112 protein-coding genes, 1 other RNA gene and 2 pseudogenes (1 of these 115 running past the window's edge) are annotated in these 113,783 nt (G+C 60.3%); 47 read left to right on the plus strand and 68 right to left on the minus strand.

The window, feature by feature from the left end; all coding sequences use genetic code 11:
• Positions 1-230: 230 nt before the first annotated feature.
• The 6 genes from msrQ to V6943_RS00030 all read right to left on the minus strand — a co-directional run bounded on the left by msrQ (position 231) and on the right by V6943_RS00030 (position 6,169).
• Positions 231-839 carry a protein-methionine-sulfoxide reductase heme-binding subunit MsrQ gene (msrQ, locus tag V6943_RS00005; RefSeq protein ID WP_340552238.1) on the minus strand — a complete coding sequence of 203 codons (609 nt, stop codon included), beginning with the start codon at positions 837-839 and terminating at the stop codon, positions 231-233.
• Positions 839-1,849 (minus strand): protein-methionine-sulfoxide reductase catalytic subunit MsrP, encoded by a 1,011-nt coding sequence (msrP, locus tag V6943_RS00010; RefSeq protein ID WP_181100188.1) that lies wholly within the window; start codon positions 1,847-1,849, stop codon positions 839-841. The genes msrQ and msrP overlap by 1 nt, the downstream gene beginning before the upstream one ends.
• Positions 1,850-1,906: 57 nt before the next feature.
• Positions 1,907-2,740, minus strand: coding sequence for a CDP-diacylglycerol--serine O-phosphatidyltransferase (gene pssA / locus V6943_RS00015; RefSeq protein WP_131649993.1), 834 nt, complete (start codon positions 2,738-2,740; stop codon positions 1,907-1,909).
• 147 nt (positions 2,741-2,887) lie between these two features.
• Positions 2,888-3,904 carry a ketol-acid reductoisomerase gene (gene ilvC, locus V6943_RS00020; RefSeq protein WP_131649992.1) on the minus strand — a complete coding sequence of 339 codons (1,017 nt, stop codon included), beginning with the start codon at positions 3,902-3,904 and terminating at the stop codon, positions 2,888-2,890.
• A 46-nt stretch (positions 3,905-3,950) separates the two neighbouring features.
• Positions 3,951-4,442, minus strand: coding sequence for an acetolactate synthase small subunit (gene ilvN, locus V6943_RS00025; protein WP_131649991.1), 492 nt, complete (start codon positions 4,440-4,442; stop codon positions 3,951-3,953).
• Positions 4,443-4,444: 2 nt separating this feature from the next.
• On the minus strand, positions 4,445-6,169 hold the full coding sequence (locus tag V6943_RS00030) for an acetolactate synthase 3 large subunit (RefSeq protein ID WP_131649990.1): 1,725 nt from the start codon (positions 6,167-6,169) through the stop codon (positions 4,445-4,447).
• Positions 6,170-6,573: 404 nt separating this feature from the next.
• Between V6943_RS00030 and V6943_RS00035 the strand changes: the two genes are divergently transcribed.
• On the plus strand, positions 6,574-7,008 hold the full coding sequence (locus V6943_RS00035; protein WP_131649989.1) for a DUF4124 domain-containing protein: 435 nt from the start codon (positions 6,574-6,576) through the stop codon (positions 7,006-7,008).
• A gap of 34 nt (positions 7,009-7,042) precedes the next feature.
• Here V6943_RS00035 and V6943_RS00040 read toward each other — a convergent pair whose 3' ends face one another.
• Genes V6943_RS00040 through mrcB form a run of 3 tightly spaced genes read right to left on the minus strand, consistent with a single transcriptional unit; the run spans position 7,043 to position 10,439 of the window.
• Positions 7,043-7,375, minus strand: a complete 333-nt coding sequence (locus V6943_RS00040) for a YqcC family protein (RefSeq protein ID WP_181100186.1) — start codon at positions 7,373-7,375, stop codon at positions 7,043-7,045.
• The gene (locus V6943_RS00045; RefSeq protein WP_340553003.1) at positions 7,375-8,076 is read right to left on the minus strand and encodes a tetratricopeptide repeat protein; all 702 of its coding nucleotides are present in this window, start codon (positions 8,074-8,076) and stop codon (positions 7,375-7,377) included. Before V6943_RS00045 ends, V6943_RS00040 begins: the two co-directional genes overlap by 1 nt.
• A gap of 50 nt (positions 8,077-8,126) precedes the next feature.
• Entirely contained in the window at positions 8,127-10,439 is a 2,313-nt protein-coding gene (gene mrcB, locus V6943_RS00050) for a penicillin-binding protein 1B (protein WP_197445813.1), read from the minus strand.
• Positions 10,440-10,592: 153 nt separating this feature from the next.
• Here mrcB and V6943_RS00055 point away from each other — a divergent pair, with 153 nt between their 5' ends.
• The 4 genes from V6943_RS00055 to V6943_RS00070 all read left to right on the plus strand — a co-directional run bounded on the left by V6943_RS00055 (position 10,593) and on the right by V6943_RS00070 (position 14,241).
• Entirely contained in the window at positions 10,593-12,155 is a 1,563-nt protein-coding gene (locus V6943_RS00055; protein ID WP_340552239.1) for a bifunctional aminoglycoside phosphotransferase/ATP-binding protein, read from the plus strand.
• Positions 12,156-12,304: 149 nt separating this feature from the next.
• Positions 12,305-13,057 carry a class I SAM-dependent methyltransferase gene (locus tag V6943_RS00060; RefSeq protein WP_131649985.1) on the plus strand — a complete coding sequence of 251 codons (753 nt, stop codon included), beginning with the start codon at positions 12,305-12,307 and terminating at the stop codon, positions 13,055-13,057.
• Positions 13,058-13,065: 8 nt separating this feature from the next.
• A complete protein-coding gene (locus V6943_RS00065) occupies positions 13,066-13,338 on the plus strand; it encodes a TfoX/Sxy family protein (RefSeq protein WP_131649984.1) in 273 nt (90 codons plus the stop codon).
• A 105-nt stretch (positions 13,339-13,443) separates the two neighbouring features.
• Positions 13,444-14,241 carry a cyclic nucleotide-binding domain-containing protein gene (locus tag V6943_RS00070; protein ID WP_131649983.1) on the plus strand — a complete coding sequence of 266 codons (798 nt, stop codon included), beginning with the start codon at positions 13,444-13,446 and terminating at the stop codon, positions 14,239-14,241.
• A gap of 243 nt (positions 14,242-14,484) precedes the next feature.
• On the opposite strand, the gene V6943_RS00075 is transcribed toward V6943_RS00070, so the two are convergent.
• Genes V6943_RS00075 through V6943_RS00085 form a run of 3 tightly spaced genes read right to left on the minus strand, consistent with a single transcriptional unit; the run spans position 14,485 to position 17,118 of the window.
• Positions 14,485-15,357, minus strand: a complete 873-nt coding sequence (locus V6943_RS00075) for a ChaN family lipoprotein (protein ID WP_340552240.1) — start codon at positions 15,355-15,357, stop codon at positions 14,485-14,487.
• Positions 15,358-15,367: 10 nt separating this feature from the next.
• Positions 15,368-16,135 carry a heme ABC transporter ATP-binding protein gene (locus tag V6943_RS00080; protein ID WP_340552241.1) on the minus strand — a complete coding sequence of 256 codons (768 nt, stop codon included), beginning with the start codon at positions 16,133-16,135 and terminating at the stop codon, positions 15,368-15,370.
• On the minus strand, positions 16,135-17,118 hold the full coding sequence (locus tag V6943_RS00085) for a FecCD family ABC transporter permease (RefSeq protein WP_165914232.1): 984 nt from the start codon (positions 17,116-17,118) through the stop codon (positions 16,135-16,137). The genes V6943_RS00080 and V6943_RS00085 overlap by 1 nt, the downstream gene beginning before the upstream one ends.
• A gap of 182 nt (positions 17,119-17,300) precedes the next feature.
• Between V6943_RS00085 and V6943_RS00090 the strand changes: the two genes are divergently transcribed.
• From V6943_RS00090 to V6943_RS00145, 12 genes are all read left to right on the plus strand, one after another.
• On the plus strand, positions 17,301-17,624 hold the full coding sequence (locus V6943_RS00090) for a Rieske (2Fe-2S) protein (RefSeq protein WP_340552242.1): 324 nt from the start codon (positions 17,301-17,303) through the stop codon (positions 17,622-17,624).
• A 71-nt stretch (positions 17,625-17,695) separates the two neighbouring features.
• The gene (locus tag V6943_RS00095) at positions 17,696-19,471 is read left to right on the plus strand and encodes a protein-disulfide reductase DsbD (protein ID WP_340552243.1); all 1,776 of its coding nucleotides are present in this window, start codon (positions 17,696-17,698) and stop codon (positions 19,469-19,471) included.
• Positions 19,472-19,669: 198 nt separating this feature from the next.
• A complete protein-coding gene (aroQ, locus tag V6943_RS00100; protein WP_131649977.1) occupies positions 19,670-20,113 on the plus strand; it encodes a type II 3-dehydroquinate dehydratase in 444 nt (147 codons plus the stop codon).
• Positions 20,114-20,192: 79 nt separating this feature from the next.
• Complete coding sequence (gene accB, locus V6943_RS00105) at positions 20,193-20,648, plus strand: acetyl-CoA carboxylase biotin carboxyl carrier protein (RefSeq protein WP_131649976.1); 456 nt, start codon at positions 20,193-20,195, stop codon at positions 20,646-20,648.
• A 17-nt stretch (positions 20,649-20,665) separates the two neighbouring features.
• Positions 20,666-22,015 (plus strand): acetyl-CoA carboxylase biotin carboxylase subunit, encoded by a 1,350-nt coding sequence (accC, locus tag V6943_RS00110; RefSeq protein WP_131649975.1) that lies wholly within the window; start codon positions 20,666-20,668, stop codon positions 22,013-22,015.
• A gap of 108 nt (positions 22,016-22,123) precedes the next feature.
• Positions 22,124-23,005 (plus strand): 50S ribosomal protein L11 methyltransferase, encoded by an 882-nt coding sequence (gene prmA / locus V6943_RS00115; RefSeq protein WP_131649974.1) that lies wholly within the window; start codon positions 22,124-22,126, stop codon positions 23,003-23,005.
• 109 nt (positions 23,006-23,114) lie between these two features.
• Positions 23,115-24,371 (plus strand): DUF3426 domain-containing protein, encoded by a 1,257-nt coding sequence (locus V6943_RS00120; RefSeq protein ID WP_340552244.1) that lies wholly within the window; start codon positions 23,115-23,117, stop codon positions 24,369-24,371.
• Positions 24,372-24,559: 188 nt separating this feature from the next.
• On the plus strand, positions 24,560-25,573 hold the full coding sequence (gene dusB / locus V6943_RS00125) for a tRNA dihydrouridine synthase DusB (RefSeq protein WP_197445808.1): 1,014 nt from the start codon (positions 24,560-24,562) through the stop codon (positions 25,571-25,573).
• On the plus strand, positions 25,570-25,890 hold the full coding sequence (fis, locus tag V6943_RS00130) for a DNA-binding transcriptional regulator Fis (RefSeq protein WP_131649971.1): 321 nt from the start codon (positions 25,570-25,572) through the stop codon (positions 25,888-25,890). Before dusB ends, fis begins: the two co-directional genes overlap by 4 nt.
• Positions 25,891-26,002: 112 nt before the next feature.
• On the plus strand, positions 26,003-27,607 hold the full coding sequence (gene purH / locus V6943_RS00135; protein ID WP_340552245.1) for a bifunctional phosphoribosylaminoimidazolecarboxamide formyltransferase/IMP cyclohydrolase: 1,605 nt from the start codon (positions 26,003-26,005) through the stop codon (positions 27,605-27,607).
• 196 nt (positions 27,608-27,803) lie between these two features.
• Positions 27,804-29,093 (plus strand): phosphoribosylamine--glycine ligase, encoded by a 1,290-nt coding sequence (purD, locus tag V6943_RS00140; RefSeq protein WP_340552246.1) that lies wholly within the window; start codon positions 27,804-27,806, stop codon positions 29,091-29,093.
• 115 nt (positions 29,094-29,208) lie between these two features.
• On the plus strand, positions 29,209-32,010 hold the full coding sequence (locus V6943_RS00145; protein WP_340552247.1) for a hybrid sensor histidine kinase/response regulator: 2,802 nt from the start codon (positions 29,209-29,211) through the stop codon (positions 32,008-32,010).
• Here V6943_RS00145 and V6943_RS00150 read toward each other — a convergent pair whose 3' ends face one another.
• Positions 32,011-33,273 (minus strand): cytochrome P450, encoded by a 1,263-nt coding sequence (locus V6943_RS00150; protein ID WP_340552248.1) that lies wholly within the window; start codon positions 33,271-33,273, stop codon positions 32,011-32,013. It abuts the gene before it with no gap.
• Positions 33,274-33,477: 204 nt separating this feature from the next.
• On the opposite strand from V6943_RS00150, the gene V6943_RS00155 reads away from it, so the two are divergent.
• Both V6943_RS00155 and V6943_RS00160 read left to right on the plus strand, forming a co-directional pair.
• The gene (locus V6943_RS00155) at positions 33,478-34,431 is read left to right on the plus strand and encodes a lysylphosphatidylglycerol synthase transmembrane domain-containing protein (RefSeq protein ID WP_340552249.1); all 954 of its coding nucleotides are present in this window, start codon (positions 33,478-33,480) and stop codon (positions 34,429-34,431) included.
• 87 nt (positions 34,432-34,518) lie between these two features.
• Positions 34,519-35,274 (plus strand): VC0807 family protein, encoded by a 756-nt coding sequence (locus V6943_RS00160; RefSeq protein ID WP_181100156.1) that lies wholly within the window; start codon positions 34,519-34,521, stop codon positions 35,272-35,274.
• Positions 35,275-35,286: 12 nt separating this feature from the next.
• On the opposite strand, the gene V6943_RS00165 is transcribed toward V6943_RS00160, so the two are convergent.
• Together V6943_RS00165 and rfbD are read right to left on the minus strand one after the other, a co-directional pair.
• Positions 35,287-36,186, minus strand: coding sequence for an AEC family transporter (locus V6943_RS00165; protein ID WP_340552250.1), 900 nt, complete (start codon positions 36,184-36,186; stop codon positions 35,287-35,289).
• Between the two features lie 131 nt (positions 36,187-36,317).
• Positions 36,318-37,241 carry a dTDP-4-dehydrorhamnose reductase gene (gene rfbD, locus V6943_RS00170; RefSeq protein WP_340552251.1) on the minus strand — a complete coding sequence of 308 codons (924 nt, stop codon included), beginning with the start codon at positions 37,239-37,241 and terminating at the stop codon, positions 36,318-36,320.
• A gap of 361 nt (positions 37,242-37,602) precedes the next feature.
• On the opposite strand from rfbD, the gene V6943_RS00175 reads away from it, so the two are divergent.
• From V6943_RS00175 to V6943_RS00185, 3 genes are all read left to right on the plus strand, one after another.
• Positions 37,603-38,001, plus strand: coding sequence for a Rho termination factor N-terminal domain-containing protein (locus tag V6943_RS00175; protein WP_131649962.1), 399 nt, complete (start codon positions 37,603-37,605; stop codon positions 37,999-38,001).
• Positions 38,002-38,012: 11 nt separating this feature from the next.
• A complete protein-coding gene (locus V6943_RS00180; RefSeq protein ID WP_340552252.1) occupies positions 38,013-38,147 on the plus strand; it encodes a hypothetical protein in 135 nt (44 codons plus the stop codon).
• A 97-nt stretch (positions 38,148-38,244) separates the two neighbouring features.
• Positions 38,245-38,778 (plus strand): ferritin-like domain-containing protein, encoded by a 534-nt coding sequence (locus tag V6943_RS00185; RefSeq protein WP_340552253.1) that lies wholly within the window; start codon positions 38,245-38,247, stop codon positions 38,776-38,778.
• Between the two features lie 183 nt (positions 38,779-38,961).
• Here the strand turns inward: V6943_RS00185 and lpxC are convergent, their stop codons facing one another.
• From lpxC to rsmI, 18 genes are all read right to left on the minus strand, one after another.
• Positions 38,962-39,873: a UDP-3-O-acyl-N-acetylglucosamine deacetylase gene (gene lpxC, locus V6943_RS00190; protein ID WP_131649960.1), complete on the minus strand. Its 912-nt coding sequence runs from the start codon at positions 39,871-39,873 to the stop codon at positions 38,962-38,964.
• Positions 39,874-39,984: 111 nt separating this feature from the next.
• The gene (ftsZ, locus tag V6943_RS00195; protein ID WP_131649959.1) at positions 39,985-41,169 is read right to left on the minus strand and encodes a cell division protein FtsZ; all 1,185 of its coding nucleotides are present in this window, start codon (positions 41,167-41,169) and stop codon (positions 39,985-39,987) included.
• A 53-nt stretch (positions 41,170-41,222) separates the two neighbouring features.
• Positions 41,223-42,470, minus strand: coding sequence for a cell division protein FtsA (ftsA, locus tag V6943_RS00200; RefSeq protein ID WP_181100150.1), 1,248 nt, complete (start codon positions 42,468-42,470; stop codon positions 41,223-41,225).
• A 12-nt stretch (positions 42,471-42,482) separates the two neighbouring features.
• The gene (locus V6943_RS00205; protein ID WP_131649957.1) at positions 42,483-43,340 is read right to left on the minus strand and encodes a cell division protein FtsQ/DivIB; all 858 of its coding nucleotides are present in this window, start codon (positions 43,338-43,340) and stop codon (positions 42,483-42,485) included.
• A gap of 3 nt (positions 43,341-43,343) precedes the next feature.
• Positions 43,344-44,288, minus strand: a complete 945-nt coding sequence (locus V6943_RS00210; RefSeq protein WP_340552254.1) for a D-alanine--D-alanine ligase — start codon at positions 44,286-44,288, stop codon at positions 43,344-43,346.
• Entirely contained in the window at positions 44,285-45,739 is a 1,455-nt protein-coding gene (murC, locus tag V6943_RS00215; RefSeq protein WP_131649955.1) for a UDP-N-acetylmuramate--L-alanine ligase, read from the minus strand. Before murC ends, V6943_RS00210 begins: the two co-directional genes overlap by 4 nt.
• A complete protein-coding gene (gene murG / locus V6943_RS00220; protein WP_340552255.1) occupies positions 45,732-46,802 on the minus strand; it encodes an undecaprenyldiphospho-muramoylpentapeptide beta-N-acetylglucosaminyltransferase in 1,071 nt (356 codons plus the stop codon). Before murG ends, murC begins: the two co-directional genes overlap by 8 nt.
• Entirely contained in the window at positions 46,792-48,024 is a 1,233-nt protein-coding gene (gene ftsW / locus V6943_RS00225; RefSeq protein WP_131649953.1) for a putative lipid II flippase FtsW, read from the minus strand. Before ftsW ends, murG begins: the two co-directional genes overlap by 11 nt.
• Positions 48,024-49,367, minus strand: coding sequence for a UDP-N-acetylmuramoyl-L-alanine--D-glutamate ligase (murD, locus tag V6943_RS00230; protein ID WP_131649952.1), 1,344 nt, complete (start codon positions 49,365-49,367; stop codon positions 48,024-48,026). The genes ftsW and murD overlap by 1 nt, the downstream gene beginning before the upstream one ends.
• A 6-nt stretch (positions 49,368-49,373) precedes the next feature.
• Positions 49,374-50,456, minus strand: a complete 1,083-nt coding sequence (gene mraY, locus V6943_RS00235; RefSeq protein ID WP_131649951.1) for a phospho-N-acetylmuramoyl-pentapeptide-transferase — start codon at positions 50,454-50,456, stop codon at positions 49,374-49,376.
• Entirely contained in the window at positions 50,456-51,832 is a 1,377-nt protein-coding gene (locus V6943_RS00240) for a UDP-N-acetylmuramoyl-tripeptide--D-alanyl-D-alanine ligase (protein WP_340552256.1), read from the minus strand. The genes mraY and V6943_RS00240 overlap by 1 nt, the downstream gene beginning before the upstream one ends.
• Positions 51,825-53,288, minus strand: a complete 1,464-nt coding sequence (locus tag V6943_RS00245; RefSeq protein ID WP_340552257.1) for a UDP-N-acetylmuramoyl-L-alanyl-D-glutamate--2,6-diaminopimelate ligase — start codon at positions 53,286-53,288, stop codon at positions 51,825-51,827. The genes V6943_RS00240 and V6943_RS00245 overlap by 8 nt, the downstream gene beginning before the upstream one ends.
• A complete protein-coding gene (locus V6943_RS00250) occupies positions 53,288-55,015 on the minus strand; it encodes a peptidoglycan D,D-transpeptidase FtsI family protein (RefSeq protein WP_340552258.1) in 1,728 nt (575 codons plus the stop codon). Before V6943_RS00250 ends, V6943_RS00245 begins: the two co-directional genes overlap by 1 nt.
• Positions 55,012-55,281, minus strand: coding sequence for a cell division protein FtsL (gene ftsL / locus V6943_RS00255; protein WP_131650049.1), 270 nt, complete (start codon positions 55,279-55,281; stop codon positions 55,012-55,014). The genes V6943_RS00250 and ftsL overlap by 4 nt, the downstream gene beginning before the upstream one ends.
• Before the next feature lie 17 nt (positions 55,282-55,298).
• A complete protein-coding gene (rsmH, locus tag V6943_RS00260) occupies positions 55,299-56,246 on the minus strand; it encodes a 16S rRNA (cytosine(1402)-N(4))-methyltransferase RsmH (protein WP_340552259.1) in 948 nt (315 codons plus the stop codon).
• Positions 56,243-56,698 (minus strand): division/cell wall cluster transcriptional repressor MraZ, encoded by a 456-nt coding sequence (gene mraZ / locus V6943_RS00265; RefSeq protein ID WP_340552260.1) that lies wholly within the window; start codon positions 56,696-56,698, stop codon positions 56,243-56,245. Before mraZ ends, rsmH begins: the two co-directional genes overlap by 4 nt.
• A gap of 295 nt (positions 56,699-56,993) precedes the next feature.
• Positions 56,994-57,353, minus strand: an RNA gene (gene rnpB / locus V6943_RS00270) — RNase P RNA component class A.
• An 85-nt stretch (positions 57,354-57,438) separates the two neighbouring features.
• Positions 57,439-58,293 carry a 16S rRNA (cytidine(1402)-2'-O)-methyltransferase gene (rsmI, locus tag V6943_RS00275; protein WP_340553004.1) on the minus strand — a complete coding sequence of 285 codons (855 nt, stop codon included), beginning with the start codon at positions 58,291-58,293 and terminating at the stop codon, positions 57,439-57,441.
• Between the two features lie 139 nt (positions 58,294-58,432).
• Between rsmI and V6943_RS00280 the strand changes: the two genes are divergently transcribed.
• From V6943_RS00280 to V6943_RS00295, 4 genes are all read left to right on the plus strand, one after another.
• Positions 58,433-60,193: a penicillin-binding protein activator gene (locus tag V6943_RS00280; RefSeq protein ID WP_340552261.1), complete on the plus strand. Its 1,761-nt coding sequence runs from the start codon at positions 58,433-58,435 to the stop codon at positions 60,191-60,193.
• On the plus strand, positions 60,190-60,561 hold the full coding sequence (locus V6943_RS00285) for a YraN family protein (protein WP_340552262.1): 372 nt from the start codon (positions 60,190-60,192) through the stop codon (positions 60,559-60,561). Before V6943_RS00280 ends, V6943_RS00285 begins: the two co-directional genes overlap by 4 nt.
• A 98-nt stretch (positions 60,562-60,659) precedes the next feature.
• On the plus strand, positions 60,660-61,253 hold the full coding sequence (locus tag V6943_RS00290; protein ID WP_131649943.1) for a phosphoheptose isomerase: 594 nt from the start codon (positions 60,660-60,662) through the stop codon (positions 61,251-61,253).
• The gene (locus tag V6943_RS00295) at positions 61,250-61,828 is read left to right on the plus strand and encodes a BON domain-containing protein (protein WP_131649942.1); all 579 of its coding nucleotides are present in this window, start codon (positions 61,250-61,252) and stop codon (positions 61,826-61,828) included. Before V6943_RS00290 ends, V6943_RS00295 begins: the two co-directional genes overlap by 4 nt.
• A gap of 96 nt (positions 61,829-61,924) precedes the next feature.
• On the opposite strand, the gene V6943_RS00300 is transcribed toward V6943_RS00295, so the two are convergent.
• The 7 genes from V6943_RS00300 to rplM all read right to left on the minus strand — a co-directional run bounded on the left by V6943_RS00300 (position 61,925) and on the right by rplM (position 66,768).
• Positions 61,925-62,338 carry a ClpXP protease specificity-enhancing factor gene (locus tag V6943_RS00300; RefSeq protein WP_131649941.1) on the minus strand — a complete coding sequence of 138 codons (414 nt, stop codon included), beginning with the start codon at positions 62,336-62,338 and terminating at the stop codon, positions 61,925-61,927.
• A 12-nt stretch (positions 62,339-62,350) separates the two neighbouring features.
• Complete coding sequence (locus V6943_RS00305; protein WP_181100135.1) at positions 62,351-62,968, minus strand: glutathione S-transferase N-terminal domain-containing protein; 618 nt, start codon at positions 62,966-62,968, stop codon at positions 62,351-62,353.
• An 88-nt stretch (positions 62,969-63,056) separates the two neighbouring features.
• Positions 63,057-63,866, minus strand: coding sequence for a cytochrome c1 (locus V6943_RS00310; RefSeq protein WP_131649939.1), 810 nt, complete (start codon positions 63,864-63,866; stop codon positions 63,057-63,059).
• Positions 63,866-65,077, minus strand: a complete 1,212-nt coding sequence (locus tag V6943_RS00315; RefSeq protein ID WP_131649938.1) for a cytochrome b — start codon at positions 65,075-65,077, stop codon at positions 63,866-63,868. Before V6943_RS00315 ends, V6943_RS00310 begins: the two co-directional genes overlap by 1 nt.
• Positions 65,077-65,670 (minus strand): ubiquinol-cytochrome c reductase iron-sulfur subunit, encoded by a 594-nt coding sequence (gene petA, locus V6943_RS00320; protein WP_131649937.1) that lies wholly within the window; start codon positions 65,668-65,670, stop codon positions 65,077-65,079. Before petA ends, V6943_RS00315 begins: the two co-directional genes overlap by 1 nt.
• A 262-nt stretch (positions 65,671-65,932) precedes the next feature.
• Positions 65,933-66,325, minus strand: coding sequence for a 30S ribosomal protein S9 (gene rpsI / locus V6943_RS00325; protein WP_131649936.1), 393 nt, complete (start codon positions 66,323-66,325; stop codon positions 65,933-65,935).
• Positions 66,326-66,339: 14 nt separating this feature from the next.
• Complete coding sequence (gene rplM / locus V6943_RS00330) at positions 66,340-66,768, minus strand: 50S ribosomal protein L13 (RefSeq protein WP_019342644.1); 429 nt, start codon at positions 66,766-66,768, stop codon at positions 66,340-66,342.
• A gap of 394 nt (positions 66,769-67,162) precedes the next feature.
• Here rplM and V6943_RS00335 point away from each other — a divergent pair, with 394 nt between their 5' ends.
• A complete protein-coding gene (locus tag V6943_RS00335) occupies positions 67,163-68,200 on the plus strand; it encodes an NADP(H)-dependent aldo-keto reductase (RefSeq protein ID WP_340552263.1) in 1,038 nt (345 codons plus the stop codon).
• A gap of 78 nt (positions 68,201-68,278) precedes the next feature.
• The gene (locus tag V6943_RS00340) at positions 68,279-68,971 is read left to right on the plus strand and encodes an energy-coupling factor ABC transporter permease (protein ID WP_340552264.1); all 693 of its coding nucleotides are present in this window, start codon (positions 68,279-68,281) and stop codon (positions 68,969-68,971) included.
• A 9-nt stretch (positions 68,972-68,980) separates the two neighbouring features.
• Here V6943_RS00340 and yacG read toward each other — a convergent pair whose 3' ends face one another.
• The 5 genes from yacG to pilB all read right to left on the minus strand — a co-directional run bounded on the left by yacG (position 68,981) and on the right by pilB (position 74,058).
• Positions 68,981-69,175: a DNA gyrase inhibitor YacG gene (yacG, locus tag V6943_RS00345; protein WP_340552265.1), complete on the minus strand. Its 195-nt coding sequence runs from the start codon at positions 69,173-69,175 to the stop codon at positions 68,981-68,983.
• Complete coding sequence (gene coaE / locus V6943_RS00350) at positions 69,172-69,780, minus strand: dephospho-CoA kinase (RefSeq protein ID WP_340552266.1); 609 nt, start codon at positions 69,778-69,780, stop codon at positions 69,172-69,174. The genes yacG and coaE overlap by 4 nt, the downstream gene beginning before the upstream one ends.
• 485 nt (positions 69,781-70,265) lie before the next feature.
• Positions 70,266-71,132, minus strand: coding sequence for a prepilin peptidase (locus V6943_RS00355; RefSeq protein ID WP_340552267.1), 867 nt, complete (start codon positions 71,130-71,132; stop codon positions 70,266-70,268).
• A 3-nt stretch (positions 71,133-71,135) separates the two neighbouring features.
• A complete protein-coding gene (locus V6943_RS00360) occupies positions 71,136-72,353 on the minus strand; it encodes a type II secretion system F family protein (RefSeq protein WP_340552268.1) in 1,218 nt (405 codons plus the stop codon).
• Position 72,354: 1 nt separating this feature from the next.
• On the minus strand, positions 72,355-74,058 hold the full coding sequence (gene pilB / locus V6943_RS00365) for a type IV-A pilus assembly ATPase PilB (RefSeq protein ID WP_340552269.1): 1,704 nt from the start codon (positions 74,056-74,058) through the stop codon (positions 72,355-72,357).
• A 320-nt stretch (positions 74,059-74,378) separates the two neighbouring features.
• Between pilB and V6943_RS20295 the strand changes: the two are divergent.
• The 4 genes and pseudogenes from V6943_RS20295 to V6943_RS00380 form a co-directional block, all read left to right on the plus strand.
• Positions 74,379-74,493, plus strand: a pseudogene (locus V6943_RS20295) (prepilin-type N-terminal cleavage/methylation domain-containing protein); the annotation flags it as partial.
• A 17-nt stretch (positions 74,494-74,510) separates the two neighbouring features.
• Positions 74,511-74,810 carry a pilin gene (locus V6943_RS20300; RefSeq protein ID WP_445324115.1) on the plus strand — a complete coding sequence of 100 codons (300 nt, stop codon included), beginning with the start codon at positions 74,511-74,513 and terminating at the stop codon, positions 74,808-74,810.
• A gap of 409 nt (positions 74,811-75,219) precedes the next feature.
• Positions 75,220-75,769, plus strand: a pseudogene (locus V6943_RS00375) (REP-associated tyrosine transposase).
• Between the two features lie 119 nt (positions 75,770-75,888).
• Positions 75,889-76,329, plus strand: a complete 441-nt coding sequence (locus tag V6943_RS00380) for a YtoQ family protein (RefSeq protein WP_340552271.1) — start codon at positions 75,889-75,891, stop codon at positions 76,327-76,329.
• 125 nt (positions 76,330-76,454) lie between these two features.
• Here V6943_RS00380 and cysN read toward each other — a convergent pair whose 3' ends face one another.
• The 3 genes from cysN to V6943_RS00395 form a co-directional block, all read right to left on the minus strand.
• Positions 76,455-78,353: a sulfate adenylyltransferase subunit CysN gene (gene cysN, locus V6943_RS00385; protein WP_340552272.1), complete on the minus strand. Its 1,899-nt coding sequence runs from the start codon at positions 78,351-78,353 to the stop codon at positions 76,455-76,457.
• A 12-nt stretch (positions 78,354-78,365) separates the two neighbouring features.
• A complete protein-coding gene (gene cysD, locus V6943_RS00390) occupies positions 78,366-79,283 on the minus strand; it encodes a sulfate adenylyltransferase subunit CysD (RefSeq protein ID WP_131649923.1) in 918 nt (305 codons plus the stop codon).
• 316 nt (positions 79,284-79,599) lie between these two features.
• Positions 79,600-80,358 carry a Nif3-like dinuclear metal center hexameric protein gene (locus tag V6943_RS00395; RefSeq protein WP_340552273.1) on the minus strand — a complete coding sequence of 253 codons (759 nt, stop codon included), beginning with the start codon at positions 80,356-80,358 and terminating at the stop codon, positions 79,600-79,602.
• A 215-nt stretch (positions 80,359-80,573) separates the two neighbouring features.
• On the opposite strand from V6943_RS00395, the gene algW reads away from it, so the two are divergent.
• Positions 80,574-81,731, plus strand: a complete 1,158-nt coding sequence (gene algW / locus V6943_RS00400) for a Do family serine endopeptidase AlgW (protein WP_131649921.1) — start codon at positions 80,574-80,576, stop codon at positions 81,729-81,731.
• Between the two features lie 112 nt (positions 81,732-81,843).
• Here the strand turns inward: algW and hisC are convergent, their stop codons facing one another.
• The 11 genes from hisC to V6943_RS00455 all read right to left on the minus strand — a co-directional run bounded on the left by hisC (position 81,844) and on the right by V6943_RS00455 (position 90,413).
• Positions 81,844-82,887, minus strand: coding sequence for a histidinol-phosphate transaminase (gene hisC / locus V6943_RS00405; RefSeq protein ID WP_340552274.1), 1,044 nt, complete (start codon positions 82,885-82,887; stop codon positions 81,844-81,846).
• A gap of 106 nt (positions 82,888-82,993) precedes the next feature.
• On the minus strand, positions 82,994-84,304 hold the full coding sequence (hisD, locus tag V6943_RS00410; protein ID WP_340552275.1) for a histidinol dehydrogenase: 1,311 nt from the start codon (positions 84,302-84,304) through the stop codon (positions 82,994-82,996).
• A 132-nt stretch (positions 84,305-84,436) separates the two neighbouring features.
• The gene (gene hisG / locus V6943_RS00415) at positions 84,437-85,066 is read right to left on the minus strand and encodes an ATP phosphoribosyltransferase (RefSeq protein WP_340552276.1); all 630 of its coding nucleotides are present in this window, start codon (positions 85,064-85,066) and stop codon (positions 84,437-84,439) included.
• Positions 85,067-85,185: 119 nt separating this feature from the next.
• A complete protein-coding gene (murA, locus tag V6943_RS00420) occupies positions 85,186-86,451 on the minus strand; it encodes a UDP-N-acetylglucosamine 1-carboxyvinyltransferase (RefSeq protein WP_340552277.1) in 1,266 nt (421 codons plus the stop codon).
• A gap of 97 nt (positions 86,452-86,548) precedes the next feature.
• Complete coding sequence (locus tag V6943_RS00425; protein ID WP_131649916.1) at positions 86,549-86,788, minus strand: BolA family protein; 240 nt, start codon at positions 86,786-86,788, stop codon at positions 86,549-86,551.
• 98 nt (positions 86,789-86,886) lie between these two features.
• Positions 86,887-87,369, minus strand: a complete 483-nt coding sequence (locus tag V6943_RS00430) for a phosphate-starvation-inducible protein PsiE (protein WP_340552278.1) — start codon at positions 87,367-87,369, stop codon at positions 86,887-86,889.
• A complete protein-coding gene (locus V6943_RS00435; protein ID WP_340552279.1) occupies positions 87,369-87,695 on the minus strand; it encodes an STAS domain-containing protein in 327 nt (108 codons plus the stop codon). The genes V6943_RS00430 and V6943_RS00435 overlap by 1 nt, the downstream gene beginning before the upstream one ends.
• Positions 87,688-88,338 carry an MlaC/ttg2D family ABC transporter substrate-binding protein gene (locus V6943_RS00440; RefSeq protein WP_131649913.1) on the minus strand — a complete coding sequence of 217 codons (651 nt, stop codon included), beginning with the start codon at positions 88,336-88,338 and terminating at the stop codon, positions 87,688-87,690. Before V6943_RS00440 ends, V6943_RS00435 begins: the two co-directional genes overlap by 8 nt.
• Before the next feature lie 11 nt (positions 88,339-88,349).
• A complete protein-coding gene (gene mlaD / locus V6943_RS00445; RefSeq protein ID WP_131649912.1) occupies positions 88,350-88,808 on the minus strand; it encodes an outer membrane lipid asymmetry maintenance protein MlaD in 459 nt (152 codons plus the stop codon).
• Positions 88,808-89,605, minus strand: a complete 798-nt coding sequence (gene mlaE, locus V6943_RS00450; RefSeq protein ID WP_340552280.1) for a lipid asymmetry maintenance ABC transporter permease subunit MlaE — start codon at positions 89,603-89,605, stop codon at positions 88,808-88,810. The genes mlaD and mlaE overlap by 1 nt, the downstream gene beginning before the upstream one ends.
• Complete coding sequence (locus V6943_RS00455; RefSeq protein ID WP_340552281.1) at positions 89,598-90,413, minus strand: ABC transporter ATP-binding protein; 816 nt, start codon at positions 90,411-90,413, stop codon at positions 89,598-89,600. Before V6943_RS00455 ends, mlaE begins: the two co-directional genes overlap by 8 nt.
• 260 nt (positions 90,414-90,673) lie before the next feature.
• Between V6943_RS00455 and V6943_RS00460 the strand changes: the two genes are divergently transcribed.
• From V6943_RS00460 to V6943_RS00505, 10 genes are all read left to right on the plus strand, one after another.
• Complete coding sequence (locus V6943_RS00460) at positions 90,674-91,648, plus strand: KpsF/GutQ family sugar-phosphate isomerase (protein WP_340552282.1); 975 nt, start codon at positions 90,674-90,676, stop codon at positions 91,646-91,648.
• Positions 91,649-92,170, plus strand: coding sequence for a KdsC family phosphatase (locus tag V6943_RS00465; RefSeq protein ID WP_181100090.1), 522 nt, complete (start codon positions 91,649-91,651; stop codon positions 92,168-92,170).
• Positions 92,171-92,178: 8 nt separating this feature from the next.
• Positions 92,179-92,751 (plus strand): LPS export ABC transporter periplasmic protein LptC, encoded by a 573-nt coding sequence (gene lptC / locus V6943_RS00470; protein ID WP_340552283.1) that lies wholly within the window; start codon positions 92,179-92,181, stop codon positions 92,749-92,751.
• Complete coding sequence (lptA, locus tag V6943_RS00475; RefSeq protein ID WP_131649906.1) at positions 92,738-93,286, plus strand: lipopolysaccharide transport periplasmic protein LptA; 549 nt, start codon at positions 92,738-92,740, stop codon at positions 93,284-93,286. Before lptC ends, lptA begins: the two co-directional genes overlap by 14 nt.
• Positions 93,286-94,011: an LPS export ABC transporter ATP-binding protein gene (gene lptB / locus V6943_RS00480; RefSeq protein WP_340552284.1), complete on the plus strand. Its 726-nt coding sequence runs from the start codon at positions 93,286-93,288 to the stop codon at positions 94,009-94,011. The genes lptA and lptB overlap by 1 nt, the downstream gene beginning before the upstream one ends.
• A gap of 149 nt (positions 94,012-94,160) precedes the next feature.
• Positions 94,161-95,669 carry an RNA polymerase factor sigma-54 gene (locus V6943_RS00485; RefSeq protein WP_340552285.1) on the plus strand — a complete coding sequence of 503 codons (1,509 nt, stop codon included), beginning with the start codon at positions 94,161-94,163 and terminating at the stop codon, positions 95,667-95,669.
• A gap of 68 nt (positions 95,670-95,737) precedes the next feature.
• A complete protein-coding gene (gene hpf, locus V6943_RS00490; RefSeq protein ID WP_131649903.1) occupies positions 95,738-96,046 on the plus strand; it encodes a ribosome hibernation-promoting factor, HPF/YfiA family in 309 nt (102 codons plus the stop codon).
• Positions 96,047-96,052: 6 nt separating this feature from the next.
• Positions 96,053-96,517 (plus strand): PTS IIA-like nitrogen regulatory protein PtsN, encoded by a 465-nt coding sequence (gene ptsN, locus V6943_RS00495; protein ID WP_131649902.1) that lies wholly within the window; start codon positions 96,053-96,055, stop codon positions 96,515-96,517.
• Positions 96,518-96,652: 135 nt separating this feature from the next.
• Entirely contained in the window at positions 96,653-97,510 is an 858-nt protein-coding gene (gene rapZ / locus V6943_RS00500) for an RNase adapter RapZ (protein ID WP_131650045.1), read from the plus strand.
• An 8-nt stretch (positions 97,511-97,518) separates the two neighbouring features.
• Positions 97,519-97,791 carry an HPr family phosphocarrier protein gene (locus V6943_RS00505; protein ID WP_181100083.1) on the plus strand — a complete coding sequence of 91 codons (273 nt, stop codon included), beginning with the start codon at positions 97,519-97,521 and terminating at the stop codon, positions 97,789-97,791.
• A 128-nt stretch (positions 97,792-97,919) separates the two neighbouring features.
• Here V6943_RS00505 and pmbA read toward each other — a convergent pair whose 3' ends face one another.
• The gene (gene pmbA / locus V6943_RS00510; protein WP_131649900.1) at positions 97,920-99,266 is read right to left on the minus strand and encodes a metalloprotease PmbA; all 1,347 of its coding nucleotides are present in this window, start codon (positions 99,264-99,266) and stop codon (positions 97,920-97,922) included.
• 106 nt (positions 99,267-99,372) lie between these two features.
• Here pmbA and yjgA point away from each other — a divergent pair, with 106 nt between their 5' ends.
• Positions 99,373-99,894 carry a ribosome biogenesis factor YjgA gene (gene yjgA, locus V6943_RS00515; protein WP_131649899.1) on the plus strand — a complete coding sequence of 174 codons (522 nt, stop codon included), beginning with the start codon at positions 99,373-99,375 and terminating at the stop codon, positions 99,892-99,894.
• Between the two features lie 60 nt (positions 99,895-99,954).
• Here yjgA and tldD read toward each other — a convergent pair whose 3' ends face one another.
• The 8 genes from tldD to mreB form a co-directional block, all read right to left on the minus strand.
• Complete coding sequence (tldD, locus tag V6943_RS00520; RefSeq protein WP_340552286.1) at positions 99,955-101,397, minus strand: metalloprotease TldD; 1,443 nt, start codon at positions 101,395-101,397, stop codon at positions 99,955-99,957.
• Between the two features lie 2 nt (positions 101,398-101,399).
• Positions 101,400-102,245, minus strand: coding sequence for a carbon-nitrogen hydrolase family protein (locus tag V6943_RS00525; protein ID WP_340552287.1), 846 nt, complete (start codon positions 102,243-102,245; stop codon positions 101,400-101,402).
• Positions 102,246-102,279: 34 nt separating this feature from the next.
• On the minus strand, positions 102,280-106,080 hold the full coding sequence (locus V6943_RS00530; RefSeq protein WP_340552288.1) for a YhdP family protein: 3,801 nt from the start codon (positions 106,078-106,080) through the stop codon (positions 102,280-102,282).
• 271 nt (positions 106,081-106,351) lie between these two features.
• Positions 106,352-107,809: a ribonuclease G gene (gene rng, locus V6943_RS00535; protein WP_131649895.1), complete on the minus strand. Its 1,458-nt coding sequence runs from the start codon at positions 107,807-107,809 to the stop codon at positions 106,352-106,354.
• A gap of 245 nt (positions 107,810-108,054) precedes the next feature.
• On the minus strand, positions 108,055-108,645 hold the full coding sequence (locus V6943_RS00540) for a Maf family protein (protein ID WP_181100078.1): 591 nt from the start codon (positions 108,643-108,645) through the stop codon (positions 108,055-108,057).
• 81 nt (positions 108,646-108,726) lie between these two features.
• On the minus strand, positions 108,727-109,215 hold the full coding sequence (gene mreD, locus V6943_RS00545; RefSeq protein WP_131649893.1) for a rod shape-determining protein MreD: 489 nt from the start codon (positions 109,213-109,215) through the stop codon (positions 108,727-108,729).
• Complete coding sequence (gene mreC / locus V6943_RS00550; RefSeq protein ID WP_218568020.1) at positions 109,212-110,183, minus strand: rod shape-determining protein MreC; 972 nt, start codon at positions 110,181-110,183, stop codon at positions 109,212-109,214. The genes mreD and mreC overlap by 4 nt, the downstream gene beginning before the upstream one ends.
• A gap of 127 nt (positions 110,184-110,310) precedes the next feature.
• Complete coding sequence (gene mreB / locus V6943_RS00555; RefSeq protein WP_131649891.1) at positions 110,311-111,348, minus strand: rod shape-determining protein MreB; 1,038 nt, start codon at positions 111,346-111,348, stop codon at positions 110,311-110,313.
• A 313-nt stretch (positions 111,349-111,661) separates the two neighbouring features.
• Here mreB and gatC point away from each other — a divergent pair, with 313 nt between their 5' ends.
• The 3 genes in view from gatC to gatB are tightly spaced (at most 14 nt apart) and all read left to right on the plus strand, a layout consistent with a single transcriptional unit that may run on beyond the window.
• Positions 111,662-111,949 carry an Asp-tRNA(Asn)/Glu-tRNA(Gln) amidotransferase subunit GatC gene (gatC, locus tag V6943_RS00560; protein WP_131649890.1) on the plus strand — a complete coding sequence of 96 codons (288 nt, stop codon included), beginning with the start codon at positions 111,662-111,664 and terminating at the stop codon, positions 111,947-111,949.
• Positions 111,950-111,963: 14 nt separating this feature from the next.
• Positions 111,964-113,415 carry an Asp-tRNA(Asn)/Glu-tRNA(Gln) amidotransferase subunit GatA gene (gatA, locus tag V6943_RS00565; RefSeq protein WP_340552289.1) on the plus strand — a complete coding sequence of 484 codons (1,452 nt, stop codon included), beginning with the start codon at positions 111,964-111,966 and terminating at the stop codon, positions 113,413-113,415.
• Positions 113,416-113,426: 11 nt separating this feature from the next.
• Positions 113,427-113,783 carry the 5' end (the start) of an Asp-tRNA(Asn)/Glu-tRNA(Gln) amidotransferase subunit GatB gene (gene gatB / locus V6943_RS00570; RefSeq protein WP_340552290.1) on the plus strand. It continues 1,089 nt past the right edge of the window, so the window shows 357 of its 1,446 coding nt (coding positions 1-357); its start codon is at positions 113,427-113,429; its stop codon lies beyond the right edge, outside the window.

The raw sequence follows: 113,783 nt of genomic DNA on the forward strand, positions 1-113,783 counted from the left end.
AACCCGCTGTCAACCGCCTCGTGAAACCGCTTTCGATCGACCTGACCGAAGCCACCAACAGGACTCAACCACCACCCTGCCAGCCCGGCGCATTCTACTCGAATTCGCCGTCCGTGCAAGCCCTAGATTTAGATAACTTCTTGATTTACAAGAGGTTTCGCCAAGGGCCTGCGCCGGAGAAGGTGCGCATTATAGGCACTCAGAAACTCACGTCAACGGCTGATTTGGCTTTATTTCGCGCCCGCTTTACCCTGAAGGCAACTGAGCTTCCTTTCGATGGATGGTAAGCGCACCAGCAGCAGCGCAGCGGCGATCGCGGCGTAGATCGCCCAGCGACCGGCGTCGGCGCGCACGACCCATAACATGTGCAGCAGCACAACCAAGAGCACCGGATAAACAATCCGATGCAGTTTCTTCCAGCGCTTGCCCAGCTTGCGCATGCTCCAACGATTGGATGTAACAGCCAGTACAAGCAAGCCCAGCAACGCAATCGCGCCCACCGCCATATAGGGTCGATCAATCAGTTCGAGTGTGAAGCTTGTGAAGTCAAGCCCTAGCAGGAAATAGAGATAAGCCGTGAGATGCAGCACCGCGTAACTGAAAGACCACAGCCCAAGCTGGCGGCGAAATGCGATCCACCCTGACCAGGATGTGAGCCGTTGCAATGGCGTCATTGCGAGCGAGCACAGCAGCAAGACCAAAGCGCCCTGCCCCAGATTGTCCACCAGCACCTTGCCGGGATCAGGCCCCAATGCAGCAATAGCCCCCAGATAAAGCCAGTAGCAGGGCGCACTCGCCGCTGATAGAAACAGAAGCAGTCGCCACCCTGGGTACCGCATTAGTAATCCTTACTCAGATCCATCCCAGCATAAAGGCTCGAAACCTCATCGCCGTAACCATTGAAAGGAAGTGTCGCTCGAACATTGGGACTGAACAGACTACCGGGCAACCGACGTTCCCGTGCCTGGGACCATCTGGGGTGGGAAACGTCCGGATTGACGTTGGCGTAGAAGCCATACTCCTGAGGCGCCATGGTCTGCCAGGTCGTTGCTGGCTGTTCACGAACGAAGCTGATGCGCACAATGGATTTGATGCTCTTGAAGCCATATTTCCAAGGCACAACCAAACGAAGGGGTGCCCCATTCTGATTGGGCAGGATCCGACCGTACATACCGACCGCCATCAAACTTAGCGGATGCATCGCCTCGTCCATCCTCATAGCCTCGATATAGGGCCAGTCGATCAGTGAAAAGCCCGTACGCATCCCGGGCATCTGTTCGGGCCGAGCCAACGTCTCGAAGCGCACGTATTTTGCGTTGGAGGTCGGTTTCATGCGGCGGATCATGTCACCTAGCGGAAAGCCCAACCATGGGATGACCATCGACCACGCCTCGACACAGCGCAAACGATAGATGCGCTCTTCAAGCTGGGCCGAACCACACAGACCCTCGACCGAGTAGCGCCCCGGATTCGCCACTTCGCCATCGACCAAGACGGTCCAGGGCTCGGTTACAAGCTTGGGCGCGTGCGCGGCGGGATCCCCCTTATCCGGGCCGAACTCATAGAAGTTGTTGTAGTGGGTCGCATCGCGATAGGGCGTGATGGCCTCACCCTCCGCAACGGAGGCCCCCCAATGAACCTGACCGAGTTTTGCGTCGAACCATGCAGGCGCATCGGCAGCGTCTACGCCGTCGTAGCGCCCTTGGTCCGCATGCACCGTCATCGGCAAACCGGCATAGGCAAAGGAAAACGCGGCACCTTTGAGTAGGTGCCGACGTTTAAGATAAAGCGTCTCGGGCGTTACATCGGTTTCGCGGCAGTCGCTACGACGAAATATCTTGATAAGCATGACATGCTCCGCTGCCTGAGCCTGGGCCATTCAATAGACAGCGGATCACTGAAGAAATCAACTTTCGACGCGCTTTCGACGACGCATCAGGAACTGCACAGGCCCCGAAACGGCATACGCAAGGAAGATCAAAAGCAGGATCCGTGGGGGGTCGCTGAATACCACCGCAAACACCAAGACCACCACCAGAATCGCCACGAACGGCACCCGACCTTTGAGATCGAGGTCCTTGAAGCTGTAGTACTTGATGTTGCTGACCATCAGCAGACCGGCCGCTGCGACCAGCAGAGCGAACAGCATCACCACGGCTATCGGCAAATCCACACCGCGAATACCGGGCTCGTCCAACGCCCAGACCGCCCACACCGAGCCGGCGACGACACCAGCAGCTGCCGGACTGGCAAGACCGATAAACCAGCGTTTGTCAACTTTGCCGATCTGCGTATTGAAACGTGCGAGACGCAGCGCGGCGCACGCAACGTAAATGAAAGCAACAGTAAGCCCAACGTTGCCCAAACCCGAAAGTGCCCACTCATAGGCCAACACAGCGGGCGCCAGACCAAAGGCAACCATGTCGGATAGCGAATCGTACTCCGCACCAAATGCACTCTGAGTGTTGGTCAAACGCGCCACGCGGCCATCGAGACTGTCCAGCACCATCGCCACGAATACCGTAGCCGCAGCAACGTAAAAATTGCCGTTGATCGCGGCAATAATGCAGAAGAAGCCCGCGAATAAATTCGCCGTGGTGAACAGGTTGGGGAGCAGATAGATGCCACGATGACGGACCTTGCGGCCTTCGGAATCCTGAATTTCTTCGATGTGCTCGTCGATAGGCAGCAAGCTTTCCGGCTCGACTGACTTGTTCGGCTCTTCGGGATGCTCACTCATGCAGATTACCTACAGCAGGTTTGAATAATTTCGACAGACCCTGACATGACGGGTTCAGCCCGCCAGCAGCATCGTTTTATAACAGATACCAGCCGGCATAACGAAAGAACGCGGCCTAGGCCGCGTTCTTTTCAAGCAGAACCGTTATCAGTTCTTACTCTTGTCGACGATCTTGTTGGCAGCGATCCACGGCATCATCGAACGCAGCTTCTCGCCGACCACTTCGATGCCATGGGCAGCGTTGTTGCGACGGTAGGCAGTCATCGAAGGATAGTTGGCAGCACCTTCGGTGATAAACATCTTGGCGTACTCGCCATCCTGAATACGCTTGAGCGCATTGCGCATGGCGGCACGGGATTCGGCGTTGATGACTTCCGGACCAGTCACATACTCGCCGTATTCGGCGTTGTTGGAAATCGAGTAGTTCATGTTGGCGATACCGCCTTCGAACATCAAATCGACAATCAGCTTCAGCTCATGCAGGCATTCGAAATAGGCCATTTCCGGGGCATAGCCAGCTTCGACGAGAGTCTCGAAGCCAGCCTTGACCAATTCGACGCAACCACCGCAAAGAACCGCCTGCTCGCCGAACAGATCGGTTTCAGTTTCGTCCTTGAAAGTGGTTTCGATGATGCCGGTACGTCCACCACCAACGCCGGAAGCGTAGGACAGCGCAACGTTCTTGGCATTACCGGAAGCATCCTGATAAATGGCGATGAGGTCCGGAATACCGCCGCCCTTGACGAATTCGGAACGCACGGTGTGACCGGGAGCCTTCGGCGCGATCATGATCACGTCCAAGTCAGCGCGAGGTACGACCTGGTTGTAGTGAATCGAGAAACCATGAGCGAACGCCAGGGTTGCGCCCTTCTTCAGGTTCGGCTCGATTTCGTCCTTATACAGACGACCCTGGAATTCGTCCGGGGTGAGGATCATCACGACGTCAGCGGCAGCAACCGCAGCGGCCACATTGTCAACTTTCAGACCATGGGCTTCAGCCTTGGCAACCGACGGCGAGCCGGCGCGCAGGCCGACAGTCACGTCGACACCGGAATCCTTCAGGTTGCAGGCATGCGCATGGCCCTGGGAGCCGTAGCCGATGATCGCGACCTTCTTGCCTTGAATGATGGAGAGGTCACAATCTTTGTCGTAGAAAACTTTCATGGAATTACCCCTGTTGCTGGCCATTCAGGCCATTCGATAAATCGTGTTAGATGCTCAGCACTTTGTCGCCGCGGGAGATCCCGGTGACGCCGCTGCGCACGACTTCCAGAATCGACGTGGTGCCGATGGCCTGGATGAAGCTGTCCAGCTTGTCGGTCGTGCCGGCGAGTTGGATGGTATAGACATTGGAGGTGACGTCGACGATCTGCCCACGGAAGATGTCAGTGGTACGTTTGACCTCGGCGCGCTGTGCACCGGTCGCCTTGACCTTGATCAGCATAAGCTCGCGCTCGATGTGCGCGCTCTCGGACAGGTCGACCAGCTTGACGACCTCGATCAACTTGTTGAGGTTCTTGGTGATCTGCTCGATCACTTCCTCATGACCTACGGTGGTCAGGGTCAACCGCGACAGCGTAGGGTCTTCGGTTGGCGCGACGGTCAGACTCTCGATGTTGTAGTTGCGCTGCGAGAACAGCCCGACCACACGAGACAAGGCGCCTGGTTCGTTTTCCATCAAAAGGGAAATAATGTGTCTCATGATCAGGTCCGCTCCGTCTTGCTGAGCCACATATCGCGCATCGCGCCGTCTTTGATTTGCATCGGATAGACGTGCTCGCTGGTATCAACGGCGATATCGAGGAACACCAGCCGATCTTTCATGGCGAAAGCCTCCTCCATCTTCGGCTTGAGATCCTTCAAGTCGGTGATGCGCATGCCTACATGCCCATAAGCCTCGGCCAGCTTGACGAAGTCAGGCAGCGACTCCATGTAGGAATGCGAGTAACGGCTGCTGTACATCATGTCCTGCCACTGGCGGACCATGCCCAGCGCGCCATTGTTGAGGTTGATGATTTTCACTGGAAGGTCGTACTGCAGGCAGGTCGACAATTCCTGAATATTCATCTGGATGCTGCCTTCGCCAGTGACACAGGCGACGTCAGCTTCTGGGAAATTCAACTTGGCGCCCATCGCCGCTGGGAAACCGAAGCCCATGGTGCCGAGACCGCCAGAGTTGAGCCAACGATTGGGCTTGTCGAACCGGTAGTACTGGGACGCGAACATCTGATGCTGGCCAACGTCAGAGGCTACATAGGCCTCGCCCTTGGTCACTTCGCATAGCATTTCGATAACGGCCTGCGGCTTGATGATAGTGCCGTCGCCCTTGTCATATGGGAATAGGCCGCGACTCCCGCGCCACTCCTCTATCTGCTTCCACCAACTCGCGATGGTCTCGGTATTCGGCGCCTGGCCGATCTCCTTGACGATAGCGACCATCTCGGTGAGCACACTGTCGACCGGTCCGACGATCGGAATGTCTGCCTTGATGGTCTTCGAGATGGAGGCCGGATCGATGTCGATGTGAATGATCTTGGCGTTCGGGCAGAATTTGGTCGCACCGTTGATCACGCGATCATCGAAACGCGCGCCGACCGCAAGAATCGCGTCAGAGTGATGCATTGCCAAGTTGGCGGTATAACTGCCGTGCATGCCGAGCATGCCGACGAACTGGCGGTCGCTACCCGGATAGCAACCAAGCCCCATCAAGGTGTTGGTTACTGGTAGGTTGAGCATCTTCGCCAGCTCGGTCAGCTGCGCTGAGGCGCCGCCCATGACCACGCCACCACCTGCGTAGATGATTGGCCGCTTGGCTGACAGGAGCAACTCCGCCGCCTTGCGGATCTGCCCCGAATGACCACGCAGCGCCGGGCTGTAAGAACGCAGCTTGGCTTTCTTCGGGTAAACGTATTCGAATTTTTCGGCCGGGTTGGTCATATCCTTCGGGATGTCGATGACGACCGGTCCAGGACGGCCAGACTCTGCGAGATAAAACGCTTTTTTCATCACTTCGGGGATTTCCGAAGGATGCTTGATCATGAAGCTGTGCTTCACGATGGGCCGGGAGATACCGATCATGTCGGTTTCCTGGAAGGCGTCGGTTCCGACCATGGTGCTCGGCACCTGGCCGGAGATCACCACCATCGGGATCGAGTCCATATAGGCGGTGGCAATACCGGTGATGGCGTTGGTCGCGCCGGGGCCAGAGGTCACCAGCACCACGCCAGCTTTGCCGGTCGCGCGGGCGTAGCCATCGGCCATGTGCGTGGCGGCCTGTTCGTGGCGAACTAGAATGTGCGTGACTTCCTCTTCCTTGAACAGCGCATCGTAGATGTGCAGCAAGGCGCCGCCAGGATAGCCATAGATGTACTTAACGCCTTCGTCGCGCAAGAAGCGGACGACCATTTCAGCGCCTGATAAAAGTTCCACGTTGTTCACCTCTAAAACGCCAGATAGCCGCCCCGCGTTGGACCGGCCAGAAATTGGTTTACTGCCAGACAGCGCATGAGCGACGGTGGTCGCCGACTACGTCAGCTGCTGACTAGCGAGTATTCAGGAACGCCCCAAAGTGTTGCGGAGCCTTCCTTCCCAGCGCGAGGTAACGCGTTGCGGATGTTACAAGTCGGCGCGGGTGTGCACCTTCATGATTGCTGAAAGGCCCGTTTCACCGACCAATCAGAACAGTAAGCGTGGAATTGTTCGGATTAGACCTGGCCAAGTCAAGTCTACAGTTGGCCTTCCGGCTGTTTCAGCTGTGATCCAGCGCAGAATGAAGGCGCTCGGCTTTTGCGTATAGTACCGACCTGGTTCTGTATTCCACAGAAGGGATTAGCATGCGTTTGACGATTTTCGCTGGCGGTCTGCTGCTTGCCTTGAGCAGCAGCGTCATGGCCAGCCAGGTTTACAAGTGGGTGGATGCACAAGGCGTCACTCACTTTGGCGCGCAACCTCCGCAGGGCCAACCCGCCGAAGCGCTCAACACCGCTACTCCGCCACCCAGGCCAGCTCCAGCGGCACCTGCTACGTCGGAACCGTCGGCAGAATCGGAACAGCGCGAGATCGATCGCCAAGTAAAGAAACAGGTGGCCGAACAAGAAGCGGAGCGTCAGCGCTACTGCACGTCGTTACGAACCAACCTGGCGCAGCTCCAGAACAATCCTCGAGTGCGCGTAGAAGAAGATGGGAAAATACGTCGGCTAAAGGAAGAAGAGCGTCAGGAGCGCATTACCGAAACCAGCCAGAAAATCGCTGACACTTGCAACCAATGAACAAAGCCAGCGCCAGCCTTCCGGCTGGCGCGCGTCACGCTTCGCCGCGACTGATCAACTCATCGAAGGTTTCGAGCGCCCTCAGCAGGCCGGCCATCTTATGCGGCTGGCGTTGATAGACCATCTCCGCCATCGCCAGGATGCCCGAAACCGTCGGTAGCGGATCATCGCGCTCCAGAATGTCCTTCATTCGCGGAAGAAAAATCCATTGCAGCCATTGCTCGAACGATAGCGTGTCGACGCAGAAAGGCTCCTGGCTCGCAAATGCCTGAGCGTCTGGTGGTGACGAAGCCCATAGCCCGCACACACGCAGCTCCCGCTCGATGACCAGCAGTTGTTCAGCCAAATAGGGAACACGACTATCCATTACATCGTTACCTTGGCTCGCTCACGAGCCTGCGCGGCGCCTGCGGCATTACCCTGACGCTCGCGCGCTTGGGCGATCAACTCCCACAGGCTCGCCTGCAGCGCCGGACGGCCACTGGCATAGCTCAAGCCCCGCCGGGAAAGCTGCTCGGCCTGCACCGCATCACCCTGAGCCAGGCGCACCTGGGCCAGGCGGTAAAGCACCTGAGGTTCACGGGGCGCGATGCGCTGAGCGCGTTCTAGGCTGGAGGCCGCACCGTTCAAATCACCGCCCCCCTGTTGTTGCTGAGCCGTGGTCAGCAATGCCAGCACGGGCCCATCGAGTCGCTCATCGGCCGACAGCGTCCCACTATTGGACGGAATACCGGTGGGCACGGATTGGCTCGGCGTCGGAATCGGAGCCGGTTCCGGCGCCCTCCATTGCTCTGGTGCATCCGGTGCCGGCGCTACAGATCCAGAGAATGCGCTATCCGGAGCCGCGAACGTCTGCAGCGGTTCCGAATTCTGCTGCGGCACCATAACCGTGACGCCAGACTCTTGCGCAGCAGCAGGACTTGTCATTGCAGACGGAGCAGCCGGACGCGAAGCCTGCCGCGCCGACACCTCCTCGGAAACCGGCGCGCCCGAGTCGACGACAGGTATCGCCCCTCGCTTAACCGTTGCGCAGCCTTGCACCAACACAGCGGCCATCACAACTATCATCCATTGCTTGCTCAACATTCGAACCTCTTGAAATTCACTCAGCTGGCCGATCAGGGTAACCAGCCACGAACCCAATCCATGACCGATTCGGCCGGCGCCTGGATTCCACAACCAGGGCCCGGCGCAGGCTCGCTACCGCGAATGTAGGGAATCTGTACGGCGTCAGGACAGTTTTCCAGCGTCCCCTCACCGGTTCGCGCATCTACCCAGGCCATCTCGACATTCTCAGGCAACGCGGCCTGCAGCGGCAGCGGATCGGCACGGCGCATGAAATCTGCCCATACCTGCAACGCTCCGGTGGCGCCGGTCAGCGACGTTTTGCCATTGTCATCACGCCCCAGCCAGACCACCGCAAGCAGGTCCTGACTGAACCCGGCGAACCAGCTATCGCGTGAATCGTTGGTGGTACCGGTCTTGCCCGCCAGCGTCAATGATCTCGGGACGTGATTGTATGCTGAGCGGCCCGTCCCCTCGCGCATGGCGCGCTGCATGGCGTACTGGGTCAGATAGATAGCGCCGGCATCGAAACGCTGTTCGATCTTGAATGGATAGCGACTCAGCGGCTCTCCGTCGGCGGCCAAGACACTGCGAATACCTCGTAGCGGCGTATTGAAACCTCCGTTGGCCAGCGTCTGATACATGTCTGCAACCTCAATAGGCCGCAGCCCGCCAGCGCCCAACAGCATCGAGGGATAGGCTGGCCAATCCGGTGAAGCGCCCAGTCGTTCCAGGGTCTTCAAGACATGAGGCACCCCTAGATCGAGACCAAGGCGCGCCGTCGATAGATTGTAGGAATTGGCCAGCGCCTGATAGAGATAAACGGTACCGTGCGCGGTGCGCCCGTAATTTTGCGGCTTCCATACCTGGCCATCAGCGCCCTTGACCGAAAAAGGTTCATCTTCCAGCAGGCTGGTCAGCGTGTACTGACTCGGCTTCTCCAGCGCCGCAAGGTAGATGGCCGGCTTGATCAGCGACCCGATGGGTCGCGACGCATCCAACGCACGATTGAAACCGGCGAACCCAGGCTGACGACCGCCGAGCATCGCCTGCAACTCCCCGGTTTCCGGGTTGGTCACGAGCATCGCCCCTTCGACGCCTTCGGCGGCCTTGCCGAGGCGTTTCAGCGTTTCGCTCATCGCCCTCTCGGCCTTCATCTGCAGAATCGGATCGAAGCTGGTGAAGACCCGCAGCCCCTCTTCCGTCAGGTCCTCGTCACGGTAATCCTCGCGCAGCTGGCGCTTGACCAGATCGAGGAATGCCGGATAGGAACTGTCCGCCAGGCTGCCCCGCTGCGTCACCCCGAGCGGAGCTTTCCGAGCTGCTTCGGCTTCTTCGGAAGTGAGTACCTGCTGCTCGGCCAGAAGGTCGAGGATAAGGTTGCGGCGCTCCAGCGCCCGTTCCGGATGGCGCCGCGGATTGTAGTAAGTCGGGCCCTTCACCATGCCGACCAACAGCGCGATGTGCTGAACCTTCAATTCGGCCAGTGGACGGCCGAAGAAGTATTGACTGGCCAGACCAAACCCGTGAATGGCTCGGCGACCGTCCTGTCCGAGAAACACCTCGTTGAGGTAGGCCTCGAGGATTTCGTTCTTGTCGTAATGCAACTCCAGCAACACGGCCATCATCGCTTCGGTGGCTTTGCGGCTGAGGCTGCGCTCGTTAGTCAGATAAAAGTTCTTGACCAGCTGCTGGGTGAGCGTGCTGCCACCCTGGCGCACTTCGCCGGCAGTCAGGTTAACCCAGACGGCGCGCACGATGGATTTGGGTGAAACACCAAAGTGATCGAAAAACTCCCGATCCTCGACCGCGACCAATGTTTCGACCAGATAGGGCGGCGCCTGGTCGAGCTGGATCAGGATGCGGTCTTCGTTGTGAGCCGGATAAAGCCCACCGATCGTTACGGGCTCGAGGCGGGCCACCGGCAGCTCGTCACCATTGGCGCGAGTGAGACCGGCGACGAAATCGCCAGAAAAACGCACACGGATGCGCTGCGACTCTTCGATCCCTTCATAAAACCGGAACCCGCGGGTGTGCATTTCCACGGTGCTTGCGGCAACCGACATACTGCCGGGACCGCTGACAGCCTTTTCGCGGCGATACCCCAGCGCATCGAGCTCCGTCAGGAAGTCATCCTTGGCGAGCTTTTGCCCAACGAACAATTCCAGCGGCCGTGCATAGACCGTCGCCGGAATGGTCCAGCGTTTGCCGGAGAATTTCTCCTGCACCACGGCATCGAGGTAAACGGCGACGCCGGCGAGTATCACCAGGGCCACGATAGATAGCTTGATTACCCAGCCCAGCCAGGGGCGAGACCCATTGGAACGGCGCTTGGTACGGGATCGAGAGGAGCGTGCTTTAGTCATGGCGGCGCATTATACGCACTTTGATTTGCCCGGAAGACGGCCTCCTGGCGGTTTGCAGGTCTGGTCGGGGAAGACATAATGGAGCGCTTTCGAGTGTGTGACCTGCGTCCCATTGGACCCGCACACCCCATCGACAAACTGCAAGGAATGACCGTGAGCCAAGCATTGATCGCCGCACTGCAAGATCCGGCCCTCTACCCACATCCGGTCGACGGCTTCCGGGTCATCGAAACCCATATCTCCTGGGTCATCCTCACTGGCACCTATGCCTACAAAATGAAGAAGCCGGTGGATTTTGGCTTTCTCAACTTTACCGACCTGACGGCTCGCAAGCATTACTGCAACGAAGAGCTGCGTTTGAATCAACGAATGGCGCCAGACATTTATCTGCGCGTCCTGCCTATTACCGGCAGCGTTGACGCCCCGGTGATCGACGGCAACGGCGAGCCGATCGATTACCTTCTGCAAATGCGCGAGTTTCCGCAGGCTCAACTAATGGCCGAAGTGCAGGCACGCGGCGAGCTGACCGACGCACATATCGATGCCCTCGCCGAGCAGATTGCCCAATTTCATCTGAGCACTCCTCAGGTGCCGGCCGGCCACTCGCTGAACAGTGCCGACGCGATCGTTGCGCCGATGCGGCAAAACTTCGAGCAGATCCGCCCCTTGCTGAGCGAGCAGTCCGACCTGCAACAACTCGACGCGCTACTCGCCTGGACCGAAACGAGCATTGCCCGCCTGCAACCGCTGCTGGAGCAGCGCACCCAGCACGGTTTCATCCGTGAATGCCATGGTGACCTGCACCTGGGCAACGCAACGATCATCGACGACAAGGTCGTGCTGTTCGATTGCATTGAATTCAACGAGCCCTTCCGCCTGATCGATATCGCCTCTGACGCGGCGTTCCTGGCGATGGACCTGGAAGACCGTGGCCTGAAGTGCCAAGCACGTCGTTTCATCAACGGCTGGCTGGAGCGCACCGGAGATTACGCCTCGCTCGAATTGCTCAGCCTGTACAAAGCCTATCGGGCGATGGTTCGTGCCAAGGTCAGCCTGTTCCGGCTGTATCAGGAGCAGGACGCGGTACAGCGCCGCGTGATCCTGCGCCAGTACCGCAGCTACGCCAATCTGGCCGAAAGCTACAGCGCCATTCCTTCTCGCTTTCTCGCCATCACCCATGGCGTCTCGGCAGTGGGCAAAAGCCAGGTTGCGCTACGTCTGGTCGAGGCGCTGGGCGCCATCAGGTTGCGTTCGGACGTCGAGCGCAAGCGGTTGCATGGTGAGCAGCCGCAAGCCCTTGCCGCTGAGCTGGACGCAGGTATTTATAGCGCCGAAGCGGGCGAATCGACCTACCAGCGGCTGCACTCAGTGGCTGAGACCGCACTGAATGCCGGCTTTTCGGTGGTGATCGATGCGACCTATCTCAAGCAGCAGCAGCGTCAGTCGGCGTGGCAAGTGGCTGAGTCGACTGGCGTCCCGTTCCTGATCCTCACGTGCGAAGCGCCCGAGGCGGTGATCGAACAATGGCTTACCCAGCGGCAGGCCGAAGGCGGTGACCCATCCGACGCGACCATGGCCGTGGTCAAGGCGCAACAGGCCGCCCGCGAGCCGCTGACCGAACGCGAACAGTTGCTCAGCCGCCAGATCAACACACCCGAGGCAGGCAGCCTCGACAACCTTGTCAGTGCGGTTCGCCAACGGCTGCCAGGGCTCTAACGCACGGATACGACATCCCGCAGGCGCAACCGACGGCATTCACGCACCGCTACGGGCAGAACCCGGCGGTGCTTCTATACTTGGCGATGCCTGTCTGCGGAAGTCGACCATGCCACACTGCGCTCTGCCTTTGCTGCCGGACCATCGCCATGGGTGACAGCGTCCGGCTTTTTTCGATTCGCTCCGACGAGTATGCACAGTTCCGCCCTACCTATCCGGACGACCTGTTCCGCTGGCTCGCCGAGCGGAGCCCACGACGTCGCTATGCCTTGGATGTCGCGGCTGGCAGCGGCCAGGCGACGCTTCCTCTGCTGGAACATTTCGAGCAGGTTCTTGCCTGCGATGCCAGCCCTCACCAACTGACCGGCAGTTCGGGCTGGCGGTCCGCAACGCGCTTCGCTGCCCAGGCCGAGCGGCTGCCGTTGCGCGATGGTATGGCCGATCTACTGGTCGTCGCGCAGGCGTTGCACTGGTTTGCTACCCCGGCGTTCTTCGCCGAGGCAAAGCGAGTACTCGCGCCCGACGGCTTCTTCTGCGCCTGGTGCTATTCCCTGCTTCGTATCGAACCGAGGCTGGATGCGGTCATTGCTCGTCTGCATTGCGAAACGCTGAACGGCTACTGGCCACAAGGGCGCGCCAGTGTCGACGCAGGCTATCGCGATATCCATGCGCCATTCGAAACCCTCGAGCCTCCGGACTTCGCAATCGAGGCCCATTGGAATCTGCGCCAACTGCTCGGCTATATGCGGACATGGTCAGCCGTGAAACAGTGGCAAAAAGCTCATGGGAACGATCCGATAACTCAGCTCGCACCCGAACTCGCGCAGCGCTGGGGCGATCCGGAGCGACAGCGCAGAGTTCGCTGGCCGCTTCACTTCCTTGCCGGCTATCCGGGCCGATAGGAGCAACCGTGCACGACGAGCTGCTGACCCTGAAAAACCTCGGTAAGACATCCGCGCAATGGCTGCACGCCTCGGGTATCCATACAGCCGAGGACTTGCATCGGCTCGGCGCGGTCAACGCTTACCAGGCGGTCAAGTCACGAGGATTCAACGCATCACGCGTGTTGCTTTATGCCATTGAAGGGGCATTGCGTGACATGAACTGGAAGGAGCTTCCGGATACGCTCAAGAATGAGTTGAACCAGCGGCTCAATGGCGGCGACGCTGGAGACAAGAGCTAGCTCACAACCTCTACGTAGCGTGATTTACTCCTACCCCTCGGCAGCATTATCGTGAGTGTGCGCATCGCTCAACCGTTCTGAGCCCGCTGTTCAAGGACTGTCGTCATGTATCTACTCGGAGAACAACCGGCTTATGCCGATCAGCTGATCAACCGCTTGCAGGGGATCCCCGCGCAACTTCTGGAGGGCCTGGCACCTACTGCCCCACCTATCGAAATCAAGGGTTCTGACGATCTCACCGATGAATTGCCCGAACAGCAACTGTTCATCATCGAGAGCGGGCTACTGCATGCGCTCGTTGATGAACGACCGTTGTTCTATATGCAGGAAGGGGATCTTCTCGGCCTTCGCCAAGGCATCGACTTGCCAGCTTGTCGTTATCGCAGCGACGAATCGATCCGTCTGATTCCGTATTCACGAAGCGCGGTGTTTCAACATATCCATGCCGATCAGCGCCGACAGGAGCTCTTTACGCAATATCTCATCGGCCAGACGGTACTGTTATCCGATGCGCTGGCCCGCCTGAAGCAGCCCGAAGTTCATCCGACGACCGGATTCCAGCATTTTGCTGCTGGCGAAGAGCTGATTCGTCAGGGCGACGATGCAGACAATGTATTCATCATCATCGAGGGACACGCCGAAGCGATTGTCGACGGCCAGAAGGTCGGCGATGTCCAGCGCGATGAAATCTTCGGTGCCATGGCTGTGTTCACCCACGAAAAGCGCAGCGCGAGCGTTGTCGCCACGTCCGCCTGCACGGTCATGCTGATTCCCAAGGATCAATTCCTCAGCTTGATGCAGAACAACCCGAAGATCGCGCATAGCCTGATAGAAAGCATGGCCAGGCGGATCGACCTGCTCAACAAGGAAGTCACCCAGTTGCGCCTGCCAATCTCCGCTTGATCGCGCAACGAAGCCGATTTCGTTCTGGACGGAAAATTATTTCGAATCAGATGTTGACGTCGAAATGAGAATTGTTACTATTAGCACCACTGATCGAGAGATCAGTTGGTAAGCTGGAAGGCCAGGCAGTCGGACTTTCAGGTTATCTCCTCATCAGGCTAATCACGGTTTTGACCCGGCTCTTGCCGGGTCTTTTTTTGCCTGACATAAATGCATGCCGCCTCGGGTACGCTTGCCTGACGCCTACTGCTGCTTTTTACCGAACTCGACGCAATGGTCCTGCTGCGGCTGGGCCGGTGTAAACCAAACGAAATCGGCCTGCTCCGCGCTCAAGGTCTCGCCCACCTCGGCGAGTACCAGAACCTTCGTGTCGCGACTCGCCAAATGCAAGGGCACACCCAGATCACGCCGCACATGAAAGGCCCCCGCCAGCAATACCGCTGGCTTCGGCGACGCGTTCAGTTGTTCCGCCATCCGGCGGTCGCGCTGCTGCTGCACCGCCAACATCGCCGGCAGCTGCGCCTCCGGCAGCATGTCGCAATGAGAAACGCGTATTTGCTCCAGCAGCCTCTTTTGCACAGGCTCCGCAGCTGCGGCCGCCGTCAACTGCGGTTTGCGGCGGTAGATATCGGTGATCTCAGCGCGATCGAGATTCGCCGCCAGCATCGGATAAGGTTGCGCCAAGGCATACTCGACTACTGGTGCGTAAAGGTCCCAATCCCAGCCCTTTTGCCAATCCAGCGCTCCGGGCAGATCCGCCGGCCATTGCCCTCGCCCGATAGACGCCTGCACTCGCGCGACACGCTTCTGTTGATCCGGGTTGAGCATTTCCAATAGCAGGCTGCCCTGCTCGCGCCGCTGAGCCAGCGCCTGAAGAAGCCAACGCTGTAGAGCGTGATGGTCGGGGTTGTCATGGCGCTCACCAATCAATACCTGATCGACATCGGCCAACTCCCTTACCAGCTGCTGCGCCGAAAGCCGTTCGCCGCTGCGCAGATCTATGATCTGACCAAGGTCAGGATGCGCCAGGCCTTCTGGGCTCTGCCAGGACGGCAATGGCGGGATCGATTGACATGCAGTCAGCAGGATCATGGCAATAGACAACAAAAATCGCATCGATCACTCCTCAGCGCGCAATGACAAGCGGGTGCCCCCGCTCAGGGTGCTGCTGTATCAACACATCCAGGCCGAATACCGACTTCAGCGGTTCTGCACGCAGCACCTGCCCGGGCGCACCACTTAACCGCGCCCGCCCGTCCGCCAGCAGCAACAGGTGATCGCAATAGCGTGCCGCAAGATTCAGATCATGCAGAATCACCATGACCGCGACGCCCTGCTCCGCGAACTGCCGGACGGCCTGCAGAATGCCGTGCTGATGCAATGGATCGAGCATGGCTGTGGGCTCGTCCAGCAGCAGGACCTGCCCGGCGCCACCTGGCCACAACTGCGCCCACACGCGCGCCAGGTGCACGCGCTGCTGCTCTCCGCCCGACAGCGCCAGATAACTGCGGGCTGCCAAGTGCTGCGCATCCGCAGCCTGCAGCGCAGCAGTGACGATCCGTCTGTCTAGGTCCTGGCCACTGGCGTGGGGCAACCGCCCGAGGCTCACCACTTCGTCGACGCGAAAACCGAAACTCAGCGTCGACGTCTGTGGCAGCACCGCCAGACAGCGCGCCCGCTCAGGCCCATCCCAGTCATGCAGCGATCGTTGATGCAGCTGCACCTCACCGGCGCTGATCGCAAGCTCACCGCTCAGTGCCCCAAGCAAGGTGCTTTTACCAGCGCCGTTGGGGCCCAACACGCCCAGAACTTGGCCTGGCGCCAATTCGAGATCGATGTTTTCAAGCACGGTCATGGCGCCGCGACGGACCGAAACATTCCGGGCGCAGAGCATCAGCGACGCCCTCGTAGCAACAGATAAAGGAAGAAAGGCGCGCCCAGTAGCGCGGTGACGATGCCGATCGGCAACTCCGCAGGCACCAGTACGAGCCGCGCCAGCAGATCGGCCAGCAGCAGCAAACTGCCGCCAGCCAGCGCCGAGGCCGGTAGCAGCAATCGGTGGTCGGGGCCGACCAACAGACGTACCAAATGGGGCACCACCAACCCAACGAACCCGATCATGCCCGCTGCAGCCACTGCCGCCCCCACGCCCAGTGCAGTACAAAAGACCAGCTCGCGCTTGAGCCGCTCGACATCGAAACCCAGATGACGCGCTTCGGATTCGCCCAGCAGCAGCGCATTCAGCGCTCGGGCGCGGCGTGGCAGCCAACACATCACCGCCACCGTGACCAGCAGTAACGGCCAGAGCCGCGCGTAACTTGCACCGTTGAGACTGCCAAGATTCCAGAACGTCAGCGTGCGCAGCGTGCTGTCATCGGCAAGGTAGGTGAACAGCCCGATCATGGCGCCCGCCAGCGCAGTCAGCGCGATGCCCGCGAGCAGCATCGTGGCGACATCGGTGCGTCCCTCGCGACGCCCCAGGCGATAGACCAGCGCGGTGACCCCGAGGCCACCAACAAATGCACTAAGCGACAGCAGATAGGGTTCCAGTAGCGGTGAAATGCCGCCGATCAGTTCGCCCCCAACGATAGTCATTGCCGCGCCCAATGCGGCACCACTCGAGACGCCGATCAGTCCGGGATCGGCCAGTGGATTGCGAAACAAACCCTGCATGGCGACGCCGGCGAGCGCCAATACAGCGCCTGCAGCCATCCCGAGCAAGGCCCGCGGCAAACGTATCTGCCCCAGGATAAGTTCGGCCTGCGCTGTACCCTCGGCGCCAAACGAGAGACCCAGCAGACGCAGCATGGCCTGCAGAGTTTCACCGAGCGACAGGCTGACCGGCCCCAATGCCAGCGATAGCCAGAAGGCAATCAGCCACAACAGGCCCAACGAAAGGAACAGGGGGCGTGCGGTCAGCACAGGGCTCATCGAGAGTGTCGCCAGTCGGAGTTCGGGCGAAGGATAAAAGCCAGCCAGTCGGTCCGCCACCTTTAATCCGCCTTGGTCTCCACCGATCCGAGCGCCTGAGTGATAATCCCGAGCTGACAGGGGGACACATGATTCGATTATGCGCCGCGAGCGATATCGCCGAAGGCCAGAGCAAAGGCTTGGAAGTACAGGGGCAGCGCCTGCTCGTCATACGCAAGGACGACATCGTGCATGTCTACGAGAACCGCTGTCCGCATCGAGGGATACCCTTGGAATGGGTTCCGGACCAGTTCCTCGACACTAGCGGCAGCCTGATCCAATGCGCCACTCACGGCGCGCTGTTTCTCATCGACAGCGGCGAGTGCGTAGCCGGCCCCTGTGCCGGTCAAGCCCTTCGAGCACTGCCGAGCACCGAGCGCGACGGCATCATCTGGTTGCAAAACGCGCGGTAGTGCGACGTTGCGCCCAGGCGACGATTCGCCACGTTGGGTATCATTCGTCCACTGCCCCAAGTGAGATGACCATGCGCCGTTTGCTGTGTCTGCTGATCCTGCTATTCACCCTTCCTGCCACTGCGGGCCTGTTCGATGGTCGCCCCAGTGCCACCCTGGGCGGTCTGGACAACAGCGCCGACTTTCTACCGGTGCGTGAAGCCTTCCGCCTGAGCCTGGTGGACGCAACGCCCGAGCGGATCAAACTGCGCTTCATCGGCGCCGAGGGCTACTACCTCTACCGGCATCGTTTTCAGTTCAAGGCGAGCGACGCCGGTGTGATTCTCGGCGACGCACAGCTTCCGGCAGGCGAGCAGAAGACCGACGAGTACTTCGGTGAGGTCGAAGTCTATTACGGCATACTCGACGTCGAACTGCCGGTGCGGAACCCCGACAACAGACCCTTCACGCTGCAGGTCGGCTATCAGGGCTGCGCCGACAAGGGGCTGTGCTATCCACCGGAAACCGAGTCGTTCGAAATCGCCACAGGTGGCACTCCGGCCCCGGCTGCATCCAGCGCCACCCACGATACCGGCGGCGATGCCCTGTCCTGGCGCTCGGTGGCGCTGTTCTTTCTCGCCGGCCTGGGGCTGACCTTCACGCCTTGCGTGCTGCCGATGCTGCCGATCCTTTCCGGCGTGGTGCTGCGCGGACAACCCGGCGGCATGCGCAGCTTCCTACTGTCGCTCGCCTACGTATTTCCGATGGCCGGCGGATTTGCCCTGCTGGGCGCACTGATGGGCGTGTTCGGCGCCGAGCTGAATTTGCAGGCGCGTCTGCAATCACCCTGGGTCCTGGTGCCCTTCGCGCTGTTCTTCGTGGCCTTCGCGCTGGCGATGTTCGGTCTGTACGAACTGCGCCTGCCACAGGCACTGAGCAGTCGTCTCGATCGTCTGGCCGGCAACGCCAAGGGCGGCTCATTCACGGGCGCCGCCCTGCTAGGCGGCGTCTCCAGTTTGCTGGTCTCTCCGTGCGTCTCGGCGCCGTTGGCCGGCGCCCTGCTGTATATCAGCGCCAGCGGCGATGCCCTGGGCGGCGGCTTGAAACTGTTCGCGCTGGGCCTGGGCATGGGCGCCCCGCTGGTACTGTTCGCCACCAGTGGCGGTGCGCTGCTGCCCAAGAGCGGCCCCTGGATGATCAGCGTACGCAACACCTTCGGCGTTCTGCTGCTCGCCGTGGCGGTCTGGATGCTCGAACGCGTGCTGCCGGGTCCGTTGGCGTTGGCGTTGTGGGGGTTGCTGGCCGCCGGTACGGCGTTGTTTCTGGGCACCCTCGAACTCGCTCCCAAGACACCACAACAGAAGCTCGCGCAGCTGCTTGGCCTGGTTTTGCTGGTCTATGCCCTGGCCGCGTGGATCGGCGCATTCCAAGGCGGCTCCGATCCGTTGCGGCCGCTGCCACGTACCACGCTCGCCGCAGGCAGCGGGCCCGCGCAAGCCGAAAACTGGCACACCCTGTCGACACCAGCGGAACTCGACGCACAACTCGCAGCCGCTCGCACTGCGGGAGAGCCGTTGATGCTCGACTGGTATGCCGACTGGTGCATCAGCTGCAAGGTGATCGAACGCGAAGTATTTGCCGACCCGCTGATCGCGCCTCGCCTGGCCGACTACCGCCTGATCCGCTTCGACATCACCGAAAGCAATGCGCAGCAGCGCGCACTTCTCGATCGCTACAAACTGTTCGGCCCACCGGCCGTCCTGTTCTTCGATCGCAGCGGCCAGGAAATCTCCGATACCCGTGTCGTCGGCGAAATCGACGTAGCTCAATTCGCTGAACGGTTGAACCGCGCGGAAGCATTGCGCTAGCGCCTGCCCCGCTTCGCCGCGATCACAGCGAAACGGGATTACGCCCAGCAACCTTGCGGCAATCTCCACTCATAATGCGGGCATTTACGCCGATCGCAGCATGACTGGACAGTCAGCCCCCGCTTCGTGCATAGTTTTTCCCCTTCCCGATCAGCCCCACCTTACTGGCGCGATCGGACACAACAACAAGGAATATTCATGGCGACGTTTCTGGTCCTTCACGGCCCGAATCTGAATTTGCTCGGCACCCGCGAACCGGGCGTCTACGGCTCGATGACGCTGGCGCAGATCAATCAAGATCTAGAGCAGCGCGCGCGTGATGCCGGCCACCATCTGCTGCACCTGCAATCCAACGCCGAATACGAATTGATCGAGCGCATTCACGCCGCTCGCGATGAGGGTGTCGATTTCATCCTCGTTAATCCTGCCGCCTTCACACATACAAGCGTCGCGTTACGTGACGCGTTGCTGGCAGTGAGCATCCCATTCATCGAAGTGCACCTCTCAAACGTGCACAAACGTGAACCTTTCCGCCATCACTCCTACTTTTCGGATGTCGCGGTAGGTGTGATCTGCGGCCTTGGCGCCAGCGGCTATCGGCTGGCATTGGAGGCCGCCCTGGAACAACTCGCTGCTTCCTGACGGGCCTGCGTGCAAGCATGCCGGGGCTCGATAAAGCGAGCGGCAACACCCTTTGAACTTACCTGGGAGTCAACGCTTCATGGATATTCGCAAAGTCAAGAAACTGATCGAACTGCTGGAAGAGTCCGGGATCGACGAGCTGGAGATCCACGAGGGTGAAGAGTCGGTGCGCATCAGCCGCCACAGCAAACAAGTGGCCATGCAACAGCCGATCTACGCACAGGCCCCCGCCGCACCAGCAGCGGCACCTGTGGCTGCTGCCCCGGTCGCTGATGCCGCTCCGGCCGCACCGAAGCTGAACGGCACCGTGGTTCGCTCGCCGATGGTCGGTACCTTCTACCGCGCCTCCTCGCCGGAATCCAAGCCGTTCGCCGATGTTGGCCAGAGCGTCAAGAAGGGCGACATCCTCTGCATCGTCGAAGCCATGAAGATGATGAACCACATCGAGGCCGAAACCAGCGGCACCATCGAATCCATCCTGGTGGAGAATGGTCAGCCGGTCGAATACGACCAGCCGCTGTTCACCATCGTTTGAACCGCGGAGAGCCAGCGATGTTGGAAAAAGTATTGATCGCAAACCGCGGTGAAATCGCCCTGCGGATCTTGCGAGCCTGCAAGGAGCTGGGTATCAAGACCGTCGCGGTGCATTCCACTGCCGATCGCGAGCTGATGCACCTGGCCCTGGCGGATGAGTCCGTTTGCATCGGCCCGCCCCTTGCCACCAATTCATATCTGCACATCCCGTCGATCATCGCCGCGGCAGAGGTGACCGGTGCCACCGCCATTCACCCCGGCTACGGTTTTCTCGCCGAGAACGCCGACTTCGCCGAACAGGTGGAAAAATCCGGTTTTGCCTTCGTCGGCCCGAAAGCGGAAACCATCCGCCTGATGGGCGACAAGGTGTCCGCCAAGGACGCCATGATCAAATCCGGCGTACCCGTGGTTCCCGGCTCCGACGGCCCGCTGCCGGAAGACGAGAAGGAAGCCCTGCGCATCGCCCGTGAAGTGGGCTATCCGGTGATCATCAAGGCTGCAGGCGGCGGCGGTGGTCGCGGCATGCGCGTGGTGCACAAGGAAGAAGACCTGATCAAGTCAGCCAAGCTGACCCGCACCGAAGCCGGTGCCGCCTTCGGCAACCCGATGGTCTATCTGGAAAAATTCCTCGGCAACCCGCGCCACGTGGAAGTCCAAGTGCTTTCCGATGGTCAGGGCAACGCCATTCACCTGGGCGATCGCGACTGCTCCCTGCAGCGTCGCCATCAGAAGGTCCTGGAAGAAGCGCCAGCCCCTTACATCGATGAAAAGGCCCGGGCAGAAGTACTCAAGCGCTGCACCGACGCCTGCGTCGAGATTGGCTATCGTGGCGCCGGCACCTTCGAGTTCCTCTACGAAGACGGCCGTTTCTACTTCATCGAGATGAACACCCGCGTACAGGTTGAGCATCCGGTCACCGAGATGGTCACCGGTGTGGACATCGTCAAGGAGATGCTCAGCATCGCCGCGGGCAACAAGCTGTCGATCAAGCAGGAAGACGTAGTCATCCGCGGCCATTCGCTGGAGTGCCGGATCAACGCCGAAGACCCGGAGAAGTTCCTTCCGAGCCCCGGCAAGGTCAAGCACTTCCACGCACCGGGCGGTAACGGCGTTCGCGTCGACTCGCACCTGTACAGCGGCTATTCGGTTCCGCCGAACTACGACTCGCTGATTGGTAAGCTGATCACCTACGGCGCCACGCGCGAAGAAGCCATGGTGCGCATGCGCAATGCCCTGGACGAAATCGTCGTCGACGGCATCAAGACCAACATCCCGCTGCACCGGGATCTGGTTCGCGATGAAGGCTTCTGCAAGGGCGGCGTGAATATCCATTACCTGGAAAAGAAACTGGGTATGGATAAGCACTAAGCTGCAAGCGATATGATGTGCATCCGAAGGGAGCGGCATAGCCGCTCCCTTTCTTTTTCCTGCAGCTTGAGGCTTGCCGCCTGAAGCCGCTTTCGAAGGGAGCTTCGCATGCCCTGGCTACAACTTCGCCTCGCCATCGCCCCGGAACAGGCGCAATCCTACGAAGACGCCCTGCTCGGCGTCGGCGCGGTATCGGTGACCTTCATGGACGCCGAAGACCAACCCATTTTCGAGCCGGACCTGGGCACCACGCCGCTGTGGTCGCATACCCACCTGCTGGCCCTGTTCGAAGCCGATGTGGATGAAAGCAACCTGCTCGCGCACCTGCAGTTGCTGACCGGCGGTGAACTGCCCGATTACCAGTTGGAGCGCATCGAGGACCAGGACTGGGAGCGCAGCTGGATGGACAACTTCCAGCCCATGCGCTTCGGCCGTCGCTTGTGGATCGTGCCCAGCTGGCACGCCGCGCCCGAGCCAGATGCAGTGAACCTGTTGCTCGATCCCGGCCTCGCCTTCGGCACTGGAACCCACCCCACCACCGCGCTATGCCTGGAATGGCTGGATTCTCAAGAGCTGACCGGCCTGCAGGTGCTGGATTTCGGTTGCGGCTCGGGCATTCTTGCCATTGCCGCGCTGTTGCTGGGTGCTGACAAGGCGGTTGGTACCGATATCGATATTCAGGCCATCGAGGCGTCCCGTGATAATGCCGGACGCAACGGCATCGACCCTGCACGCTTCCCGCTGTATCTGCCCGAGCAGTTGCCGGAAGGCCAGTTCGACGTCGTGGTCGCCAATATCCTGGCGGGGCCGCTGGTGGAACTGGCACCACGGATCATCGAGCGCGCCAAACTCGGCGGTCGCCTGGCTTTGTCTGGAATTCTGGTCGAACAAGCTGAAGAGGTTCGCGCCGCCTACGCGGGCCACTTCGACCTGGACCCCACCGCTGAAAAAGACGGCTGGGTGCGGATTACGGGAATTCGACGCTCTTGAACAAAGCGTCGAATCGCGGCAGCAGTGCCGCGATTTCCGTTGCGAGACGCCACTGCCGTTCATCGATGCGCATGCGCTAGACTACGGGCATTTTTCGCCGGACCAACGCATGACCAGCTTCGTCACTCAGTGTCCTCATTGCCGTACAAGCTTTCGTGTCAGCCGCGCTCAACTCGCAGCTGCCCAAGGCGTGGTGCGTTGCGGTGCCTGCATGGAACTGTTCAATGCAGCCCGCTACCTGCAAGGGGACGTTGTCTCTGATCCAACGGTAGCCAGCCAGCCCTCCCGCAGCGAACCGGCACCAACTCACGCGACCTCGTCCCGGCATCCCACCACTGACGAAACGCTCTGGATCCACGATGACCTTGATCTGGACAGCCTCGACCTGGACGAAGAACTGGCGAAGCTCGAACGCCAGGAATTGGAGTTGTCGCGAGAGTTTCTGGAGCTGGAGCCACGGCCTGACGAACGCCTGCGCACCCCAACGGATGAACTCTCGTCGGCCGATGACGAGGCCTGGGCCGAGCAGCTGCTGAGCGCGGAAACCGACACACCGACAAACCACAACCGAACGCAAGCGGAGCCAGCACTCACTGCAGAGCCATTGCCCCAGGCGACCGATCTTCGCTTTACACCAGTAAGCGCCGAACATCCCGCGCCGCCAAGTCCACTGACAAGCCGGCCCGTTCCGTTGAACGAGCACCCCGACTCACCGGAGCGCGCCGAGCCTGTCTTCACCGGCCTGATCGAGCCGGAAGTCGCGGCCGAACCGATGGTCGACGCAGAGCAGGCTCCAGACCGAACGACTCGCAGGAACCATGAGGACCCGCTGTTTGAACTCGACGACGAGCCCCTGCAACTCGGCTGGGAGGCGCACCGTCGCCCCTGGGGACGCTGGCTGGGCTGGGGCCTGCTGAACCTGATCGCCCTGCTTGCGCTCGCTGGCCAATATGTTGCGTACAACTTTGATGAAGTGTCGCGACAGGACCAATATCGCCCGTGGCTGGAGCGAATCTGTCCCTCTCTGGGCTGCGAGCTGCCGCCCAGGGTCGATATCAGCCAGATCAAGAGCAGCAATCTGGTGGTGCGCAGCCACCCCGACTTCGCCGGGGCGCTGGTAGTCGATGCGATCATCTACAACCGCGCGTCGTTCGCCCAACCGTTTCCGCTGCTGGAAATCCGCTTCGCCGACATCAACGGGCAGACACTGGCGCAGCGCACGTTCAAACCTGGCGAGTACCTGTCGGGGGAGCTTGCCGGTCGGCGGGAAATGCCATCGCAGATTCCCATTCATATCGCCCTGGACATCCTCGATCCTGGCGCAAAGGCAGTTAACTACAGCCTGAGCTTCCGCTCACCGGATTAGTGCCAAGCACGCTATAGCCTCCGCCGCCTGTCGTATCGGCGTGCCATTCCTTGCGCTGGTTATAAGCTTAGGGCTGCTCAGATTTTGTTCAAAACAACCTTTAACCCGTCATCCGGAGCGGGTATTATGCACACCCTTTTTTGCTGTCCCGATCGACCTAACAAGCAGGCTCCAAGCAGGGAATCTTCATGTCAGCGGTACGCATCGGCCCCTATATCCTTCCGAATCGATTGATCCTCGCACCCATGGCCGGTGTGACCGATCAGCCGTTCCGCCAGCTTTGTCGACGCCTCGGCGCGGGTCTGGTGGTGTCGGAAATGGTGACTAGTGACGTACGCCTTTGGAATAGCCGCAAATCGCGACTGCGCCTGCTGCATGAAGGTGATCCGGAGCCGCGTTCGGTGCAGATCGCGGGTGGCGATCCGCAGATGCTGGCCGAAGCCGCCGCTCGCAATGTCGAGCTGGGCGCGCAGATCATCGACATCAACATGGGCTGTCCGGCGAAGAAGGTCTGTAACAAGGCCGCCGGATCGGCGTTGATGAAAGATGAAAGGCTTGTCTCGGAAATTCTGGAAGCCGTCGTCGGTGCGGTTGATGTTCCGGTGACCTTGAAGATCCGCACCGGTTGGGACAGGCAGAACAAAAACGGACTGACGGTGGCGAAGATCGCCGAACAATCCGGAATCGCAGCCCTGGCCGTACATGGCCGTACCCGTGCCGACCTTTATACGGGCGACGCCGAGTACGACACCATCGCGGCGATCAAGCAGGCGGTGTCGATACCGGTATTTGCCAATGGGGATATCGATACGCCGCTAAAGGCGCGTGAGGTGTTGAGCGCAACAGGTGCCGATGCACTGTTGATTGGTCGAGCGGCACAGGGCAGACCCTGGATCTTTCGCGAGATCAATCACTACCTGGCGACCGGCGAGCTGCTGGCTCCGCCGGGTCTGATCGAAATCGAAGACATTCTGCTGGAACACCTGAGCGCGCTACACGCCTTCTATGGCGATGTCATGGGTGTGCGCATCGCGCGCAAGCATGTCGGCTGGTATCTCGCAACACTACCCGGCGCGCGTGAATATCGCGCCCGGTTCAATGGTTTGGAAGACAGGGACGCGCAATGCGCCAGTGTTCGAGCATTCTTTGCCGAACGCCGAACAGGCCCTGACTCGGGGGAAGGGAAAGGGGTGGCTGCATGACGCTGTTGAACGAAACACTGGTAACTGGAACAACATCCGTGAGCGACAACGTGAACCTCAAGCAACACCTCAACACGCCAAGCGAAGCAGGCCAGACCCTGCGTGGCAGTGTCGAGAAGGCGTTGCACAATTACTTTGCCCATCTGGAAGGCGCGGACGTCACGGACGTTTACAACCTGGTCCTTTCCGAAGTGGAAGCACCACTGCTCGAAACCGTAATGAATTACGTCAAGGGCAACCAGACCAAGGCCTCCGAACTGCTGGGCCTGAATCGCGGCACTCTGCGCAAGAAACTCAAGCAGTACGATCTGCTGTAAGCCGAACCAAAAGCTGGAAGCCGGACGTTTCCAGCCTCGGCATACGGCTCGACTTCTAGCTTCTAGCTTCTAGCTAGCTGCCCCGAATCCGCCTCCATCGACTGGAATAAAGATGACCGACCATTCCCTCCGCCTTCCCGTCCGCCGCGCGCTGATCAGCGTGTCCGACAAGACTGGCGTCGTTGAATTCGCCCGTGAACTCGCCTCCCTCGGTGTCGAGATCCTGTCCACTGGCGGCACCTTCAAGCTGCTGCGCGAAAACGACATCGCCGCCGTCGAAGTCGCAGACTACACCGGCTTTCCGGAAATGATGGACGGGCGGGTCAAGACCCTGCATCCGAAGATCCACGGCGGCATTCTTGGCCGTCGCGATCTGGACAGTGCGGTCATGGCCGAGCACGGCATCGCCCCGATCGATCTGGTCGCGGTCAATCTCTACCCGTTTGCCGCCACCGTCGCAAAACCCGGCTGCACGCTTCCGAACGCCATCGAGAACATCGATATCGGCGGTCCGACCATGGTTCGTAGCGCTGCGAAAAACCATAAAGACGTGGCCATCGTGGTCAATGCTGATAACTACGCCGACGTCATCGAGAATCTGCGCAACGGCGGCCTGACCTACGCACAGCGCTTCGATCTGGCACTCAAAGCCTTCGAACACACCGCATCCTACGACGGCATGATTGCCAACTACCTGGGCACCATCGACCAGAGCGTCGACACCCTTTCCACCGAAGGCCGCAGCCTGCTGCCTCGCACCTTCACCACGCAGTTCGTCAAGGCGCAGGACATGCGCTACGGCGAGAACCCACACCAGATCGCCGCCTTCTACGTCGAGCAGCCCGATGAAGCCTGCGTCGCGACCGCTACCCAACTGCAGGGCAAGGAGCTGTCGTTCAACAACGTGGCCGACACCGACGCCGCACTGGAATGCGTAAAAAGCTTCGTCAAGCCGGCCTGCGTCATCGTCAAACACGCCAACCCTTGTGGCGTCGCCGTGGTGCCGGAAGACGAAGGCGGCATCCGCCAGGCCTACGAGCTGGCCTATGCCACCGACAGCGAATCGGCGTTCGGCGGCATCATCGCCTTCAACCGCGAGCTGGACGGTGAAACCGCCCGCGCCATCGTCGAGCGCCAGTTCGTCGAAGTGATCATTGCGCCGAGCGTATCCGCCGAGGCCCGGGAGATTGTCGCCGCCAAGGCCAACGTGCGCCTGCTCGAGTGCGGCCAATGGCCGGCCGAACGCGCGCCGGGTTGGGATTACAAGCGGGTCAACGGTGGCCTGCTGGTACAAAGCCGCGACATCGGCATGATTACCGCGGACGATCTGAAGATCGTGACCCAGCGCGCCCCGACCGAGCAGGAAATTCACGACCTGATCTTCGCCTGGAAGGTGGCCAAGTTCGTCAAGTCCAACGCCATCGTCTACGCCAAGAATCGCCAGACCGTGGGCGTCGGCGCCGGCCAGATGAGCCGGGTCAATTCCGCCCGCATCGCCGCGATCAAGGCCGAACATGCTGGCCTGCCGGTACCCGGCGCGGTCATGGCCTCGGATGCCTTCTTCCCGTTCCGCGACGGCATCGACAATGCCGCCAAAGCCGGCATCACTGCAGTGATCCAACCGGGCGGTTCGATGCGCGACGCCGAAGTCATCGCCGCGGCAGACGAAGCCGGCATCGCCATGGTGTTCACCGGTATGCGCCACTTCAGACACTAATAACGGTCGCGCTCGGACAGGCATCTGCGGCGTTGTCCGGCCCTCCCCATGCTCATGCCAGAAGGCAGCTCCGCTGGGTAAAGGGCCTGACGCCTTGCATCTACCGACCCGATTACGACCTCGAGATTCGTAGGTTGGGATGAGCGAAGCGATACCCAACGATCCGGCATCGTCCGGACCCGCCAGGAGATTTTTCATGAACGTACTGATCATCGGCAGCGGCGGACGTGAACACGCGCTGGCCTGGAAGGTGGCGCAGGACCCACGGGTGAATAAGGTGTTCGTCGCGCCGGGCAATGCCGGCACTGCGACCGAAGCCAAGTGCGAAAACGTCGACATCGACGTGCTGGCCATCGAGCAACTGGCGGATTTCGCCGAAAAGAACGTGCAGCTGACCATCGTCGGTCCAGAGGCGCCACTGGTCAAAGGTGTGGTCGACCTATTCCGTTCGCGTGGTCTGGATTGTTTCGGCCCCACCGCCTCAGCCGCGCAGCTGGAAGGCTCAAAAGCCTTCACCAAGGACTTCCTTGCTCGTCACCAGATCCCTACCGCCGACTATCAAAACTTCACCGAGGTGGAGCCGGCGCTGGCTTATCTGCATGAGAAAGGCGCGCCCATCGTGATCAAGGCCGATGGCCTGGCAGCCGGCAAAGGCGTGATCGTCGCCATGACCCTGGCAGAAGCTGAAGAAGCCGTACGCGACATGCTCTCGGGCAACGCCTTCGGTGATGCCGGCGCACGCGTCGTGATCGAGGAATTCCTCGATGGCGAAGAGGCCAGCTTCATCGTCATGGTCGATGGCGAGAACGTCCTGCCGATGGCCACCAGCCAGGATCACAAGCGCGTCGGTGATGGCGACAGCGGGCCGAATACCGGTGGTATGGGCGCCTATTCGCCCGCTCCGGTGGTCACCGCCGAGGTTCACCAGCGTGTCATGGACAAGGTGATCTGGCCGACCGTCAAGGGCATGGCCGCCGAAGGCAATGTCTACACCGGCTTTCTCTATGCCGGCCTGATGATCGACAAGGCCGGCGCACCGAAGGTCATCGAGTTCAATTGCCGCTTCGGCGATCCGGAAACCCAGCCCATCATGCTGCGCCTGCAATCGAGTCTGGTGCTCCTGGTCGAGGCAGCACTGGCGAAGGCGCTGAATAAGATCGAGGCACAATGGGATCCTCGCCCGAGTCTGGGCGTCGTTCTCGCGGCTGGAGGCTACCCCGGCGATTACAGCAAGGGCGCGACGATTCGCGGCCTGGAGGCTGCAGCGCAACTGGAAGGCAAGATATTCCATGCCGGCACGACGCTGAAGGACGGCGCGATCACTACCTCCGGCGGACGCGTGCTCTGCGCAACAGCCATGGGCGAAACGGTCTCGGCAGCCCAGCAAAACGCCTACGCGCTGGCTGCACGCGTCGAATGGGACGGCCACTTCTACCGCCATGACATCGGCTACCGTGCAATTGCGCGCGAACAGGGCAAAAGCTGAGCGAGGAACTCGCTGGAATGTGCGCAACGGCAGACCTTATCTTCCGTTGCACGCATTACAGGGGCACATGGCGATGGCTATAATCTGCCGTCAGATAGATGAAGGGGCTTCAATCGTGCGTCGACTTAGAGTCGCCATTGCTTTTGCCTTCAGTCTATTGCTGGCTGCGCTGTCGTCATTCGACGCGGTGGCCGAGCCACTCTCTTCCGACCCCGCTGCCGCCACGCAACAAACGGGACCCAATTGGCGACTGCTCATTGATCAGTCAGGCCTGCTTACGCTCGATGAGGTTCTGGATCAGCGCGGTCTGTTCCAGCGAATCGACACCCGCTCCTATGCTGCTCCGGCAAGCGACAGCGCCGTTTGGCTACAGGTGAGCCTCCCCCCCTTCACTCAGCCGAACTGGCTGTGGGTATTCGCCCCTCGTGTGCAATATCTCGACTTCTACCTGCTACGCGACGGGCAGCTCGAGCAACATATTGAAACCGGCGAGCTGAGACCGCTGGATTCGCGCCCTCTGCCGACGCGCGCCTACCTGTTCTCGCTGCCCAACGACGATGCGCCTCGCGAGGCCTACGTTCGGTTGCAGTCGTCGCACCCGATCATGACTTGGTTCTATACGATCGACGAAGCTGGGCTGGTCGAGCAGGCCCGCCCGGCGTACCTGTTCGGTGCGTTGTTCGGTGCCCTGGCGCTGCTGATGGTCTACAACCTGCTGCGCTTCGCCTACACGCTCAGTTACAGCCATGTATGGCTGGCCGTGCTACACGGCGCACTGCTGATCTGCGCCATGGCGAACCTCGGCTTGCTGGCTGTATGGATACCGAACCTGATCTATAGCCAACCATTGATTGCCGATATGGCGGCGCTGCTCACCTGCCTGTCCTTGCTTGCCTACACCTTTGGCTTCTTCCAGCACCGCACGCGATCCTGGGTGACGTGGTTGCTGGCGACGCTAGCAGGCATTGTCATCGCTTTGGCTACCATCATATTGCTCACCGGCGAGTTGTGGTTCAGTTGGCTGATCTACGTCTCGGTATTGATCACTGCGCTCAGCGTTACCGCGGTGGCAATCCATCATTGGCGGCAGCGCTATGAGCCCGCCAGACTAGTAGTCGCCGGTATGCTGCTGTTCGATGGCGGCTTCTTATTCGTTCTGCCCATTCTGCTGGGCTTCGACCAGCTCGATCCCAACTGGCTGACCGGCATCATGTTCAGCGTCGCCACGTGCTCGGGTCTGATCCTCAGCTTCGCATTGCTGGAGCGGCAACGGCAGATCCAGGCCAACAGTCGCAATCAGCACACTGCTGAAGCGGTCACCAGCGCTGAGCTACGGACCAAGGCAGACTTTCTGGCCAAGATCAGCCACGAAATTCGCACCCCCATGAATGGGGTGCTGGGTATGAGCGAGTTGTTGCTGGACACTTCGCTGTCGGCCAAACAACGCGATTACGTACAGACGATTCACAGCTCCGGCAATGAACTGCTCAACCTGATCAACGAGATCCTGGATATTTCCAAACTGGAGTCCGGACAAATCGAACTGGACGATGTTCAGTTCGACCTCAATGCCCTGATCGAGGACTGTCTGAGTATCTTCCGAGCCAAGGCAGAGCAGCAGAAGGTCGAGCTGATCAGCTTCGTTCAGCCGCAGATTCCACATGTCGTCGCAGGCGACCCTACCCGTCTGCGCCAGGCCTTGTTGAACCTGCTCGAAAATGCCTTCAAGCAGACGGAAGAAGGCGAAGTCCTGCTGATCGCAGCGGTGGACGAGCATGAAGCGCCTCCGCGTCTGCGCATCACCGTGCAAGACAGTGGGCGGCCCTTGGAAGCGCAGGAACGCGATGCGTTGCTCAATGCTGCCCTGGATAGCCGCGACTTCCTCGCCGCAACCCGCCACGGCGGCCGACTCGGTCTGATCATCGCCAGACAACTCGTTCACTTGATGGACGGCGAGTTCGGCATCCAGACCGGCGGCATCTCAGGCAACACGTTATGGATAAGCCTGCCGTTGGGTGCCGAACTTACCGAACAACCCGCCAGCGATCTCGACAGCCAGCTGAAAGGGGCACGCCTGCTGGTAGTCGATGACAACGACACCTGCCGGAAGGTAATCAGCCAGCAGTGCAGCAGCTGGGGCCTGGACGTCAGTGCCGTGGCCTCTGGCAAGGAGGCGCTTGCCCTGCTCCGCACCAAGGCGCACCTGCACGAATACTTCGATGTCGTCCTGCTCGATCAGGACATGCCCGGCATGACGGGTATGCAGCTGGCCAGCAAGATCAAGGAAGACTTCAGCATCAACCACGACATTCTGCTGATCATGCTGACCGGTATGAGCAGCGCGCCGAGCAAGATCATTGCGCGCAACGCCGGAATCAAGCGCATCCTGGCCAAACCCGTTGCTGGCTACACCCTGAAAACGACCCTCGCCGATGAGATCTCTCGCCGCACCACTACCGTAGCCTCCACCGCCATTCAATCCAGCACACCGTTTTCGGTACCGGACGACTTCCTCATCCTGGTCGCCGAGGACAACAGTATTTCCACCAAAGTCATCCGAGGCATGCTGAACAAGCTGAACCTCAAGCCGGACACTGCCAGCAACGGCGAGGAAGCGCTCGAACTGATCAAGACGCAACCCTACGATCTGGTGCTAATGGACTGCGAGATGCCTGTCATGGACGGCTTCGAGGCGACCGCGAGGCTACGCGCCTGGGAGTCTTTGGCAGGTCGCCCGCGAACGCCTGTGGTGGCGCTGACGGCTCATATTCTCAGCGAGCATCGCGAGCGCGCCCGCGAAGCCGGCATGGATGGGCACATGTCCAAACCCGTCGAGATGTCGCAACTGCGTGAACTGATCGAACGTTGGGTAGATATCCGAGCGGCAGCCTCTGCGGATCGGCACAACCGCCCCTGATCATTGCTGGGAAATTGGCGACACGCTGCGCACATCCTCAATTACCAGGAGGCTTTCCGGTTGCGCCGGCATTCGTGAAGTATCCATCCGTAAATCCTGAGCAGGGACGGCGTAAGTCATCCGCCGCGTCAGCATGCGCAGTGCACTCATCAGCAGTGCGATCGCCAATCGCTCGCCGGGACAGCGATGCCCTGTCGCGGCATCGCCACCGCCCTGAGTGATGAAATTGAACGCACTGCCATCCCAGGTGGCGAAACGTTCGGGCCGAAACGCTTCAGGCTCAGTCCAGAGCCGCGAGTCCCGATTGGTCCCGTAGAGGTCCAGGAGCACTCGCGTACCTTTAGGGAAGTGATAGCCCCGCCATTCGAAATCCTTTCGCACGCGCGCCGCAGTGAAAGGAAAAAAGGCATGAAGCCGGCGAACTTCCTGTGCAAAGGGTTCCAGCGCAGCATCATCTCGCTGCAACCGCTGCTGCCACGCTGGATGCGCCAGCAATTCCAGCGCGGCGTAGATAATGAAGCGCGTAACCGCCACTGTCGGGCGCAACAGATTGAGCATTTCGACCGCCGCCGCTCTTTCATCAAGCGCCTTTCCGTCTAAATCGAGATACTGCGCAACCACGGCCAGCGCCCGAGTTTCATCGACCTGCAGTTCCCCGGCTCGCACTCGGGTGATCAGCTCGATCATCCAGTTTTCCGCCTCTTTACGCGCCTTGCGCGCGCGCAAGTGGCGGGCTCCAATACCACCCGCGCCATCGATCATGGCGGCCAGCTGATCACGACGCAGTAGTACATCACCCCCGGCGAGCGGTACGCCGGCCCACCCACACACCGAGCGGGTGAGAATCGCCTGGACCTCCGGCATGAGGACGATGCGGTCGCTACGCTGCCAGGTCTCGATGGCCGCCTGCCAATGGGTCTCGCTCAACCGCACCAGTTCGGCGACCGCATCGTCGGTCAGCAATGACATGAACAGTCGTTTGCGATGCCGATGTGCCTCGTCATCCAGCCCCTGCACACCGCCTTGGCCAAACAGCGTTTTCTGCAGCATGCGCGGTGCGGCGTGCTGACGCTCGAATAGCTGCTCGTCGTAAAACAACCTCGCAGCCTCTTCGCCACTCATGCAGATCGTGTTCTGTAGCAGCAGGCGGACCTGGAAGATGTCTGATCCAAGCCGCTGACATCGGCTGGGAATGAACGAGTACCCTTCGCTGAGCAGCGAAAGCGAACTCTCTGCTTGTAGATCACGCGGGATATCAGGCACTACTGTTTCCTCCCTTGATGTCAGGCCCTACGGTGGACCTCATCCCGCTGCCCCGGTGCCCGTTCCCGCTCACACCAATGCCAGAATGAACAAAACGCGCGCTCCGATGCCGATAAAAGACTGGCCGAACTATTCCGCGACGCTTGTGCCCCATTGTCCGAACCTTCGCTTCGAGGCATAAGCCGTCGCCAAGGAGCCAACCCAATGATGAAGAGGAGCGATGTCGTCTGGACCTTTGTCGGCATCACGGCGGTACTGCTTTCCGGCTATCTGCTCTATCAGGAAATTCACAATCTCTCGCTGGCCGAACTCACCGAAAGTCTCGAGGCCATCAGCTATCGGGACTGGCTGCTGGCTGGCCTGGCGACGCTTGGTGCTTACACCGCGCTGGCTTGGTATGACCGGATTGCCATAGCCCACCTGGGCAAGAACATCTCCTGGTGGTTCATCACGCTTTGCTCGTTCACCACCTATGCCCTGGCGCACAACGTGGGCGCGTCGGTGTTTTCCGGGGCGGTTGTGCGCTATCGCGCGTATCGCAGCAAGGGGCTCAGTCCGCATGAGATCGGCGTATTGATCGTATTCTGTTCCCTCACGTTTTTTCTCGGCACCTTGCTGGCTGGGGGAGCCGTATTGATTCTGCGGCCGGATTTGCTGAGCAGGCTCATCGACGCAGATCCCTGGCTTTCGCTCGCCATTGGGACGTCCCTGCTGTGCCTGGTCGGTCTTTACGTGATTGGGGCCTGGCGACATTTCGCGCCCATGCATCTTGGGAAATGGCGAATCGATTACCCACGCCTTCCGATCGTCGGCAGGCAGCTGATTGCCGCACCACTGGAACTGGCCTGCGCGGCGGCAATCATCTACTTCGCGCTTCCCGACGCGCAGAACCCCGGCTATCTGGTGGTACTCGGGGTATTTCTCGCATCCTTCTCGCTGGCGTTGTTGTCCCATGCACCCGGCGGGCTCGGGGTACTCGAGGTGACCTTCATCGCCGCCTTGCCGGAGCTGCCTACATCCGACGTCCTGGCTGCACTGATCGTATTCAGGGCCTTCTACCTTCTGCTGCCATTCGCCCTGGCGATATTGATCGTGATGGTATTCGAAGCCACCCAGTGGTCGGCAAAACGACGCACCGGCATCGGCTCCGGTCAGTAAACTACGGAACACCACCATTGCAGTATGGCTATGTTCGCTCGCTCGGGTGATCATTCGCCTCCATTTCGAGATGAAACACGAAATCACATGACCGACACCCGTACCACCCGACCAGGCTCCGATCAACCGCCCGAGCACAAGCCACGGCCCTTGATGGATTTGGCGATCAGCATCGTGATCCCATCATTGATCCTGATGAAGCTTAGCGGCGAGAACCGCCTTGGCGCCGACGGCGCGCTTCTGCTGGCGCTGGCGTTTCCGCTCGGCTGGGGTCTGTTTGAACTGGCGAAATATCGTAAATTCAACTGGATCGCCCTGCTGGGCCTCGTCAGCGTGCTGCTTACCGGCGGCATCGGCCTACTGCAACTCGACCCCCAATGGCTGGCAGTCAAGGAAGCCGCAATTCCCGGCATCATCGGCATTGCGGTACTGGCCTCGACCCGCACCCGCTTCCCGCTGATCCGCACCCTGCTCTACAACCCCAAGGTGCTCAACGTCGACAAGGTTCACGAGCAGCTCGAGCGCAACGGGCAAACCGCTCACTTCGAAACGCGGCTGCTGCGCGCCACCTACTTTCTCAGCGGTACCTTTTTTTTCTCTTCTTTCATGAACTATGTACTGGCCAAATGGATCGTCAACAGCCCGGCCGGCAGTGAAGCCTTCAACGCCGAGCTGGGTCGCATGACCCTGCTCAGCTACCCTATGATCGCGATCCCGAGCATGTTGATGATGATGGCGATCTTCTATTACCTCTGGCGCACCATTCACGGCCTGACCGGCCTGCGCCTCGAGGACATCATCGCCCCGCACGCGCACGCCGATCGGCGTGGTGGAAAATCCTGACCGCCTCGGCGATCACGCCGACATCAGCAGCATCCACAACGGCAGGCCGATCGCCGCGAGCATGGTCGAGAGAAACACCGTCGAACTGACCGCGCGGGTATCGTCCGGATTGGCCACGAAAGCCAGCACGTTCACGCCACTCGGACAGGCCGCCAGCAGCACCAGCACGCTACGTGCTTCATGACTCAGCCCGGGCAACAACCCACTGACGTACCACACCAGCAATGGAAACAAGCCCAGCTTGACGAGCGTCAGCGCCAACGCAGTAGGACTTGGACGCAGCCGATAGCGTGACAAACTGATACCCAGCACCAGCAGTGCGCAAGGCAACGCTGCCTGGGCCAGCCAATCAGCGATGCGCCATATCGACTGCGGCAGACCGAAGCCCGAAACGTTCAGCAAGGCTCCGAGCAACAGCCCCACAATGAGCGGGTTGGCGAGATTCTTCAGCAGCGCCGTGCCACTGACCTTCTGCCCCGAGCCGAACGCGCTGTAGAAGCTCTGCAGCGAAAACAGGATCAGGCTGTGAAAAACCAGGATTGCGAATACGTACACCAGGCTCGCCTGTCCGAGCAACGTGGTCACCAGCGGGATTCCGACCAGCACGTTATTGGAGTAGGCAGCCGTCAATCCCAGCGGCGAAGCGCGCCCCAGCAAACGATGCGCAATCAACCCTACGAAGATGAAGATGGCGAGCACCGGACCAAAATAGGCCAGCAATAGCATCGGAGACATGCCGTCGCTCAGCTGTGCGCGGGCGATACCGGTGAACAGGACGGCCGGCATGAACAACTTGAAAGTGATATTGGCGAGCCCGGCTGCCGCTTCACCAGCGAGCCAACCTCTCCAGCCCAGCAGATAGCCGAGCATGATCAAGCCAAAGATGGGCAGGATTGCCTCAAACACGACCACGCAGCTTCTCCAACGACCGGTACGGCCTCATGCCGCCCCGTAAAAAGGTGGCAAAGAATACCGACTCGCGGACAGGATAACCAACAGGTGTGGCCCCAAGTCACCCCGGGGCAAATCCGATAGGTCAGCCGTCAGACCTGAGGAGGCGCAGCGACAACCGCGGCACCCGTTTCCACAGTGACCAGCGAGTCGAGCACAACCGATAAATCTTCGTGCCAGTCATGCGTAGCGATGCCAAAGGTTGTTTCGAATCGGGTGCAATCGAGCACGGACCAGGCCGGCCGACGCGCGGGCGTCGGGTATTGTGCGGTAGTGATCGCAGATACCTGTGGCTGTTTAGGAAGCATGCCCTTGACTGTTGCCTGGCGAAAAATCTCTACAGCAAAATCGAACCAAGTACAGGGCGAACGGCCGCTGTAGTGATAGAGCCCCCATGCAAGCGCGCCTTCACGCGCATATCGCTGAGCCAGCTGCAGTAGCACATCGGCAATGCTGCCGGCCTGGGTAGGGCAGCCAAACTGATCAGCGACCACCGAAAGAGAGTCACGCTGACGCCCCAGGCGCAGCATCGTCTTGACGAAATTGTGGCCATGCGCGCCATACACCCAGCTGGTTCGCAGAATCAGATGCTCATCCAACACAGCCCGGATGGCCTCTTCACCAGCCAGCTTGCTGGCACCGTACACGCCCGTTGGTTCGACTTCGTCTTCTTCTCGGTAAGGCTCTCGGGCTTCGCCGGAAAACACGTAATCAGTGGAGATGTGCAGCAATGGGATGCAGGCATACCGGGCGGCTTCGGCCAATCTGGCCGCCCCCTCACGGTTCACTGCGAACGCCTGCTCGCTATGCGTCTCGGCGTTGTCGACGTGAGTGTAGGCGGCCGCGTTGATGATCATCCCCGGCTTGAGCAGGGCTACGACAGCTGCCACCTGATCAGCATCGGTAATGTCCAGCTGCCCCCGGGTCATGCTAAGCGCCTCGAGACCATACTTATTCGCACGGTCTACCAACTCGTGGCCGACTTGGCCACCGGCACCGCATACAAGGATTCGCATCTGGTTATCACCTCATTCAAAGCTCGCTAGTAACGGCAAGCACGATTCGTAAAGCAGATTCGATACAGGCCCATCGCGCTGAAACCGCCGAGATAGCGCGGCTCAAGCACATTCAGGCCAGCATAAACGAATTTTGTTCCGCCGAAAGCAAGGCTGATAAGAATTATTCCCAGCTCGTCGGAAGCATGGCGGGACCGTGATGACAACTTCATGAAGACAATTCGCAAGCGGGCGGTGCCAACACGCGTGAAACTCGACACCGCCGGTGGGGACCAATCTGAAAGAGGTGGTGTTATGGCGGAACCTACGGCGTGCCCAAGCCTGTAGGCCTCGCATCGTTCATGCTTGTGGAGGAATCGTTATGCCTAGAGGTGAAAAATCCAAGTACACCGATAAACAGCAACGCAAAGCCGAACATATCGAACAGAGCTATGAGGAGCGCGGTGTGCCCGAGAAGGAGGCCGAAGCACGTGCGTGGGCCACGGTGAACAAGCAATCTGGCGGCGGCGAGCGCAAGGGTGGGTCGGGGCAGAACAAAAGCGAGACAGCCAAGCGCGCCGACCGCAAGGATTCCTCCCATCGCGCAGCGAAAGCACGCTCCGGCGATTCACCCAACAAGGGCTCAGCGCGTAGCAATCGTTCCGGCAGTAGCTCGCTCACCGAACTGACGCGGGACGAACTGATGCAGAAAGCCCGTGAGCGTGACGTCCGCGGTCGGTCGAAGATGCGCAAGGACGAGCTGATCAAGGCACTCAGCTGATGGAAACCGACATGCATGATCCCGATCCGCGGGGCGATGGAACGCCGAGCCCCATTCCAGATCCAGAGCGCAAGGAGCCCGATCAACCGGTGCCTATCGAAGACCCCGGCGACCCTGATCAGTCGGAGAAAGGCGGAGCCGGCTAAACTTTCCTGCTCCTCATCCATCACAGCTAAAGCCCAGCGAGACGCCAACAGGCGCGGCGGCATGGCTAAACAGCCCTATTGAATTCAGGAGACCGTGATGAGCTATGTACAACTGAGCGACAAACAGACCTTGCGCGAGCGTGCCCGGCAGCATGTCGAAAACGGTGCGGTGACCGAAAGCTATTCAGCAGACCGCGACACCGTGATCAATCTGCTCAACGAGGCATTGGCCACCGAGCTGGTCTGCTACCTGCGCTACAAGCGCCATCACTACATGGCGACTGGATTGAAATCGAGCGTTGCCGCAGCAGAGTTCCTTGAGCACGCCAACGAAGAGCAGGAACATGCCGACCGACTGGCCGAGCGTATCGTGCAGCTGGGCGGCGCACCCGACTTCAATCCGGACAGCCTTACCGAGCGATCACATGCGCAATATGCCGAAGGCAACGGCCTGCGCGACATGGTCTTCGAAAACCTGGTTGCCGAGCGCATCGCCATCGACAGCTACCGCGAGATCGTTCAGTACATCGGCGACAAGGACCCAACCACACGACGGATCTTCGAGGACATTCTCGCGCAGGAAGAAGAACACGCCGATGACATGGCCAGCCTGCTCGACGGCATGAACTGAGGCTGCAAGCTGCAGCCTGCGAGGATTGTCGGATCGATGGATGACGCTTAAAAATACCGTCGGGTGCCAAGCAAAGCACGATCAGGCCGTGGCCCGTAGATGGGTTGGCGCGCTTGAAGCTTAGCTTGAAGCAAAAAAAGGCCACCCGAAGGTGGCCTCAAAAAAAGGAAAGGAGAGTACTGCTCAGCCGGCAGCTGCCGGGCGCATGTAGGAGATCGGTGCGGTCTGGGAATCATCGAATGTCACCATTTCCCATGCGTCCTTCTGTTCCATCAAGGTGCGCAGCAAACGATTGTTCAATGCATGTCCGGATTTAAAGCCGCGGAATTCGCCGATCAAACTGGTGCCCAGCAAGTAAAGATCACCGATCGCATCGAGAATCTTGTGCTTCACGAACTCGTCCTCATAACGCAGGCCGTCTTCGTTGAGCACGTGGTCTTCGTCAACCACAATCGCGTTTTCAACGCTTCCACCCAAAGCCAGATTGTGCGAGCGGAGGAACTCGATGTCGCGCATGAAACCGAACGTCCGTGCACGACTGACTTCCTTGACAAAGGAAGTGCTGGAGAAATCCACGCTGGCGGTTTGGGTGCGACCGCGGAAAACCGGATGGTCGAAGTCGATCTCGAAACTCACTTTGAAGCCTTCGAATGGTATGAACGTGGCGCGCTTGTCGCCGTCCTCCACCGTGACCTCGCGGATGATGCGGATGAATTTCTTGGGGGCGTCCTGCTCCTGCAGGCCGGCTGATTGAATCAGGAATACGAAGGGGCCAGCGCTACCGTCCATGATCGGCACTTCCGATGCGGAAAGCTCGACATAAGCGTTATCGATGCCAAGTCCAGCCATGGCCGAAAGTAAATGCTCCACCGTGTCGACTTTGACGTCACCGCTTACCAGCGTGGTCGACATGGTTGTCTCGCCGACGTTCTCGGCCCGTGCGGCAATCTGTACGGGCGGGTTGAGATCGGTGCGACAGAACACGATTCCAGTATCCACGGGTGCCGGCTTCAGGGTCAGGTATACCTTTTCCCCCGAATGCAGGCCGACGCCAGTGGCGCGAATGATGTTCTTCAAGGTGCGTTGTCTGATCATGGCTTGATTTCGCTATTGCGCTGTTGCGAATGGTTTCCAACAAAGGTGGCGATCATAGCAGAACCCCAGTTTGCTGAATACCAATCAACCCAATACTCCTGATAAATCAAATCAATCAGCCTGGCGACGCAGGAAGGCCGGAATATCAAGGTAATCCAAGTCCTCCTGAGGATTCATTTTCGCCGCAGTCGCCACGTTGGCCTGATTGCGCATGATGGTCGGGCGGTCCAGATCACGGTAGTTCACCGCTGCCTGATCCTGACGTGGAGCCGGCGCTGCCTGCGGCGCGACCGCTGCGGTCTGCAGAGTATTGTCGACAACCTTGACCGGTTTCTCATTACGCGGGCCGAGTCCCGTAGCGACGACGGTAACGTGCAGTTCGTCGAGCATATCGGGATCGATCACAGCACCCACCTTGACGGTCGCTTCATCGGACGCGAACGCCTCGATGATCTCGCCGACGGCAGCGTATTCACCGAGCGAAAGATCCAGACCAGCGGTGATGTTGACCAAAATGCCGCGAGCACCCTGCAGATTGACGTCTTCTAGCAGCGGGTTGCGGATAGCCGCCTCGGTAGCTTCGCGAGCGCGGTTGGGGCCGGTTGCGCACCCCGTACCCATCATCGCCATGCCCATTTCCCCCATGACGGTTTTTACATCGGCGAAGTCGACGTTCATCAGGCCTGGGCGTTGCATGATGTCGGAAATACCGCGCACGGCGCCGGTGAGTACGTCGTCGGCCTTGGCGAAAGCCGCGAGCAGGCTCGCATCCTTGCCCAGGATGGTCAGCAGCTTTTCGTTGGGAATGGTGATCAGCGAATCGACGCACTCGGAGAGCTGACGAATGCCCTCGTCGGCGACCTGCATGCGACGACGCCCCTCGAACGGGAACGGGCGAGTCACCACTGCTACGGTCAGGATGCCCATTTCCTTGGCAACCGAAGCGATGACCGGCGCGGCGCCGGTGCCGGTACCACCGCCCATGCCGGTGGTGATGAACACCATGTCAGCGCCCTGCAGCACCTCGGCAATGCGCTCACGGTCATCCATGGCAGCCTGACGACCAATATCGGGATTGGTGCCGGCGCCCAGGCCTTTGGTAATAGCGGAACCCAACTGCAGTACGGTCCGCGCTTCAATTTTCTTCAGCGCCTGAGCATCGGTGTTGGCGCAGATGAATTCGACGCCTTCGACGCTGTTGCGCACCATGTGATTGACGGCGTTGCCGCCGCCTCCGCCTACGCCAATGACCTTAATCACTGCACTCTGCGGGGTATGATCTACGAGTTCGAACATTTCCCTCTCTCCTTCCAGCTTTCTAGTTGTGGTTACTGCTACTGCCGCACTGCTCAGAAATTGCCTTGGATCCAGCTTTTGAGCCGGTCCACGACAGATGTTTTGGGTTCTTCGGCGAAGTTGCCGAGACCGGACATGGTCGTGCCATCGGTCTGCTTGCGCATGCCGTACAGCAACAGGCCCACGCCCGTTGAATAGATAGGATTGCGGACCACATCCGTGAGTCCGTTGATGCTGTGCGGTACGCCCAGGCGCACCGGCATGTGAAAGATTTCCTCGGCCAGCTCGACGGCGCCTTCCATCTTCGCCGTACCGCCGGTGAGAACGATCCCTGCCGGGACCAGATCCTCGTAGCCGCTTCGACGCAGCTCAGCCTGGATCAATGTAAAGAGTTCGTCATAACGCGGCTCCACGACTTCGGCCAACGCCTGGCGTGAGAGTTCCCGCGGCGGACGATCCCCGACGCTCGGTACCTTGATGGTTTCGCCGGGGCCCGCCAGCTTGGCCAGCGCGCAGGCGTAGCGGATCTTGATCTCTTCGGCGTACTGGGTCGGCGTACGCAGAGCCATGGCGATGTCATTGGTGACCTGATCACCGGCGATCGGAATGACCGCGGTATGCCGAATCGCTCCTTCGGTGAAGATGCAGATGTCGGTTGTGCCGCCGCCGATATCCACCAGGCAGACGCCCAGTTCTTTTTCATCGTCGGTCAGGACGGCGTGGGCCGATGCGAGTTGTTCCAGAATGATGTCGTCGACTTCCAGGCCGCAGCGACGTACGCACTTTTCGATGTTCTGCGCTGCGTTGACGGCGCAAGTAACGACATGAACCTTCGCTTCCAGACGCACGCCGGACATGCCCAACGGCTCACGGACGCCCTCCTGGTTATCGATCACATAATCCTGCGGAAGCGTATGCAGCACCCGCTGATCAGCCGGAATCGCCACCGCTTGCGCGGCATCGAGCACGCGTTCTAGATCCGCTGTACTGACCTCGCGATCCCGGATCGCGACGATGCCATGGGAGTTGAGGCTGCGGATATGGTTGCCGGCTAGACCGACGAAGGCGGAGTGGATGCGGCAGCCGGCCATCAGCTGCGCTTCTTCGACGGCACGCTGGATCGACTGAACGGTGGACTCGATGTTGACCACCACGCCCTTCTTCAGGCCACGCGACGGATGGGTGCCGATCCCGACGATTTCGAGTTCGCCGTCCGGCGTCACTTCGCCCACCAGCGCCACCACCTTGGAGGTGCCGATGTCGAGGCCGACGATCATCTTGCCGCTTTGCACGCTAGACATGTGTTTCATTCCTCAATTCTTCGCAACGACGGATTCGTCCGTCGTGGTCGGGCTCGGCTCGCGCCACGCAACGGCCAGGCCATTGGCGTAGCGGAGGTCGATCCGCGCAATTCTTTCGCTCTCCGGCGCCAGCTCCTGCTGATAGATGGCCGTGAAGCGCCGCATTTTTTCGATTATCTGATCCCTTCCCAGTAACAGCTCGACGCCCTGCCTGGTCGTCAAGAACCAGCTGCCCCGAGCCCGCAATTCCAGACGGGCAATGGAGAACCCGAGCGGCCGAAGCATCTGGCTAAGCATCTGGTATTGCTGCATCACTCGCTGCTGGGCCCGTTTCGGACCATGCAACTGCGGCAGGTGTTCATACTGAGCTAGGTCATTGGGCGCAAAGGCCTGACCGTTGTTGTTCAACAGCGCCTCATCGCCCCAACGGGCGATGGGCAATTGCTCATCGAGGCGCACCATGACCTCATCCGGCCAGATACGGCGCGCTTCCACGTGCGCGATCCATGGCATCTGCTCCAGATCGCGACGCAGGGCATCGAGATCGACCTTGAAGAAGCTGGCTTCGACGAACGGAGCCATGCGCGCCTGCACGACCTGTTGATCGACATAGCTCAGCTCGCCCCGAACGCTGACCTTGGCGATGGGCCGATCGGCATAAGGCGCGAGCCGCTCGCCCAGTTCGTAAAGCCCGACCACCAGCGCAACCAATAGCACCGGCCAGAGAACACGCTTGAGCGAACTCAGGCTTGGGCGCGGCAGACGCGCTGAAAGCGGTTCACGTTGCACCAGCCGGCTCGCACCCCGCTGCGCCGGTTTGCGCGAAGCGCGGCCGGTAGCGGGTTGCGAGTGACGTAGCGTGGTAATCATGGATCAGTTACCTGCCGCCAGGCTGGCATCGAGAATGGCCAGCACCAGCTGCTGGAAATCCAGCCCAGCCGCGCGCGCCGCCATCGGCACCAGACTGTGATCGGTCATTCCCGGAACGGTGTTAACCTCCAGCAGCCAGAAGGCGCCGGTGCTGTCCTGCATGACGTCGACACGCGCCCAGCCCTGAATACCCACGGCCTCGCAGGCACGGGCGGAAAGATTTTTGAGTTCTTCTTCCTTGGCCGCATCCAGACCGCAGGGAATGCGGTACTGGGTATCGCTGGCCAGATACTTGGCGTCGTAGTCATAAAAGGTGTGCGGGGTACCCAGCCCGATCGGCGGCAAGACCGAACCGCGAAGCGTGGCGACCGTGTATTCCGGCCCTTGAATCCATTGCTCGACCAACACCTGAGAGTCATAGGCACTGGCAGCGCGCCAAGCGGCAATCAGCTCGGCGATGCCGCCGACCTTGGCCATGCCGATGCTGGAACCTTCATGCGCGGGTTTGACGATCAGCGGAAAGCCCAGGCTGTCGGCCGCAGCGTGACAGTCAGCCTCAGTCGTCAGCACGGCATGGCGCGGGGTTGGCAGACCGAGGCTCTGCCACACCTGTTTGGTGCGCAGTTTGTCCATGGCCAGCGCCGACGCAAGAATGCCACTGCCGGTATAGGGGATGCCGGCGCACTCGAGCAGGCCCTGCATGCTGCCATCTTCGCCGCCACGGCCGTGCAGCACGATGAAGGCGCGGTCAACATGCTCGCTGTTCAGGCGAGCCAGCACATCATCGCCAACGTCGATGCCGAACGCATCGACACCCGCCGACTGCAGCGCGCCCAGTACGGCAGCACCGGACTTCAGCGATACTTCGCGTTCGGCACTCTTGCCGCCGAACAGCACGGCAACCCGGCCGAACGCCTTGGGATCACGGGTCGATTGCAGGCCAGTCATTCACTCTTCCTCGCGGCATCGCCAGCAAACAGGGGACTGTTGATCAATTGGGGAGCCAGTCCGCCGATGTCTCCGGCGCCTTGGCAGAGCAGAATGTCGCCGGCGCGCAGCAGCGGTTTGACCAGCGGCGCCAGTTCGACACCGCGCTCGATATAGATCGGATCGAGCTGGCCGCGCTGACGAATGCTGTGGCACAGGTGGCGGCTGTCGGCGCCAGGAATCGGCTCCTCGCCTGCCGGATAGACTTCCATCAGCAGCAGCACATTGGCATCGGTCAGCACCTGAACGAAATCGTCGTACAGATCGCGGGTTCGGCTGAAACGATGAGGCTGATAGACCATCACCAGACGACGCTCGGGCCAGCCGCCACGTACGGCCTGGATCACCGCCGCGACTTCACGTGGGTGATGACCGTAATCGTCGACCAGCATCACACTGCCGCCATCCACCGGCAGCTCGCCATAAACCTGGAAGCGTCGGCCGACACCTCCAAACTCCGACAAACCCTGGACGATGGCGCCATCATCGATGCCCTCGTCAGTCGCGATGGCGATCGTTGCCAGCGCATTGAGGACGTTGTGCTTGCCCGGCATGTTGACCGAAACATCGAGCGCATCGCAGCCATCGCGCAGCACCGTGAAGTAGGTACGCATGCCTTCCTGGCGGATGCTGACGGCCCGCACATCGGCATCTTCGCTGAGGCCATAGGTGGTGATCGGGCGGCCAATCTGGGGAATGATCTCGCGTACCACCGGATCGTCTACGCAGAGCACCGCAAGCCCGTAGAACGGCAGGTTGTGCAGGAACTCCACGAAGGTGCGCTTGAGCTTGCCGAAGTCACCGCCATAGGTGCTCATGTGGTCGGCATCGATGTTGGTGACCACGGCGACCATCGGCTGCAGGTGCAGGAAGCTGGCGTCGCTCTCGTCGGCTTCGGCAATCAGATAGCGACTGCTACCCAGCTGCGCATTGGTTCCGGCCGCCGTCAGGCGCCCGCCGATGACGAAGGTCGGATCGAGTCCGCCCGCAGCAAACACCGATGCCAGCAGGCTGGTCGTGGTGGTCTTGCCGTGGGTGCCGGCAACCGCGATCCCGTGGCGATAGCGCATCAGCTCGGCAAGCATCTCGGCACGCGGCACCACCGGGATCCGCTGTTCAAGCGCAAATGCGACCTCGGGGTTGGAAGCATTCACCGCACTGGAAACCACCAGCACATCGGCCCCGGCCACATTGCCGGCCTGATGTCCGATATAGATTTGCGCACCGAAATTCTGCAGGCGCTCGGTGCTAGCCGATTCTTTCAGATCCGAGCCGGAGACGTCGTAGCCGAGATTCAGCAGGACTTCGGCGATGCCGCACATACCGACGCCGCCAATACCGACGAAATGAATCCTGCGGATGCGGCGCATACGACGTACTTCGGCCTTAACCGCTGCGGGAGACTTAGCCATGCGCCACCTCCAGGCAGATATCAACGACGGTACGGGTGGCGTCCGGCCGAGCCAGGCGGCGTGCCGTGGCCCCCATGGTCTTGAGTTTTTCCGGCTGCATCATTACCTCGGTCAGCTGCGCGGCCAGCGCGGCAGCATCGGTCTTTGCTTGTGGGAGAAGAACGGCTGCGCCCTCCTTCGCCAAATATTCGGCGTTGCGGGTCTGGTGATCGTCGATCGCATGGGGCAAAGGCACCAGGAACGATGGCAACCCGGCCGCGGCCAGCTCACAGACGGTCAGCGCACCCGCGCGGCAGATCACCAGGTCGGCCCAGGCGTAGGCACGGGACATGTCTTTAATGAAGGGAGCAACTTCGGCCTCAACACCCGCGGCGGCATAGCGCTCCCGGGTGATGTCGCCGTGCTGCTTGCCCGCCTGATGGAACACCTCGGGACGCAGCTCCTGCGCCAATTGGCCGAGGGCTTCGGGCAACAGTTTGTTCAACGGCTCGGCGCCCAGACTGCCACCCAGCACCAGCAGATGAGGACGACGCCCTAGCAGCGTTTGCCGGGGCGTTTCGAGAAACAGTTCATGGCGCACCGGATTACCGGTCGTGCGGCGCTTCGCGCTGTTGGCGAAGGTATTCGGAAAGGCCTCGCAGACCCGCTGCGCGAACGGCACCAGACTACGATTGGCGGTCCCAGCGACGGCATTCTGCTCATGGATCACCAACGGCACACCGGCCAGCTTCGCGGCCAAACCGCCTGGACCCGTCACATAGCCACCGAGCCCCAGCACGCAGACCGGCTTGAGCTCCCGCATGATCCGACGGGCTTGCCCGAGTGAACGCAGCAGCTGGAAAGGAGCCTTGAGTAACGACGCCACGCCTTTGCCCCGCAGCCCGCTCACTTGGATCAGATGCAGCGGCAGACCGGCGGCCGGCACCACTTCGTTCTCGATCCCGCGAGGCGTGCCCAGCCAATGCACGCTGTAGCCGCGGCTCTGGAATTCATGCGCACAGGCCAGCGCCGGGAAAACGTGCCCGCCGGTGCCGCCGGCCATGATCAGTACGTTAGCGGCCATGGGCGACCCCCTTGACCTTGGATTCCGGCACTTCGGCGAAGTCTTCTTCGCTGAACTCGGCGTCTTCGCTACCCAATACGGTGCGGCTCTCCCACTCGATACGCAGCAACAAAGCCATGCTGGCGCAGGTCACCACCAGCGAACTGCCGCCATAGCTCAGGAATGGCAAGGTCAGCCCCTTCGTCGGTAGAAGACCAACGTTCACACCGACGTTGATCAGAAACTGTCCGAGCCACAAAAACGCCACGCCCCAGGCGATGTAAGCGGCGAAGAACTGGCGTGCGCGCTCGGCTGCCAGCCCGATATACAGAGCGCGTACGCCGACGAAGGCGAACAGCAAAATCGTTAGCAACGCACCGACCATGCCGAGTTCTTCCGCCAGCACAGAAAACACGAAATCGGTATGCGCTTCAGGCAGGTAGAACTGCTTCTGCACGCTGTTACCCAGACCGACACCGAGCCATTCGCCCCGCCCGAACGCAATCAACGCCTGGGTCAATTGGTAGCCGGCACCATACTGATCAGCCCAGGGGTCGGTGAAGGTGATCAACCGCTGCAGGCGATACTCCTGAGTCTGCACCAGGATGAACACCGCGCCGACCGCCAGCAGCACCAGCAGGCTGAAGCGGATCAAGCCGACACCACCGAGGAACAGCATCGCCACCGCCGCGCCCATCATGACGACGGTCGCACCGAAGTCGGGCTCGAGCAGCAACAGCATCGCCATCGGCAGCAGCACCAAGAATGGCTTGAGAAAGCCCCAGAGGCTTTCGCGTACTTCTTGCTGACGGCGCACGAGATAACCGGCGAGATAGACCACGACGAAGAGCTTGGCCAACTCCGACGGCTGCACGTTGAAGGCGCCGAAGCCGATCCAGCGCATGGAGCCGTTGACCTCGCGACCGATGCCCGGAATCAGTACCAGGATCAGTAACGCAAACGCGGCTAACAGCAGCATCCAGTCCGACCGCTGCCATACGGACAAGGGCACCAACAACACGGCCGCCGCGGCCCCCAGACCGAGCAGCACGTACACCAGATGGCGAACCATGTGGTACAGCGAATTGCCGGCATTCACCGCAGCGACCTCCGAGGACGCTGAGGTAATCATCACGAGCCCCAGGCCCAGCAGCGCCAGACAACCCGCGAGCATCGGGAAATCGAGATCCAGGCCACGGCGGCTGAATAGCGGAGAGGGCGCACTGCGCAGGAACGCGAGCATCAGTTGAGCGCCCCCACCGCAGCGGCGAACTGACGTCCGCGATCTTCGAAATTGACGAACATGTCGAGGCTGGCGCAGGCCGGCGACAGCAATACCGCATCGCCAGACTGCGCCAGCTCGGCCGCCTGCTGCACGGCCTCCTGCAGGGTCTGGACACGGTGAATCGGCGCGGCACCATCGAGCGCAGCCGCGAGCAGCTCGGCATCACGCCCCAGCAGAACGACGTGGCGGCAGTGATGCGAAACCGGGCTACGCAGCCCCGAGAAATCGGCACCCTTGCCATCGCCGCCGGCAATCAACACCAGCTTGCCGTCGATATCGCTGCCCAGACCATCGATGGCGGCCAGCGCAGCGCCCACGTTGGTCGCCTTGGAGTCGTCGTAATAATGAACGCCCTTGCGCTCACCCACCCACTGGCAGCGATGGGCAAGACCGGCGAAGCGGCGCAACGTAGCGAGCATCGGTTCGAACGGCAGCCCCGCCGCATGCCCTAGGGCCAGAGCGGCCAGAGCGTTGGATTGGTTGTGCGCACCGCGAATCTTCAACTGATTAGCAGGCATCAGAGCATCGAACTGGAAGGCCAGATACTTTTCCCCGTTCTCCTCGAACAGCCCAAAGCCCTTGAAGTCAGGTTTGCCAAGGCCGAACGACCATGCCGGCACGTCATCACCGATCAACGGACGGCTCAGACGATCGTCACGATTGATCACGACTTGCCGTGCGCCGCGGAAAATCCGGTGCTTGGCCTGGTGATACGCCGGCAGCCCTTCGTAGCGATCCATGTGGTCTTCGCTAATGTTCAGGCAGGTCGCAACCTGTGCGTTCAGCTGATCGGTGGTTTCCAACTGGAAGCTGGAGAGTTCCAGCACATAGAGCTCGACGTCGTCGTCAAGCAAATCCAGTGCGGGGGTTCCGAGATTTCCGCCCACCGCGACCTTGCGACCGGCTGCGGCGGCCATCTCGCCGACCAACGTGGTTACGGTGCTTTTCGCATTGGAGCCGGTAATCGCGATGATCGGCGCCTTGGCTTCGCGAGCGAACAGCTCGATGTCGCCTGACAGCTTCACGCCTCTGGACGCGGCAACTTGAAGCGCCGGTGTGCTGAGCGGCAGGCCGGGGCTGACCAGCAGTTCGCTGGCGCGGCAGAGAAACTCGGCATCAAGCTCGCCACAACGGACTTCGACGTCCGGATACTGTGCTCGCAGAGTGGCCAGTTCCGGCGGATTCGCGCGCGTATCGGCCACGGCAAACGGCACGCCACGGCTCGCCAGATGGCGAACTAGGGACATGCCGCTCTTGCCGAGACCGACGACGATGCGGAACTGATCGGAAGCGATGAGCACTCTTTATTACCTCAGTTTCAGGGTGGCGAGACCGACCAGCACCAGAATCACCGTAATGATCCAGAAGCGCACGATGACCCGAGGCTCGGGCCAGCCCTTGAGTTCGAAATGGTGGTGAATCGGTGCCATGCGGAAGACCCGCTTGCCGGTCAGCTTGAACGAGGCGACCTGGATCATCACCGACAGGGTCTCCATCACGAACACGCCACCCATGATGAACAGCACGACTTCTTGGCGAACGATCACGGCGATGGTGCCCAGCGCCGCGCCGAGGGCCAGGGCACCGACGTCACCCATGAAGACTTGCGCCGGGTAGGTGTTGAACCAAAGAAAGCCGAGCCCGGCACCGATCAGCGCACCGCAGAACACGATCAGTTCGCCTGCGCCGGGGATATAGGGAATCAATAGGTACTGGGCAAAGTTCACGTTACCCGAGAGGTAGCAGAAGATGCCCAGCGCGCCGCCGACCATCACGGTCGGCATGATCGCCAGACCATCCAGGCCGTCGGTGAGGTTGACCGCGTTGCTCGAGCCGACGATGACGAAATAGGTCAGCACCACAAAGCCGATCCCGAGCGGAATTTCGATGTTTTTCAGCAGCGGCAGGATCAGCGTGGTTTCGACCGGCGTCTGAGCGGTCATATAAAGGAAGATCGCCGCGCCGAGTCCGAACACCGATTGCCAGAAGTACTTCCAACGGCTCGGCAGGCCCCGCGAGTTCTTCTCGATGACCTTGCGATAGTCGTCGACCCAACCCACCGCCCCGAACAACAACGTGACGGCCAGCACCACCCAGACGTAGCGGTTGGACAGGTCCGCCCAGAGCAGCGTACTGATGGCGATGGCGCTGAGAATCAAGGCGCCACCCATGGTCGGGGTACCGGATTTAGACAGATGCGTCTGCGGCCCATCGGTACGAACGGCCTGGCCGATCTGGCGCAGCTGCAGGGTGCGGATCAGCCAGGGCCCCATCCACAGCGAAAGCACCAGCGCGGTAAGCACGCCGAGGATTCCGCGCAGAGACAGGTACTGGAAGACCGCGAAGCCCGTGTGGAAGCGTTGCAGATACTCGGCGAGTAGCAGCAGCATCAATGTTTCTCCATGCCGGACGCAGAAAGCGCGGCGACGACCTTATCCATCGCGGCGCTCCGTGATCCCTTGATCAATATTGTTGTGGCGTTGCCCTGCTCCAGGCGCAACGCCTCGATCAGGCTCTGCTGATCGGCGAAATGACGACCGCCGGCTCCGAAGGCATCGACCGCATGCTTCATCAGCGGTCCGACCGCGAACAGGGCATCCACTTTGCCGGCGGCGTAACTGCCCACCTCGCGATGGCCTTGTTCGGCCCAATCGCCCAGCTCGCCCATGTCACCCAGCGTCAGCACGGTACGCCCGGCGAAGCCGGCCAGCACGTCGGTGGCTGCGCAGATGGAGGCTGGGTTCGCGTTGTAGGTATCGTCGATCAGACGAACACCATTGCCGAGCATTTGCGCAACACCCCGCCCCTTGACCGGCTGCAGGCTTTCAAGGCCCGCGACGATATGTTCGCACGCGACACCCAGCGCGTGCGCGGCGGCCGCGGCGGCGAGCGCATTGGCCACGCTGTGTCGACCGAGCAGATTGAGCTGGACACGAGCGGACCCGGACGGGCCGTTCAAGACGAAGTTCGGGCAACCGCGTTGGTCATAAGCGATCGATGAGGGATGAAAGTCCGCCAGAGGGCTTTGTATTGCGAAGCTGAGCACCGATTTTCCGGCCACCCGCTGCTGCCACGTGGCATAGGCGCGGTCGTCGCGATTGAGCACAGCGATGCCATTCACGCCGAGCCCGTCGAGAATCTCGCCTTTGGCTACGACAATTTTCTCAGGCCCGCCAAACTCGCCGACATGGGCGGTTCCGGCATTGGTAATAAGACTGACATCCGGCTGCGTCAGGCTGACGGTGTAGGCAATTTCTCCGAGACGTGAAGCGCCCAGTTCGATCACCGCAGCCTTATGCTGAGGGGACAACTCCAACAGCGTGAGCGGAGCGCCAAGATCGTTGTTGAGATTGCCGCGCGTGGCCAGTACCGCATCGGCGCCAAAGGCGGCGCGCAGGATGCTGGCGAGCAGCTCCTTTACGCTGGTTTTGCCACTGGAGCCGGTAATTGCCGCGACCGGCCCGGTAAAGGCGGCACGGTTCAGCGCACCCAGCTGACCCAGCGCGATGCGGCTGTCGGCCACCACCAATTGCGGCAGCGAAACATCTTCCACGTGCCGCTCGACCAGGGCGGCAACGGCTCCCTTGGCAGCGACCTCGGCCAGATAGGCATGACCGTCGAAGCGGGGACCGGTCAGCGCCACGAACAACTGTCCTGGCTCGATGGCACGACTGTCAGAGCTGACCGAACTGAACGCCACATCGGCATTCACCAGCCTGGCGGACAGCGACTCGACAAGATCACTCAGGCGAATGGCTTCAAGCATCGGCACCCCTCCAGGCAGCCAGGGCGATCGATGCCTGGTCGAGATCGGAGAACGGCAGGCGCTCTCCTTTGATCTCCTGATAATCCTCATGGCCCTTGCCGGCCAGCAGCACTACGTCATCGACATGGCTATCGGCGATGCAGCGGACGATGGCGTCGGCACGACCCGGCACGAAGGCGGCCCGCTCGGGCGCGCCGAAGCCAGCGCGAATCTCATCGAGAATCTGCAGCGGATCTTCATTTCGTGGATTGTCATCGGTCACCACGACGCTGTCCGCCAGGCGCTCAGCGACCTGCGCCATCAGTGCACGCTTGCCTCGGTCGCGGTCGCCACCGCAGCCGAACAGGCACAACAACCTCCCACGAGTATGCGGACGCAGTGCGCTGAGAACCTTTTCTAGCGCGTCAGGCGTATGGGCGTAATCAACTACGACCAGCGGACGCTCGCCACCACCCAGACGCTGCATACGCCCAGCAGGACCGTCGATCTCCGGCAGTACGGCGAGGATTTCATCCAGCGGATAGTTCATCCCCAGCAGCGCGCCGATCGCCGCGAGCACATTGCTGACGTTGAAACGGCCAAGCAAGGGGCTGCGTAGCGAGCGTTCACCCTGCGGGGTGATGAGGCGCGCATGTATTCCGTTGTCGTCCAGCCGTGCCTCTGGGCAGTAGAGGTATGCGGAGGCATCGTCCAGGCTGTAGGTGATCAGCCGCGATTCACCTTTTTCAGCAGCAAGAACGCGCCCGAACGCATCATCCAGATTGATTACGCGGCAGCTGAGCTCCGGCATCTTGAACAACCGAGCCTTGACCTCACCGTAGGCTTCCATGGAGCCGTGGTAGTCCAGATGATCGCGCGAAAGATTGGTGAACACCGCCACATCGAACGCCAGCGCGGCAACCCGTCCCTGATCCAGTCCATGAGACGACACTTCCATCGCAACGGCCCGCGCGCCCTGCTTGCGAAGATTTGCCAGGTTGGCTTGCACACCAATGGCATCGGGCGTCGTGTGCTGGCCGAGTATCAGCTCGCCATGGAAACCGGTGCCCAAGGTGCCGATGATGCCGCAACGCTCGCCCAGGCGATCCAGGGCCTGAGCGACCAGATAAGTGACGCTGGTTTTGCCGTTGGTTCCGGTAACGCCAACCAAGTGCAGACTGCGGCTCGGCTCGCCGTAGAACCGTCCGGCTATCGCCGACAATTGCTCCGCCAGATGACGCACGGGAACCAGCACGGCACTTGCGGCAGTCATTTCGACCGCGCCTTCGGCTTCGTAGGCCACCGCCGCCGCGCCGCGGGAAACGGCATCGGCAATATGCACGCGACCGTCTTGCTGGTAACCAGGCACAGCCAGAAACAGGTCGCCCGGTCGCACCTTGCGGCTGTCGAGGGTCAGCTCACGAATCAAGGTGGCGCTGTCGGCCTGAGGCAGCAACTGATTCAACGGCATCGGCATCAGATCCGTCCTCCCTTGACCTTGGCCGCCTCGGCGGTTTGAACATCTGCGGGTGGCGGTAGGTTGTCTGGCGCAACGTTCATCAATCGCAACGCGCGAGCCGCTACTTTGCCGAACACCGGTGCGGCGACCAGCCCGCCGTAATAGCCGCCCTCGCTGGGCTCGTCGACCACGACCACGACCGCAATACGCGGATTGGAAACCGGTGCCACTCCGGCGAAGAACGAACGATAGGCGTCCTTGGTATAGCCGCCGGTTCCGGATACTTTTTTCGCCGTGCCGCTCTTACCGGCCACGTGGTAACCCGGGACCTTGGCGCGGGTGCCACCGCCGCCCTCTTCCTCGACCACGGACTGCAACATCCGCAACACTGTGGTGGAAATCGTCTTGTCGATGACTTGCACGCCTTCCTGCGGCTGGTCCAGACGCAGCAACGACATGGGTACGTTGTTGCCTTCGTTACCGAGTACGGCGTAGGCATGAGCGAGCTGCGCCGCCGTCACCGACAAGCCGTAGCCGTACGCGAGCGAAGCAGTCTCCGCATCTCGCCATTTGCGGTGATTGGGAAGGTTGCCGACGCGCTCGCCTGGAAAACCGAGACCGGTGGCCTGACCGAACCCTGCCTGCTGCATGATGGTGTGCACTGGCTCCGGACCGATATCCAACGCGATCTTGCTGATTCCGACGTTGCTGGACTTCATCAGAATGCCGGTCAGGTTGAGCATGCCCCCGCGGGAAACGTCGCGGATGGTGTATCGGCCGATACGCATCCAGCCCGGCAAGGTGTTGACTACCGACTCCGGCTGGTACTTACCTGTGCCGAGCGCTGCGGCAATACTGAAGGGCTTGACCGTCGAACCAGGCTCGAACACGTCGATCAACGCACGATTGCGCATTGCCGATGGCTGCAGATTGCGGCGATTGTTGGGGTTGTAGGTAGGCTGGTTGGCCATGGCGAGGACTTCGCCGGTTTGCACATCGACCATCACCAGACTGGCAGCTTTGGCACCGTGCTCCTGCACCACTTTGCGCAGCTCGCTATGAGCCAGATATTGCAAGCGTAGATCGATGGACAACGCCAGCGCCTTGCCGGGCTTGGCGTTCTTAACTACCTGCACATCCTTGATCAACCGGCCACGGCGGTCCTTGAGCACCTGACGCTTGCCGGGAACGCCGGCCAGCCACTCGTCATATGCCAGCTCCAGGCCTTCCCGGCCACGATCATCAATATCCGTGAAGCCAACCACATGCGCGGCAACCTCGCCGGCGGGATAGAAGCGACGGAACTCCTCCTGGGCATACACGCCCGGAATGCCGAGATCCAGTACACGCTGGCCCTGTTCGGGTGTCAGCCCACGCACCAGGTAGATGAATTCGCGCTCGGCTTGCTCCTTGAGGCGCTGCTGAAGCGCGACCGGTTCTTGACCTAGCGCTTGCGCCAGTTCTGGCCAACGCGCCTGCGCAGCCTGAAGCTCACGCGGATTACCCCAAAGCGTCGTGACCGGCGTGCTGACTGCCAAAGGTTCGCCGTGGCGATCTGTAATCAAGCCGCGATGCGCCGGGATAGGAATGTGCCGCACACTGCGAGCGTCACCCTGGTTCTGCAGAAAGCTCTGATCGATCACCTGCAAATCGACGATACGCCACGCAAGGGCGCCAACCATCAGGGCCAGCAACGCCAGGACGATACGAAAGCGCCACGGATACAGCGCGCCTTGGAGCTTCATTGAGCCACCAGCCTGACATCAGCCGCTTCCGGGATGAGCATCTTCAACTGCTCGGTCGCCAGCGTCTCGATACGGCTATGCGCCGTCCAGGTGCTCTGTTCCAGTATCAAGCGACCCCACTCGGCCTGCGCCTTGTCGCGTACGCTGAGTTCGCCATACAGCTCGTTGAGCAGTTGGCGGTTCCAGTGCGCGCTATAGGCAACCGCGATCGCCGACAAGAGCACGGTAATGAACAGCACCAGCATCATCAGGCTGCCGTTGGGCATGGCGCGTCGTAGCGTATTCACCGCAGCTTCTCCGCAACGCGCATCACGGCACTGCGTGACCGGGGGTTGGCTTTGACCTCTTCGGCGGATGCGTACTGCGGCTTGCCCAACAGCTTCAAGCGTGGCACGAACTTCTCAGGAATGATCGGCAGGTCGCGGGGCAGGTTGTCGGCTTCGCCCTTGGCGTGGCGGCGCATGAATTGTTTGACGATGCGGTCTTCAAGTGAATGAAAGCTGATCACCACCAGCCGGCCACCGACATCGAGCGCCTCGAGAGCAGCCTCGAGCCCGGCCTCCAGATCACCGAGCTCATTGTTGATAAAGATGCGCAGCCCCTGAAAGGCGCGAGTCGCCGGATTCTTGCCTTTTTCCCAGGCGGGGTTGGCAACGGTCAGCACCTGAGCGAGATCGGCCGTACGCTCGAACGGGCGCTCGGCTCGCCGTTGCACGACGGCGCGCGCCATGCGTTTGGCAAAACGTTCTTCGCCGTACTCCTTGAGTACCCGAGCGATATCTTCTTCGCTGGCCGTGGCGATCCAATCCGCAGCACTGACTCCGCGACTGGGATCCATGCGCATGTCGAGAGGGCCATCGTTGAGGAAACTGAAGCCGCGCTCCGGATCGTCCAGCTGTGGCGAGGACACGCCGAGGTCCAGCAGCACTCCGCTCAACGTACCGGTCCAGCCGCGCTGCGCGACTTCGGCCCCGAGCTCGGCGAAACTTCTCTGCACAACGACAAAGCGGCCATCCTCGGCCGCCAATGCTTGCCCCGTAGCGATTGCTAGCGGGTCTTTGTCGAATCCTAGCAAGCAACCCTCAGGCCCAAGCTGCCGCAAAAGAAGGCGGCTATGGCCTCCGCGCCCAAAGGTGCCGTCCAGATAGCGGCCATCCGGGCGCACAGCGAGCGCCGCAACGGCCTCGTCGAGCAACACGGTGACATGGTTATAGCTGCTGGTCTGGGTCACAGGATTAGATCACGCAATGCTTCCGGCAACGCGCCGGGTTGTTTAATGGCCGCCAGATCCGCATCTGCTTGCGCGTTCCAGTCGTCCTCGTTCCATAGGCTGAACTTGTTGAGCTGACCGACCAGCATGGCCCGCTTGTCTAGGCCGGCGTATTCACGCAGGCGTGGCGGCACCAGCACACGCCCGCTGCCGTCCAATTCCAGGTCCACTGCGTTACCGATAAGCAAACGCTGCAACCGGCGACTTTCCTCATGCAGCGATGGCAACTCGCGGAGCTTGGCTTCGATTTGCTCCCATTCTGGAAGTGGATAAATGCAGAGGCAGCGGTCCACGGCGTCGATAGTGATGATCAACTGGCCCTCGCAGCGCGAAACGAGCTCGTCGCGATACCGGCTGGGCATAGCTAGCCGCCCTTTGGCATCGAGACTGATGGCATTTGCTCCGCGAAACACGGCTGCGCTTCCTCTGAATTTAGCTATCCGTATCCATAATTACCCACTTCACTCCACTTTTTACCACTCGTGCGCACTATAGAAATGCAGCAGCCCCACCGTCAAGGTGAGCCTGAGCGGAAAAAGCCTTACGGAACGGCAATTTAGCGAACGAGAGGGGAATGAACGGTAAAGCGATAAACTTGCAAGACGATCTTTTACAGGCAAATCAAAAGGCTGCCCCACAAAGTTAAAGTACTTTGTTAAGAGCAATAATATTTTGGACTAACAAGAAGGGGTATTACGGGGGAAGAAGTCGGAGAGTCGATCTGTAAGCCGGGTTCTGTCGAGGACAGTCATTCCTCTACGACAGCCATCGCTGACTGCCTCTAGCAACCTACCCGGATCCAGCGCGGGCCACGCCAATGGATCCCTATTTGGTCTTGCTCCAAGTGGGGTTTACCTAGCCACGGACTGTTGCCAGCCGCGCGGTGCGCTCTTACCGCACCTTTTCACCCTTACCGGCGCCGAAGCGCTTAGGCGGTTATTTTCTGTGGCACTTTCCGTAGGCTCACGCCTCCCAGGCGTTACCTGGCACTTCGCCCTATGGAGCCCGGACTTTCCTCCCTCCCTTTTTGCCGGAACAAAAAGAGACAGCGACTGTCCGATCGACTCTCCGGGCGCTAGGGTACTGTGCACGTCCCCAGCCTGCAAGCTGACAAATCTCGCCGACCGGGACGCCTGCGAGCATGAAGGCGGTTCTATTCCGAACTCTTTTCTTGCAACGCAAGCTGGTAAAGCACGTTCTTTCTGGCACCGGTTATTTCGGCGGCCACGGCTGCCGCACGCTTCACAGGCAACTCCGCCAACAACAAACGCAGCACACGAAGCGCATTCGCATCGATCGCCTCTTCGCCTTGTGGCGCCTGCCAGCCGCCCACCACCAGCACGCATTCGCCACGCTGTTGATTGCTATCGGACGCCACCCAGACGCGCAATTCAGCCAACGGCAATCCTTTCAGCGTCTCGAATGTCTTGGTCAGCTCACGCCCCAAAACAGCAGGCCGCTCTGGACCGAACACTTCCTCCATGTCGGTCAGGGAATCGAGAATACGATGTGGCGCCTCATAGAAGATCAGCGTCCGCGGCTCCTCTCTCAGAAGCTCAAGACGAGTACGACGCGCGACCTGCTTTGCCGGCAGAAAACCTTCGAAGATGAAACGGTCGGATGGCAAACCCGCAGCGGAAAGCGCTGCAACAAGTGCACAAGCGCCGGGCAGCGGAACAACTCTTATACCGACCGCACGCGCCTGTCTGACGAGGTGATAGCCGGGATCGGAGATCAACGGCGTGCCGGCATCGGAAATCAGCGCCACATTCTCACCAGCCAGAAGCCGCTTGATGAAGCGACCACCTTCGTCCCGTTCGTTATGCTCATGACACGCTGCCAATGGAGTGGAGATACCGAAGTGCTGCAACAGACGAGCCGAGTGACGTGTGTCTTCTGCCGCGATCAGGGCCACCTCGTTCAGCACGCGTAACGCCCGAGCACTGATATCTTCAAGATTCCCGATAGGCGTGGCGACGACATAGAGCGTGCCTGCAGCGGAATTCACATCATCTGGCGCAGTCACAGGGCGTACCTCAATCACGGAAAAACGCGCATTGTAGCCCGTTTAGCGGTCACGACATCGCAGCCCCTGCAACCCTTGGGTACAATCTGCCGACACTCGCAGCGCCTCCAGGAATGATCACATGATGGCTCGCTTTCGCCCGTTTCTCTTCTTATGCATTGCCGCCGTGCTTTCGGCCTGCGCCAGCTCGCCGTCCTCTACCCTGGGCGAGCTGCCGCGCACTCCGCAGGCGTCGACACAACAATTGCTGAAGGAAGCCGATGCAAGCGACCCGGCCGAAGCTGCACTGTTGCGTTTATCGGCTGCCGACCAGAGCATCCAGCAAGGCAACCAGGCGCAGGCTCGGCAGATACTCGAACAAATCGATATCGAGCAGTTGATGCCGGCTCAGCAGATGTTTGCCAAAACCCTGGAGGCGGAGCTGGCAATAGCGGACGGAGAGCCACAGCGCGCCCTTCAAGCCTTGCAACATCCCGCATTCCGACGCCTCGCGGAGCTGCCGGTAGATCAGCAGCTGCGCACCCAACTGGCGCGCGCGCAAGCATTTGAAGCCAACGATCAGCCCCTCGACGCGGCGCGCGAGCGCACTTTCATCGCACCACTCCTAAGCGGCGAAGCAGCGGAGCGGAATCATGAAGCGATCTGGTCGCTGGTATCGAGCCTGCCGGCAGACCAGCTGCAACCGACCGCAGACGTGGATCTTTCCGGCTGGTTAGCGCTTGCCGCGACGGTAAAACAGGCCGGAACCATAAGTCAGCAGCAGCGGGCGATCGACGCCTGGGTGCAGCAGAACCCCAGCCATCCCGCCGCACGACGCCTGCCCGAGTCGCTGGTAAAACTCCGAGAGCTGGCAGACAAACCGCTGACCCACGTAGCGTTACTGCTCCCCATGGATGGCCCGCTGGCTAGCGTAGCGCGTGCACTGCGTGACGGTTTTCTCGCCGCGCATCTGGAAGCACAGCAAGATTTGAAAATCGAGCTGTTCGACAGCTCCCGCCTATCTTCGCTCGATGACTTCTACCGACAGGCAGAGGCGTCGGGGGTCCAGCTGGTCATTGGCCCGCTGGACAAGAAGATGGTGCACCAGCTGGCCGACCGCGGGCAGCTGCCGATAACCACCCTTGCTCTCAATTACAGCGACGCGAACCAGAAGGCGCCGCCTCAGCTGTTTCAGTTCGGCCTCGCTGCAGAGGACGAAGCGCGCGAGGTTGCGCGCCGCGCCTGGGCCGATGGGCATCGCCGTGCAATAGCTTTGACGCCGCGGGGCGACTGGGGCAATCGCGTCTATGAGGCGTTTCGCCAGGAGTGGCAGGAACAAGGCGGAACCGTAGTTGCTGCCGCGCCGCTGGCCGAACCCGTCGAACTGGCCAATCAAATTGCCGACCTGCTGCAGGTACGCAGCAGCGGTGCTGCATCACAGCCATCGCGCCGCCAGGATGTCGACTTCCTGTTCCTTGCAGCAACACCGCAGCAGGCGCAGCAGGTCAAGCCCACCCTGATATTCCAATATGCCGGAGATCTGCCCGTATACGCGACCTCTCATCTGCACGCCGCAACCGATAATCGCACCCAATACCTCGATCTCGAAGGTATCCGGTTCACCGAAACACCCTGGCTGCTGAATCCCCAGCTGCCCCTTCGCCAGGAAATCGAACGCAAATGGCCACAAGCGCGGGGAAGCCTGGGCAGGCTATACGCCATGGGTGCCGACGCCTATCTGCTCGCACCGCGCCTGAACCAACTGCTAGCGTTGCCGGAAACACAGCTCGACGGCCTGTCCGGCACGCTCAGCATCACCCCCGAGCAGCGAATCGAGCGACGCCTACCGTGGGCCGAATTCCACGATGGTGAAGTCCAACCGCTCGCGGACACTCCCTATTGAGCGCAACCAGCAAACAGATCAGCGGACAGCTCGCCGAAGAGTTCGCACAGCGCCACCTGCAACTTCACGGACTGCGCCTGCTTTGTCGAAACTGGACATGCCGCAGCGGCGAGCTTGATCTGGTCATGCTCGATGGCGATACAGTAGTATTCGTCGAGGTTCGCTACAGACGCCACGCTGCATGGGGTGGCGCTCTCGAAAGCGTCGACTTGCGTAAACAGCAGAAGCTGATCAAGGCAGCTCAGCTGTTTCTGCAGAAGGAGCCCCGCTGGGCGAGGCACCCATGCCGCTTTGACGTGGTCGCCATAGGGGCGACAGCTGACGCCTCGGAAAAGCCCAACTGGATCCGAAATGCGTTCGACAGTTGATCAGAGCGCTCCGCCGCGTACCGCCAAAACCGCATCTGACCAATTTCCTTACGGCGCGGCCCAAGCAGCCCAGCCCGTCACCTGAAGGTTAAAATCCGATGGACATGCAATCCCGTATACGTCAGCTCTTCCAGGCCAGCATCGAAACCAAGCAGAACGCCATGGAGGTGCTCGCCCCTAGTATCGAGCAGGCCGGACAGGTAATGGTCAACACGCTGCTCAGTGAAGGCAAGATCCTGACTTGCGGCAACGGTGGATCGGCGGGCGATGCGCAGCATTTCTCATCAGAGCTGCTGAACCGCTTCGAGCGGGAGCGCCCCAGCCTGCCTGCGATAGCCCTGACGACCGACAGCTCAACGCTGACCTCCATCGCCAATGACTACAGCTATAACGAAGTTTTCTCGAAGCAGATCCGCGCACTGGGTCAGCCGGGCGACGTGCTGCTGGCGATCTCCACCAGCGGCAACTCCGCGAACGTCATCCAGGCGATCCAGGCTGCGCACGATCGCGAAATGGTTGTCGTCGCGCTCACCGGACGCGACGGCGGAGGAATGGCGTCGCTGCTGCTGCCAGAGGACGTCGAGATTCGCGTTCCGGCGAAAGTGACCGCGCGCATCCAGGAAGTTCACCTGCTCGCTATCCACTGTCTGTGCGATCTGATCGACAACCAACTGTTCGGGAGCGAAGAATGAAATCGGTTCGACTGCCTGTATTCACGCTTGCACTGACCTTGGCCGTAACCGGCTGCAGCTCAGTTCTCACCGCCACGCGCGATGATCCCATCAACGACAACCGTGGAACCCGCACGATCGGCAGCAAGATCGATGATTCCCTAATCGAAACAAAAGCAGCCGTGAATATCGCTAAGGCTCATGCCGATCTGGACAAAGCGTCGCATATCGTCGTTGCCAGCTACAACGGAGTGGTGCTGCTGGCCGGCCAGACGCCACGGGAAGAGCTGAAGCAAATGGCCGAACAGGCCGCCAGTTCGGTACAGCGCGTCAAACGAGTACACAACGAGCTTCAGGTACTGCAGCCCTCATCGGCACTGGCCCGCAGCAATGACTCTTGGTTGACGACCAAGATCAAGGCGCAAATGCTCACGGACGAGAACGTTCCCGGCTCGCGCATAAAAGTCATCACCGAGAACGGCATTGTCTATCTGCTGGGGCTCGTCACTCGTCAGGAAGGCAACCGTGCCACAAACGTGGTGCAGGGCGTCTCCGGCGTACAACGCATCGTCAAACTGTTCGAATATATCGACTGAAGGCAGCTCCAAGCCAGCATGAGCGGCGCCATAGCTCCGCCAGCTGGGTGCTCTTTCGCTCTTGCTTCAGGCTTGCCGCTTGGAGCTTGCAGCTGCTTACTTAACGACCTTCAAACTAGGACGGCCCGCAGAGGCCGGGCGTGATGGTGCGCCTGCTCCAACCGAGGCATCATCGGTGGGCGCATCGTCATCCGGCGGCGTCGGCTCAATCTCGAATACCATTCCCTGCCCGTTTTCCCGCGCATAGATCGCCATGACCGCCGCGGAAGGGACATGCAGACTATGCGGAACGCCACCAAATCGGCCTTCGAACGTAATCGTCTGGTTGCTCATCTGCAGGCCACGAACCGCACTGGGTGCAACATTCAGCACGATCTGGCCATCGCTGGCAAAGCCATCAGGCACCTGAACACCCGGATAGTCGGAATTGACCAGCAGATGTGGAGTGCAATCGTTATCCACGATCCACTCATACAACGCCCGAACCAGATAGGGACGACTTGAAGTCATATGCAGCCTCTCTTAGCGCATGCCGCGCTCAACGGCGGATAGACTGACCTGGAAGGCCTCGCGAGCGAAATTGGTTTCCATGTAATCGAGCAGCGGCTTTGCAGCCCGGGGCAACTCGATACCGAGTTTGGGCAAACGCCACAGGATAGGCAACAGACAGCAATCCACCAGACTGAACTCTTCACTCATGAAATAGGGCTTTTCGGCGAATACGGGCGATACGCCTGTAAGGCTCTCGCGCAGCTCCTTACGAGCCTGCACCCGAACCGCCTCTGTGGTTCGGCGATCGAGGATTCGGTCCACCAGAGCACACCAGTCCCTTTGAACTCTATGCGCCAGCAGCCGGGTATTGGCCCTTGCCACGGGATACACCGGAAGCAACGGCGGATGCGGATAGCGCTCCTCCAAGTACTCCGTGATTACGCCTGGCTCATACAAAGCCAGATCACGATCCACCAACGTAGGCACGCTGGCGTATGGATTCACTTCTGTCAGCCTGACAGGACAACGCACCGGATCGACGTCGATTATCTCGGCGTCGACACCTTTTTCGGCAAGCACATAGCGCACCCGATGCGAATAATGATCGGCGGGATCGGAATAGCAGGCCAACCGGTTGGTCACGGCCATGGGGTCCCTCCTCATTGAAATTTATGGCCAGCAGAAAAAAACGCGCGCCCAAAAGGGCGCGCGCAGGGTACCGCATAACAGCGAACGATCAGTGGACGTCTTTCCAGTATTCTCGCTTGAGCAGATAGGCGAATACGAAGAAGACCGCCAGGAACAGCAGCACGTACGTACCGATGCGCTGGCTTTCCAGCTTGACCGGGTTGGCCGAGTAGGCCAGGAAGGTCACCAGATTCTTGATCTTCTCGTCGTACTCCGCTTCGGTCAGCTCACCGGTGCCCGGCACAACCGTCATTGCGTTGCAGTCTTCATGCGTGATCGGCGTACCCGTCAGCGGATCAAACTGCTTGCGGCCATCCTCGACAACCTGGACCTGCTTGCAGGCAACCGACTCCCCTTCCGGCAACTTGCTCGGCAGGACCTGACGGCCTTGCAGCGGCGCCAGGACGTGCGGCATGCCCACGTTAGGGAAGACCGTATTGTTGACGCCATACGGGCGCGCCGGGTCTTCGTAGAAACTGCGCATGTACGAGTACAACCAGTCATTGCCACGCACTCGCGCCACCAGCGTCAGATCCGGAGGAGCCGCGCCGAACCAGCCCTTGGCATCATCCGGCTTCATACCGATTTTCATGTGATCGCCAATCTTGGCGTCAGTGAAGACGATATTGTCGAGCATGACTTCTTCTGGAATACCCAGATCTGTCGCAACACGCTCATAGCGCTGGTACTGCGCGCTATGACAACCCATGCAGTAGTTGGTAAAGGTTTTCAGGCCGTCCTGCAGCGCTACCTTGTCAGTCAGATCGATATCGACTTCATCGAGGTGAACGCCGCCACCAGCGGCGAAACCAAATGCCGGCACCAGTGCAAGAATCAATGCAGCAAATTGCTTTTTCATCAGCCAGCCACCCTTTGCGGAACTACTTTGGTCTTCTCGAGCTTGGTGTAGAACGGCATCAGGATGAAGTAACCGAAGTAGATAGCAGTACAGATCCGAGATACCAATGTGCGCTCAGGAGTAGGAGACAGCACGCCAAGCACGCCGAGGATGACGAAGGAAATACAGAACAGCACGAGAGCTACCTTGCTCATCCAGCCCTTGTAGCGCATGGACTTGACTGGGCTACGATCCAGCCATGGCAGCACGAACAGCACAGCGATCGCGGCACCCATGGCGATTACGCCCAGCAGCTTGTCCGGAACGGCGCGCAGGATCGCGTAGTAAGGCGTGAAGTACCAGACAGGCGCGATGTGCTCGGGCGTCTTGAAGGCGTTCGCCACTTCGAAGTTCGGCTTCTCGATGAAATAGCCACCCATTTCAGGGAAGAAGAACACGATGGCGCAGAACACGAACAGGAACACCACCACACCGACGATATCCTTGACCGTGTAGTAAGGATGGAACGGAATGCCATCGAGCGGCACGCCAGCCTCGTCCTTGGTCTTCTTGATATCCACACCCATCGGGTTGTTCGAACCCACTTCGTGCAGTGCCAGAATGTGCAGAACCACCAGGCCAAGGATCACGATCGGCAGCGCGATGACGTGCAGCGCGAAGAAGCGGTTCAACGTGATGCCGGAGATCAGGTAGTCACCGCGAATCCACTGGGTCAGGTCAGCACCGATGACAGGAATCGCACCGAACAGCGAAATGATCACCTGGGCACCCCAGTAGGACATTTGGCCCCAAGGCAGCAGGTAGCCCATGAAAGCCTCGGCCATCAGCGCCAGATAGATCATCATGCCGAAGATCCACACCAGCTCGCGCGGCTTCTGGTAGGAGCCGTAGAGGATGCCGCGGAACATGTGCAGATAGACGACGACGAAGAACGCCGATGCGCCGGTGGAGTGGAGGTACCGGATGATCCAGCCGTATTCCACGTCCCGCATGATGTATTCGACGGATGCGAATGCACCTTCGGCGGACGGCTCGAAGCTCATCGTCAGCCAGATGCCGGTGAGAATCTGGTTGACCAGAACCAGCAACGCCAAGGAACCGAAGAAGTACAGAACGTTGAAGTTCTTCGGTGCATAGTACTTGCTCAGGTGGTCTTCCCACATCTTGGTCGCGGGGAAGCGCGCATCGACCCATTCCATGAACTTGCTCATCACGCGCTCTCCTGATCCACGCCGATGACGACCAAAGAGTCCGTCTCGTAAGTGTGAGGGGGAACCGGCAGGTTCAAGGGCGCAGGCTGGCCCTTGTAGACGCGGCCAGCCATGTCATATTTCGAACCATGGCACGGGCAGAAATAGCCACCGAGCCAATCGGCACCCAGATCAGGCGCCGCAACTTCCGGACGGAAGGACGGGGAACAACCGAGGTGCGTGCATAGTCCGACCACAATCAGTACTTCCGGCTTGATTGAGCGAACCGCAGGATCAACATAGGTCGGCTGTTCCGAAGCTTCGGAATTCGGATCGGCGACCGTATCGGTGAGTTTGCCCAGATTGGCCAACGCCTCCTCGGTACGACGCACGATGAACACCGGCTGACCGCGCCATTCGGCAACCATCTGCTGACCTGGCTCGATCTTGCTGATATTTACCTTAACCGGTGCACCGGCTGCCTTGGCTTTGGCACTCGGGAACCACGATCCCACGAACGGGACCGCGGCACCCACCGCTCCTGCAGCACCTACTACCGAAGTAGCGGCTACGAGGAAGCGACGCCGGCCAGCATTCACGCCGTCATTGCTCATTCAGTCGTCTCCCATCAGTTTCTTATGGCCTACCGAAAGCAGGCGTCTACTACGTGCGTCTACCGTAAAACTAGGCCGCGAAAAAATTCGCCAAATGGTAAAGAAAAGCCCCTTGCATGACAAGGTAATAACCAGACACAACTAGCCGCCAGGCCCCGAAAGTCGGGACTTCCTAAACGCGACACGCTGTCGCATAGGTGAAAATCAGCCCATAAAAAAACGCCCAGCTTCGTATGAAGCTGGGCGTTTTTGGTGAAGCGGATTAGCGCTTCGAGTATTGCGGACGCTTACGCGCTTTACGCAGACCGACTTTCTTACGTTCAACTTCGCGAGCATCGCGAGTAACGAAGCCAGCTTTGCGCAGAGCAGGACGCAGTGTTTCGTCGTAATCCATCAGCGCACGAGTAATGCCGTGACGGATGGCGCCAGCTTGACCACTTACGCCACCGCCAAGAACGGTAACGTAGATATCGAACTTCTCGACGGTTTCGGTCAGTTCCAGCGGCTGACGAACCACCATCCGAGCAGTTTCGCGCCCGAAGAAGTTGTCCAGCTCACGGTTGTTGATGGAAATCTTGCCAGTGCCCGGGCGCAGGAACACGCGCGCGGTTGCAGTCTTGCGACGGCCAGTGCCGTAATTTTGAGTCGCCGACATAATGAACTATTCCGTTAAATCTTCAGTTCTTGGGGCTGCTGAGCGGTGTGCGGATGATTGGCACCCTTGTACACCTTCAGCTTACGATACATGTCGCGACCCAGCGGGTTCTTAGGCAGCATGCCTTTGACCGCGGTCTCGATCACACGCTCTGGCGCCTTGGCGATCAGCTTCTCGAAGTTGATCGATTTGATGCCACCCGGGAAGCCGGAGTGAGAGTAGTACATCTTGTCGGTGGTTTTCGCACCGGTAACACGCACTTGCTCAGCATTGATAACAACGATGTAGTCACCGGTATCGACGTGAGGGGTGTATTCCGCCTTGTGCTTGCCACGCAGGCGGCTAGCGATTTCGGTTGCCAGACGACCCAGGGTCTGGCCGGCAGCGTCGACGACGAACCAGTCGCGCTTGACGGTTTCCGGTTTAGCAGTAAAAGTCTTCATTCGTTATAGCCTCAGGGGCCGCCCTGAAAATAAGACGGCGAATCTTACTGAATGGTGCTCGCCCTGGCAAGGCCAGGACAGCCGGAAACAGACGCTATCGGGGGCTCGGGTCAGCGCGTCCGCTACGGCAGTGTTCGGCAGGCTAGGCATCCCCTACCTTGGTTTTTGCGTCAGCGGGCTAGGCATCCCCGGCGACAGGCTGCGGAATTATCCGGATTACGCGCAAAATAGCAAGCATGTTAGTAGGCGAATCATCACCCGCCGTGCCCGCCCCGTCACTCACCGAGGCATAATCGCGCATCAGCACGAACCGACTCGGCTCGTGGCTCAGAACGAAACTTATCGGCCGACCCCATAATCCGATTCACGAACCTAACAGACCAAAGGACTCCGCATGGAACTGCGCCAACTTGGCCGCACCGAATTGAATGTCAGCGCGCTGTGCCTGGGCAGCATGACCTGGGGCGAACAGAACGATCAGGATCAAGCGTTCGCTCAGCTGGATCGCGCCAGAGCCGCAGGCATCAACTTCCTCGATACCGCTGAAATGTATCCAGTGCCGCCGCGAGCGGAAACGTATGCCTCCACAGAGCGCTACATAGGCAACTACTTCAAGGCTCGCGGAAATCGTGCCGACTGGATCCTGGCCAGCAAGATCGCCGGACCCGGCAATGGAATCAGTCACATCCGTGACGGCCAACTGAAGATGAACAGGCAGCACATCGTTGCGGCCCTCGATGCAAGCCTTCAGCGCCTGCAGACGGATTGGATCGACCTGTACCAATTGCATTGGCCAGAACGCAGCACCAATTTCTTCGGCCAACTCGGTTACCGCCATCAGGAGCAGGATTTCACGCCCATCGAGGAAACGCTCGAAGCCCTGGACGAGCAGGTAAAGGCCGGAAAGATCCGCCACGTCGGTCTGTCAAACGAAACACCCTGGGGCACTATGAAATTCCTGCAGCTCGCCGAAGCCAGAGGCTGGACGCGCGCCGTTTCGATCCAGAACCCCTACAACCTGCTCAATCGCACCTTCGAGGTCGGCCTGGCCGAAATAGCCATTCGCGAACAGTGCGGGCTGCTGGCCTATTCGCCCCTGGCTTTTGGCATGCTCAGCGGCAAATACGAACAAGGCGCTCGACCGGCCGGAGCGCGGATCACGATGTTCAGCCGTTTTGCGCGCTATACCAATCCACAGTCGCAAGCCGCCTGCTCTCGATATGTGGCACTTGCTCGCGAACATGGCCTGGACCCGACCCAGATGGCGCTGGCCTATGTCACGCAGCAGCCTTTCGTCACTAGCAATATCATCGGCGCCACGTCACTCGACCAGCTGGAAAGCAATCTCGCCAGCGCCGAATTGCGCCTGCCAGCCGAGGTGCTTGAAGGCATAGAGGCGATTCACACCGAACAACCCAATCCCGCGCCCTGAGGAACACACAAAAAACAGCCAGAATATTGGTATCGCCACGATCGCCAAACCCAGCCCGAACAAGCGAAGAGTCCGAACATGATTGCCGCCGAACTGCTCGCACCATTCAGCCTTTTTCTGGGCTGGCTGCTTTATACCGCCGGGCTGTTCTGGGCCTGCGCGCGAGCGCCCTGGGTGGAACTGTTCAGCGATACCCGGCGCCAGCATCTAGTGTTCGGCGCCGTTCTGGCAATATTTCTGCTGTGGCTGGTTCGTCGAGACTTCGACTCTGGGTTGTCCTTCCACTTCATCGGACTGACAGCCGTAACACTCTTGCTGGATTGGCCACTGGCAATCCTTGCCGCCTTCATTGCCCAGCTTGGGCTGACCGTGACGGGCCATCAACAGCTGGCAGCGCTCGGCCTGAATGGCGTGCTGTTAGTGCTGATACCGGTTACGGTGACGGAGCTCTGCGCCATTGCCGTGGAACGCACCCAGCCGCGAAATCTTTTCGTCTACATTTTCTTTTCTGGATTCTTTGCCGCCGGACTGGCGGCACTTTTGTGCATTCTGGCCGGACTGGGAATCCTGCTGATCGATGGTCGCTATCCAATGCCTCCCTGGCTGGAAGACTTTGCCGGCTATATCTGGCTGGTGATGTTTCCCGAGGCATTCATCAACGGAACCGTCGTCAGCGCTCTGGTCGTCTTCTATCCAGACTGGATGGAAACCTTCAACCGCAGCCGCTATCTGCAGGCTCCCTGGAAAGACGACGGCAACAAGCAGGCGTGAGCCGCAGACTCAATGCTGACGAGGCGGCACGTCACCGGAAAAAAGATCATCCTCGAGCTCATTGCCCGGAATCGCATGCTCTTCCGACGCCCAGGCACCCAGATCGATCAGCTTGCAGCGCTCGGAACAGAACGGACGACTCGGGCTCTTTACGCTCCACTCGACCGGCGCGCCACAGGTAGGACATTCAACCGTAGTGCTCATTCCTGACCTCCTCGCAACGTCATATAGAAATTGTGCAACCGTTCCACCCCGGCTTTCAGCCAAGCCAGATCACGATCGTTGACCAGCACATCGTCGGCATGACGCAGACGCTCCGCGCGGCTGGCCTGGGCCTTGATGATGGCTTGGATCTGCGCTTCGCTGGACAGATCTCGCCGGACGGCACGCTCGACCTGCACCGCTTCGGGCACATCGACAACCAGCACGCGGTCAACTTGACGATACTGGCCGGACTCCACCAGCAGTGGCGACACCATGATGGCGTAGGGAGAGGTTGCCCGGGCGAGGTGCCCAGCGACTTCCTGGCGAATCAGCGGGTGAAGTAACTCCTCGAGCCATTTGCGCTGAGCCGGGTCCTGGAATATCCGCTCACGCAGCGCCGCACGATCCAAACTGCCATCAGATGCAAGAACTGCCTCGCCGAAGCGCTCTGCGATCAAACTCAACGCCGGCTTGCCAGGCTCCACCACCCAGCGCGCGGCATGATCGGCGTCCACCCAGTGCACCCCGAGCTGCCCGAACGCTTCCACCACAGCGCTTTTGCCGCTGCCGATACCGCCAGTCAAACCAAGCACCCATGGCTTCATCACGCACCGTCCAGACCGGAAAAACGACGCGCAGTAGTACCGTCTGATCAGCGTGGATGCAATAGTTGGGGCAGCGGGTGAGTAAATCCGCGACCAATACGGGCTTCTTGCTTCCGCCGCAGGCCACGACTGCAACTGAACTCAGTGCACACGCGCTGCTTTCGTCGGAGGCCCGCCCTCGGGGCGAAGCTTTTGTCCTTGAGGTGGGCTTATGGTCCGCATTCGCCGCGAGGGCGCGCCTCCCACCGAGTTCAGTGTGCACCTGCTGCTTTTGTAGAAACACCTCACAGGATGAATCTTTTGGCTTTAGCTGGCTTCTGATCCGCATTCGCGGCGAGGTCGCCCTACCCAATGGGCCCACGCACTGCTTTTGTAGGAGGCCCGCCCTCGGGCGAAGCTTTTGCATTTGCTCTGACCCACGCCCCGCATGGGCACATAGCCTAGACTGCCTCCGGCTTGCCTTTCCGACAAGTACGACCGGATCTTCAGAACCCCGCAAACTGCAAATAGCTCGACGTAATCCGATCGCCCCAAAGCAGAGCGATCCAGCCAGCGATCGCCAGATAGGGTCCAAAAGGAATGGCCGTGCCGCTATCGGCTTTCTGCGCACGCAGCATGATCGTTCCGAGCACCGCACCCACTACAGAAGACAAAAGAATAGTCAACGGCAATACCTGCCAGCCACCCCAGGCGCCGAGCATCGCCAGCAACTTGAAGTCTCCATAGCCCATGCCCTCCTTGCCGGTCACCAGCTTGAACAACCAGTACACGGACCAAAGGCTGAGATAGCCGGCAACCGCCCCCCAGACCGCATCAGGCAGCGTAGCGAACAGGCCGAACAGATTGACGAGTAACCCCAGCCAAAGCAGGGGCAGCACGATGGAGTCAGGCAGCAGCTTGTGATCGACATCGATCATGCTCATCGCCAGCAGCCCCCAGGTCAGCAGCAACATCGCCCCGGCCTGCCAGGTAAACCCGAAATGCCAGGCGACATAGCCCGAGAGCAACCCGCACACCAACTCGACCAACGGGTAGCGCTTGCTGATCGGCGCCTTGCATGACGAACACTTGCCACGCAGCGCTAGCCAACTCACCAATGGGATGTTCTCCCACGGCCGAATTTCGTGTTCGCAATGCGGGCAATGGGAATGAGGGAGAACCAGATTGAACGTCGTGGCAGGCTCGCCAGGCAACTCGAGAAACTCACGCGCCTGGGATCGCCAGTCGCGCTGCATCATGATCGGCAAGCGATGTATCACCACGTTGAGAAAACTGCCGATCAGCAGACCAAGCACAAAAACGCAGAAAACAAAGGCCAGCGTATTGCTGGCCAGAAAACTAACTATGTTCATTATTCAAACCACGGCGCCCAGCTGGAAGATCGGCAGATACATGGCAATGATCAAGCCACCAACCAGAACACCCAGTACGGCCATGATCATCGGCTCCATCAAGGCGGTCAGGCCGTCGACCATATTGTCGACTTCGTCTTCATAGAAGGTCGCCACTTTGGCGAGCATTTCATCCAGCGAGCCGGATTCTTCGCCAATGGCCGTCATCTGAATGGCCATACTGGGAAAAGTGCCAGTGGTTCGCATGGAGAAGTTCAGCTGCATACCGCTGGAAACGTCGCTCTTCACCTTCATCGTAGCGTTGCGGAACACCACGTTACCGGTAGCGCCCGCCACCGAGTCCAGCGCATCCACAAGCGGCACACCGGCGGCAAAGGTGGTCGAAAGCGTTCGAGCGAACCGCGCCACGGCGGATTTATAAAGAATGTCGCCTACGACCGGCACCTTGAGCAGCACTCGATCGAACCAGTTGCGAAACCGCTCGGATTTGCCGTGAGCCGTTTTAAAGGCATAAGCAGCACCGAACAGAGCGAGCAATACCAGATGCCACCAAGCTTGCAACGCTTCCGAAATACCAATGACAAACAAAGTGAAAGCCGGCAGTTCGGCGCCGAAGTTGGCAAACACATCCTGGAACTGTGGGACCACTTTAATCAACAGAATCGCCGATACGATAATCGCCACCAGAACAACCGCGATAGGGTAATTCATCGCCTTCTTGATTTTGGCTTTGAGCGCTTCGGTCTTTTCCTTATAGGTCGCGACGCGGTCCAGCAGCGTCTCCAGCGAGCCAGACTGTTCGCCCGAGTCGACCAGGTTGCAATAAAGATCATCGAAGTACTGAGGCTTCTTGCGCAGCGCTGTAGCGAAGCTGTTACCCGCCGCGACTTCCTGTTTCAGGTCGTCCACCAATTTGCGCATGTTTGGGTTATCGAACCCCTCACCGATGATGTCGAACGACTGTAGCAGCGGCACGCCGGCTTTCATCATGGTCGCCATCTGCCGGGTGAACAGGGCGATATCCATCGGCTTGATTTTTTTGCCGGCGCTGAACAACGACACCGACTTCTTGCGAACCTTTTGCGGGTTGACGCCCTGCTTGCGCAGTTGCGCCTTGACCAACGCAGGGCTGACGCCGCTCAGCTCGCCTTTTATCTTTGCGCCCTGCCTGTTAGTACCTTCCCAGGTGAAGACACTGGTTTTTACCGCTTTCTGCGCCATGTTAGTCCTTGGTCACCCGGTTGACTTCTTCCAGGCTGGTCACGCCCTGCATGGCTTTTACCAAAGCCGAAGTACGCAGATCGTTAAAGCCGTCTTTACGCATCTGGGTGGAAATATCGATGGAATTACCGTCCTCCATGATAATCCTGGCCAGCGACGGCGTGTTTTTAACCACTTCATAAATACCGACACGGCCTTTGTACCCGCCCTTGCAATTATCGCAGCCGACCGGGCCATAGATTTTGAAGGTACCGATCTTATCGGCCGGGAAACCCTCCTCCAGTAGGGCATCGCGGGGTAACTCGACTTCTTTCTTGCAGCTGCTGCAGAGCTTGCGTGCCAGCCGCTGGGCAATGATGAGGTTCACCGAGGTAGCAATATTGAACGCGGCCACACCCATATTGCGTAGGCGCGTCAGGGTTTCCGCAGCACTGTTGGTGTGCAGAGTCGACATCACCATATGGCCGGTCTGCGCCGCCTTGATCGCAATCTCGGCGGTTTCCAAGTCACGAATCTCACCCACCATGATCACGTCCGGGTCCTGACGCAGAAACGCCCGCAGCGCCTGAGAAAAGTCCATGCCCTGACGCGGGTTGACGTTGACCTGATTGATGCCTTCGAGGTTGATTTCTACCGGATCTTCCGCCGTAGAAATATTCACATCCACCGTATTGAGGATATTCAGGCCGGTATAAAGAGAGACCGTTTTGCCCGACCCGGTAGGCCCGGTAACCAGAATCATGCCCTGCGGCTGTTGCAGCGCCTGCATATACAGCGCTTTCTGATCCTCCTCATAGCCCAGCGCATCGATGCCCATCTGCGCACTGGTGGGGTCCAGAATTCGCATCACGATCTTTTCGCCCCACAAGGTGGGCAGAGTATTGACTCGGAAGTCTATGGCCTTGCTTTTGGACAGCTTCATCTTGATTCGCCCGTCCTGCGGCTTGCGTCGCTCGGAGATGTCCAGCCCGGCCATGACCTTCAGGCGCGCAGATATGCGCGGGGCCAACTGGATCGGTGGGCGGGCGACCTCATGCAAGATGCCGTCCGTGCGAAGCCGCACGCGGTAGGCTTTTTCGTAGGGCTCGAAGTGCAGGTCGGATGACCCACCACGTATCGCATCGAGCAGCATCTTATTGACGAAGCGGACTACCGGGGCGTCGTCGGCGGCCTCGCCGCCCTCTTCAGTCTTACCCTCATCATTGACGGTCTCGACATCGACGCCATCCAGATCGACGTCGCCGAGGTCTTCCAGCCCGGTCGTACCACTCTCGTACAGCTTGTCGATGACCTCGCCCAGCTTGTCGTCCTCAACCAGGATCGACTCGATGGTCAAGCCGGTGCTGAACTGGATATCGGAAATCGACTGATGATTGGCTGGGTCGGAAATGGCGACGTAGAGCTTGGTACCACGCTTGGAAAGCGGCAGGACGCGATGTTGACGCGCCAGCTTCTCGCTGATCAGGTCTTTGGGTAGCGACTCTTTATCCAGCGCAGACAAGTCCAGCAGCGCGACCCCGAACTGATCGGAGGCAAGCTCGGCTATGGCGCGGCCTTTGGCCAGCTTGTTCTGCACCACATAAGTAACAAAGGGAGTTTTGCTGCGAATGGCTTGGACCTGCGCCTGCTGGGCTGTTTTTTCGTCCAGCACACCGGCCACGACCATCTGCCGTGCCAACCCGGAAAGGGAAATGTTTTCGCTCATGGCGGCCTCAATTCGATTACTGCCCGCCTTATAGCGTAGATGCAGGTGGCTGCAAACAAGGGCGGCGGCAGGTGACGTTCTTGGTCACATATCGCCAGCAAAGAGTCCGCCAATATCCGCGACGGACGGAAAAATGCTTGCCCGGACCGCGCACCGAGACTCGCCGGTGGCCAACGGTGCGCCTGAAACGTTCTGCGGCGGCGGCATTAGTTGAGCCACTTCACATTGTCGTCTTCGGTGCGCAAGGCGAACGAGAGCTGGCACGGCAACTGCTTTGTCTCTGGCAGGCTCACAGCCTTAACACTATTAAGGAGATTCAAATGAAAGCTCAGATGCAGAAGGGTTTTACTCTGATTGAATTGATGATCGTTGTGGCGATCATTGGTATTTTGGCTGCAATTGCTTTACCAGCCTATCAGGACTACACAGCACGCGCCCAAGCCACAGAGGGCCTGTCCGCTACCGCAGGTGTACGCGCTGAAATAGCCAGTCAACTAGCGGTCGACGGAGCCGTACCGGGCGCCGGTTCACAAGCAGATACGGATGCTCAAGCCCTTGCCGGTAACTATTTCGCAGCTGGTGGCGCTACTGTTGGAGCAAACGGTGTCATCTCGGTAGCGTTCTCAGACGGAACTCTGGATACACAGACCATGACAATTACTCCAACTGTAGATGCAACCACTAACCAGATCCAAGGTTGGGTTTGCGCAGGCCTAACCAACGCATCTCATATCCCGTCTGGCTGCCGCTAAGCCTTGTAGTCATGTAGGGCGGTGAAAACCCGTGCGGTTACACATCGCCTGACTGGCCACACACAAAACCCTGCCCACCGGCGGGGTTTTGTTTTTGCGGTTATGCACCGACACCCCGGTACGGCGGATCGGCTTTCGTATGATGGAATCGCCGAAGGCGCTTCCATCGTTTGCCGCGAACCGGCTGCATCCATCGCCCCAACACCGCAACCGTGCCCACCCACCCAAACGTCGGATTACGCCTGCGGCTAATCCAACCTACGTTGGCTGAACATTTTCGGTACGGCGGATCGGCTTCCGTAAGATGGAATCGCCAAAGGCGCTTCCGTCGTCTACCGCGACTAGGCCACACCTCCGACGACTGATCCGACTTACACTTTTGGCTCATGAATACGTCGGAGAGGCAAGGATGCCTAACTATCGTCGCGCCCTCGTTCCAGGGGCGAGCTGGTTTTTTACGGTGAATCTTCTTGAGCGGCGCGGCAATGATTTGCTGGTGCGGCACATCGATGTTCTACGGGCTGCCGTCCGACGTGTGCATCAACTCCACCCCTTTACTATCAATGCCTGGGTAGTGTTACCCGAGCATATGCATTGCGTCTGGACACTACCGCCGGGCGAGGCGGACTATTCGCTGCGTTGGCGCTTGACCAAAACGTTCTTCAGCCGCGCCTTGCCCCTTAAAGAATACCGTTCGGCTGTACGCCTGCATCGGGGCGAGAGGGGTATCTGGCAGCATCGTTATTGGGACACACCTCATCCGTAACGAAGCCGATTTCCGGCGGCATATGGATTACGTGTATGTAAACCCACTCAAGCATGGCCTGGTTCGGCGCGTTGGGGATTGGCCCTATTCGAGCTTTCACCGCGACGTTCGTGCCGGTCTGTACCCTGCCGACTGGGCCGGCGACGCGGCGCTTTCGGTGCCCGGATCCGAGTCGGATTACGCCTTCGGCTAATCCAACCTACGCCAGCCCCATCGACCAACTTCTGGCCCTTACACATGCTGCTGGGCTAGCATCGGCCCATCTTTTATCTGCGAGGCTATCGCAAGCGATACTGACGTTCAGGAGAAAACATGAGCTTTACCGTTTATTTGTCCGGCGAAATTCATACCGACTGGCGCGATGAAATCGAGCGCGGCGCCAAAGCTGCCGAGCTGGATGTGGTGTTCACTTCCGCCGTAACGGATCACGAGGCCAGCGATGCCGCCGGCGATTGCCTGGGCGCTGAGCCCAACGGGTTCTGGCGCGACCATAAGTCGTCCAAGGTAAACGCGATCCGTATCAAGACACTGATCCAACAAGCCGACCTCGTGGTGGTGCGCTTCGGCGACAAGTACAAGCAATGGAACGCGGCATTCGATGCCGGTTACTGCGCAGCCCTGGGTAAGCCCTATGTCACATTGCACGGCGACGACATTGTGCATCCGTTGAAGGAAGTCGACGCAGCCGCCATGGCTTGGGCTACGACCACCGAGCAGGTGGTGGAGATTCTTAAGTACGTGGTTCGCGACTGATAGCTAGCGATATCGGCAGGCCGATAGCCTGCATTCGCCGCGAGGGCGCGCCTCCTACACAAGCAAAGCAACCGCTATAAACAAAGACGCCCTGCATCTGCAGGGCGTTTTGTTATCGCGACTTCTTAGATGGCACCACGCTGACGCAACATATCAATAACCTGCTTGGCACCCTCCTCCACCGTCAGCGACTCGGTGTCGATTACCAGATCGGCATTGCCGGGCACATCGTAGGGGAAGGACTCGCCGGGAATGTTGTCATCACCAGCAGCATACAAGCCTCGTGGATCGCGTTGCTGACAGGTCAGCGGCGAAGCTTGGACATAAACCGTGAGCAGGCGATCAGCACCTACCAACGCCTTGGCCTGTTCGCGGCCTTCGGCATCCGGCGCGACGAAGGCCGCAAGGGTCAGCAGACCCGCCTCGTTGAATTGGCGCGCCACATGGGCGGCGCGGCGCCAGTTCTCGGTACGACCGGCACGGTCCTGCGGCAGGCCTTTGTTCAGATCGTGGCGCAGGTTCTGACCATCCAGTACGTAAACAGCACGCCCCATGTCGAACAGCTTGCGCTCCACGGCGTAGGCCAGCGTGCTCTTGCCCGCGCCCGAAAGGCCAGTGAACAACACGGTGGCCGGCTGCTGACCGAAGCGCGCTGCGCGCTCTTCGGTGGACACATGAGCCAGCGCACCGTGATGCCCAGTAGAACCATGAGCAAGCGGGTCAGCGATGATCATGCCGGCACCAACGGTGCCGTTGGTGAGCCTATCGATAATGATGAATGCACCAGTCGTGCGGTTCTGCGCGTAGCCATCCAGGGCGATCGGCGCGTCCAGACTGATCTTGACGCGACCGATTTCGTTCAGCTGCAGGCTGCTCGCCGCACCATGCTCCAGAGTATTGACGTCGACGCTATGGGTGATGCTAGCAATCGAGCCCGGCACATAGCTGGTGGCGCGCTTGATGTCGTATTTCTTGCCCGGCAGCATCGGCTCTTCGCCCATCCATACGAGCATGGCCTCGAAGCCGTCGGCGATGCGTGGCTGGTTGTCGGCGTGAACCAGCATGTCGCCACGGGACACGTCGATTTCATCTTCCAGCGTCAGGGTGATCGCCTCGCCCGGCGTGGCCTGTTCCAGCTCGCCATCGAAGGTGACGATGGATTTGACCTTGCTGCGCTTGCCGGACGGCAGCACCGTGATCTCATCGCCCTTGCGCACGATGCCGCTGGCGAGGGTGCCGGCGAAGCCGCGGAAGTTGAGGTTGGGACGATTGACATACTGAACCGGGAAGCGCAGGTCATCGAAATTGCGGTCGCCGGCGATTTCGACGCTTTCGAGAATCTCCATCAGCGACTGGCCTTCATACCAGTGCGCGCGTTCGCTGCGGTTAACCACGTTGTCGCCCTTGAGCGCCGACATGGGCACGAAGTGCAGCGAAGTCGGTTGCAGATCGATACGCTCGGCAAAGTTTAGATAATCCGCCTTGATGCGCTCGAAAACGGACTGGTCGAAGTCCATCAGGTCCATCTTATTAACTGCGACGACGATGTGCTTGATGCCCAACAGCGAGGTGATGAAGCTGTGGCGCTTGGTCTGGGTCTGCACGCCGTAGCGGGCATCGACGAGGATGATCGCCAGATCACAGGTCGAGGCCCCGGTGGCCATGTTGCGGGTGTACTGCTCATGACCGGGCGTGTCGGCGATGATGAACTTGCGCTTGGCAGTAGAGAAGTAGCGGTAGGCGACATCGATCGTGATGCCCTGCTCGCGCTCCGCCTGCAGGCCGTCGACCAGCAGTGCTAGATCCACGTCATCGCCGGTGGTGCCGGACTTTTTCGAGTCACGGGTGATCGCTTCGAGGTGATCTTCATAGATCATCTTCGAGTCATGCAGCAGGCGCCCAATCAGGGTGCTCTTGCCATCGTCGACGTTGCCGCAAGTGAGAAAGCGCAACAGCTCCTTGCGCTCGTGCTGGGCCAGGTACGCGAGGATGTCCTCGCTGATCAAATCAGACTGATGAGACATGGTGCGGAATCCTTAGAAGTAGCCCTGACGTTTCTTTTCTTCCATCGACCCGGCGCCGTCGTGGTCGATGACCCGACCCTGACGTTCGGACGTGCGGGTCAGGAGCATTTCCTGGATGATTTCGGGCAGGGTCGAGGCCGTGGATTCCACTGCGCCGGTCAGCGGGTAGCAGCCGAGGGTACGGAAGCGGACCATCCGTTTTTCGATCCGCGCCTTTTCCTCGTCAGTGAGGTGCTCGAGGATGCGCTCGTCGTCGATCATGATCAGGGTGCCGTTCTTCTCGATGACTTCGCGCTCGGCGGCGAAATACAGCGGCACGATCGGAATCTGTTCCAGATAGATGTATTGCCAGATGTCCAGCTCGGTCCAGTTCGACAGCGGGAAGACGCGGATGGATTCGCCCTTCTTGACGTTGCCGTTGTAGACGTTCCACAGCTCGGGACGCTGGTTCTTCGGGTCCCAGCGGTGCTTGCTGTCGCGGAAGGAATACACGCGCTCCTTGGCACGGGACTTCTCTTCATCACGACGCGCCCCACCAAAAGCAGCGTCGAAGCCATGCTTGTCCAGCGCCTGTTTGAGACCCTCGGTCTTCATGATGTCGGTGTGCTTGGCGCTACCGTGGGTAAACGGGTTGATGTTCTGAGCGACACCATCCGGATTGACGTGGGTGATCAGGTCCAGGTCCATTTCCGTGACCATTTGCTCGCGGAAGCGGTACATCTCCTGGAACTTCCAGCGCGTGTCGACGTGCATCACCGGGAACGGCAGACGACCGGGAAAGAACGCCTTGCGTGCCAGATGCAGCATTACGGCGGAATCTTTGCCGATGGAATAGAGCATCACCGGGTTATCGAATTCGGCGGCCACTTCACGAATGATGTGGATGCTTTCCGCCTCCAGCTGTTTCAGATGCGTCAGTTTGTCGACCATGGCTACTCACGAATTTGGCAGATGGACGGCCGGCGGGCCGGAGCGAGGGCGCAACTCTAACACGGCGCAAACTTCTAATCAGGCCGCTGCTTAGAACGAAATTGACTAAATTTATGCCTCGGTCATTGGGCAAACGATGGCGGCTCAGCGGGGTCTTTCAGCTGCGAGGCCAAGCTCATGGCCCAGAAACAAAGACGTCTGCTTCTACAGCGCCGCCGGTGCGCAGAGCGCATCCTACGTCCAAATCATTTGCCATAGACGGTGTTCGCTTGTCGTAGGGTGCGCTTTGCGCACCAAGGCAGCGCCTCTAGGCGACCTAGGCCGGATTGGGGCAATCGATGAACCGATGCTCGACGGCAAACCGCTTCGCCAGATAGTCACCGAGCGCCTGAACGCCGTAACGCTCGGTGGCATGGTGTCCGGCGGCGAAGAAGCTCAAGCCATTTTCACGCGCGATATGCACCGTGGGCTCCGAAACCTCCCCGGTTAGATACGCGTCAACACCCGCGGCCACGGCCTGATCGATATAGCCCTGGGCGCCGCCCGTGCACCAAGCGATGCGTCTGATCGGCCGCGGACCTTCGACCATCAGCGGCTCACGTCCTAGCGCGGCCGTCACCCGTCGCATGAAATCAGCAGGCGCGAGCGGTACATCGAGCGAGCCGACAAGGCCAACCGAGCGGGGATTGTCGGGTTCCAGAGGCCCTTCAACGGTGAGGCCGAGCAGCCGTGCCAACTGCACGTTGTTGCCCACTTCCGGATGCACGTCGAGCGGCAGGTGATAGGCAAGCAGGCTGATGTCGTTGCTGAGCAGCGTCTTCAACCGCCGCTGCTTGATGCCTACGACGCGCGGGTCTTCGTTCTTCCAGAAATAGCCGTGATGGACCAACACCACGTCGGCCTGCGCTTCGACTGCGGCATCGAGCAGTGCCTGGCTGGCAGTCACACCGCTAACGATGCGGGTCACCTGCCGCCGTCCTTCTACCTGTAAGCCGTTGGGGCAATAGTCAGATATCTTGGAGGTGGTCAGGTAGCGATCGGCTTCTTCGACCAGCGTGCTCAGCTCAACGGCCATGCATACATCCTCTTGGCAAATACGGGTATCTCGCGGCCGCCGCGGAGGCTGAAAGCTGCGCGATGGACGGATTGAAACGACATGGCTGAAACCACCTCACCGGCCCGGCACAGAATCGCCATCGGCAAGGCTGCAATTCGCAGCCAGCTTCGTATAATGCCGCCACCTTAAGGGGCGCAATCGCCCTCCGCAACCTGTCCGGATTTCGAATCGCGATGATCAATGCCCTGCGTTTTCTTGGCTGGCCGTTGCTGGTAGGCCTGCTGGTGGCCCTGCTAATCATTCAGCGTTATCCGCATCTGGTAGGCCTGAGTACCGAGCCGGAATACACCCTGCGTCAGGCACCGCTGGTGGGGATACCGCAACAAGGCCCCTATTCCTATGCCAATGCGGTCAGCGGCGCGGCGCCAGCTGTGGCCAACCTCTACACCACCAAGGTGATCGACCGCTCCAGCCAGCCGCCGATGATCAAGGACGATCCTCTGTTTCAGCGATTCTTCGGTGACAACCTGCCGCGCCAGCGCCGCATGGAATCAAGCCTGGGCTCCGCGGTAATCATGAGCCCCGAAGGCTATCTGCTGACCAACAACCACGTCACCGCCAATGCCGAGCAGATCGTGGTGGCCTTGCGCGATGGCCGGGAAACGCTCGCGCGGGTCATTGGCAGCGACCCGGAAACCGATCTTGCGGTGCTGAAGATCGATCTGGCGGAGCTACCCGCGATCACCATCGGCCGTTCGGACAGCATCCGCATTGGCGACGTGACACTGGCGATCGGCAACCCGTTCGGCGTCGGCCAGACCGTGACCATGGGCATCATCAGCGCCACCGGGCGCAACCAGCTCGGTCTCAATACCTATGAAGATTTCATTCAGACCGACGCGGCGATCAACCGTGGAAACTCCGGCGGCGCGCTGGTCGACACCGCCGGACATCTGATTGGCATAAACACGGCGATCATCTCTGAATCCGGCGGCTCGCAAGGCATCGGGTTCGCGATTCCAGTGAAGCTCGCCATGGAAGTAATGAAATCCATCGTGGAACACGGCCAGGTGATTCGCGGCTGGCTCGGCGTGGAGGTGCAATCGCTGACCCAGGAACTGGCGGAATCCTTCGGCCAGGCAGGTCGGCCGGGAATCGTGGTTGCCGGCGTCTATCGGGATGGACCGGCTGAACGCGCCGGTCTGCGGCCAGGTGATCTGATCCTAAGCATCGATGGACAGCAGTCCAGTGACGGACGCACCTCGATGAACCAGGTCGCGCGCGTGCGGCCGGGCGATGAGATCGATATCGATATACTACGCAACGGGAAACCGCTGACACTTACCGCCGAGGTCGGCATGCGGCCTCCGGTAGAGAAGAGTCCGCAGTAAGCTGCAAGCTGCAAGCTGCAAGCTGCAAGCGAATCAGCATGCGGGCCGACGCTGAAAACGACAACGATGCTTTTGCTTACTCGAAGCTTGTGGCTTGAGCTTGTAGCCGCTCCTATAGCGCCTGTAACAGCGCCTGATTCTGCTCCGGCGTGCCGATGGTGATCCGCAAGTACTGGTCGATTCGCGGATGCTTGAAATGCCGCACGATGACGCCCTGCTCCCGAAGCCCTGCGGCGAGCTCGGCAGCGTCGCGTTGCGGATGACGGGCAAAAATGAAGTTCGCCGCCGACGGCAACACCTCGAAGCCCAGCGCCTGCATCGAGGTCACCACCGCTTCGCGACTGGCGATCACCTGCTGACAGGTTTGCTCGAAATAATCGCGATCTTCGAACGCGGCCGCCGCCCCGGCGATGGCGATGCGGTCCAGCGGATAGGAATTGAAGCTGTTCTTGATGCGCTCCAGTGCCTCGATCAGATCCGGATGCCCGACAGCCAGACCAACGCGCAGTCCCGCCAGTGAACGGGACTTCGACAGGGTCTGAGTGACCAGCAGGTTCGGATAGCGATCCACCAGCGCAATGGCCGATGTGCCGCCGAAATCGATATAGGCCTCATCCACCAGGACCACCGAATCGGGGTTTGCCTGCAACAACCGCTCGATCGCTTCCAGCGCCAGCAGGCACCCGGTGGGCGCGTTGGGATTGGGGAAGATAATGCCGCCGTTCGGCCGATTGTAGTCAGCCACGTCGAGCTGGAACTGCGCGTTCAGCGCGATGGTTTCGTAGTCGATTCCATAGAGCCCGCAATAGACTGGATAGAAGCTGTAGGTCACATCGGGGAACAGCAGCGGCTTGCCGTGCTGGAACAAGCCGTGAAAGGCGTGCGCCAGCACCTCGTCCGAACCATTGCCGACGAAGACTTGGCCCGGCTGCACACCGTAATAGTCAGCCACCGCCTGCTTGAGGCGCTCGCCGTTCGGATCGGGATACAGGCGCAGGCTGTCGCCGATTTCCGCCTGCATCGCAGCAATAGCCTTGGGCGACGGGCCGTAGGGATTTTCGTTGGTATTGAGTTTGACCAGCTTGCTCAGCTTCGGCTGCTCACCCGGTACGTAGGGCACCAGGGTTTTGACGAAGGGGCTCCAGAATTTGCTCACAGCCCTTCTCTCCTTTCAAAAAATCGCTGAAGACTGAAGGCCGAAGGCTGGACGAAAGGCATCAAATGCCTCGTCCCAACTACAACCTCCAGCGCTTTTATCGGTTTTACTGCTTTATCCGGTACTCCGCGCTACGCGCATGCGCGGTCAGCGACTCGCCGCGAGCCAGCACTGAGGCGATCTTGCCGAGCTCAGACGCACCTTCCGCCGAGCAATTGATGATCGACGAGCGTTTCTGGAAATCGTAAACACCCAGCGGCGATGAGAAGCGCGCGGTGCCGGAGGTCGGCAATACGTGGTTGGGGCCGGCACAGTAGTCGCCCAGCGCTTCGGCCGTGTATCTGCCCATGAAGATCGCGCCGGCGTGGCGGATCTGCTCCAGATACTGCTCGGGATTTTCCACCGACAACTCCAAGTGTTCCGGCGCAATGCGGTTGGCCACCTCGATGGCCTGTTGCATGTCGGCGACCCGAATCAGCGCACCACGGCCCTGCAATGATGCATGGGCGATCTCGCTACGCTCCAGAGTCGGCAGCAGCCGGGCAATGCTCTCGGCAACCTTGTCGAGGAATGCTGCATCCGGGCTGACCAGAATAGACTGGGCATCTTCGTCGTGCTCGGCCTGGGAGAACAGGTCCATGGCGATCCAGTCGGGATCGGTCTGGCCGTCGCATACCACCAGAATTTCGGAGGGTCCGGCGATCATGTCGATTCCGACCTTGCCGAAGACGTGGCGCTTGGCCGTGGCGACGTAGATGTTGCCGGGGCCGACGATCTTGTCCACCGGCGGTACGCTCTCGGTACCGTAGGCCAGCGCGGCGACCGCCTGGGCGCCACCGATGGTGAACACGCGGTCGACACCGGCGATGCAGGCCGCAGCCAGCACAAGTTCGTTGATTTCACCGCGCGGTGTGGGCACGACCATGACGACTTCCGGCACACCGGCAACCTTCGCCGGAATGGCGTTCATCAGCACCGACGAGGGGTAAGACGCCTTGCCGCCTGGCACGTAAAGCCCAGCACGATCGAGCGGCGTGACCTTCTGACCCAGCACCGTGCCGTCGACTTCGGTGTAGGTCCAGGAGTCCTGTTTCTGCTTTTCGTGATAGCGACGAACCCGCTCAGCGGCTGATTCCAGTGCATGACGCTGCGCCGGGCTGATGCGTTCGAGCGCCAACTCGAGACGCTCACGCGGCAGGATCAGATCTGCCATCGAGGCCACTTCCAATCCATCGAAACGCTGCGTCAACTCGACCAGTGCCGCATCGCCGCGCTCGCGCACCGCCTTAATGATCTCCAGCACGCGCTGGTTAACGCCGTCATCGGACACGCTTTCCCAGCTCAGCAGATGATCCAGGTGTCGCGAAAACTCGGGATCGGCAGCGTTGAGTCGGCGGATGTCGATGGGAGCGGTCATAACGGGCCTCATAAGGAGTGCGGCGAAGCGGTTTGCAGGCGCCCGTAGATTAACAAGCCAACCGTGCGGGCACCTGAGAATTTAAGGCGATGACACGAAGAGGCGAGCCGGCTGTAGCAGCCCGGCGGAAGATCAGTTCTGCTGTTCGATCGCGTTCTGCAACGCATCGATCAGCGTCTGGATACGCGCATGCTGCATCTTCATCGAGGCCTTATTGACCACTAGGCGCGAGCTAATCATGGCGATCAGCTCTTGCGGCTCCAGTCCGTTGGCACGCAGCGTATTACCGGTGTCGACCACGTCGATGATCTTGTCCGCCAATCCCACCAGCGGCGCCAGCTCCATCGAGCCATAGAGCTTGATGATGTCGACCTGACGGCCCTGCTCGGCGTAGTAGCGTTTGGCGACATTGACGAACTTGGTCGCAACGCGCAGCCGCCCTTTGGGCTCCGGCGCACCGACCTTGCCGGCCGTCATCAGCTTGCAGTTGGCGATTCTCAAATCCAGCGGCTCGTACAACCCCTGGCCACCATACTCCAACAGCACGTCCTTGCCAGCCACGCCAAGATCCGCCGCGCCATGCTCGACGTAGGTCGGCACGTCCGTGGCGCGCACGATCAGCAGACGCACGTCATCCTGCGTGGTCGGGATAATCAGCTTGCGGCTTTTATCTGGATTCTCGGTGGGCACGATACCTGCCGCCGCCAGCAGCGGCAGCGTGTCGTCGAGAATGCGGCCTTTGGAAAGGGCAATGGTGAGCATGGACGGTTATTCCTTGAAGCCTGTTAATGGCGACCTTGGCGCAGGCAGCGGCGAGCGAGCGCCAGTCTCAGCCAAAGCCACCGACTCCGAGAGTGACGGCTTCGACCCATTGCCGATAGCTAGCCCGGTACGCGGCGAATCTTGGCGCCCAGCAATTGCAGCTTCTCTTCGATGCATTCATAACCACGATCGATGTGGTAGATGCGATCGATCAGCGTGTCGCCTCCGGCCACTAGGCCGGCGATCACCAGACTCGCCGAGGCCCGCAGATCGGTCGCCATGACGGGCGCGCCCTTGAGCTTCGGCACGCCGGTCACGATGGCAGTGTTGCCCTCGACGAGAATCTGCGAGCCCATGCGGTTCATTTCGTATACATGCATGAAGCGGTTCTCGAACACCGTCTCGATCACCGTACCAGTGCCTTCGGCAACGGCGTTCAGCGCAATGAACTGCGCCTGCATATCGGTGGGGAATGCAGGATACGGCGCAGTACGGATGTTCACCGCTTTCGGCCGATTGCCCTTCATGTCCAGCTCGATCCAGTTGCTACCGGTATCGATATAGGCACCGGCTTCTTCGAGCTTGTGCAATACCGCCTCGAGGAGGGTGGCGTCGGTGTCCTTGAGCTTCACGCGACCGCCGGTTGCCGCAGCGGCGACCAGATAAGTGCCCGTCTCGATGCGGTCCGGCATCACGCTGTAACGACCGCCACCCAGACGTTTGACGCCGTCGATGACGATGGTGTCGGTGCCGGCGCCGGAAATCTGCGCGCCCATGGCATTGAGGAAGTTCGCTAGATCGACCACTTCCGGCTCGCGCGCGGCGTTTTCCAGCACGCTGCGGCCGTTGGCCAGCGCCGCGGCCATCATGATGTTCTCAGTGCCGGTCACGCTGACGATATCGAAGAAGAAGTGCGCGCCGCGTAGACCGCCAGCTGGCGCCCGCGCCTTGATGTAGCCACCTTCGACGTCGATCTGCGCGCCCATCGCTTCCAGGCCGCGAATGTGCAGATCCACTGGGCGCGAGCCGATGGCGCAACCGCCTGGGAGGGCAACTTCCGCTTCGCCGAAACGCGCAACCATGGGTCCGAGGACCAGGATCGATGCACGCATCGTCTTCACCAGCTCGTAAGGCGCGACCAGCGTCTGGATGCTGCTGGCGTCGACTTCGACGCTGAGCTTTTCGTCGATGACCGGTTGCACGCCCATGCGACCGAACAGCTCGATCATGGTCGTGATGTCGTGTAGGTGCGGCAGGTTGCAGACGGTTACCGGAGTATCGGCAAGCAAGGTGGCCGCCAGGATTGGCAGGGCCGAGTTTTTGGCACCGGAGATGCGAATCTCGCCATCGAGGCGGGCACCGCCAGTAATGATCAATTTATCCATGATATTCCTGTAACCCGCATGCTCGAAGCGCTTGCGAAGAGGGGCCGCGCCCAGTCAGTGCAGCGCGCGGCTCGAATATGTCTGTCGTGACCGGTGATCAGCTACGCGCCAGCCAGTCGGCACGGCTGAAGAATTTCATCGTGACGGCATGAATGCTGCCGTCGGCTATCCACGGGTTCAGCTGCGCATAAATCTGCTGCTGGCGCTTGACCGGACTCAATCCGGCCAACTCGTCGCTGATCACGTTGAGCTGGAAATTGCAGCCTTCGCCTTCGACTTCCACCTGTGCGTCCGGAAGCTTCTCTTCCAGAAAATTCTTAACTTCTAGGGCCTGCATGTTCAACCTCTATCGGCGCCGGACGCGCGCGGCCGGCCATCATACAAAAAAGCCCGAAGACTGCGAACCCCGAAGCCCTTCGAGCTGAAGCAGCCTCGCTACTCGAGCGTTTCTGCCTCGCTGCTACGCGGATGCCGGTGATGGTGGCCCGCCTCTACTGCTGGGAATCGAGAAGATGCAAAGCGTACGACGAGAATCGCCACCGCCAGCAGCAGAATGGCTCCGGAAATATAGACAACCCCCATGTCCGGACGGTGATGATGCGAAACGTCCGAGATCAGCAAGCGAGTCAGGGCGGTGATTGCCACATAGATAAGGAAGCGCACCGGCATGTGATTGGTTTTGAAGTAGATACCAACCATCGCGCCGAGCTCAAGGTAGATGAACAGCAACAGGATGTCATCGACACTGATGCTGCCCTTTTCGATCATGCCCAGAAAGGCCACCAACCCGGCCCAGGCGGTAACCGCACCGATGCCGAACAGCGCCAGGTAATGAAATGTCTCGACCAGTAGATTACCCAGCGACTCGGCGACGGCATGCACCTTGCCGCGCGCCGTTTCTGCCCAGCGTAGCGTCATCAAACCGTTCCTCGCACTTCGTCCGCTAGCGAAAGGACGTCCAGCAGGCCGGACACCCTGGCGATTTCACGCATGTCGCCGGGCATGCCGGCGATGGTCACTTCGCGTCCTAACGAGATTGCGTCCCGGGTATAGGCCAGCAGCAGCGACAGCCCGACGCTGCTGGATTTTTCCACTGACGAGCAATCGATCAGCAGCGGCTGCCCTTTAACACCACGGATCAAGGCCTGACCGGTCCGGCGCAAGGCCGGCCCGGATTGGTAATCGAGCACGCCGGAAAGCCGCAACTCGCCGCTGGCGCCGCTTTCGACACGCCCCTCACTCATCGCCTGTCGCCTGCTGGCCAGCCTCGGTGTCCTTGGCGCGTGCGACAACTTCGCCCCAGCCAGCGATGGTCTTGTCCAGATCACCACCATTTTTTTGCATGGTGTCGGCGAACTGGTCACGGAACAGTTTGCCGATATTGATGCCGTTGATGATCACGTTGCGCACCCGCCATTCGCCTCCCTGATTGACCATGGTGTACGACACCGGATATATCTCACCCTGGCGACCGGTTACTTCCATACCAACGCTGGTACGCTCGGCATCCTGCTTGCCACTGGCCGGCAGCACTCGAATCTGCTGATTGTTGTATTCCAGCAAAGCGTTGCCATAAAACTGCATGAGACTGCGCTTGAAGTTTTCCTGGAAGCGGGTCATCTGCTCCGGGCTGGCGCTGCGCGAATACTTCACGGTCATGATGCTGCGCGAAATCCCCTCGGCATCGACCACCGGACCGAGGATGTCGTTGAGCGACTCGTAGAAGGCGTTCGGGTCCTGCCGGTACTGATCCTTATTGGCCTTGAGGTCGGCGAGCAGCTCGTCGGTGGTCTTCTGAATCACTTCGTGAGCGCTCGGGGCCGCCAGAGCCAGCATGGGCAGGGCGGTCAGCAATACCAGCAAACTGCGACGCAGGGCATTCATCATGGGGATGTTCCTCACTCTTTATTGACCGAATTGAGCAAAAATTTGCCGATCAAATCTTCCAGTACCAAGGACGACTGGGTGTCGCGAATCGTATCGCCGTCACCCAGTGTTTCCTCTTCGCCGCCGACGCTGATGCCAATGTATTTTTCGCCCAGCAGGCCGGCGGTCAGAATCGACGCGGTGGAATCGATCGGCAGGATATCGACGTCCTGCTGAACCTCCAGCGTGACACGCCCGGTATAGCTCTCGCGATCCAGGTCGATCGCCGTCACCTTGCCAATCGTCACGCCGGCCATGGTTACCTTGGATCTGACACTCAGACCGGCAATATTGTCGAAATAGGCGTACAGCCGATACGTGTCAGCGCTATCGACGCTCAGCCCGCTGACCCGTAGCGACAGCAGCATCAGGGCCAGGACGCCCGCCAAGAGGAACAGGCCAACACCAATTTCCAGGGTGCGGATACGCATCAAAAATCTCCAAACATCAACGCGGTCAGAATAAAGTCGAGGCCGAGCACGGCCAGCGAGGCGTAAACCACCGTTCGGGTGGTGGCACGACTGATACCTTCGGAGGTGGGCTCGCAGTCATAGCCCTGGAACACCGCAATCCAGGTCACCACGACAGCGAACACCATGCTCTTGATAACGCCGTTGAGCACATCCGAAGTGAAGACAACACTGTTCTGCATATTGGCCCAGAACGAGCCTTCGTAGACGCCGAGCCAGTCCACGGCAACCATCGCACCACCCCAGATACCGACCACGTTGAAAATGACGGTCAGCAACGGCAGGGAAATGAAGCCGGCCCACAACCGTGGCGCGACGATGTATTTCAGCGGATCGACACCGATCATTTCCAGGCTGGACAGCTGCTCGGTGGATTTCATGTTGCCGATCTCGGCAGCCAACGCAGACCCGGCACGGCCAGCGAACAGCAGCGCGGTGACCACCGGCCCCAGCTCACGCAGCAGTGTCAGGGCGACCATCTGCCCCACCGCCTGCTCGGAACCGTAATTGCTAAGAATGCTGTAGCCCTGCAGCGCCAGCACCATGCCGATGAAGATGCCGGAAACCACCACGATCGCCAGTGACAATACGCCAACCGAATAGAGCTGCCGGACCAGCAAAGAGAAACGGTTGCCCAGCCCGCTGGGACCGAACAATGCGTGGAACAGGAACAGCGTGGCGCGCCCCTGCGCGGCAACCACATTCAATCCGGCCTCACCGAAAAGCCGGATTCGCTCGATCAGGGAACGCTTACGCATCGGAGCCTCGCAACAAGTCCTCGGCATAGGCCGTCGCCGGAAAATGGAAAGGCACTGGACCATCCGCCGCGCCTCGCATGAATTGCTGGATACGCGGGTTCGTGGATTCGCGCAGCTCGGCCGGCGTGCCCTGCCCCAGCACCTGCCCATCGCCGACCACATAAATGTAATCGGCAATACTGGAGGTTTCGGCCAGGTCATGGGAAACCACGATACTGGTAATGCCCAGTGCATCGTTGAGCAGACGAATCAGCTGCACCAGCACGCCCATGGCAATCGGGTCCTGGCCGGCGAAAGGTTCGTCGTACATGAGGATCTGCGGATCGAGCGCGATCGCCCGCGCCAACGCCACGCGACGCTTCATACCGCCGGACAACTCATCGGGCATCAGCTCCACCGCACCACGCAAACCCACCGCCTGCAGCTTCATCAGAACGATGTCGCGAATCATCTCTTCCGGCAGTTTGGTATGCACCCGCAGCGGGAAGGCGACGTTTTCGAAGACATCGAGATCGGTGAACAGTGCACCGCTTTGGAACAGCACGCCCATCTGCTTGCGCATGTCGAACAGTTCGCGACGCGACAGCGTGGGCAGGTTGGTCCCGGCCACCCAGACTTCGCCGCTGGTCGGTTTGAGCTGGGCGGCGATCAGGCGCAGCAGCGTGGTCTTACCGCAGCCGGACGGCCCCATGATGGCCGTCACCTTGCCTCGCGGTATGACGATATCGACATTATTGAAAATGCTCCGCTCGCCGCGCATGAAGGTGACCCCCTTCAGCTCGACGGCGTTAGCGTTGGCGGCGCTCATCGGATCTCCTCGGATACGGTCTGCGAATCTGACGCCCTCCGATGTTTCGGAGATACTTCGCAGAGCCGTTTTGGCGGCGCGAACTATAGCACCGCGCCGGGAGCCTCCCAAGCCAGCGTCTGTATCGGCGCATTAGCGAGCGCACATTCGTTCAGCTTGAGTTCAGCTTCAGACGCGACGATCCGCTTGAAAGCTTTTCGGTGAGCCGCGATGGGTTTGCCGCTATAATCCCGCGTTTTCATTCAGGCGATGAAACAGACATGAGTCAGAGCAGCCAGCTGATCGAGACTGCCCAGCGGACCATTCGCATGGAAATTGAAGCGGTCGAGCAACTCAAGGCCCGCATCGATGAACAGTTCGTCAAGGCATGCGAGCTCATCCTGCAATGCAAAGGCCGCGTCGTCGTGGTCGGTATGGGCAAGTCCGGACACATCGGCAACAAGATCGCTGCCACGCTCGCCAGCACCGGAACCACTGCGTTCTTCGTTCACCCGGCCGAAGCCAGCCATGGCGACATGGGCATGATTACCCGCGACGACGTCGTTCTGGCCCTGTCCAACTCCGGCAGCACTAACGAGATCGTGACATTGCTGCCACTGATCAAACGTCTCGGCATCACCTTAATCAGCATGACTGGCAATCCCGAGTCGGTGCTCGCCAAGGCGGCGGCGGTCAACCTCGACGCGAGCGTAGCCATCGAAGCTTGCCCGCTAAATCTCGCGCCGACTTCGTCGACCACTGTCAGCCTGGTACTCGGTGACGCCCTGGCGATCGCCTTGCTCGAAGCGCGCGGGTTCACCGCCGAGGATTTCGCCTTCTCGCACCCGGGCGGTGCACTCGGCAGACGCCTGCTGCTCAAGGTCGAACACGTCATGCACGCAGGCGATCGTCTGCCCCAGGTCAAGCGCGGCACACCATTACGCGAAGCATTGCTGGAAATGACTCAGAAAGGGCTCGGCATGACGGCGGTGGTGGAGACCGATGGCGGTCTGGCCGGCATATTCACTGACGGCGACCTGCGCCGTACGCTGGACAAAGGCGTCGACGTGCGTCAGGCCAGCATCGATCAGGTCATGACCATCCACGGCAAGACCGCCAGCGCCGACATGCTCGCCGCCGAAGCTCTGAAAATCATGGAAGACAATAAGATCAACGCGCTGGTGGTGGTCGATGACAATGACCGACCGGTCGGCGCGCTGAACATGCATGATCTGCTGCGTGCGGGAGTGATGTAAGTGAACGACCTACTGCGGCGCGCCCGCGACATTCGCCTGGCCATTTTCGATGTCGACGGTGTACTCACGGACGGTAAGCTGTACTTTCTCGTCGACGGCAGCGAATTCAAGACGTTTAACACGCTCGACGGTCATGGCATCAAGATGCTGATCAACTCCGGCGTACGTACGGCGATCATCAGCGGTCGCAAGACGCCAGTGGTCGAGCGTCGCGCACAGAACCTCGGCATCCAGCATCTCTACCAAGGACGCGAGGACAAACTGGTGGTCCTCGATGAACTGCTCGCCGAACTCGGACTCGACTACGCTGAAGTGGCCTATCTGGGCGATGACTTGCCGGATCTGCCGGTGATCCGCAGGGTCGGCCTGGGAATGGCCGTCGCAAGCGCCGATGCCTTCGTCCGCGATCATGCCCATGGTGTGACCAGCGCCCGCGGCGGCGAAGGCGCTGCGCGCGAGTTCTGCGAACTGATCATGCGCGCCCAGGGCAGCCTCGAAGCCGCCCAGGCCGCTTATCTCTAGAGGTTCCAATGCTGAGCAGAATCCGCTTCCCTGCCGTCCTGCTGCTGATCGCACTGTTACTGATCGCTGTCGGCTACTGGAACATTCGCCCCGAAAGCTTCATGCAGGAAGCTCCGGTGACACAGGGCGAGACATCGCCGATCGACTTTTACGTCATTAACTCGCGAACCGTGCAGTATCAACCGGATGGCAAGCGCAACTACGTGCTGCTCTCCGAGAAGGTCGAGCACATCAAGGCCAGCGATGTCAGCCTGTTGACTCGCCCAGATTTACGCTCCTACCGGAGCTCCGAACAGCCGTGGCATGTTACCAGCGAGCGTGGAGAAGTGGGGCCGCTGGGCGAGGAAGTCGAGCTGATCGATAACGTCAGGATCGAACGCAACGACGCCGAGGGACGTCCGACGATAGTCACCACCAGCCGGATGACGGTGCTTCCCGAGAAGGATTATGCCGAGACCCGCCAACCCGTTAGAATCGTCGCCGCGAACGGCGTGACGACCGCCACGGGCATGAAAGCGTATCTGAATGAAGGCAGGATGCTCCTGCTATCCAATGTAAGAGGCCAGCATGAGCTGCGTTAAGACCCTCCCCCTCCTGATAGGCTTGAGCATCTTTCTGCTTGGCACGACTGCACATGCGCTTCCAGAAGACCGCAACCAGCCGATCCGCGTCCAGGCGGATACCGCGGAACTTGATGATCGACAGGGCGTAGCCGTATATCGCGGCGATGTGGTGATCACCCAGGGCACCATGAAGATCACTGGCGATACGGTGACGATCACCCAGGACGAAAACGGCGATGTAGAAGTGTTCACCTCCATCGGCAAACCCGCCTACTACGAGCAGAAGCCCGCAGTGGACAAGGAGATCGTCAAGGCTTACGGCCTGACCATCCAGTATTTCGCAGCCAACGAGCGCATCGTCCTGATCGATCAGGCGAAAGTCGTTCAGGAAGGCAATACCTTCGAAGGCGAAAAAATCGTCTATGACACCCAGCGGCAGATCGTCAATGCCGGCCGTGCGACCGATACCGATGTCACCACGCCGCGCCCGCGCGTGGACATGGTGATTCAGCCGCGCAGTAAAGATCAGCCGGCAGCGGAGCAGACCGAGTAATGGCGATTCTCAAGGCCCAGCACCTGGCGAAGAGTTACAAAAGCCGCCAAGTCGTGCGTGATGTAAGTCTGTCCATCGGAAGCGGACAGATCGTTGGTCTGCTGGGGCCGAACGGCGCCGGGAAGACCACTTGTTTCTATATGATCGTCGGGCTGGTGAAGGCCGATCAGGGCCGCGTGCTGATCGACGAACAGGACGTCACGCATCTGCCCATGCATGGTCGCGCGCGCGCAGGCATCGGCTACTTGCCGCAGGAAGCGTCTATCTTCCGCAAACTGTCGGTAACCGACAACATCATGGCGATCCTGGAGACGCGCAAGGACCTGGATCGCAACGGGCGCCAGCAAGCACTGGAAGGCCTGCTACAGGAATTTCATATCCACCATATTCGCGACAGCCTCGGCATGAGCCTCTCGGGTGGCGAGCGGCGACGCGTCGAAATTGCTCGCGCCCTGGCCACCGCGCCCAAGTTCATTCTTCTAGACGAGCCCTTTGCGGGCGTCGACCCTATTTCGGTCGGCGACATCAAACAGATCATTCACCATCTCAAGGCCAAAGGCATCGGCGTACTCATCACCGACCACAACGTACGCGAGACACTGGACATCTGCGAAACCGCCTACATCGTCAACGATGGCCAACTGATTGCCGAAGGTGACGCCGAGACGATCCTGGCCAATCAGCTGGTCAAGGAAGTTTACCTCGGGCACGAATTCCGCCTCTGATGTCATTTTTTTCCGTCGAGACGGCCACCCAGGACTAGGCAAAAGCTTCGATGGCAGGCATATAATTTGCTTACATTGGCGCCTGCCAGCGCCAGCGAAATCGGAACAGGCGCGGTTGCGCCGGCAAACAAGGTTCGAAGTCCTCTGCCATGAAACCATCGCTAGTCCTGAAGATGGGCCAGCAGCTGACGATGACACCGCAGCTGCAACAAGCCATACGACTGCTCCAGTTATCCACGCTCGATCTCCAGCAGGAGATTCAGGAAGCGTTGGATTCCAATCCCATGCTCGAGCGTGAAGAGGACGGAGAGGATTTCGATCACTCCGATCCGATGGCCGAGTCGATCGAGAAAAAGCCGGAAAGCACGCCGACCGAACAGAGCGAGCCTGACAATCACTACGAGGAACCCATCAACACGGTGGAGAACCTCGAGGAAGGCGATTGGGGTGACCGCATTCCCGATGAGCTTCCGGTGGACACCGCCTGGGAAGACATCTACCAGACGAGCGCCAGCAGCCTGCCCAGCAGCGATGATGACGAATGGGATTTCACCACTCGAACCTCAGCCGGTGAAAGCCTGCAGAGCCACTTGCTCTGGCAGCTCAATCTCGCACCGATGAGCGATACAGACCGCCTTATCGCAGCCACATTGATCGACTGCATCAACCCACAGGGTTACCTCGACGAGACCCTTGAGGAAGTACTCGAGTCGTTCGATCCAGAGCTGGAAATCGAACTCGACGAGATCGAGGTGGTGCTGCGCCGCATTCAACAATTCGAACCGGCTGGCATCGGGGCACGTAACTTGCGCGAATGCCTGCTGTTGCAACTGCGTCAACTGCCGGGGCGAACCTTGTGGCTAAGCGAGGCGGTGCGACTGGTCAGCGACCATCTGGATATCCTCGGCAGCCGCGACTACAGCCTGCTGATGCGCCGCATGAAGCTCAAGGAAGACGAGCTGCGCCAGGTCATCGACCTGATCCAGACGCTCAATCCTCGACCCGGCTCGCAGATCGAAGCGAGCGAGCCGGAGTACGTCGTGCCGGACGTGATCGTGCGCAAGCACAATGGCCGCTGGCTGGTCGAACTGAACCAGGAGGCAATGCCCCGCCTGCGCGTGAACGCTCAGTACGCAGGCTTCGTCAAACGCGCCGATGCCAGTGCCGACAACACCTTCATGCGCAACCAGCTTCAGGAGGCGCGTTGGTTCATCAAGAGCCTGCTCAGCCGCAACGAGACGCTGATGAAGGTCGCCACGCAGATCGTCGAACATCAACGCGGCTTCTTCGAGCACGGCGATGAAGCGATGAAGCCGCTGGTGCTGCACGACATCGCCGAGGCGGTAGGCATGCATGAGTCGACGATCTCACGAGTCACCACGCAGAAGTACATGCACACGCCACGCGGCATCTATGAGCTGAAGTACTTCTTCTCCAGCCATGTCAGCACGGCGGAGGGCGGCGAATGCTCTTCCACCGCCATACGGGCGATCCTCAAAAAACTGGTGGCTGCGGAAAACCCGAAAAAGCCATTGAGCGACAGCAAGATCGCTGGTTTACTGGAGGCACAGGGGATTCAAGTTGCACGCCGTACCGTCGCCAAGTACCGCGAATCACTCGGTATCGCACCATCCAGCGAACGTAAGCGGTTGATGTAAATGTCAGGTCGATTTCTTCCGGTGACGGGTCATCCCGTCAATCGCACGTGGCAAAAAGGAGATGCAGTATGCAAACCAACATCACTGGACTTCATCTGGAAATCACAGAAGCCCTGCGTAACTACGTCGAAGAGAAATTCAGCCGACTGGAACGGCATTTCGATCGCATCATTGCCGTCCAGGTGATCCTTCAAGTCGAAAAGCTCAAGCAAAAAGCCGAAGCCACACTGCACGTCGCCGGACGCGAGGTCGTCGCCAATGCCGAGCATGAAGACATGTACGCGGCAATCGATCTCCTTGCCGACAAGCTCGATCGGCAGCTCATCAAGCACAAAGAAAAACAGCTCGACCATAACCAGGGTGCAATAGCTCGCTAGCCCATCATGATCCGACTAGAAAACATCCTGACCCCCGCACGTTCCCTCGTGAACGTGCCGGGCGGCAGCAAGAAGCGCGTACTGGAACAGATCGCCAAGGTGCTTGGCCGAGACCTTCCTGATCTGGATTCTCAAACCATTTTCGAAAGCTTCGTTGCCCGCGAAAAGCTAGGCTCGACCGGCTTCGGCAACGGGATCGCCATCCCGCACTGCCGCATGCCCGGCTGCACCTCGCCGCTCAGCGCGGTGTTGAGGCTGGACGATCCGGTGGACTTCGATGCCATCGACGGCGCTCCGGTCGATCTGTTGTTCGTCCTGCTCGTGCCGGAAGCGGCGACTGACGAACACCTCGAACTGCTTCGCCAGATTGCTAGCATGCTCGATCGCGAGGACGTTCGTGAGCGTCTGCGCCAGGCCAGAACGGGACAGGATCTGTATCAGACCGTCGTTGATATTCAGAGCGGCCACTAGCGGAAACCATCTCGCTGGCCCTGCGACGAGTGAGGAAAGAGACGTGTCCCTAACCTTGCACCAACCACCTCGACAGTACAGCGTGCAGCCAGGCTCATGCCAGCACGCTCGTATCCTGCCGGGCGTCGCGCCGCCATGCGCCTGATCATCGTCAGCGGTCGCTCCGGCTCTGGCAAGAGCACCGCGCTCGACGTGCTCGAGGACAACGGCTTCTACTGTATCGACAACCTTCCCGCCGGACTGCTGCCGGAACTGGCGGAACGGGCGTTGCTGCATACGGAGCTGATACAGCCGCAGGTCGCCGTATCCATCGATGCGCGCAACCTGCCCAGCCAGTTGAAGCGTTTTCCCGAGTTGCTTGAAGAGGCCCGCGCCCGGCATATCCAGTGCGATGTGCTGTACCTCGATGCGGCGGACGAGACACTGCTCAAGCGCTTCTCGGAAACCCGTCGGCGCCATCCGCTGACCAACCAGAATCGCTCGCTGGCCGAGGCCATCCGTGACGAGGAGTTGCTTCTGGCTCCCATCATCGACCTCGCCGATCTCAAGGTCGACACGACGCATCTGAACCTCTATCAATTGCGTGACACGCTGAAGCTTCGCCTGCTGAACAAGCCGGAACCGGGCACGGCGTTTCTCTTCGAGTCCTTTGGGTTCAAGCGTGGAATGCCGGTTGATGCCGACCTCGTGTTCGATGTGCGCTGCCTGCCGAATCCGTACTGGAAGGCCGATCTGCGCGACTTTTCCGGGCTGGACCAGCCCGTCATCGACTATCTCGCCACACAAGCGGATGTCGAAGATATGTTTCAGGACATCTTCGCCTACTTGAGCAAATGGCTTCCGCGCTTCGCCGCCAGCAATCGCGCCTATGTCACGGTCGCCATCGGCTGCACCGGCGGGCACCACCGTTCGGTCTATCTGGCCGAGCGACTCGGCCAGGCGCTGCGCGAACCTTTGAAGAATGTCCAGGTACGCCATCGCGACCTGGCTTAGGACCCCACATGCCCTCCTGCGAAATCACCATCATCAACAAGCTGGGCCTGCATGCCCGCGCAGCCGCCAAGTTCGTCGGCGTCGCCAACCGGTTTCCCTGCGACATCCGCATTGGCCGTTGTCCTGCCACCCTCGTTGATGGCAAAAGCATCATGGCGGTCATGATGCTAGCCGCCAGCAAGGGCACCAACCTGCACCTGCACACCGAGGGCGAGCAGGAGCAAGAGGCAGTCGATGCGCTGATCGCACTGATCGAAGACTATTTCGAGGAAGGAGAATAGAGCAGCTGGAAGGCTGGAAGCGAAACAGTGCCGAGCCCCGCCGAGCCTTTTCAAACTACTCGCTTCAACCTTACAGCCTCTTTTCGCCCAGCTAGCCTCCAGCTGTTATCGGCTTTCAACTTGCCGCTTTAACTCCCCGCCACCTTCATTCGCTCGATCAGCACCGATCCCGTGTGAATGCTGCTACGCGTCTCGACATCGCAGCCGACCGCGACGATCTGGCGGAACATGTCGCGCAGATTGCCGGCGATAGTAACCTCCTGTACCGGGAACTGAATCTCACCATTCTCGACCCAGAAACCGCCAGCACCGCGCGAGTAGTCGCCGGTGACCAGGTTCAAGCCCTGCCCCATCAATTCGGTGACCAGCAAACCACGTCCCATACGGCGAATCAGTGCAGCCTGATCCTCATCCCCGTGGGTGACGAAAAGGTTGTGCACGCCGCCCGCATTGGCCGTGCTGGGCATTCCCAACTTGCGTCCGGAGTAGGTGCCCATCACATAGGAAAGCAGCTTGCCATTCTCGACGAAGGGTTTGGCGTAGGTCGCCAAGCCATCGCTGTCATAGGCCGAACTGGCCAACCCGCGCAGCAGGTGCGGACGCTCGTCGAGGCTCAGCCACTCGGGAAACAGCGTCTGGCCCAGCGCATCTTCCAGATAGGAAGACTTGCGATAGATATTGCCGCCGGAAATCGCCGCGAGGAAATGCCCAAACAACCCAGTCGCCAGTTCCGAGGAGAACAGCACTGGAACGTCGCACGTCGGCACGGGGCGAGCGCCGAGACGGCGAACGGCGCGCTCAGCGGCACGACGACCGATCGACTCGGCAGAGGCCAGATCGCTGGCGACGCGGCTGACGTCATAGTGATAATCGCGCTGCATCTGCCCATCGGACTCGGCGATCATCACGCTGCTCAGGCTGTGGCGGGTGCTGCAGTAGGCGCCAATGAAGCCGTTGCTGTTGCCATAGCCGCGGCACCCTTGGTGGGTGCTCAGGCTGGTGCCGTCTGCATTTCGAATGCGCGAATCAGCCGCGAAGGCCGCCGCCTCGCAGCTCAAGGCCAACTCCACCGCCTCATCCGGCGCAATGCTCCAGGGATGGTAAAGGTCCAGGTTCGGCACATCCTTAGCCATCAGAGCAGGATCGGCGAGCCCGGCGAATTCGTCTTCCGACGCATGCCTGGCGATCGCCAGTGCCGCCGCCACGGTTTCGCGAATCGCCTCGTCGCCGCTGCCGGTGGTACTCGCCGAGCCCTTGCGCTGACCGACGTACAGCGTGATACCGAAGCCCTGATCACGATTGAATTCGACCGTTTCCACTTCTCGCTGACGAACCGTCGTCGACAGCCCCTGCTCCATCGAGACGGACACCTCGCAGGCACTGGCACCCTGGCGGCTCGCCTCTTCGATGATCTGCGCAATCCTGTCGCGCAGTCCCGGCAACACGTGCGGGCCTATCCCCTCAACTTCACTCATAAACACTCCAAGCATTGATTCGATCAAATCGCAGCCGCCAGCGCTCGGCTGAGCTGCGCAGCAAAGCTGCTGTTATCATGGCGGCATTTCCTACTGGACCAGCCCCATGTCTGATATTTCCGATCTCGACGGCTTCGAGGAAAAAAGCAAAACCCAGGTCAAGCGCGAGCTTCATGCTCTGCAGGAGCTGGGTGAACGCCTCGCCACACTCAAGCCCGACGTGCTGGATCGCCTTCCTCTCACCGATGCGCTGCGCAAGGCGCTGGCCGATGCGCCCAAGCACACGGCAAACATCGCGCGTAAACGCCACCTGCAATACATCGGCAAGCTGATGCGCGACCAGGATATCGAAGGCATCCTGGCCCTCGTCGACCAGCTCGACGCCTCCACTCGCCAGTACAACGAGCGCTTCCACGCCCTGGAACGCTGGCGCGATCGCCTGATCGCCGGCAACGATGAAACCCTCGAAGCCTTCGTCACCGAATATCCCGAAACCGACCGCCAGCAACTGCGCAGCCTGATCCGCCATGCTCAGCACGAAGCGGCGCGAAACAAGCCGCCAGCGGCCAGTCGCAAGATCTTTAAGTACATCCGCGACCTCGATGAAACCAAGCGCGGTTTGAAATAAGCTGCCTTGAAGCCTGAAGCTGAAGTGATCTGGACTGGCTTTCAGCTTCGGGCCTCAGCTTCAAGCTCCCGTTCCCCCCACCGTAATCCCGTCGATCTTCAGTGTCGGCTGTCCGACACCCACCGGCACCGATTGGCCGTCCTTGCCGCAGGTGCCGACACCGCTGTCCAGTTCCAGGTCGATACCGACCATCGACACCTTGTTCATCACGTCCGGACCGTTGCCGATCAGAGTCGCCCCCTTCACCGGCGCGGTGATCTTGCCGTCCTCGATCAGATAGGCCTCGCTGGTCGAGAACACGAATTTTCCACTGGTAATATCCACCTGCCCGCCGCCGAGACTCGCACAGTAGATGCCCTTCTTCACCGAGCGGATGATCTCTTCCGGGTCGCTTTCGCCCGCCAGCATGTAGGTATTGGTCATCCGTGGCATCGGGAGGTGCGCGTAGGACTCACGCCGTCCATTACCCGTAGGCGCAACGCCCATCAAACGCGCGTTGAGCTTGTCCTGGATGTAGCCCTTGAGAATGCCGTTTTCGATTAGCGTTGTGCACTGAGTGGGCGTGCCTTCGTCGTCGACGCTAAGCGAGCCCCGGCGGTTGGCGAGGGTGCCGTCATCGACGATGGTGCACAGTTTGGAGGCGACCTGCTGGCCGATCCGGCCGCTGTAGGCCGAGCTGCCCTTGCGATTGAAATCGCCTTCCAGGCCATGCCCCACCGCCTCGTGCAGCAACACGCCGGACCAGCCCGGCCCGAGCACGACGGGCAGGGTGCCGGCCGGCGCCGCCACGGCCTCGAGATTCACCAGCGCCTGCCTTAGTGCTTCACGCGCATAGCCCATCGCGCGGTCTTCGTTGAGAAAGTAGTCATAGCCGGTACGTCCACCGCCGCCCTGCCCGCCGCGCTCGCGACGTCCGTTCTGCTCGACGATGACGCTGACGTTGAAGCGCACCAGCGGGCGAATGTCGGCAGCCATGCCGCCGTCCAGCCCCGCCACCAGCACATGCTCCCAAACACCGGCCAGGCTCACCGTCACCTGTTTGATGCGCGGGTCCAGCGCCCGCGTGGCGACGTCGATGCGCTTGAGCAGCTCGACCTTTTCCGCCCGGCCGAGCCCATCCAGCGGATTGTCCTGAACGTATAACGGTGCAAAGGCCGCCTTCGACAGCACCTCGACACGGCCCTGCTGGCCACTGCGAGAAATCGAGCGGGCCGCTTCGGCTGCCTGGCGCAGCGCATCGGCTGTGATCGCGTTGCTGTAGGCGAAGCCGGTCTTTTCTCCGGACAATGCGCGGACGCCCACGCCCTGCTCGATGTGGAAACTGCCTTCCTTGACGATGCCATCTTCTAACACCCAGGACTCGGTCACCTGGTCCTGAAAATACAGGTCCGCAGCATCGATGCCGGGGCCGGCCAGTTCGCCAAGCAAGCCCGGCAAATCATCTAGCCCCAGCCCACCCGGTGTCAGCAGTCGCTCGGTGACGGGTAACAACAGTTCACTCATATCTACTCCAAAGTGCCCGAGGCAATACGGGGCGCGCAAAATCGGCGATGGTTCAGCACCGGCATACGCTGGCGCATCGCAGCCTGTTCGTCGGCATCCCGCTTGGCGATCAATGCCGCTTCGCCAGTGGCCTGCTCGCTCAACACGCGTCCCCAGAAATCCACGATAGACGAATGCCCGTGGGTCATTCGTCCGCCAGGGTGTTCGCCACCCTGGGCTGCGGCCAGCATATAGCATTGCGTCTCGATGGCCCGCGTGCGTATCAACATCTCCCAATGAGCCTGACCGGTCACCCCGGTAAAGGCCGAAGGGGCGCTGATCAACTCGGCGCCGGCCAGACGTAACGCCGAGTACAGCTCGGCAAAACGCAGGTCATAGCAGACGGTCATTCCCAGCCGGCCCACCGGCGTATCGACTACCACCAGCCGATCACCCTCTGCATAGCCGTCCGACTCACGGTAGCGGCCCCGCGCATCGCTGACATCGACATCGAACAGATGCAGCTTGTCGTATCGCGCAACGCGCTGACACTGGTCGTCGACGAGCAGCGAACAGGCCCTGGCTTTCGCCTGCGGCTGATCATCCGGCGGCAGCGGCAACGTGCCGGCGACTATCCATAACCTGAGGTCACGTGCGGTCTGTTTCAACCACGGCAGTATCGGGCCGGCACCGTCGGCTTCGGCCCTTCCGACTGCGGGTAGATCGGTGCGCCCCATGGCGGCGAAATTTTCCGGCAGCACCGCAAGCTTTGCTCCAGCCTCGGCAGCCTGTTCCAGCAACCGTCTGGCAGTGGCGAGATTCGCCTGGATATCGGCCTGACTGGTCATCTGGATCACGGCAAGGGTCATGGACATACTCTGGATTGGTCGCGCTGAAGAAGGCTCAGTTGGGCTTTTCGAAGGGTTTGTCGAAGGTGATCTTCGGCGCCTGCCACGAGCCCTCGACCTTGTACTGAACGCTGGCGAAGCGGGCGACCTTGTCGCCCAACAGCTTATCGACGACGAACAGAGCACCGCCGATGGCCGGCGCGCCGACGATCAGCGCCGCCAGCGGCAGGTTGTTGCTGACCGGGAGCGTCACCAGCAGCCTGGCGTCGATCTGATCATTGACCAGATCCAGCCGGCCATTGAGTTCGAGATTGCTTGACGGCCCGGTAACCGTCAGCGGCTTTGAGGTCGTGTAGATGCCGTCGGTCGCGAGCAGTTCAGCCTCGATCCGATCGTAGCTCAGCCCCTTGCCGAACAGATCGGAGAAATCCAGCCGTAGTCGACGTCCGATCGAGTTGAAATTGAGCAGGCCAAAGACCCGCAGCGCCTGCGCCCCGCCGTCCACTTCGCGGAGCTGCCCGTTGCGCAGTCGGGCGTCGAGCCGGCCGGACAATCGATTCATACCGAAGAATGCCGGCGACCCCGGCCAATTGCCTTCCACGTTCAGACGAAAATCCTCGCTGGTAGTCGAGGGGGCGAAGCCCCAGGCCAGCAACACATCCGCGAGGTTCTCGCCTTCTAGCCGGCCCTTGTACCAGGTTCGTGAATCGTTCCAACCGCCATTGCCGCCGATCCTCAGCCCTTTGAGGTTCAGATCGATATCTGAAAAAGCCACGCCATCGGTGGTGGGTCGCATCTTCAACGACCAGGCGCCCAGCGGCTCCTCGCCGCGCAGTACTTCGGCCACGGCGATATCTATTGCCGGCAGCGCCTTGGGGTCAACGGCGGCCAGCGGATCACGTGGCTGCTCCTGTGGCTCGTTCGGGTCGGCTGCCGGAAGCCGCAAGCGTGAAAGATCCAGCACGATGGGTTCGCCGTCGGTATTCGGCAGGCGGGCGGTCCCAGCGACCGTCTCGCTATTCAGACCCAGCAACCAACCGGTAGAAGCAGGCTGCAGCTCGATACCCAGGTTATCGATTTGCGTGCCAAAGCCTTCAAACACGCCGATGTTGAGTTGAACCGAACGCAGCATCGAAACACCGGCCTCACTCTTCGACGTATCGCCATAGGATTCCAGCAACGCCTGCCATTCCCCTAGGTTCAGCCGTGGCAGGCTGCCTCGCACATGCAAGCCCTGATCAGTACGCATGTTTGCCGCAGCACCGCCCAGTACCAGCTCACCGCCGCCCTCAGCCCAGTTGGTGCCCGGCGCGACGAAGGTCAGCGCCGCCAGCCTGTCGTGCCTGAGCGTGTACTGTTGGCGCTCACCGCCGAATGTCATCCGTAGCGTGGTGTCACGCCGCTCCACGGCAGGCTTGCCGAACGGCGCGGGAAGCGCCAGCACCGCGCCCAGCAGCGAAGAGTCCACCTGCAAATGGCTGCCTTCGCTCCCCAGGAAAAGGTTTAGCCGGAGAGGCAGCTGTCCAGATACCGGCAAGGCTTGTTCGATTTCGCCCCACGCCAGCAGCTGCTGCACCGCCACGGTGCCTGACGCCTCGATTCGCGTGGACGGTTTGCCCGGCTCACCAGTGGCGGTGGCCTTTCCCTGCACTTGACTACCCAGCGTGCGCCCTCGGAACGCTTTAGCACTGAAGCCCCGCTCGCTGTCATAGCGAAACTCGCCCGCCAACGCTTCGAGCTGGAGCTTTGCCTGCGTAATCGACAGCGAAGCATCGGTGCTGGAAAAATCAGCAATCACCTGGGGGCGCCCGCCCCCGCCCAGCGGAATGCCCAATTGCAGCGAGCCACTCAGGGGACCGTCACCGCGCCAGCCGGCGAACAGCTCGGCGGTGCCGATCGGAGCCACCTGCATCACGGTCAGCGCGTCCCGCAGATGGCCGTCCACCCGACCCTGAATATTCAACCGCGGCGGAGCGGCGTGGCCCAGCGGGATGTCTGCCGTGGCGTCACGCACACGACTGTCGAGCATGCGCGCTTCGGCAAGCCGTACCCGCACGCCACTGTTCTCGATCAGTACCTCGCCACGCCCTTCACGCAACACCGGCCAGCCAGGCTGGAAGGCAAGTTCGGCATCCTTCACGTTGAAATACAGGCTAAGGCTGCGGGCGTTATCGTCAGCGCTTTTACCCAACGCTCCCTGATACTGGAAATAACCCTGTTCCACGATACCGCCGCGTATCGCCGTGTTCAGCCATTCGCTCAATGCGGGGCTCAACGCGGGTAAACGGGTCGGCAAGTATTTCTGAGTGTAGCGAGCATCGCCGTCGCTGATGCCGACCCGCAGATCCATATAGTCTTCGACCGCTGGATCCCGCATCAGGCGGATCAGGAAATCGCCGGCGATCCGCCCTTCATCTCCATCGATCTGCAGATAGGGCGCGGCAAGCGTGAACGCTTGCTCGTCGAGCTTCCAGCGCAGGCTGCCGCGGGCGCGAGGGTAATCCCAGCGCTCCGGGAACAACTCAGCTAAATGCAGGCTGAAGTCGTGGTTATCGAAACGCAGCTCACCGCCGGCAAGATCACCCTCTGCCACGCCACTGACATTGCGCGCAGCCGGTATCCACTTATGCGCAGCGATGCTGACCTCATCGAGGTTGGCGGTGAAGGCCAGCCGCTCGGCACCGGGCGCGGCCGGGCGGTAGTCGAGTTGCAGATTGCGCAGCGTTCCGCTGGGAGCCAGGCCGAGCAGGTACTCGGCGGCTACTTCGGGCAGTTCGACTCCGGCATGCACCAGCGCCGCTACCGGCGCGATGGCGATGTGATCGGCCTGCAAGCGCCAGCGATTCTCGGCAATGTTCTGCTGGAGCACCACGGCGGTCTCCCGCCAGCGAGTTTCTTCGAAGGTGAACGCCAGACCATCGAGGTGCAAGCGATAGCCTTCGCTCGCGCGGTCGAGATAAGCATTTATCGCCAGATCCTGAATCTGCACCGGCTCGCGTTGCGATTGGCCTACCTGTAATGCCGGCGCGTTCATTCGGGCCACCGCGCGGGACACGCCCTGGTCACGCCAGTCCAGCCAGATCTCTCCGCCTGCCTGTAGCTGGGCGAGGTTCCAGTTGCCGGTCAGACTCGCCGGTATCCAGGCGGCCCATTCGCTCTGCGGCAGGCTGAGGTAGAGCTCGGCCTCACTGGCGCGCCAGTCATTCGCTGCGACGCGCGCTTGGGCACGCAGGCTCAAGGGTTGACCATCCGGTAACAGCAAGCGGCCGTCCAGGCGCAGCTTTCCGTCCTCGGTGCGCAATTCGAGATTGGCATAGGTCAGGGTCAGTGGCGCTTCGGCATGGGCCTCAAGGGTTATCTGGCTGTCCAGAAGCCGTAAACGCCGAATCTTCTGCAGCTCGGCAAGCAGCTTTTGAGGGTCCATGGGGGTGTTGTCGGCGCGCTCGGGCAGGCCATCGACACGCCATTTGCCTTCGGCGCTCTGCACTAGGCTCAGGTGCACGCCGGTGAACTCCACTGCGTTGAAGTGCAACTGACGAGACAGGAGACTCGCGACCACGTCCGGCACCAGCGTCAGTCGATCCAGCCGCACCGCCGCATCGCCCGCGCCCAGAATCACATCCTGCGCCAGCAACTGCGGTGCAAAACCATCCCAGCGGCCTTCCAGCTTTCCGAGCGCCACCGGCATGTCCAGCAACTCACGCGCCTTGTCCTGAACCTCCAAACGGTACTCCGCGACCAGCGGAACCAGCTGACGACCGAGACTCACGTAGAGCGCCAGCAGCATCAGGCCGATCGCGCCCAACCAAAGGCAACGACGCAGGAAGACGAGAACCACCGCCAGCAGCCGACTCATACGGATACGCTCCGCTCATCCGAGCCCGGATGGCCAGGCTTGCGTCTAGGGTCTGTTCCCGTTTCGTCGCGGCCGCGACGGAGCCGGTTTTTGCGCGAGACAAGGCCGCGCCCGCTCCCGGCGGGCTTGCGGCATTCACTCCACCCCAGGAGATCGCACGAGTCGCGCAGTTTGGTCGCTCCAAATAAGCGACGAGAAACGCCGTATCGCACAAAAACCGGCCCGTCCCTACGGGTTGCGCGGCTCGCAGCGAAACGGCAACAGACCCTATTCAGAGCAACACCACGTCGTACTGTTCCTGGGAATACATGGTCTCGACCTGGAACTTGATCGAGCGTCCGATGAAGCTCTCGAGATCGGCAACGTTTCCTGACTCCTCGTCGAGCAACCGGTCGATGACTTTCTGGTTCGCCAGCACCCGATAGCCTTCGGGCTGATAGGCGCGGGCCTCGCGAAGAATCTCGCGGAAAATCTCGTAGCAGACGGTTTCCGGGGTTTTCAGTTTGCCGCGCCCCTGGCAGCACATGCACGGCTCGCACAGCACCTGCTCAAGGCTTTCGCGTGTACGCTTGCGCGTCATCTGCACCAGCCCCAGCTCGGTGATGCCGATGATGTTGGTCTTGGCGTGATCACGTTCGAGCTGCTTTTCCAGCGTGCGCAGGACCTGGCGACGGTGTTCTTCGTCTTCCATGTCGATGAAATCGATGATGATGATCCCGCCAAGATTGCGCAGCCGCAGTTGACGGGCGATGGCGGTGGCGGACTCGAGGTTGGTCTTGAAGATGGTTTCCTCGAGGGTGCGATGGCCGACGAAGGCACCGGTATTCACGTCGATGGTGGTCATTGCCTCGGCAGGATCGATGATCAGATAACCACCGGACTTGAGCATGACCTTGCGCTCGAGCGCCTTCTGGATTTCGTCCTCGACGCTGTACAAATCGAAGATTGGCCGCTCGCCGGGATAATGCTCCAAGTGTTCGCTCAGCTCGGGCATCAGCTCATCGACGAACTGGCTGACCTTCTGAAAATTTTCGCGCGAGTCGATGCGGATCTTTTCGATGCGCGGATTGACCAGATCACGCAGGGTGCGCATGGCCAGCGACAGATCCTCATAAATGACCGAAGGCGCGCCGGCAGTCTTCATCTGCCCATCTATCTGCTGCCACAAGCGGCGCAGGTAGCGAATGTCCATCAGAATTTCATCGCTGCCGGCACCTTCGGCGGCGGTGCGCAGGATGAAGCCGCCGGTCTCTTTGATGCCTTCAGCCGCGACGCACTCGGCGACCACCTGTTTGAGGCGATCACGCTCGGCTTCATCTTCGATGCGCAGGGAAATACCGACATGGCTGGTCTTGGGCATGTAGACCAGGTAGCGCGAAGGTATCGACAGCTGTGTAGTCAGGCGCGCACCCTTGGTGCCGATCGGGTCCTTGGTGACCTGCACGACGAGCGCCTGCCCCTCATGAACCAGCGCGCTGATGGGCTCGACCGCATTGCCTTCCCGGCTGGAAATTTCCGATGCATGGATGAATGCCGCACGCTCCAGACCGATGTCGACGAAGGCCGCCTGCATGCCGGGAAGCACGCGGACCACCTTGCCTTTGTAGATATTGCCGACGATGCCGCGGCGCTGGGTGCGCTCGACATGCACCTCCTGCAGGACACCGTTCTCCACCACCGCCACCCGCGACTCCATGGGGGTGATGTTCATCAGAATTTCTTCGCTCATTGTTGTTCTCGGCCGATGGACAGGTGAACCAGCCGAAGCTGACGAGTTGGCTCGATTCTAACGGCATACGCCTTCAAGCCACAGGGCTGTAGTGGCCTGTGTGGCTAGTTCAATTAGTCAATTTCGGCGCCTGAGGCCCTGATACTGCGTTGCCGCTCCTCACCATAGCCAGCTATGACTCGTCGCAGCGCCTCGTCTCAGAACCTCAGTCGTCCGAACTTGAGGTAATCAACTAGCCGTACAGGCTAGGCGCAGCTTTTAGTCCAGTACTCGATCCCGTGCGTGCCGAGCAGTTGCGCCGTTTCGCATAACGGCAGCCCGACCACGCCCGAGTAGCTGCCCTCCAGCGCGCTGACGAAGACCGCTCCCCAGCCCTGAATGGCGTAGCTGCCCGCTTTGTCCTGCGGCTCGCCGCTGGCCCAATAGGCTTCGGCCTCCTCAGGCCGAATGGTCCGAAAGCGCACCTTGCTGGTGACCAGTCGCACCACGCAACCCGCCGGGCTAGCCAGCGCGACGGCGGTCATCACTTCATGTTCGCGTCCGGACAGCGCCAGCAGCGTTTTCAGCGCATCGGTCTTGTCCGCCGGTTTTCCGAGGATCTGCTGGTCCAGCACGACCGTGGTATCGGCGCCCAGCACACAGGCCGAGGCATCGTCGAGCAGCGCCAGACCAGCCAAGGCTTTCTCCCGGGCCAGACGCTGGACATAGACGTCCGGCGGCTCTGCTGGGCCAGGGGTTTCATCGATGGAGACAGAGAGGACGGAAAACGGAACGCCGATCTGCATCAGCAGTTCACGGCGGCGCGGTGAGGCGGAGGCGAGAAACAATGTCGGCATGCCAACTCCTTGGGTATGAGCGAAGCAGATTCGCAGATCCAGTCCATGCTCGGAAGCATCCCGGAACCGTGCACCTGCAGCTCAGTAGACGTTGAAACGCCGACGCGCCCATTGCAGGGCGACGAAGACCCAGGGCCAGAGCAAGGCACTGACCGGCACGGGTATGAGAAACAGAAGCGTCGGCGGGCGATTGCCTGTCAGCGTATTGAGCCACAGCTGCACCAGTTGCCCGATCCCCAGAATCACCATCAACACGAGACTTTGCTGTAGCAAGGGGAACATCCGCAGGCGTTGCTGCAGGCTCAGCACCAGAAAGGTGATCAAGATCAGCGGTAAACCGTTCTGCCCTAGCAAGGTTCCAGACAGCACATCGAGCATCAAGCCGAAGAAGAACGCCGCCGCCATGCCACCACGGTGCGGTAGTGCAATTGCCCAGTAAGCGATGAACATGCCGAGCCAGAGCGGACGCGCCAGCCCGAAGCTCTGCGGCATGGGCGCCACGCTGAGCAGCAGCGCCAGCGCCAGCGATAGCCAGATGACCCAGCCATTATTCTGCCGTCCGCTGATCATGGCCGCTCCTCGCCATTCGGCGGTGTTTCGTTCGGCGCGACCGCGGCATCGGGTGTTTGAGCGTCGGATTCAGCCTCGGCGGGTGCGGCCGTCGCTGATTCGCCTGAATCGGCCGCCTCGCGATCCGCCGTCTCCTGCGCCTGCGCTGCGTCGGTAGCACGTTCTTCTGGCGTTCGCGAATCGCTGAAGACCAGCAGCAGATAGCGGCTGCGGTTGAGCATGGCGGTGGGAATGGCGCGGACGATCAGGAAAGGCTGGCCGGAGCCGCGCACCACTTCGGTGACCTGAGCGACCGGATAGCCGCTGGGAAAACGCTGCCCCAGCCCGGAACTGACCAACAGATCGCCTTCCTTGATATCAGCCGTCTCGGCAACGTGGCGCAACTCCAGGTAGTCTGGGCTACCGGTGCCAACCGCAATGGCCCGCAGCCCGTTACGGTTGACCTGCACCGGGATGCTGTGGGTCACGTCCGTCAGCAACAGCACCCTGGCGGCATAGGGCATCACTTCGACGACCTGCCCCATCAAGCCACTGGCGTCGAGCACCGGCTGGCCAAGGAACACGCCGTCACGCTCGCCCTTGTCGATCAGAATGCGGTGCGTGAATGGATTGGGATCGAGTCCGATCAACTCACCGACGATCACCTTGTCATCGACCAGTGCGGCGGAGTTGAGCAACTCGCGCAACCGCACGTTCTGCTCGGTCAGCGTCGCCAGCTTCTGCAGGCGCCGCTGCATCAACAACGCCTCAGCCTTGAGCTTCTCGTTCTCGGCGACCAGGCTGGTACTGCTGGTGAGCTGCTCCGTGGCCCGCTGCCAGGTTCGCACTGGCAGATCGGCTAGCCAGTAAAAGGGCGTCAGCACCAGCCCCATCTGGCTGCGCAAGGGTTTGAGCGTCTCGAAGCGTGCGTCCACCACCATCAACACGACACAGAGCACGGAAAGCACCAGCAGGCGCACTCCGAGCAAGGGTCCTTTGGCGAATAGTGGTTTGATGGACGGGTCCTCGCAGCTGCAGGCTTCAAACTAAACGCGACAAGCCGAGAGCAGGGCTCACCCCGCTTTCGGCTTGCGCTTGGAGCTTATTGCTTGTGGTTCACTCCGTGGACAAAAGATCCATGGCGTGACGATCCATCATTTCCAGCGCCCGGCCACCGCCACGCGCTACGCAGGTCAGCGGCTCTTCGGCGACGATCACCGGCAGACCGGTCTCCTGTGCCAGCAGCTTGTCCAGATCGCGCAACAGAGCACCACCACCGGTCAGCACCAGACCGCGCTCGGCGATATCGGAGGCCAGTTCCGGTGGCGATTGCTCCAACGCGCTTTTTACCGCTTGGACGATGGTCGCCAAGGATTCCTGCAGGGCCTCGAGCACCTCGTTGGAGTTGAGCGTGAAGCTGCGCGGCACGCCTTCAGCCAGGTTGCGACCGCGAACGTCGACTTCACGCACATCGGTGCTGGGGAAGGCTGTGCCGATTTCCTGCTTGATGCGTTCGGCAGTGGATTCGCCGATCAGGCTGCCGTAGTTGCGTCGCACGTAAGTGACGATGGATTCGTCGAAACGATCGCCGCCGACACGGACGGATTCGGCGTAGACCACCCCATTGAGAGAGATCAGCGCAATCTCGGTGGTACCGCCGCCAATATCGACGACCATCGAACCGCGCGCTTCATCGACCGGCAGGCCGGCGCCAATGGCCGCAGCCATTGGTTCTTCGATCAGGAATACTTCACGCGCACCAGCACCGAGAGCCGATTCACGGATCGCACGGCGCTCGACCTGAGTGGATTTGCACGGAACGCAGATCAGCACGCGTGGGCTGGGCTGCAGGAAGCTGTTCTCGTGAACTTTGTTGATGAAGTACTGCAGCATTTTTTCACAAACGCTGAAGTCCGCGATCACACCGTCTTTCATCGGGCGGATGGCGTTGATGTTGCCGGGGGTACGACCGAGCATGCGTTTGGCGTCGGTACCCACCGCGACGACGCTTTTCTGGTTGCCGTGGGAACGAATGGCAACCACTGACGGCTCGTTCAGGACGATGCCGCGATCGCGCACATAAATAAGGGTATTGGCAGTGCCCAGGTCGATCGACAAATCGCTGGAAAACATGCCACGCAGTTTCTTGAACATGGGAAAAGGGCCCTGGGGCAAACGCGTGGGGAAAAAAGTGCCGCAAACTCTAACAATGGCGCGAACGTAGGGCAAGGCGCGAGTCCGTGCTTGGCGGGCCAGACGTGAGCCAACGCGCGAAAAATGATCGACGCGGCAGAACCTCCGGACCGCCGGCAAGCCGCAGCCGCGCTACCGGCAAGCGCCGTAGACATGTAAGATTGACGGCTTTTCCGGGCTCGAATGCCCACCGCTGCGGCTCGACCTTGCTGCTCTTGTGTCGGTCTTGGCCGACGGAAGGCACGCCCGACTCGCTTCCCGCTGGAGAATCCCGATGGCGCTTGAACGCTCCGAGGTGGAAAAGATCGCTCATCTGGCCCGCCTGGGTCTGAATGAAGACGACCTGCCCCGCACCACCGAGACCCTGAACAACATCCTCGGCCTGATCGACCGCATGCAAGCCGTCGACACCAACGGCATCGAGCCGCTGGCGCACCCGCTGGAAACTAGCCAGCGCCTGCGTGCGGACGAGGTCACAGAACGCAACCAGCGCGACAGCTACCAGGCAATCGCGCCGGCCGTGGAAGACGGACTGTATCTGGTCCCACGGGTGATCGAGTAATGAAGGACGCCGACATGCACCAACTGACCCTCGCCGAAATCGCCCGCGCCCTGGCCGACAAGCGCTTTTCCGCCGAAGAGCTGACTCGCTCGCTGCTCGAACGCATCCAGACGCTCGACCCGCAATTGAACAGTTTCATCACCGTGACCGAAGAGCAGGCCGTTGCCCAGGCTCAGGCGGCCGACGCACGCCGTGCCAATGGCGAGAATGGCGCGCTGCTGGGTGCGCCAATCGGTCACAAGGATCTTTTCTGTACCCAGGGTGTGCGTACCAGCTGCGGCTCGAAGATCCTCGACAGTTTCAAGTCCCCCTATGACGCCACCGTTGTCGAGCGGCTCGCCGCAGCCGGTGCGGTCTCGCTGGGCAAGCTGAACATGGATGAGTTCGCCATGGGCTCGGCCAACGAATCGAGCTTTTACGGCTCGGTGAAAAACCCTTGGGACCTGACCCGCGTGCCGGGCGGCTCCTCCGGTGGTTCCGCCGCTGCGGTGGCGGCGCGCCTGATACCCGCCGCGACTGGCAGCGACACGGGCGGCTCAATCCGCCAGCCCGCCGCACTGACGAACCTCACCGGAATCAAACCTACCTACGGACGGGTGTCGCGCTGGGGCATGATCGCTTATGCCTCCAGTCTCGATCAGGGCGGCCCGCTGGCCCGCACCGCAGAGGACTGCGCGCTGATGCTCGGAGCCATGGCCGGCTTCGACCCGAAAGATTCCACCAGCGTCGACCAGCCGCTGGACGATTACCTCGCCACCTTGAACCAGCCGCTCTCCGGCCTGCGCATCGGCCTGCCGAAAGAATACTTTGGCGAAGGTCTCGACCCCAAGATCGCCACTGCGGTAATGGCGACGGTGGAAGAGCTGAAGAAACTCGGCGCCACGGTGAAGGACATCAGCCTGCCGAACATGCAGCACGCCATTCCTTCCTATTATGTGATCGCGCCCGCCGAAGCCAGCTCCAACCTGTCGCGCTTCGATGGCGTGCGTTTCGGTTACCGCTGCGAGAATCCAGCGGACCTCACCGATCTCTACAAGCGATCGCGCGCCGAAGGTTTCGGTGACGAGGTCAAGCGCCGAATCATGGTTGGCACCTATGCATTGTCCGCCGGCTACTACGATGCCTATTACCTGAAGGCGCAGAAGATCCGTCGCCTGATCAAGAACGACTTCGTCAGCGCCTTCAATGAAGTCGACGTGATTCTCGGCCCGACCACGCCGAACCTGGCCTGGAAGCTCGGCGAAAAGAACGCCGACCCGGTCTCGGCCTATCTGGAAGACATCTACACCATCACCGCCAACCTCGCCGGCATTCCGGGCCTGTCCATGCCGGCCGGTTTCATCGACGGTCTGCCGGTGGGCGTACAGCTTCTGGCGCCCTACTTCCAGGAAGCGCGCCTGCTCAACATGGCGCACCAGTATCAACAGGTCAGCGACTGGCACCTGCGCGCCCCGGCCGGATTCTGAGGAGATTGAAGATGCAATGGGAAACCGTGATCGGGCTGGAAATTCACGCACAGCTCTCGACCCAATCGAAGATTTTCTCCGGCAGCGCTACCACTTTCGGCGCCGAACCCAACACTCAGGCCAGTCTGGTTGATCTGGGCATGCCCGGCACGCTGCCGGTGCTCAACGCCGAAGCCGTGCGCATGGCCTGCAAATTCGGCCTGGCGATCGATGCCGAGATTGCCGAGAAGAACGTTTTCGCGCGCAAGAACTACTTCTACCCGGACCTCCCCAAGGGCTATCAGACCAGCCAGATGGACCATCCCATCGTCGGCAAGGGCTTTCTCGACATCACCTTGGAAGACGGCACTACCAGGCGCATCGGCATC

This window comes from Pseudomonas sp. CBC3, from assembly GCF_037967085.1.
Taxonomy (GTDB): Bacteria; Pseudomonadota; Gammaproteobacteria; order Pseudomonadales; family Pseudomonadaceae; genus Stutzerimonas.

What these genes read in the sequence shown, in the direction of transcription:
- hpf (WP_131649903.1), top strand. Translation starts at nt 95,738, where the DNA reads ATGCAAACCAACATCACTGGACTTCATCTGGAAATCACAGAAGCCCTG.
- V6943_RS00060 (WP_131649985.1), top strand. Translation starts at nt 12,305, where the DNA reads ATGGGTGACAGCGTCCGGCTTTTTTCGATTCGCTCCGACGAGTATGCA.
- yacG (WP_340552265.1), bottom strand. Translation starts at nt 69,175, where the DNA reads ATGAGCACTACGGTTGAATGTCCTACCTGTGGCGCGCCGGTCGAGTGG.
- V6943_RS00040 (WP_181100186.1), bottom strand. Translation starts at nt 7,375, where the DNA reads ATGGATAGTCGTGTTCCCTATTTGGCTGAACAACTGCTGGTCATCGAG.
- V6943_RS00505 (WP_181100083.1), top strand. Translation starts at nt 97,519, where the DNA reads ATGCCCTCCTGCGAAATCACCATCATCAACAAGCTGGGCCTGCATGCC.
- rplM (WP_019342644.1), bottom strand. Translation starts at nt 66,768, where the DNA reads ATGAAGACTTTTACTGCTAAACCGGAAACCGTCAAGCGCGACTGGTTC.
- pssA (WP_131649993.1), bottom strand. Translation starts at nt 2,740, where the DNA reads ATGAGTGAGCATCCCGAAGAGCCGAACAAGTCAGTCGAGCCGGAAAGC.
- ilvC (WP_131649992.1), bottom strand. Translation starts at nt 3,904, where the DNA reads ATGAAAGTTTTCTACGACAAAGATTGTGACCTCTCCATCATTCAAGGC.
- msrQ (WP_340552238.1), bottom strand. Translation starts at nt 839, where the DNA reads ATGCGGTACCCAGGGTGGCGACTGCTTCTGTTTCTATCAGCGGCGAGT.
- V6943_RS00070 (WP_131649983.1), top strand. Translation starts at nt 13,444, where the DNA reads ATGTATCTACTCGGAGAACAACCGGCTTATGCCGATCAGCTGATCAAC.
- V6943_RS00335 (WP_340552263.1), top strand. Translation starts at nt 67,163, where the DNA reads ATGGAACTGCGCCAACTTGGCCGCACCGAATTGAATGTCAGCGCGCTG.
- V6943_RS00380 (WP_340552271.1), top strand. Translation starts at nt 75,889, where the DNA reads ATGAGCTTTACCGTTTATTTGTCCGGCGAAATTCATACCGACTGGCGC.
- V6943_RS00395 (WP_340552273.1), bottom strand. Translation starts at nt 80,358, where the DNA reads ATGGCCGTTGAGCTGAGCACGCTGGTCGAAGAAGCCGATCGCTACCTG.
- ftsZ (WP_131649959.1), bottom strand. Translation starts at nt 41,169, where the DNA reads ATGTTCGAACTCGTAGATCATACCCCGCAGAGTGCAGTGATTAAGGTC.
- V6943_RS00340 (WP_340552264.1), top strand. Translation starts at nt 68,279, where the DNA reads ATGATTGCCGCCGAACTGCTCGCACCATTCAGCCTTTTTCTGGGCTGG.
- ftsW (WP_131649953.1), bottom strand. Translation starts at nt 48,024, where the DNA reads ATGCTCGCGTTCCTGCGCAGTGCGCCCTCTCCGCTATTCAGCCGCCGT.
- V6943_RS00305 (WP_181100135.1), bottom strand. Translation starts at nt 62,968, where the DNA reads ATGGCCGTGACCAACCGGTTGGCCTGCTATTCCGATCCCGCCGATCAT.
- murA (WP_340552277.1), bottom strand. Translation starts at nt 86,451, where the DNA reads ATGGATAAATTGATCATTACTGGCGGTGCCCGCCTCGATGGCGAGATT.
- V6943_RS00355 (WP_340552267.1), bottom strand. Translation starts at nt 71,132, where the DNA reads ATGAACATAGTTAGTTTTCTGGCCAGCAATACGCTGGCCTTTGTTTTC.
- prmA (WP_131649974.1), top strand. Translation starts at nt 22,124, where the DNA reads ATGCCCTGGCTACAACTTCGCCTCGCCATCGCCCCGGAACAGGCGCAA.
- tldD (WP_340552286.1), bottom strand. Translation starts at nt 101,397, where the DNA reads ATGAGTGAACTGTTGTTACCCGTCACCGAGCGACTGCTGACACCGGGT.
- V6943_RS00120 (WP_340552244.1), top strand. Translation starts at nt 23,115, where the DNA reads ATGACCAGCTTCGTCACTCAGTGTCCTCATTGCCGTACAAGCTTTCGT.
- lpxC (WP_131649960.1), bottom strand. Translation starts at nt 39,873, where the DNA reads ATGATCAGACAACGCACCTTGAAGAACATCATTCGCGCCACTGGCGTC.
- V6943_RS00525 (WP_340552287.1), bottom strand. Translation starts at nt 102,245, where the DNA reads ATGACCCTTGCCGTGATCCAGATGACCAGTCAGGCCGATATCCAGGCG.
- V6943_RS00530 (WP_340552288.1), bottom strand. Translation starts at nt 106,080, where the DNA reads ATGAGTCGGCTGCTGGCGGTGGTTCTCGTCTTCCTGCGTCGTTGCCTT.
- accC (WP_131649975.1), top strand. Translation starts at nt 20,666, where the DNA reads ATGTTGGAAAAAGTATTGATCGCAAACCGCGGTGAAATCGCCCTGCGG.
- msrP (WP_181100188.1), bottom strand. Translation starts at nt 1,849, where the DNA reads ATGCTTATCAAGATATTTCGTCGTAGCGACTGCCGCGAAACCGATGTA.
- V6943_RS00175 (WP_131649962.1), top strand. Translation starts at nt 37,603, where the DNA reads ATGCCTAGAGGTGAAAAATCCAAGTACACCGATAAACAGCAACGCAAA.
- mraY (WP_131649951.1), bottom strand. Translation starts at nt 50,456, where the DNA reads ATGCTGCTGCTACTCGCCGAGTATCTGCAACGCTTCCACACGGGCTTC.
- mrcB (WP_197445813.1), bottom strand. Translation starts at nt 10,439, where the DNA reads ATGACTAAAGCACGCTCCTCTCGATCCCGTACCAAGCGCCGTTCCAAT.
- ftsL (WP_131650049.1), bottom strand. Translation starts at nt 55,281, where the DNA reads ATGCCCAACGGCAGCCTGATGATGCTGGTGCTGTTCATTACCGTGCTC.
- V6943_RS00245 (WP_340552257.1), bottom strand. Translation starts at nt 53,288, where the DNA reads ATGCCGATGCCGTTGAATCAGTTGCTGCCTCAGGCCGACAGCGCCACC.
- V6943_RS00160 (WP_181100156.1), top strand. Translation starts at nt 34,519, where the DNA reads ATGACCGACACCCGTACCACCCGACCAGGCTCCGATCAACCGCCCGAG.
- V6943_RS00315 (WP_131649938.1), bottom strand. Translation starts at nt 65,077, where the DNA reads ATGAGCAAGTTCATGGAATGGGTCGATGCGCGCTTCCCCGCGACCAAG.
- coaE (WP_340552266.1), bottom strand. Translation starts at nt 69,780, where the DNA reads ATGAAGCCATGGGTGCTTGGTTTGACTGGCGGTATCGGCAGCGGCAAA.
- lptA (WP_131649906.1), top strand. Translation starts at nt 92,738, where the DNA reads ATGAGCTGCGTTAAGACCCTCCCCCTCCTGATAGGCTTGAGCATCTTT.
- pmbA (WP_131649900.1), bottom strand. Translation starts at nt 99,266, where the DNA reads ATGAGTGAAGTTGAGGGGATAGGCCCGCACGTGTTGCCGGGACTGCGC.
- V6943_RS00310 (WP_131649939.1), bottom strand. Translation starts at nt 63,866, where the DNA reads ATGAAAAAGCAATTTGCTGCATTGATTCTTGCACTGGTGCCGGCATTT.
- V6943_RS00460 (WP_340552282.1), top strand. Translation starts at nt 90,674, where the DNA reads ATGAGTCAGAGCAGCCAGCTGATCGAGACTGCCCAGCGGACCATTCGC.
- murG (WP_340552255.1), bottom strand. Translation starts at nt 46,802, where the DNA reads ATGGCCGCTAACGTACTGATCATGGCCGGCGGCACCGGCGGGCACGTT.
- ptsN (WP_131649902.1), top strand. Translation starts at nt 96,053, where the DNA reads ATGATCCGACTAGAAAACATCCTGACCCCCGCACGTTCCCTCGTGAAC.
- V6943_RS00300 (WP_131649941.1), bottom strand. Translation starts at nt 62,338, where the DNA reads ATGACTTCAAGTCGTCCCTATCTGGTTCGGGCGTTGTATGAGTGGATC.
- V6943_RS00185 (WP_340552253.1), top strand. Translation starts at nt 38,245, where the DNA reads ATGAGCTATGTACAACTGAGCGACAAACAGACCTTGCGCGAGCGTGCC.
- rpsI (WP_131649936.1), bottom strand. Translation starts at nt 66,325, where the DNA reads ATGTCGGCGACTCAAAATTACGGCACTGGCCGTCGCAAGACTGCAACC.
- rng (WP_131649895.1), bottom strand. Translation starts at nt 107,809, where the DNA reads ATGAGCGAAGAAATTCTGATGAACATCACCCCCATGGAGTCGCGGGTG.
- V6943_RS00180 (WP_340552252.1), top strand. Translation starts at nt 38,013, where the DNA reads ATGCATGATCCCGATCCGCGGGGCGATGGAACGCCGAGCCCCATTCCA.
- algW (WP_131649921.1), top strand. Translation starts at nt 80,574, where the DNA reads ATGATCAATGCCCTGCGTTTTCTTGGCTGGCCGTTGCTGGTAGGCCTG.
- V6943_RS00035 (WP_131649989.1), top strand. Translation starts at nt 6,574, where the DNA reads ATGCGTTTGACGATTTTCGCTGGCGGTCTGCTGCTTGCCTTGAGCAGC.
- V6943_RS00435 (WP_340552279.1), bottom strand. Translation starts at nt 87,695, where the DNA reads ATGAGTGAGGGGCGTGTCGAAAGCGGCGCCAGCGGCGAGTTGCGGCTT.
- cysD (WP_131649923.1), bottom strand. Translation starts at nt 79,283, where the DNA reads ATGGTCGACAAACTGACGCATCTGAAACAGCTGGAGGCGGAAAGCATC.
- dusB (WP_197445808.1), top strand. Translation starts at nt 24,560, where the DNA reads ATGTCAGCGGTACGCATCGGCCCCTATATCCTTCCGAATCGATTGATC.
- ilvN (WP_131649991.1), bottom strand. Translation starts at nt 4,442, where the DNA reads ATGAGACACATTATTTCCCTTTTGATGGAAAACGAACCAGGCGCCTTG.
- hisG (WP_340552276.1), bottom strand. Translation starts at nt 85,066, where the DNA reads ATGCTCACCATTGCCCTTTCCAAAGGCCGCATTCTCGACGACACGCTG.
- aroQ (WP_131649977.1), top strand. Translation starts at nt 19,670, where the DNA reads ATGGCGACGTTTCTGGTCCTTCACGGCCCGAATCTGAATTTGCTCGGC.
- V6943_RS00290 (WP_131649943.1), top strand. Translation starts at nt 60,660, where the DNA reads ATGGACATGCAATCCCGTATACGTCAGCTCTTCCAGGCCAGCATCGAA.
- mlaE (WP_340552280.1), bottom strand. Translation starts at nt 89,605, where the DNA reads ATGCGTAAGCGTTCCCTGATCGAGCGAATCCGGCTTTTCGGTGAGGCC.
- lptB (WP_340552284.1), top strand. Translation starts at nt 93,286, where the DNA reads ATGGCGATTCTCAAGGCCCAGCACCTGGCGAAGAGTTACAAAAGCCGC.
- V6943_RS00485 (WP_340552285.1), top strand. Translation starts at nt 94,161, where the DNA reads ATGAAACCATCGCTAGTCCTGAAGATGGGCCAGCAGCTGACGATGACA.
- lptC (WP_340552283.1), top strand. Translation starts at nt 92,179, where the DNA reads ATGCTGAGCAGAATCCGCTTCCCTGCCGTCCTGCTGCTGATCGCACTG.
- V6943_RS00075 (WP_340552240.1), bottom strand. Translation starts at nt 15,357, where the DNA reads ATGCGATTTTTGTTGTCTATTGCCATGATCCTGCTGACTGCATGTCAA.
- V6943_RS00205 (WP_131649957.1), bottom strand. Translation starts at nt 43,340, where the DNA reads ATGATTACCACGCTACGTCACTCGCAACCCGCTACCGGCCGCGCTTCG.
- ftsA (WP_181100150.1), bottom strand. Translation starts at nt 42,470, where the DNA reads ATGTCTAGCGTGCAAAGCGGCAAGATGATCGTCGGCCTCGACATCGGC.
- V6943_RS00425 (WP_131649916.1), bottom strand. Translation starts at nt 86,788, where the DNA reads ATGCAGGCCCTAGAAGTTAAGAATTTTCTGGAAGAGAAGCTTCCGGAC.
- murC (WP_131649955.1), bottom strand. Translation starts at nt 45,739, where the DNA reads ATGGCTAAGTCTCCCGCAGCGGTTAAGGCCGAAGTACGTCGTATGCGC.
- fis (WP_131649971.1), top strand. Translation starts at nt 25,570, where the DNA reads ATGACGCTGTTGAACGAAACACTGGTAACTGGAACAACATCCGTGAGC.
- purD (WP_340552246.1), top strand. Translation starts at nt 27,804, where the DNA reads ATGAACGTACTGATCATCGGCAGCGGCGGACGTGAACACGCGCTGGCC.
- gatC (WP_131649890.1), top strand. Translation starts at nt 111,662, where the DNA reads ATGGCGCTTGAACGCTCCGAGGTGGAAAAGATCGCTCATCTGGCCCGC.
- V6943_RS00455 (WP_340552281.1), bottom strand. Translation starts at nt 90,413, where the DNA reads ATGAGCGCCGCCAACGCTAACGCCGTCGAGCTGAAGGGGGTCACCTTC.
- mreB (WP_131649891.1), bottom strand. Translation starts at nt 111,348, where the DNA reads ATGTTCAAGAAACTGCGTGGCATGTTTTCCAGCGATTTGTCGATCGAC.
- V6943_RS00295 (WP_131649942.1), top strand. Translation starts at nt 61,250, where the DNA reads ATGAAATCGGTTCGACTGCCTGTATTCACGCTTGCACTGACCTTGGCC.
- hisD (WP_340552275.1), bottom strand. Translation starts at nt 84,304, where the DNA reads ATGACCGCTCCCATCGACATCCGCCGACTCAACGCTGCCGATCCCGAG.
- cysN (WP_340552272.1), bottom strand. Translation starts at nt 78,353, where the DNA reads ATGTCTCATCAGTCTGATTTGATCAGCGAGGACATCCTCGCGTACCTG.
- purH (WP_340552245.1), top strand. Translation starts at nt 26,003, where the DNA reads ATGACCGACCATTCCCTCCGCCTTCCCGTCCGCCGCGCGCTGATCAGC.
- V6943_RS00360 (WP_340552268.1), bottom strand. Translation starts at nt 72,353, where the DNA reads ATGGCGCAGAAAGCGGTAAAAACCAGTGTCTTCACCTGGGAAGGTACT.
- V6943_RS00240 (WP_340552256.1), bottom strand. Translation starts at nt 51,832, where the DNA reads ATGCTTGAAGCCATTCGCCTGAGTGATCTTGTCGAGTCGCTGTCCGCC.
- V6943_RS00540 (WP_181100078.1), bottom strand. Translation starts at nt 108,645, where the DNA reads ATGCCGACATTGTTTCTCGCCTCCGCCTCACCGCGCCGCCGTGAACTG.
- V6943_RS00280 (WP_340552261.1), top strand. Translation starts at nt 58,433, where the DNA reads ATGATGGCTCGCTTTCGCCCGTTTCTCTTCTTATGCATTGCCGCCGTG.
- gatA (WP_340552289.1), top strand. Translation starts at nt 111,964, where the DNA reads ATGCACCAACTGACCCTCGCCGAAATCGCCCGCGCCCTGGCCGACAAG.
- V6943_RS00430 (WP_340552278.1), bottom strand. Translation starts at nt 87,369, where the DNA reads ATGACGCTACGCTGGGCAGAAACGGCGCGCGGCAAGGTGCATGCCGTC.
- rfbD (WP_340552251.1), bottom strand. Translation starts at nt 37,241, where the DNA reads ATGCGAATCCTTGTATGCGGTGCCGGTGGCCAAGTCGGCCACGAGTTG.
- yjgA (WP_131649899.1), top strand. Translation starts at nt 99,373, where the DNA reads ATGTCTGATATTTCCGATCTCGACGGCTTCGAGGAAAAAAGCAAAACC.
- pilB (WP_340552269.1), bottom strand. Translation starts at nt 74,058, where the DNA reads ATGAGCGAAAACATTTCCCTTTCCGGGTTGGCACGGCAGATGGTCGTG.
- rapZ (WP_131650045.1), top strand. Translation starts at nt 96,653, where the DNA reads ATGCGCCTGATCATCGTCAGCGGTCGCTCCGGCTCTGGCAAGAGCACC.
- V6943_RS00155 (WP_340552249.1), top strand. Translation starts at nt 33,478, where the DNA reads ATGATGAAGAGGAGCGATGTCGTCTGGACCTTTGTCGGCATCACGGCG.
- V6943_RS00210 (WP_340552254.1), bottom strand. Translation starts at nt 44,288, where the DNA reads ATGACTGGCCTGCAATCGACCCGTGATCCCAAGGCGTTCGGCCGGGTT.
- V6943_RS00090 (WP_340552242.1), top strand. Translation starts at nt 17,301, where the DNA reads ATGATTCGATTATGCGCCGCGAGCGATATCGCCGAAGGCCAGAGCAAA.
- V6943_RS00095 (WP_340552243.1), top strand. Translation starts at nt 17,696, where the DNA reads ATGCGCCGTTTGCTGTGTCTGCTGATCCTGCTATTCACCCTTCCTGCC.
- accB (WP_131649976.1), top strand. Translation starts at nt 20,193, where the DNA reads ATGGATATTCGCAAAGTCAAGAAACTGATCGAACTGCTGGAAGAGTCC.
- mlaD (WP_131649912.1), bottom strand. Translation starts at nt 88,808, where the DNA reads ATGCGTATCCGCACCCTGGAAATTGGTGTTGGCCTGTTCCTCTTGGCG.
- mreD (WP_131649893.1), bottom strand. Translation starts at nt 109,215, where the DNA reads ATGATCAGCGGACGGCAGAATAATGGCTGGGTCATCTGGCTATCGCTG.
- petA (WP_131649937.1), bottom strand. Translation starts at nt 65,670, where the DNA reads ATGAGCAATGACGGCGTGAATGCTGGCCGGCGTCGCTTCCTCGTAGCC.
- V6943_RS00440 (WP_131649913.1), bottom strand. Translation starts at nt 88,338, where the DNA reads ATGATGAATGCCCTGCGTCGCAGTTTGCTGGTATTGCTGACCGCCCTG.
- V6943_RS00250 (WP_340552258.1), bottom strand. Translation starts at nt 55,015, where the DNA reads ATGAAGCTCCAAGGCGCGCTGTATCCGTGGCGCTTTCGTATCGTCCTG.
- V6943_RS00045 (WP_340553003.1), bottom strand. Translation starts at nt 8,076, where the DNA reads ATGATAGTTGTGATGGCCGCTGTGTTGGTGCAAGGCTGCGCAACGGTT.
- V6943_RS00080 (WP_340552241.1), bottom strand. Translation starts at nt 16,135, where the DNA reads ATGCTCTGCGCCCGGAATGTTTCGGTCCGTCGCGGCGCCATGACCGTG.